Raw genomic sequence first — 113,738 nt, forward strand, 5'->3', positions numbered from 1 at the left:
GACTCTTCGATGCGCGCAACGTCAGGCAGCCAGGCAGTTTCGAGGGTCGGTGAGAACGGAACCGGAGTATGTGGCGGCGTGATCAGTTCGATCGGCGCTTTCAGGTAGTTGAATCCCTTGGTGGCGATCAGCGCGGCCACGTCGTGCCCGAAACCGCAGCGGGCGGCGGATTCGTCGACGATCACGACGCGTCCGGTCGATGCGACGGATTCGAGGATGCCGTCCTCGTCCAATGGTGAGACGGTACGAGGATCGACGACCTCGACCGAAATACCCTCGGCGGCCAGCTTGTCCGCTACGTCGTTGGCACGGTTCACCATTGCGGACAAAGCGATGATCGTGACGTCGTCGCCCTGCCTGGTGTAGTTGGCGACGCCGAACGGAATCGCGTACGGCTCGTCCGGCACCTCGCCCTTGAGGTCGTAGAGCACCTTGTGCTCGCAGAACACAACAGGATCGTCGTCCCGGATGGCCTGGATGAGAAGGCCTTTGGCGTCGTAGGCGTTGGACGGCGCGACCACTTTCAGGCCAGGCACCGCGGCAAACACGTTGTACGGAGACTGAGAGTGCTGCGCAGCGGCGGAGAAGCCGGCGCCGATCATGCCTCGCACCACCAGCGGAGTTCTGGCTTTGCCACCGAACATGTAGCGGAACTTGGCAGCCTGGTTGTAGAGCGCGTCGTAGGAGACTCCGAAGAAGTCCATGAACATCAGCTCGGCGACCGGCCTCAGTCCGGTCAGTGCGGCTCCGGCAGCCATTCCGATGATCGCGGATTCGGTGATCGGGGTATCGATTACACGCTCCGATCCGAACTCCGTCCACAATCCCTTGGTGACACCCAGGACACCGCCGAATGCCTCGATCCTCTTCGTCTCCAGATCGGGATTGGTACCGGCATGCCCACCGCGTACGTCCTCACCGATCAGGACGACGCTCGGATCTCGTTGCATTTCTTGAGCGATGGCCTCTTTGACGGCCTCGCGGTAGGTCTTCTTCGACACGTTCGTGGCTTCCACGCTTGTCATCTCGGGCTCCTCAGTACGACACGTAGACATCGGTCAGCAGATTTTCGACTGGTGGGTACGCTGCGGCGCGCGCCTTCGCCACCGCCTCGTCCACCAGCACTCGCGACTGCTCGTCCACCGCGTCCAGATCAGCGGTGCTGACCTTCTTCGCATCCACACTGCTACGGAAATTCTTGAGCGGATCCTTGGTTTCCCGCAGTTGCGCAACCTGTTCCGCCGTGCGATACAGCTGCGCGTCACCCTCGAAGTGGCCGTGCCAACGGAATGCGGCCGCCTCGATCGTGGTGGGGCCACCGCCGGTCCTGGCTCGCTCGGATGCTTCCGCCATTGCGTCGTAGACCGCGAAGAAGTCGGTGCCGTCCACCTTGACGGCAGGCATTCCGAAGGATGCAGCGCGGGCGGCGATGTCGGGTGCGCCCACCGCGTAGTCGGTTCCTGTTGCTTCACCGAATCCGTTGTTCTCGATCACGAAGACGATCGGAAGATCCAGCACCACAGCCATGTTCATCGCCTCGAAGACGGTTCCCTGGTTGGATCCACCGTCTCCCGTGAACGACGCTGCGATGACGCCGTTTCGAAGTGTCTTGCCACTCAGTGCAGCGCCGATCGCCAACGACGGTGCTCCGCCGACAATCGCATTGGCACCCAGCATTCCCACGGACAGGTCGGCGATGTGCATCGACCCACCCTTACCGCGACACAGGCCGTCGTCCTTGCCGAAGATCTCGGCCATCATGCCGTTCAGATCGCAGCCCTTGGCGATGCAGTGCCCGTGACCGCGGTGAGTGGATCCGATGTAGTCGGCGTCGCTCAGGTTCTCGCACACTCCCACTGCGATGGCTTCCTGGCCCGAGTAGAGGTGAATGAAGCCGGGGATGTCACCGGTTGCATTCTCTTCGTGCAATCGATCCTCGAACGCGCGGATGCGCGACATCTTCTCGTACGCCTTCAGCAATGCATCCCGGTCCAGCCCTGAATGAGGCTTGGCCCCGGTCTTTTTCGATCCTGACGTTGCCGGCTTCTGCGCCGTCCGTTGAACCACCGTCACACTCCTCGTTCTCGATCACTCGTCGCCATGCAGTGTCGTGTAGGTCACGGGCGAAGAGAAAGAGTTGCGTGAGGTTGCCGGGAGTTGCGAAGGGTTGCAGCTGTTGACTTTCGAGCGTTGGCTCAGGCGCCGCTGAGGCTGCCGCGTCTGATCTTGGACAGCGCGCGGTGTTGGACGAGTTCGACGGCGCTCGTTGTTGTTCTCAGTGACAGCGCCGTCTCGCGCACGTCGAAACCGACAACGATGCGAGCTACCAAGACATTGCGTTCGACGGCCGACAGATCGCCGAACGGCAGAGTGAGTCGACTGGATGCGGGTAGCGAATCGATTTCGCGACTGATCGCGTCGTACAGATGCGCGAGGAACGCTTCTCCGGCGCGTCGTCGTCGCTGGATATCGGCCAGGACGGAACCGCAGATGCCGACGGCAATACGGTCAGCGTCGACCGGTCGCAATTCGGCACGACAGCGCCGCGTCACCAGAGGCACGATGCGTTGAAGGAGTTCCGCAATCGCGTCACGATCCCCTCGGGACGCATCGTCGGCAACACCGTCGATCGAACGTCCACCTGCCCTGCTTGTCATTCCGATCTCCCCCTGGTTCCACCCTTGGTCGAATTCCCGACTACTGCTCAGGTTTCGAACTCGCTAGGGGCGTATCGGCTCGGGGCAGATCCCGGTTTGTTCCCCGATGATGTTGATCTCGGCGTTGGAACGAGGGTCAGCGCCGTAGTTGATCTGGTCAGTGCACTTCTCGGGGGGTTCGACGGCACCGGATGGGAGCGGGGCCGGGCATGAACCCATCTGCTCTCCGATGCTGTTGATCTCTGCATTCGAACGAGGATCGCCCGCATAGTCGATCTGATCGGTGCACTTGGTCGACCCGGTAGCCGGACCAGGGGCCGCAGGGGCAACTGCGCTGGCCGAGACCGGCGTCCAGGCCGGTGCTGCTCCACCCGCCGGGACTCCCGGGGTGGATTCGTCCGCGCTGCCGGCCGAATTCGAATTTTCGACTGTCTCCGACGTAGGTGCCACCGTGGTCAGCGGGGGTGTGGTCGCGGACGCCGCGACCACTGACGTAGCCGTCGAACCGTTTTCAGGTGCAGTGGTGTCTTCACTCGAACACGCGGTCATGGCGCACGCGCTTCCGATCGTCAGTACGGCAAGAAACACTCGCAGGCGCCGAGACTTGTTGGTCAGCAAAACATCAGGCATGTGCTCTCACGCTCCTCGATACAGAAATTCGGGTCCGTTCACCTCAAATGGCGAACATCGACGTGACTCACTCTAAAAGCCTGATTCCATCGGTTTCGTAACAGAATTCCGGCGGTCGCGTACCAACTCTCAACGGTCCCGACATTCATACGATTACGTAACGGTGGGTGGCGAAACGCCGATATCGAGATCACGTGTGATCCTATGAAAAGTGCGCATGCCGATGAGACAGTTCGCACCGGCCGGGGAGGGGAAAGTGTTGTATCGGAATGAGATCTGCGAGGGCCGAACAGGCCGCACTCGCAGGCTGTTCGGTACGGCATTCGCGACAGCGGCCGTCGGAGCGTCTGTGATCACCGGATGCGGGTCCACCCAGGGTGTTGTGATCGAAGGCGATGTCGCTTCCACCGGATTGTCCGTCACACAGCCCGCCGACCTGGCCAGACGGGTTGCCGAGAATTCGAGGTTGGGCCGTGCGCTTCTCGACGACCCCGGGGTGTCGGAGGGCGTGAAGACAGAACTCCGATCGTGCCCGGACTGGTATCCGATCTCTGTCGGATCCATCCTTCTCGATCCAGGCGCACCTCGTATCGTGCCGGAGACCGAACTGGTCGTCATGAATGTGTATCGGTGCCAACCTGCCCACCAACCCGGGACCGGAGTATCGATTTCGGTCAACCTCGCCGGCTACGTCTACCGCAGCGGCAAGGCCGGTTCGAGTGAAGACAATCCCGAACTGGGTGAGCGCCTGTTCTCCGTCGAAGAGCGCGGAAAATTCATCGTCAGCGGTCAGCGCGCCGCGAGTTTGTCTGTCCTGGAAACGGATCCGCGACCACCGGAGTTCGAATGTTGCCCGCGTCCGCCGCTGCGAACCGAGTTCCACTGGGATGGAACGGAGTTCATCCGTGATTGATCGCCGTCGCCGCGCGATGCTCGCCGGTCTTTGCCTGCCGGTCGCGTTTGCTCTCGCCTCCTGTTCCACCGAGCCTGAATCAGAACCCACTCCGAATATCGCAGCATCACTCGACCCCTCGGATCTCTCACAGGGCTTGAGCATCGATCCTGTTGCCCTCCTCAGAGCAGACCCGGAAGTGTCCGATGCGGTCAAGGACAGTCTCCGACTGTGCGGGGATGCGAACTTCCCCTTCGAAATCCGGTACTCCCACGTGACGGACGCCGTTTGGCAAGATGCCGTCGTCAATGTCTTCACCTGCGAGTCTGTCGGCATCTGGGGACGACCGGCCCCACCGGTCAGCTTCATGGTCGCCGGATTCGTCTACCAGATCGACGAATCGGGCGCTCACAAAGTCTTCGGAGTGCAAGACCCAGGACGCTACGTCGTCGGCTCAACCGGAGGATTGTCGGTCATGGTCGACCTGTGCAAAGACCCCGGCATTCCGGAGTTCTGTCAATCGTCGACTGCATACAAGTGGACCGGTGAAGGGTTTGAGAGTGTTCCGTTCCCATGAAAGCGAAGGCCGATGACCGATCCGTTGATTTTGCTGGTCGAAGACGACGCTGTCATCCGCGAAGCAACGCAATTGAATCTCGAACGCAACGGGTTTCGGGTGATCACCGCATCGGGTGGGTTGACCGGAATGGATTTGGCGGTCGACGCCAAGCCGGATATCGCCGTCCTCGACGTGATGCTTCCCGACCTGAACGGAATCAGCCTGTGCCGACGCATTCGTGAGGAACTGTCGGTGCCGGTCATCATGCTGTCCGCGCGCGACGACCCGGTCGACATCGTTCTCGGATTGGAAGCCGGTGCCGACGACTACGTCACCAAGCCCTTCGACAGCGGTGTCCTGGTGGCCCGTATCCGAAGTGTGCTCCGGCGGGTCGAATCCCATTCCGGTACGGAGAAAGACATCGTGACTCTCGGCGATCTGGAGATCGATCGCGAGTTGGTGACCGTCACGCGTTCGGGCGCCGAAGTGGCACTCACCCCCACTGAAATGAAGCTGCTCCTGGTCATGGTGAGTGTGCCGCGCAAAGTCTGGTCTCGCTCCGAACTGCTCTCGGACGTCTGGGATTACGACTGGGGCGGCGATACGCGCATCGTCGACGTTCACGTTCAGCGATTGCGCACGAAGATCGGCTCCGAACAGATCCGAACCGTCCGGGGGTTCGGCTACACGATGGACAACCATCGGTGAGATCGCGGGATCTCGCCGCCAAGCTCCCGTCCACCGGGAGGCGGTTGTCGTTTCAGTGGAAGATCGCTGCAGCGATCACGTTCGTGATTGCCGTCGCCTCGATCACGCTCAGTACCGTGATGCATCAAACCTTTTCACACAACCAAGAGGATGCAGCGCGGGCGGCAGCTGATCGCAATCTCCAACTGGTGTTGCAGGACGAAACGGGCAGCATGCGTGCGCTGTTCCGCGCCACCACAGATGGTCTCGACGTTCCGGAAGAGTTGCGTCAGGCCGTGGCGGGCGGCAAACGTGCCACCTACCTTGTCAACAGCGGGGACCAGCCATTTGTCTGGGCTGCTGCCGACGTCAACACTCAGGTGGTGGCGATTCGCGTCCCGTACACCGCGCAGCGGGAATCGATCGCCAGCGTCGATCGGACACTTCGCAATGCCACCATCGCAGTGATCGCAGCGGGTGCCGTCCTGGGTGTGCTGCTTGGACTCGCGATGTCGTATCGATTGCGCTCGGCCGCCCGTGCGGCTCGCAAAGTGTCCACCGGAGCGAACATCCGCGTCCGCTCGGTCACCTGGTCGCTTTTCGACGACGAGATCACCGAGCTGGCGGATGCGGTCGACGCAATGTCGGATGCGCTGCGGGGACAATTGGACGCCGAGAAGCGCGTGACAGCCAACATCGCGCATGACCTCAGAACACCCATCTCCGGACTGGTCGGCGCCGCAGAGCTTCTGCCGCCAGGTAGGCCTACCGAATTGGTGCGCGACGGCGTCCATAAACTCAGGAGGCTTGCCGAGGACGTCATCGAAGTGGCCCGCCTCGACACCACGTCCGAGCAGGCTGACATCCAATCGGTGGAACTGGCACCGGTGGTTCACCACGCGATTTCCACCACCGGGGTGGAGTGCGAAGTGAGAGTTCACGGGACACCTGTGTCGTACACCGACGCACGTCGGCTCGAGCGGATCATCGCCAACCTGATCTTGAATGCTCGAAATCACGGAAAGCCGCCGATCAATGTCGACGTCGACCACTCCCGCATCACGGTGCGGGATCGGGGCAGCGGCTTCACTGAAGAGTGGCTTCGTCAGGGGCCGAAGAGATTTCAGACCGATTGCGTCGAACGCGGCCCGAACTCGGGCCTGGGCCTCGGCTTGACGATCGTAGTCGGGCAAGCGGCGGTCATCGGCGCTCGTATCAACTTCTCGAACCATCCGAACGGCGGCGCTGTGGTGACGATCGACCTCCCCGAATGCCCGCCAGACGAGTTCGCTTGACACCGAGCCAGTTCGGCCGATCGGCCGGGACGCAGTGCCCCGGCCGATCAGTGGTGTCTCAGGTTCAAACCTGTCCGACAGTGACTCCGGTGCGAACGTCCGGTGCACCAAGGCGCGCCGCATCAGCGGTCAGGTCATCGGGCTGCTCCTGCGATTCCCGCTCGGCTGCAACACGCAACCGGTAGTGTTCGATCTCCTCGGCAATGTGCTCGGGAGTCCAACCCAGCACCGGCGCAACCAGTTCGGCTACTTCCGCGGCTGCCGCGTCGCCGCGGTCGGTCACCTCGATGGAGATGCGGGTACGACGGGTGAGGATGTCGTCGAGATGCTGCGCACCCTCGTGACTCGCGGCGTAGTGAATCTCCGCCCTGAGGTACTCAGGGGCGGAGTCCAACGGCTGCCCCAGTTCAGGCCTCGCCTCGATGAGTTCGAACAACTCGTCAGCCAAAGTGCCGTACCGCCCGAGTAGGTGCTCGATGGTCGAAACGTGGAGCCCGGTGCGCTCAGCGGTGAGATGCCGATTGTTGTGTGCGGCAAAATAACCGTCGGCACCCACCAGCTGGATACGCTCGGTGCAGGACTTCGGCACCTTCTGTTCGAGTCCGTGTACCGCGGAATCGACTGCGTCCTTGGCCATCACGCGGTAGGTCGTGTACTTGCCACCGGCGACCACCGTCAACCCTCGAACCGGACTCGACACCGCGTGCTCACGCGAGAGAGTGCTGGTCGAGTCCGATTCGCCGAACAACAACGGACGCAGTCCCGCGTACACACCGACAACGTCCTCGTGCGTCAACTCGTCCTGGAGCAGCTTGTTGACATGTCCGAGGATGTAGTCGATATCGCTTCGGCTCGCTGCCGGATGCGCGAGGTCGAGGTTCCAGTCGGTGTCCGTCGTACCGATGATCCAGTGGCTTCCCCACGGGATCACGAACAGCAGACTCTTCTCGGTCCGCGTAATGATTCCGGTAGAGGAGTTGATGCGGTTTCGCGGGACGACCAGGTGCACACCTTTCGAAGCGCGAACCTGGAATTGCCCTCGCCCACCGACCATTTCCTGGATCTCGTCGGTCCAGACCCCGGCGGCGTTGATGACCTGACGAGCACGGATCTCGAACGCGCGACCCGTTTCCAGATCCACTGCCTTCACTCCGACAACGCGGTCCTCCTCACGGAGAAAACCGATTACGCGGGTGCTGTTCACGCACAGTGCGCCGTATTCGGCTGCTGTGCGCGCCAGCATCATCGTGTGGCGGGCGTCATCTACCTGGCCCTCGTAGAACTTGACCGAACCCCTGATAGCAGAGCGCTTTCCGGAAGGGAACGACTCGAGAGTCTTCTTCTTTCCCACATGCTTGTGGTGTGAGGGAACCCCGCGGCCTGCGCCCATCACGTCGTAGACGCCGATGCCCAGACCGACGTACGGCCGGTCGATCAACTTCTCGAGCGGGTAGATGAACGGCACCGGCTTCGCGAGATGCGGGCACAGCGAGTTCAGAACCAGCGAACGCTCACGCAGTGCCTCGAACACGAGCGCAAAATTGAACTGCTCCAGGTAACGCAGTCCGCCGTGGAACAACTTGCTGGACCTGCTCGAGGTTCCGGACGCGAAGTCACGAGCCTCCACCAAGCCCACCTTCAGACCACGAGTTGCGGCATCGAGCGCGCTACCCGCGCCGACCACGCCACCGCCGATGACCAGGACGTCGAGTTCGGTTTCTTCCAACTTCTTCAGCGACTCCGCCCGCGAGGACGGACTCAATGCTTGTGCTGTGCTCATGAAAAGGGTTCCTTCACTTGAAAATAGGTAGAAATTCGGGCGCCGCTATCAGTCTGCGTCGACCCAGTCGAGTGTCCGAGTGACGGCTTTCTGCCAGCCTGCGTACAGCCGCTCACGCTCGGCCGAATCCATCGACGGCGTCCAGCTCTTGTCCTTCGCCCAGTTGCTGCGAATGTCGTCCTCGCTCTCCCAGTACCCGACCGCGAGACCAGCGGCGTACGCAGCGCCCAATGCCGTGGTCTCCGCAACGACAGGGCGGATCACCTCGACGTCGAGCAGATCGGCCTGGAATTGCATGAGGAGTTCGTTCGCGACCATTCCGCCGTCGACCTTGAGTACCTTCAAGTCGACGCCCGAGTCGAGGTTCATCGCCTCGATCACCTCACGGCTCTGGTACGCAGTCGCTTCGAGTACCGCCCGGGCAAGGTGCCCCTTGTTCACGAACCGGGTCAGACCGACGATGGCACCGCGGGCATCCGCGCGCCAGTGCGGTGCGAACAGACCCGAGAACGCAGGCACGAAGTACGCGCCACCGTTGTCGTCCACAGAGCGCGCATTGACCTCGATGTCGGCCGCGTTGTCGATCATGCCGAGGTTGTCCCGAAGCCACTGGACCAGCGAACCGGTCACGGCGATCGATCCTTCCAGCGCGTAAACCGTTGGCTGCTCACCGATCTTGTAGCAGACCGTAGTCAACAAACCGTTCTTGCTCATCACCTTTTCGGTGCCGGTGTTGAGGAGCACGAAGTTGCCGGTTCCGTAGGTGTTCTTCGCTTCTCCGGGTGAGAGGCAGGCCTGACCGAAAGTCGCTGCTTGCTGATCGCCGAGGATTCCGGCGATCGGCACGCCGGACAACGTTCCGCGTTCGCGTACGAATCCGAAAGTTTCGGACGAGCTGCGAATCTCGGGGAGCATCGATTCGGGGATGCCCATGTCGGCGCAGATCGCCGAATCCCAAGCGAGAGTGTCGAGATCCATCAACAGGGTGCGCGACGCATTGGTGGGGTCGGTTGCGTGCACTCCGCCGTCGACGCCGCCGGTCATGTTCCACAGCACCCAGGTGTCCATCGTGCCGAAGCACAACTCTCCTGCGTCGGCCTTCTCACGCGCCCCCTCGACGTTGTCGAGAATCCACTTGACCTTGGGACCCGAGAAGTACGTGGCCAAAGGCAATCCGGTGACTTCGGTGTACTTCTTCGGCCCGTCCTCGCCGGCGAGTGCAGTACAGATTCGATCGGTGCGTGTGTCCTGCCAGACGATTGCGTTGTAGACGGGTTTTCCGGTGGCGCGTTCCCACACCACCGCTGTCTCACGCTGATTGGTGATGCCGACGGACGCGATATCGGCCGCGGTCAGGTCTGCGTTTGCCAAAGCGCCCGCGGTGACGTTGCGGACGTTGTCCCAAATTTCGATCGGATCGTGTTCGACCCAGCCTGCCTGCGGAAAGATCTGTGTGTGCTCGTGCTGTTCGACAGCGACTACGTGCCCACTGTGATCGAAGATCATGCAACGTGTGGAGGTGGTTCCCTGGTCTATCGCGGCTACGAACTGCGTCATCGTGCTACCCCTTTGGTATCGAAAGAAAGTACGAGAGATTGACTGTCAGAGATAATGTTTCGCGGTCACGCCGGTATCGACGCCGGCTCTTCGGTCGCTTCTTCCGCCGACTCCTCGTCAGGCAGGAATCTTCCAACCAGCTTGTCGTAGAGGAACACTCCGATCGGAGCGCCGATCAGGGGTCCCACGATGGGCACCCAGAAATACAAGCTCCCGTACTGATCTCGCCAGGCGCTGCCGTAGCCGGTGATGAAGGACGCCAGTCGTGGCCCGAAGTCGCGCGCCGGGTTGATGGCGTACCCCGCGTTGGTCGCCCAGGCGAATCCGATTCCCACCACGATCAATCCGACGACAAACGGCGCGAGATTCGCGAGCGGCGGAGTTCCACGAGAATCGGTGACTGCAACGATGAGGAACAACAGGATGGCGGTGCCGATGATCTGATCGATCAGAGCCGAGCCGAGACTGACCGGAAGCGTTCCGTTTCCGGGCATCGTCGAGAAGATCGTCTGGGTGGCGGTTGTGTGTCCGGGATCGATCGCATTGAGCATGTCGTTGTAATTCCACCGGACTATCAACGCGGCGACAAAGGCTCCAGCGGTCTGCGCCAGGGTGTACGGCAGCACCTTGCGCCAGGAGAATCCCCGGAAGATCGCGAAGGCGAAGGTCACTGCGGGGTTCAGATGAGCACCCGTCACCCGGCCTGCGACATAGATGCCGAACATGACGCCGAGTCCCCAGGCCCACGCAATACTGTCGTGTCCGCCGAGACCCCCACCGCTCCCGCCGGACACAACCTGCGCCACAACTCCGACGCCGAACAAGATCAAGATCATCGTTCCGGCGAACTCGGCTGCCAACTCGCCCGGAAGCCCCAATCGCTTGGCTTTCTCCATCCCCACCCTCACTTCGTTGTGATGCATGTCATAGTTTGGATTGCTGCACCCGTAGCGTAAAGCCCATTGCACATTCACGCATAGCTCGTGCACATATGTGCAAATGCGTCATTTGCGCACCGTAACGCGGGTAACAGACACACTTCTGGGACTTTGCGTGATCGAGCGGCTCAACCTGGTTCTACTCGGATAAGATTCGGTTCAGTGCTCTTGCACGTACGTGCAGACAGGACGAACCCATGGAAACTCCCACTTCCGACTCCGCTACCTCCGATCCGGCGGACCCTCGCATCGCCGACGCCGTTCAGGCCGCACGCCTCTATTACTTCCAGGACCAGACCATGGCTGCCATCGGCCGCGACATGGGGGTGTCCCGATCCACCGTCTCCCGATTGATCACCTACGCGCGCACCTCAGGCCTCGTCGAGATCAAGATCAGCACCCCGCACGGCCAGGCTCCTCGCATCGAACGCGAGTTCTCGGAACGGTACGGAGTGCGTGCCCACGTGGTGACGGTGCCGGAACTGGTGGGCGATCTCGAGCGACTCGAGAAGGTCGCAACCTTTGCCGGACGCCTGCTCGCGTCGTTCTTCGACAGCGACATGGTGATGGGGATCGCCTGGGGAACCACTCTCAGTGAAGTCAGCAAGCACCTTGCCCCCAAACGCACGTACAACTCGTACGTCGTGCAACTCAACGGCGCTGCGAATACTCGCACCACCGGAATCTCGTACGCCAGCGACATCATCAGAACCATCGCCGACGCCTACGGCGCTCTCCCCCAAGGATTTCCGGTCCCCGCATTCTTCGACTACCCGGAGACCCGGGAGCAGTTGTGGCGCGAACGAAGTATCAAACGCGTACTGGACATGCAAAAGCGAATGGACCTGGCAGTCTTCAGCATCGGCGTACCGGGCGGCAACGTCCCGAGTCACGTCTACACCGCCGGATACCTCGAACCCGATGAAGCAGAAGCACTTCGACGCGACGGAGTAGTCGGCGACATCGCAACCGTGTTCTTCCGGTCAGACGGAAGCTACCGCGGAATCGAACTCAACGAGCGCGCGAGCGGCCCACGACTGGACCTTTTCGAGAAGGTCGCCAGGCGCGTGTGCATCGTCGCCGGAACAGCAAAACTGCCCGCACTGGAGGGTGCACTACGGGGCGGGCTGATCACCGACCTGATCATCGACGACGTCAGTGCCACCGCGCTGGTGTCCTGACCGCTGCACCAGCTTCTCGATTCCGTCGAGCAGTAAACCAAGCGAGAAACTGAAATCGAAGGCATCGTCGCCGGCGGCCTCACCCTCCGGGCTGCCGTCCTCGAAGCCGCCCTCCTCGATTGCGGCACTCAGGTGGGGGAATTCCTCCCGATTGATGACACGAGCAATGAGAGCACCGTATGCGACGTCGTCATCTGCCGACTGCGCTGAACGAGTAGCCAGGTCGGCCGAGAATCGGGCGCGGCCGATGACGAACAACGACACGTTGGTCACCACCTGGAACTTCGACGCGGCACTCAGGGCGACACCGTCGAGGGCGCTCAGACCCGCGTCGAGCCACGCCATGTTGTTGGGCCCGGTCGGTGGAGCCGTGATGGGCAGCTTGAGCCACCACGGTCGACTCAGCATCGTGGCGTACTCCTGATTCGCCCACGCCTCGAGCTTGACGCGCCAGGTCACGCCGTCGGGAATCACCGGCGGTGGCCCGATCACCCGATCCGAAATCAGCTCGATCAGTTCGTCTTTGCTTGCCACGTAGCGGTAGAGCGACATGGTCGTGAACCCGAGCGCTTTGGCCACGCGGCCCATCGACAGAGCCGTGACACCTTCCGCGTCGGCCAACTCGATCGCGGTGTCGAGAATTTGCTCGAGACTGAGCCCCTTCTTGGGACCCCGCGTTCCCGGCTGGTCCAGTCCCCAGGCCAGTTCAACTGCTCTCGGTAGCGCTCCGCGATCCATAAGCTCCCACTCTTCACTCTTGCCATCATCCTAGAACTGTGTACGCTATAAACACGAGTTTATGATATACACAGTTCTTACTTGGAGGTCTCGATGTCAGGAACGATCCCCGCAATCTCGGTCCGCGGACTCCGTAAGCGCTACGGCGATCAACAGGTACTGGGTGGACTCGACCTGTCGGTCCCGGCCGGATCGGTGTACGCACTCCTCGGCGCGAACGGCGCCGGAAAGACCACGGCCGTAAGAATTCTCACCACCCTCATCCCCTTCGACGGAGGCGAGGTCACGGTCGCGGGGCATTCACTGCCCGGAGATCCACAGAACGTTCGGCGGCGCATCAGCGTGACCGGGCAGAACGCGGCCGTCGACACCTTGCTGACCGGATTCGAGAACCTGATCCTACTGGGCGAACTGAATCACCTGGGCCGGAAGAACTCCCGTCGCCGTGCCGAGGAATTGCTCGACCAGTTCGATTTGACGGACTTCGGCGACAAACGCGCCGGCGACTACTCGGGCGGCATGCTCAGACGACTCGACATCGCAATGAGCCTCGTCGCCCGACCGGACGTCGTCTTTCTCGACGAACCCACCACCGGCCTGGACCCGCGGAGCCGCCACGAAATGTGGTCGATCGTTCGAGGACTCACAGCGTCAGGCGTCACCATCTTCCTCACCACCCAATACCTCGACGAGGCAGACGAATTGGCCGATACAGTCGGCGTGCTGAGCGGCGGTCGCCTCGTCGCCGAGGGAACACCGGACGAACTCAAACGCCTTGTTCCCGGCGGCCATGTCGCTCTGCAATTCGAGAACCTGGCTCAACTCGAACTCGCCGCGGCATCACTGCCGCAGGCGCATTCGAATGCCGAGACCTTGACCCTGCACATCCCTTCCGACGGGGCGCTTCCTTCGATCAAAGCCATCCTCGACTCGATCGACGATCCGTCGATCACCGTCGAGAAGTTCTCCGTTCACACTCCGGATCTGGACGACGTGTTCTTCGCGCTCACCGGATCAGGCCAACCCGAGATTGCGAGCGTTCGATGACCTCCACCATTGCAATCGATTCCGCGGTGATGCTCCGCCGGAATCTCAAACACGTTCTGCGCAGTCCGGATTCGATGATCACCGCGATAGCCCTTCCGGTCATGCTCATGCTGCTGTTCGTCTACGTCTTCGGCGGCGCCATCAACACCGGTAGCGAGTACATCGACTACGTCGTACCAGGAATCATCCTTCTGTGCGCCGGTTTCGGTGCCTCGACCACCGCGGTCAGCGTCTCGAGCGACATGAAGGACGGGGTCATCGACCGTTTCCGGACCCTGGCGATCTCTCCGTCGTCGGTCCTGACCGGTCATGTACTGGCCAGCGTCGTCCGCAACGTCCTTACTACGGCGATCGTGGTCGTCGTTGCGCTGATCATGGGATTTCGCCCGACCAGCGATCCGTTGCGCTGGCTCGGCGTCGCCGCTGTGATCGTCGCCTTCGTCTTTGCCATGTCGTACCTCTCGACAGCTTTGGGGCTCTTGGCCAAGAACCCGGAGGCTGCAAGCGGATTCACCTTCGCCATCATGTTCCTGCCCTACGTCAGCACTGCTTTCGTACCGGCTGAGACCATGCCGTCATGGCTGCAGGGATTTGCCCGGCACCAACCGGTAACCCCGATCATCGAGACGGTGCGCGGACTCCTGATGGGCACGCCGATCGGGAACAGCGCGGCCATCGCCCTCGCGTGGTGTCTGGGCATCGCCGCCGCGGGATTCGTGTGGTCGAACTGGCTCTACCGACGAAAGACCGCGAGCTGACCACACAAGAAAGCCCCACACCTGACGGTGCGGGGCTGCTTGTGCTGTGCGCCTTTATTAACCGCGGGGGGTTAATAAAGGCGCACAGTGAATTACTTGGCTTCCAGCAGATCGATCACGAAGACCAAGGTCTTGCCGGAAAGCTGGTGCCCTGCACCGGCGGGGCCGTATGCCAGCTCCGGCGGAATGGTGAGCTGGCGACGTCCGCCGACCTTCATGCCCGGGATGCCGTCCTGCCAACCCTTGATCAGGCCACGAAGCGGGAACTGAATGGACTCGCCACGGCTCCAGGAAGAGTCGAACTCTTCACCGGACTCGAACTCGACACCGACGTAGTGAACGTCGACGGTGCCACCGGGAACGGCTTCGGCGCCTTCTCCGACAACCAGATCCTTGATGACCAGATCGGTCGGCGCGGGGCCTTCCTGGAACTCGATTACGGGCTTGCTACTCATGGGTCCTCCTCGTTGAGGCGAAAATTGTGGGCAGGGGCTAGCGGGTGGTGATATCCCGATAGTCACGCTCGGTGTAGCCGGTGTAGATCTGGCGCGGGCGGCCGATCTTCGTAGCCGGATCCTCGTGCATTTCACGCCAGTGCGCAATCCAGCCGGGCAGACGGCCCATGGCGAACAGCACCGTGAACATGCGCGGCGGGAAGCCCATCGCGCGGTAGATGAGGCCGGTGTAGAAGTCGACGTTCGGGTAGAGCTTGCGCTCGATGAAGTAGTCGTCCGTGAGGGCGGCCTCTTCGAGTTGCATTGCGATGTTGAGCAGTTCGTCGTCGCCGCCGAGCTTGGCGAGGATGGTGTGCGCGGTTTCGCGGACCAGCGCAGCGCGCGGATCGTAGTTGCGGTAGACGCGGTGCCCGAAGCCCATGAGCTTCACGCCGTCTTCCTTGTTCTTGACCTTGCGGACGAACTCGGCTGCGGTGCTGCCGCTGGCCTTGATCTCGTCGAGCATCTCGAGCACTGCCTGGTTCGCGCCGCCGTGCAGCGGGCCCCACAGTGCGTTGATGCCGGCAGAGACGGAGGTGAACAGGTTGGCGTCCGACGAGCCGACCATGCGCACGGTCGACGTGGAGCAGTTCTGCTCGTGGTCCGCGTGCAGGATCAGCAGCATGTCGAGTGCCTTGGCGACCTCGGGATCACCCTGGTACGGCTCGGCCGGGAAGCCGAACGTCATACGCATGAAGTTCTCGACCAGGTTCAACGAGTTGTCCGGGTACAGGAACGGCTGTCCGACGGACTTCTTGTACGCGTACGCAGCGATGGTCGGCAGCTTCGCAAGAAGACGGATGGTGGACAGTTCCACCTGCTCCGGATCCTCGGGATCGAGCGAATCCTGGTAGTACGCCGACAGTGCGTTCACTGCGGAAGAGAGAACCGGCATCGGGTGAGCGTTGCGCGGGAATCCGTCGAAGAACCGCTTGAGGTCCTCGTGAAGCAGGGTGTGTCGACGAATGCGGTCCGTGAAGGACTCGAGCTGGGCGTCGGTCGGCAGTTCGCCGTAGATCAGCAGGTAGCTGACCTCGATGAACGTCGACTTACCTGCCAACTGCTCGATGGGATATCCGCGGTAACGCAGGATTCCCTTCTCACCGTCGATGTAGGTGATTGCAGAACTGGTGGATGCAGTGTTCACAAAACCGGGGTCAAGGGTGGTGTACCCCGTTGTGGCCAGCAGCTTTCCCAGCTCGATGCCGTCATTGCCCTCTGTTGCCCTGGCAATGGACATCGTGTACTCACCACCGGGGTAAGTAAGCGTGGGCTTTGTGTCATTGTCAGCGGGCACGAAGGATCCCTCTCAAGCTCGAACCAACGAGTAACTACATGCGATCAACTAGAAACTAGTCGCACGGGAGAGATCGTGCCGAAGGAGGGTCGCTCCACGGCTATTTTTCGGGTACTCACGAACCCGACATACCCACCGAAACTGAAACACGTTCCAGGCTGGGTTTTCCCACTCGCGTGACCGGTACTCCAGTCTACGGAATCGCGCATTTACCCACACTGATCTGCAAATCTCGGCAGCAATCCGAGAATGGGACCAATGTCGGACCGTCCGGAGCACTGACACGAGGTACCGAAAACCGATCGTTATCGGCTGATGCTTACTCGGCGTTACACGATCCCACGGTATGAGAGCCGGATCACAGAGCCTTGATGCCCCAGCTACCCGTCCACGTCTGACCCGGGTGAAGCACCAGGAGGTCGATGCCCGAATTGAAGGCGTCAGGCGGGCAGGTCATCGGTTCCAAAGCCAATGCGCGGCCGCGATCGGGATACCCCTTGTCGTTGGCGGGATCTGCGATGAAGGCCTGAATCCACGGGAACTCGCGGTTGGTCCACAGGGCAGTGCCCGTTCCATCCGGAGCCAGCAGCTCATGTTGCGTCCGACCACTGCCGTCGACGACGTCCAATGCGCTGTACGGCGTGTCCAACTGAACCCCGTCGAGCAGTCTCGGTGTCCGGAAGTCGTAATCCGTACCGGCGACTGCCTGCGAATACGCGTTCGGCAGCATCCTCGCCGGATCGATCGGCAACCGCGTGCCTGCGGCCAGATGCAGCGCACATTCGTCGAGCGGAAAGTCGCCGGCGCGAATGAAGGTGTGCATTCCGAGCCCGAACGGCGACGAGGTCGCACCCTTGTTCGTGGCCGTATGCGTGACGGTCAACCCGTCGGCACCGACCTCATAGGCGATCGTCAGCTGCAACGGATACGGCCAACCCTTGTGCAGTCCGACGTCCACCGACAGTTCGACGCGCTCGTAGGTGTGGTCCACGAGGCTCCAATTGCGACGACGGACGAACCCGTGGCTCGCGTTCCCCAGCGCAGGTTCGGTGATCTCGAGTTGATGCTCGATGCCGTCGAACATGAAGTGCCCGTCGCGAATTCGATTGGGCCACGGCGCGAGAACCAATCCGGCCGACAGGGGTGGCTTCGATCCGAGTGCCCAGGTCTCGGTCAGCGCGCGCTGACCGTTCGGTCCTTCGTGGTCGAGAAGCCGCAACCCGGCACCGGCCGCGGCGATCTCGGCTCGATAGCCGCCACCACGGATCTCGAACCCTCCCCTACCCGTGCTGTGCGGCGCAGTCATACGTACCAGTTTCCACCACGAGCGACCGGTTAACCAGGACGTCAGACGGCGCGTCCCACCTTGTAGCGAACGAACGCCGGAAATGCGAGGGCAGAAAGGACAACACCGACAATCACCAGGAAGCCGCCGCCCGCTGCCGCGACACCGGTCCCGAACAGGAAGGCCGCACCGCCGTGCAGGACGTCACCGATGCGCGGACCACCTGCCACGACCACGATGAACACGCCCTGCAGTCGTCCGCGCATGTCATCGGTTGCCACTTGCTGAAGCATCGTGCTGCGGAATGCGGCCGAGACCATGTCGACGGCGCCGCCGAATGCCAGGAATGCGACCGCCACCCAGAGCAGAATCACACTGGAACCGGGACTCGCGAAGTACACCGCTACGCCGAAGCCGACCATGGACAGCCCCCACAGCGCGATGCAGACCAGCACGGCCCGCCCCTGGTACTGAACTCGTGGCAACCAACCCGAGAAGATACCGCCCAGAACTGCTCCCACCGACATCGCCGCGAACAGCAGTCCGAGCGCAAAACCACCGCTGGCGGGGTCACCGAAGGATTCGTGTGCGATCTCCGGGAACAGTGCTCGCGACATCCCGAACACCATCGCGATGATGTCCACCACAAACGACGCGAGCAGAACCTTCTGCGTCGCGAGATACGTGAAACCGCCGAGGACTTCGCTCAATCCTGCCCGTCGAGACGTGCCGGTCGGCGGAATCGCCGGGAGCTTCCATACTGCCCACAACGTGGCGATCAGAAAGATCGAGTCGAGCAGGTACAGCAGTTGCAGACCGGCCGACGGTATGAGGACACCCGCCAGTAGCGGGCCGGCTATCGCACCGAACTGCACGACAGTCATGTTCAGCGAGTTCGCGGCAGGTAACTGCCTGCCCGGAATCAACCGAGGGATGATCGCCGCTCGCGTCGGTTGGTTCACCGCGAAGAACGCCTGTTGAACCGAGAACAATCCGAGCACCAACCACACGTTGTTCACGTTCAGAGCAGCCTGGATCCAGAACAGCACCGACGTGACACCGAGTCCGATCGAGGTGATCATCAACAGCCGTCGTCGATCCATGACGTCGGCCAGTGCGCCGCCCCACAGACCGAAAACGACCAGCGGGACCAGACCGAAGATTCCCGTCAGACCGACGTAGGCCGAGCTTCGGGTGATCTCGTACACCTGTTGCGGTACGGCGACCACACTGAGCTGAGCGCCGATGACGGTGACGATGCCGGCCGTCCACAGCCGTCGATAGTCGCGATTCTCGAGCGGAGTCGTGTCCGCGAGTAACCGGCTCACGGCTGGAGACGGACGGCGGACCACTGTCCGTCGACCAGGCTCGTGCGAACTCGATTGTGCATGCGGTTCGCGCGTCCTTGCCAGAACTCGACGGACTCGGGCCGAATCAGAATCCCGCCCCAGTTCGGTGGCACCGGAATCTCACCGTCCACGCCGAATCGGGCGGCGACCTCACGCAGTTGCTCGTCGAGATCGGCACGCGAGTCGATCGGACGAGACTGCGACGACGCCCACGCGCCGAGCTGCGATCCACGAGGCCTGGTTCGCCAATACTCCTGCGTCAGTTGAGCACTCACGCGCTCGGTGGTGCCGCGGACGGTCACCTGCCTGGCAAGGGTCAGCCACGTGAAGTTGGCCGACGCGTACGGGTGGGCGTCGAGGTGACGAGCCTTGTCGGATCCGTAGTTGGTGAAGAAGAGGACACCGTCTTCGCTGAGCCCTTTGCAGAGCACGGTCCGCGACGCCGGACGGCCACCGTCGTCCACCGTCGACAGAGTCATGGCGTTGGGCTCCGGCGCGTCAGCTTCGACGGCGTCCACAAGCCATTGACGCATGAGGGGCAGCCAACCGGTCTCGACGACCGAGGTATCCAATTCCGCACTCATGCGGTCCTCGACGGACTCCGATTCGCTGCCTGCTTGCGGATAGCCCACACGCATGGCCGCGAGTTCGTTGTCCACCGCCTGCGGGTCCTGACGTTCATTCGACACAGCCGAGAACGCTACTCCCGGGTACTCACTGGCCAACGGCTACGCGGCACGCGCTAAAGTTTGCCGTGGCTAGACCCGACCCGGACCGCGAGCCGCACCAGCGACAGCAACCGAATCGGGACGAGACGATTGCGCAGTACAAAACACGGTGCGTGCTCATCCCTGCGAGCACCGAGGCGCAGTCACTGAAGCTGAGGCAGTGCGACTGTAGACCTGGCGCACTCGAACGAGGAGAGTCCACGAGAATGGCAGCGAGCGCAGCAATACCGGACGATTTTGTGAGCGGACTCGAAGGCGTCGTCGCCTTCACCAGCGATATCGCAGAACCCGACAAGGACGGCGGCGCACTGCGCTACCGCGGAGTCGACATCGAAGACCTGGTCGGCCAGAGGGTCACCTTCGGCAACGTATGGGCCCTTCTCGTCGACGGCCGCTTCGGCCCCGGCCTCCCGCCGGCCGAGCCCTTCCCCCTCCCCATTCACACCGGCGACGTCCGTGTCGACGTCCAGGCCGGACTGGCGATGCTGGCTCCAATCTGGGGATACCAGCCGCTCCTCGACATCGATGACGAGACCGCCCGCGACCAGCTCGCCCGCGCATCCGTCATGGCACTGTCGTACGTCGCGCAGTCCGCTCGCGGCATCTACCAGCCTGCAGTCCCACAGAGCCGCATCGACGAGGCCAAGACGGTCACCGAGCGCTTCATGGTTCGCTGGAAGGGTGAGCCTGATCCGGCACACGTCGAGGCAATCGACGCGTACTGGGTCTCGGCAGCCGAGCACGGCATGAACGCCTCCACCTTCACGGCCCGCGTCATCGCCTCCACCGGCGCCGACGTCGCTGCCTCGCTTTCCGGCGCCATCGGCGCGATGTCCGGCCCGCTGCACGGCGGCGCACCGGCCCGCGTTCTTCCGATGATCGAAGAGACCGAGAAGACCGGCGACGCCCGCGCACTGGTCAAGGGAATCCTCGACCGCAAGGAAAAGCTCATGGGCTTCGGACACCGCGTCTACCGCGCCGAAGATCCCCGTGCTCGCGTGCTTCGCGCTACCGCGAAGCGCCTCAACGCTCCCCGCTACGAAGCTGCCGCAGCTCTCGAGCAGGCTGCACTGGCAGAACTGCGTGAGCGTCGTCCCGATCGCGCGATCGAGACCAACGTCGAGTTCTGGGCCGCCGTCATCCTCGACTTCGCCGAGGTTCCCGCGCACATGATGCCTGCCATGTTCACCTGTGGCCGCACCGCCGGCTGGTGTGCACACATCCTCGAGCAGAAGCGTCTCGGTAAGCTGGTACGCCCGGCCGCCATCTACACCGGCCCGGCGCCCCGTACTCCGGAGTCGGTCGAGGGCTGGGACCAGATCAGCCACGCGTAGTACCCCGCTCGAATTCGCCAATCACGGTAGTACAGAACACAAGTGAAGGAACAGAAAGAAGCGATGACCTCCACACCGATCATCCCCGCCGACCTCAAGCCCGCCGACGGACGCTTCGGCTGCGGTCCTTCCAAGGTTCGCCCCGAGCAGCTGCAGTCCCTGGTCGAGGTGGGCGCTTCGGTGTTCGGCACCAGCCATCGCCAGAAGCCGGTCAAGAACGTTGTGGCCAGCATTCGTTCCGGCCTCGCCGATCTGTTCTCACTGCCCGAGGGCTACGAGGTCGTCCTCGGCAACGGCGGAACCACTGCGTTCTGGGATGCGGCCGCATTCGGCCTCATCCGCGAGAAGTCGCTGCACCTGACCAACGGCGAATTCAGCTCCAAGTTCGCTTCGGTCGCCAAGGCCAACCCGTTCATCGGTGACCCGATCGTCGTTTCCGCCGATCCGGGCAGCGCACCGGTGCCGGTCTCCGACCCGTCCGTCGATCTCATCGGCTGGGCGCACAACGAGACCTCCACCGGTGTGTCGATCCCCGTCTCGCGCCCCGCGGGTTCGGAGAACGCACTGATCGCCATCGACGCCACCTCGGGCGCCGGTGGACTTCCGGTCAACGTCGCCGATTCCGACGTCTACTACTTCGCTCCGCAGAAGTGCTTCGCCGCAGACGGCGGACTGTGGATCGCGCTGATGAGCCCGGCCGCCCTCGAGCGCGTCGCGGAGATCAAGGATTCGGGCCGCTGGACGCCTGACTTCCTCTCGCTGCCCATCGCCGTGGACAACAGCTCCAAGGATCAGACGTACAACACCCCGGCCCTGGCCACCCTGTTGCTCTTCGCCAACCAGATCGAGTGGATGAACAGCAACGGCGGCCTCGACTGGACCACCGCTCGCACCGCGGATTCGTCCTCGCGCCTGTACAACTGGGCCGAGGCCAGCGAGTTCGCAACCCCGTTCGTCGCTGATCCGGCACACCGCTCGCAGGTTGTCGGCACCATCGACTTCAACGACGACGTCGACGCTGCCGAGGTGGCAAAGATCCTGCGCGCCAACGGAATCGTCGATACCGAGCCGTACCGCAAGCTCGGCCGCAACCAGCTGCGCGTCGGCATGTTCCCGGCCATCGACCCCGATGACGTCACCGCTCTCACCAAGAGCATCGACTGGGTCGTTTCTCAGCTCGGCTGATTTTCATACTGCTTCACCGCTCGGCCCCCGACATGATGTCGGGGGCCGAGCGTCGTTTGCGCCAGGCCTTGTGAGCTACCACACCGGTGGTCGGATCCGAGGTCATCTCGCCCTGCGTGTCCTGCCGAGTCCATGGTCACGAATGAATTACAGTTGAGCGCGGCGCAAAGTCGCGAGCCGGCGCGATAAGGAGGTCAATGTGCGAGAGCTTCGAGTGATCGGACTTGAACCCGATGGATCGCATGTGGTGTGCGCAGATGCTGAAACCGGCCAGAAATTCCGGCTTCCCGCCGATGACAAACTTCGTGCAGCTTCCCGCGGAGACGTGGCTCGACTCGGCCAGATTGAGATCGAAATGGAAAGCCAACTCCGTCCCCGCGAAATTCAGGCGCGCATTCGTTCCGGTGCTTCCGTAGAGCAGGTCGCCGAAGAAGCGAAGATCCCCATCAGCAAGGTCGAGCGCTTTGCGTACCCCGTTCTGCTCGAGCGTTCCCGCGCCGCGGAAATGGCGCAGGGCGGACACCCGGTGCGCGACAACGGTCCGACGGTTCCCACCCTCTCCGAAATCGTGACCCACGCATTCCGCGCCCGCGGACACAGCATCGACGAGGCCACCTGGGATGCCTGGCGCGACGAGGACAATCAGTGGGTCGCCCAGTTGCAGTGGCAGGCCGGCCGCACCACCAACGCCGCACACTGGCGCTACCAGCCCGACGCGCACGGCGGAACGATCGTCGCACTCGACGACGCGGCATTCGACTTGATCGATCCCGACTTCGGTCGCCCGCTCCGCGGCCTGGTACCGGTGGTCTCGAACGAGCCGCAGCAGCTTGAACTGTCCCGATTCGACGCCGAACCGATGGCGGAGATCGAGCCGGAGCCCTCTGCAGTTTCCGAGCGGACAGCAGTTTCCGAGCGGACAGCAGCTTCCGAGCGAACGGTGGTGGCGGAACGAATCGTGGCGCCCGAGCCGATTGCTGTCGAGCCGGAGACAGTCGTCGCCGAAGAGGTTCCCGAGCCTGCACCGGACGTGACCCCGAAAACCGCTCCGCAGCAGACGCAGACCAAGGACAAGCGCGGACGGCCTGCTCTTCCCTCGTGGGACGACGTACTCCTCGGGGTCCGCAGCAGCGGTCGCTGACCCGAAGGAAAGTATTCTTCTTTCGAGCGAGGCTGAGGAGAGAGGGCTGCCGGTGGCTGCACGGGTATCGACGATCTGGTTTCTGGGCGGCGCAGACGCTCGCACCGAATTGAGCAAGTACCCACAGCCGGATCAGACCGAGGCGCTGAAAATCGCCATGTCGCTGTACCCGGACAAGGAGTTCGAGTCTCTCGGTCCTCAGCCGCTGTCGATGGCCGCGACGGTGAGCCCCGGCTACGTCTTCGTCGGCGCGTACGGCCGAGTGAGCGTCGTCTGCAGTTCCGAACTCAGCACATTTGTCCCCTCGAAACTGCCTGAGTCCTGGCACCTTTCGGCCGAGGGTGGCTCGACGCTGTTGATCAGCTCCGTCCCCGAAACCGCGCAGGGTTCGTTTGCACTGTGGGAGAACGGCGAGCTACGACGCTCGTTCAGTGCCATCCCGATCGACATCGTCGAAAATCTGGGGATCCCGCAGACGTGGGAACTGGAATTCTGGGCCGGCAACCATCCCCTGCGTTACCCGCCCGGGATCCTGCCCGATCCGCAGTCACTTCCGTTCCACCCGCAGCAGTTCGCGGAGTCCGCCAACCTCGAGTGGCTGGGATTCCGATACACCGGCGCGCCGCGAGAACACGAACTCGACACAACGCAGATTCTCCTGTGGGGCTTCAAGATTCACCGCCCCGGCGAGGCACCCAAACCTGCGCCCCCAGCTCCCGTACCGGTACCCGAGCAGGCGCCGACAGAGATACCCATGCCCGAAAACATGCCGCCGATCCACGACGCACCCGCGGCCAAGCCGCGTGGCCGCCTCGCCCGGTACTTCGGGTTCAAGTAGCGCCGAGCAGCCTCACACGGTCACGCGGCTATCGCTGCGATCCACCCGAGCGGAACGCCGACTACCGCGCCGTAGACCACCCATCGCCACACGGAGACGGCTCGCCAGCGCCAGACGGTCGGCGCAAGTCCGCCTACCGCAATGATATTGACGACAACTGCCAGGAGCACGTTCACGTTACCCAGCGCGACGCAGAACGCCGCGACAGCGCTGGTCGAGAGCATCGCGGCGAATACCGACACCGCGATTCCGGTAAACCAGGGCGTGCGGTCCAGAGTCACCGGCCGGTCCTGACACGTTCGTAGAAGGCCATAGCCGCTGCGGTTGCGACGTTGAGCGAATCGGTGCCGGGTGCCATCGGTATCTTGGCACGAATGTCGGTGGCCCGCATCGCATGTTCGGTCAGACCTGGCCCCTCGGCTCCCAGCAGTAGCGCCACCTTCTCCCCGGTCATCGCTTCGGCCAAAGTGACCGCTTCCGGCTTCGGAGTCAAGGATATGAGCTGAAAACCGTTGCCACGCAGCTCATCCAAGTCGTGTGGCCACTTTGCCACATGCGCGAAGGGCACTCGCAGCACGTGCCCCATCGACACACGGACCGACCGCCGGTACAGCGGGTCAGCACAACCCTTCCCGAACAGAACGGCGTCCACGCCGAGCCCTGCAGCGTTGCGGAACATCGAGCCGAGGTTCTCGTGATCGTTGACGCCTTCGAGGACCACGACGGTCTTTGCGTCCTTCAGCACGTCCGAGACCGCGAGTGGTGCCGGGCGCGCTGCTGCAGCGAGGACGCCACGGTTCAGGTGGAATCCGACGACCTCGGCCATCACTTCGGCGCTCGTACGGTAGAACGGCACGTCCACACCGTCGAGATCGTCAGCGAGCTCCAGGAGCCGTCGTTCGACGCCGAGAAGACTGATCGGCTGGAACCGCGACGTCAGCAGTCGCTGAGTGACGAACACTCCTTCGGCGATGACCAGTCCCTTGCCCTCCGGCAGGTCGGGGCGCCGATCCGAGGAGTTGAGATCGCGAAAGTCATCCAACCGGGGGTCGGCGGGATCTGAGATGTCGATGACGTGAACCACGGGTCTATCGTGCCGTACGCACCGCGGGCCCCCGTCACTACTCCCGACCTAGCGCAGCAGCGTAGCGAAATGCGCGTCGAGCACCCGGCCGATCACCTGCGGATTGGTTCGCTCGGGATTGTCGACGCCGTGCGACGCGAGCCCGTCGGCGAGCGCATGCAACCTCATCGCCTCGATGTCGACCGAAGCGTCCGGCTGCAGGAATCCTGCATCATGTACGGCCTCGACAAATGTTCGATAGTGCTCGAACAGCGTCCGGTCCGTCTCGTCACGCACTGCCGTCAACGTCGAATCGGTCTGGGCGGCAGCAGCAAACGCCTCCCAGACCTGCATTTCTTCACGCCGATCTTCGTCGAGGGGAACGAACTGATCGGTGAACTGGCGGATCGCGCGGCGGATGTCGGGATCGAAGTCGATGCCGGCAATCCTCTTCTCCACCCGGACGGTCACGAGCGTCATCGCGAACAGCAACAGTTCGGACTGCGTCGCGAAGAAGTGGCGTAGCGACCCCGTCGACATCTTCGCCTCGTCTGCGACGGCCCGGACGCTCGCGCTCGCCACACCATCGCGACGGATCACACGCCAGACAGCCTCGGCGATCTCTTCCCGTCGCTCATCGGGGCTGCTTCGTTTCACCACTTCACAAAGCTAACACAGTTGTGCTAGTTTTCGATCACTAACACAGTCGTACTAGAAATGAGCTGATGTCATGATCGTCCATCTGATCATCGCGTGCGAAATCATGTTCTGGGTGTTCATCGCCGCCGGTCTCGCCGCCCGCTATCTGCTGCGCCGCAAGACGCTGGGTGCCGCACTGCTCATCTGCGCACCCCTGGTCGACGTCGTCCTGCTCGTCGCCACAGCCCTCGATCTTCGGGGCGGCGGCGAGGCGAACTTCACCCACGGGCTTGCTGCGGCCTACATCGGCTTCTCCGTTGCGTTCGGGCACAGTCTCATCTCCTGGGCCGACGCCAGGTTCGCCTACCGATTCGCCGGCGGCCCGGCTCCCGTCGCGCCACCCAAGTACGGGAGTGCGCGAGCACTGCGCGAATGGCGCGAGTTCGGCAAAGCCGCGATCGCCTGGGCCATCGCGTGCGGACTTCTCGGCGCGGCCATATTCCTCGTCGACGACCCTGCACGTACGGGTGCCCTCGACGGATGGATCAGCAAGCTGACAGTGGTGCTGGGAATCTGGGGAGCAATCGCCCTGAGCTACACGGTGTTTCCCAAGCGAGAGAAGGTCACGGCGCGCGGCTAGCCTCGACTGCCTGTTCGGTCGCGTCGCACACGATCACCGGACGCAGGACGAACACCGGCAACCTTCCACCGTCTTCCGGCCTCGCAAGACGAAGTTTCAGCCCTTCGCTACGTAGCAGGTACACCCCGGCCACTGTGCCTGAGACGAGCGAGATCACTCCGCCCACGATCAGGGGCGCACGGGGATCCACGGAGTCGGCGAGCCAACCAAGCAGCGGGCTTCCCAGCGGTGTGCCACCGAGGAAGCTGAGCATGTAGATGCCCATCACCCGCCCGCGCATCTCGGAGGGGACCGACATCTGCAGGATGTTCATCGCGGACGTCGTGAACGTCAACGTCAGTGCGCCCGTGGGAATCAACATCAGCGCCACCAACGCGTAGGTAGGCATCAATCCCACCGCGACCTCGAACACGCCGAAAGCCACTGCGGCACCGAGGAACGTCCGCAACCGCGGCGCTTCCTTGCGCCTTGCGGCATACGCAGCGCCTGCAAGGGTTCCCACAGCAAGCGTCGTGGACAGCAGTCCGTAACCGTCGGCTTCGAGACCGAACGTGTTGCGCGCCATCACCGCCAGGCTGATCGCGAAGTTCAGGCCGAACGTCGAGACCATGAAGACGGACACCATGATCACCCGAAGGTCCTTGCGACCCCACACATATCGGAACCCGTCGCGCACCTGCCCCTTGGTACGCGGCGCCGGTTCGGACGGGATCAGCTCCTTCTTGTTCATCAGGTACAGCGCGATGAGGACCCCACCGAACGTCGCGACGTTGAGCAGGAACACCCATCCAGTTCCGATCAGGTTGATCAAAACACCCGAGATGGCCGGACCGACGATGCGGGCCGTGTTGAACGTCATCGAGTTGAGCGCGATGGCATTGGACAGGTGTTCCTTGCCCACCATCTCGATAGTGAACGACTGACGCACCGGTGCGTCGAGCGCCGAGACACAGCCGAGGGCAAAGGCGATCAGGAAGACGTGCCACAACGCGACGAGCCCACCGACGTCCAACAGACCCAACACCAGTGCGCATACCGCACTCGCCCACTGCGTGAAGATCAGGATCCGACGCTTGTCGTACCGATCGGCCAGCACCCCACCCCACACCGACAGAAACAGCGTCGGACCGAACTGCAAGGCCATGACGATGCCCACCGCCAACGCGTTGCCGTCCGAGAGCGTCAGTACCAGCCAGTCCTGGGCGATACGTTGCATCCACGTGCCGACCAGAGAAACGATCTGTCCGGAAGCCCAAAGGCGGTAGTTGCGGTTGTGGAGCGCGGCAAACATGCCGGAATCGGGGTCTCGGGGCACCCCACTATCTTGCCCCTCGAGTAATTCGTTTGGGCAACGACCTCTATGTAGCGGAGCTACGCGACCTCTGCGTAGCGGAGCTACGCGACCGCATAACTCGCGGAACTACTCCGTCTTGTTGACCATCTCCGTGATGATCCCGACGGCACCGCGCAGCGTCGCGAGTTCTTCGCCACCCAGCCCGGCCAGCTGCTCGTTCATCCACGCCTCACGCGCATGGGTCTCGTCCGCGAGCAACGCCTGCCCGGCGTCGGAGAGATTCACGATGATCTGACGACCGTCCGTGGGATGCGGCGAGCGCTCGACCAGACCGAGCTCGGCGAGAGAAGCAACAACGCGCGTCATCGACGGCGGCTGAACTTTCTCACGTGCTGCGAGTACGCCAGGGGTCATCGGGCCGTACTGATCCAGGCTCGCCAAAGCGGACAGTTGCGTCAGCGATACCTGAGCGTCGACTCTGCGGCCGCGCAGATGCCTGGTGAGACGCACTACAGCCAGGGAAAGATCGCTGGCCAGCGCACGAGTTTCGGTGGTCACGCGTCAGACAATACGTCAAGAGCTGGCCGGTAGCTCACGTAATCGAATACCGGTCAACCCTGATTTCACGTAAGGGCGTCGGTAATGGGTCCGACAGTGAAGTAGGCCACAAAAAGTGCCGCCACGATCCAGAGCAACGGGTGGATCTTCTTGATACCACCGCTGGCAGCGTGCAGGACCACCCATGAAATGAAGCCGACACCGATGCCGTTGGCGATCGAGTAGGTGAACGGCATGACGATCATGGTCAGGAACGCCGGGAGAGCCACCGAGAACTTGGTGAAATCGATGTCTCGGACCTGTCCGATCATCAGCGCACCGACGACGACGAGGGCAGGCGCAGCTGCCTCGATCGGCACGACGGAGTAGAGCGGCGTCAGGAACATCGCGACGAGGAAGAGCAGTCCGGTCACGACATTTGCCAGGCCCGTGCGGGCGCCTTCGGCGATACCCGACGCGGATTCCACGAACACGGTGTTCGACGACGCCGAAGCGCCACCGCCCACGATCGCGCCCGCGCCTTCGACGACAAGCGCGCGACCGACGTTGGGGAGGTTTCCGTCCTTGTCGGTCAGGCCGGCTTCCTTACCGAGACCCGTCATCGTGCCCATGGCGTCGAAGAAATTCGCGAGCACGAGGGTGAAGACAAGCAGGCTGGCGGCCAGAACACCGATGCGGGTGAACGCGCCGAAGATGCTGACGTCGCCGACCAGGCTCAGATCAGGCATACCACCGAGCATCTCCGGGATCGCGGGGATGCTGAGGTTCCAGCCCTTGGGGTTGGTTCCGAGCGAGGGTCCGACGTCGGCAACTGCCTCGATGATCGCGGCGAGGATCGTCGTGACGACGATGCCGATCAGCAGTCCACCACGAACCTTGCGCACGACCAGAACACCCATGAGCAGGACACCGAAGATGAACACCACGGTCGGCCACGAAGCGATCGAGCCGTTGATTCCGAGTCCGACGGGAACCGTCGTACCGGCGGCATCAGGGATGCGGCGGACGAATCCGGCGTCGACCAGTCCGATGAAAGCGATGAACATGCCGATACCGGCCGCGATCGCGGACTTCAATGCCGAGGGAATCGCATTGAACACCGCAGTTCGGAAACCGGTGAGTGCCAACAGAACGATGATCACACCGTCGATGACCACCAGTCCCATCGCCTCGGGCCAGGTGACCTGAGGTGCGATGGTGACGGCGAGCAGGCTGTTGATGCCGAGACCCGCGGCGATGGCAAACGGATAGTTGGCAACGAGACCGAAGACGATGCTCATCAGGCCGGCAACCAGAGCGGTGACCGCAGCCACCTGGTTGACCGGAAGGATGTTGCCGAGAACGTCGGTCTTCGCTGCAGCGTCGTCAGCCGAGAAACTGCCGAGGATCAGGGGGTTGAGGACCACGATGTAGGCCATCGCCACGAAGGTGACGACACCGCCGCGAACCTCGGTCGAGATCGTCGACCCTCGTTCGCTGATCTTGAAATAGGTGTCGAGGATCTTGCCGGGTGCCGCCATGTTTGTTCTTTCCCCATCGCTGTAGGTCGCCGTGTGCCGGCGCACATGAAGCCGGTCGCACTAGGGAGAGTAGGCCACCGGGGTACGGGTAGCGTTAATTTTGTGACGGAGACTCGCAACACAACCAGCCTGATCGGCAAATTGTCCGCACCCGCGCCGGCACTGATCATCGGCACCGCGTTGTGGGTGGTCGCCACGATCGTGGTCGCGGTGAGCGGCAATCGTTGGTCGGATGCACTCCCGATCTGTTACGCGGGTATCGGAGTCGGCTTCCTCGGCTTCGCTCTGTTCTCCATTCAACGACGCGCAGCTGCGCGCGGTGACAAGGGCGCACAACAGGGCGCCGGTCTGGTCGACTGAGCAGGTCGATTCACCCTTTCAGTATGGTAAGCCTACCCTGCACTCTAGTGTCGGTCTTAGCTTGTCAATGCTGAAAGGAACCACGTAACCGTGAAGATCTCCCACCGAAATCGTTGGAAAAGCCGAGGACGTTGGACGAGACTGACATCCGTTGCTCTGGTCGCCCTGGTCGGCACAGCACTCGTCTCCTGCGGTTCGAACGACGACGCAGCAAGTAGTTCGTCGAGTTCCGGTGGCGGCGCCTTCCCCGTCACGATCGATCACGCTTTCGGCAGCACCACGATCGATTCCGAACCACAACGGATCGTCACTGTCGGTTACAACGACGAGCAGGCTCTGCTGGCCTTGGGCATCAAGCCCGTCGGAATGGTCAATCAGTACCCGGGCGAGCCGGACGTCAACCGCACGTGGCCGTGGGTCACCGGCCCTTGGGGCGGAACCGAACCGACCGTCGTCGGCAGCAATCCCGAAACCACGATCAGCGTCGAAAAGATCGCTGCGCTCGAGCCCGACTTGATCCTCGCGCTCTACTCGAGCATCGACAAAGACCTGTACAGCACACTTTCCGCGATCGCCCCGACCGTCGCGAAGGATCCGGCCTACGGCGACTACGCAACTCCGTGGCAGATCACGACGAAGACCGCAGCGAAGGCAGTGGGTCGCGAAGCCGACGGCGAGAAGTTGGTCGCCGATATCGACAAGCAGTTCGCCGACGCCAGAAGCGCTCACCCGGAATTTGCAGACCAGACCGCGGTGATCATCAGCGTCGACACGACCCCGGAGTTCTACGCCTTCTCCTCCGAGGACGCCCGCGGACGGGTCCTCGGCAGTCTCGGATTCAAACCTGCTCCCGCGGTCGAGGCATTGATGAACGGTGAGTTCTACGCGCCCATCTCCACCGAGCGACTAGATCTCCTCGACGTGGACCGTCTCGTTGTCATCGGCAATCCCGATGCCGCCCAGGCGGTCCGAAACAATCCGGGCTTCCAGCAACTCGACGTGGTCAAGAACAATCGCGTCGTCTACGTCAACGACGATCAGGCCCCGCAGGTCGGTGCGGCCCTGACCGCGAGTTCAGCACTGAGCTTGCCGTGGGCGACAAGCCAACTACTCGCCGAACTCACGAAGTAACCAGCGCCCGGCGCTTCCTGATCTGCGCAGTTCCCCAGATCCACACTCCGGCCCACACCATCCCGAACGCCCAACCTGCCAGCACATCGGTCATCCAATGGGCAGCCAGGTAGACGCGGGAGAATCCGACAGCGATCGTGTACAGGCCGAGGCTCGCGAGCATTGCCATCTTCGCGAGCCTCGGCAAAGCAAGCCGAAGAATCACTGCGGCAACCGAAGTCGCGAGTATCGCGCTCATCATCGCGTGGCCCGACGGGAACGAATACGAATCGATTTCGATCAAACGCTCCGGCAGGGGTGGACGGGTTCGTGTGAAGATGCGCTTCAATCCGCTCATCACGAGCAGACCGGTCAACATCGATCCGGCGATCAGCAGAGCGTCCGTTCGGAGCCCCCGAACCAGAAGCACGATCGTGAGCAGCGTCGCGATCAGCCACGACGCGAGGGTTCCGCCGCTGTCGGTGATGACGTCGACCACGTCCACGAGCCACGCCGTCCGCTGGCACACTGCACTGTCGAGTACCCACTGATCAAAAGACATCTGCCCTCACATCCCTTGCGGCAGAGTCCACGTGCGCATCACGTGATGAACGCCGTCCGAGTCCACCCACCACGGCACGGTCACTGTCGCCTCCACCGCTCCTGTCAGTTCCACCGACAGTTCGTGATGGATCACTACCTCGCCGCCGGGAACCTCACGGCCGAGGGCTGCGAAGCCGAGAACTGCCTGTGGTTCGTTCGCCCACGTCGTCACAACGCCGGTGCTGCTCACTCGTCCGTGAACGGATGTGGACGCCGTAGCGACGTCGAGCAGATCTGCCAGTGCGTCAGCTGTCTCGAAACTGCCGAGCACCACTCGTTGTGCAGGCAGTGCCGCTCCCAGCCACGGTCGGTCGAGAACAAGGGCGTCGCCGGGATCGACCAGATCGCCGGAAAGGCCTCGCACGAACGGCGGCAGGTGCAGTTCCTCCAGGTCGAGAACCCGTCGCTGCGCTGCCTCACCCAGCAGTCGGTGCGTCCGCGCGACGACGGCGGAGGCCGGCATCCGTAGTGGGTCGGCAAGCCGATCGAGCAGCAGCTGAGCCAGTTCCGGATCGTCGACGGTATCCGATGCCAGTAATCCGGCGAAGAATCCGGCGTCGGGGTGTTCGGCAGCATCGAGTAATCCCTCGAAGGTGCGATCGCCTGGAGCGCGCAGCAAGCCAAGCACCTCACCGCCGAGTTCGGCATTCGAACGCAACCACCACGCCGTGTATCCACGACGGTCGGTGAGCAGCGCCCGCGTCGCCGGCGACTCGACCAGCAGCGACAGCGCCTGCGGCCAGCGGTCTTCGTCCACGAGATCGAGATCGCGCACGGCTTCGATGTATTCGGGGTCCTCGTCGAGGGTGTCCCACCATGCGTCTTCGGCGTCGAGATCGTGATCGGGGCCGGACGGCAATTCCTCACGGACCACCGTGAAACCCCACCCGACACCGACTACCCGTAGCGCCTGCTCCCCCACCCGCTGAACAAAATCAGCGTCGACGATGCCGAAGGGAGAATCCTCGACCAGGACGCTTGCAAGGGGAGCGCCCGGAAGCAGAAGTTGGTCGGCGGAACGCAATTCGCCCTCCGAATCAGGAAGCAGCACTTCACCGATCCACGACGGCAGCGCCCCTGGCGCCACGTGGGCCGCCAATCCGAGCACCACTTGCGCCAACTCCGTCGCTACCGAATCATCCTGATCCGCAGCATCTTCGATCAAGGCTCGCAGTGCCGGATCGGACAGCAGGTCGGTGGCACTCGCGGTCTGTGCTCCCAATCGAGACAGCAACGGGTGCGCCGCGACAGGATGAACCAACCTCGTCCACTGCACAGACGGTGCGTCTTCGCCCAATTCGACGCCGACGACGACGGTCCGCGGTCCGGTCACCGTTCGTCCATCGGAGAGCGGAACCGGCAGTGTTCCAAGCTCTTCCACCGCAAGAGTGTCGATCACCAAGGGCTCGAGAGCCGAATAGAGTCGATTCCACCACTTCGGTTCACGTTCCAAGCCGCTGAGCAGTTCCGCGATACGCGCGAGCCCGATGCGGTGCGTCGACACCGCCGCGAGCGCTCGCTCGTGCTTGGGGCCGGAGAGCTCGGGGACAACCAGGCCGCCGATGATGTCGGTGAGCAACTCGGCAAGATCGTCACTGAGCCCGGGCACCACGGATGCTCGCTGCGGCGCGCGGTCGGGTTCACCGACCACCGGAAGCCACTCGTTTTCCTGCAGCTCCTTCAGAAGTGCTTCGCGCAGAAGCGAATCGGTTTCGCTGCGGGCAAAGGCAGGAATCGGGACGAGTGCCGTTCGCTGCCGAGGAGGTAGTGCAGCAAGGAACTTCGCGTACCCCTCGGCAAGCGGAGCGATCGGTGCAGCGGGCATGAGGCGTCGCCGATCGGGTTGCATTGCAATGTCGGCAATGATGATCGCCGGGATCGACAGTTCCTCATCGGATCGGGTCGGCGCCCGCAGCACGTCGTCTGCGACCGGCTCGACGACCCCGTCGCGGACCGGCACCAACCACCGTGCATTCGGCGCCGAGTACTGCCACCACGTGCGATCTCCGATGACCACCTCGACGAGACCGGAATCCAGCACTCGTTCCGATCGCCGAAAAGTCTTCTCACCCAAACGAATTGATCCGAGAGCCGGGAGTTCGAGCAGCAGATCGACTGCCTCACGTGTCATCTGCGAAAGCAGCGCCGCGGCATCGACGTCCGGCCGAAGCGTCAGCACCACTTCCGAATCGGCACCGTCGCTCGGCAATTCGCCAGACGGCCACACCAAACGAAGTACGGGGACACCGGTTTCCGGCACGGGGAGTTCGCGAGAGTCGATCTCGCGCAGAGTTTGCGAGGCAGAGAATCGAATCGATCCCGTCGACGAGCGCAGTTCAACCTCGTCACCGACCGAGAGAACTGCCGAGAATCCGACTCCGAACCGCCCCGTCACGCCTTCGTCGGCGTCGACCTTGTTCGACGCACGCAGCGCCGTGAGTGCGTGAACGCCGGATTCGTCCAGCGGACGGCCGGTGTTCGCGACGGTCAGCGTCCGACCGTCCACGTCCACCCACAAAGAGCCCTCGACGCCCTCGCGTGCAGCTGCATCGGCAGCGTTCTGCGCCAGTTCGGTGAGCAGACGGTCGCGGTACCCGGCCTTCGCGAGGTCGGATTCCGCAGCCGCGTCTTCACGCAATCGCGTCGGAGATTCCGACCACGCGCGCAGCGTCGCCTCGCGGAGTGCGTCCGTGCCGAACGGATCTTCTACTCGGTGGATACCGAATCCTCAACTGCAACAACGCTCGACGGGCGAGCGGGCACCGCAATCAGCTCGACTGCTCCGTCGTCGAATGCGTCGAACTGCGGCGAGCCCGCACCGAGCGGCAAGCTGGTGTCCGAATGCGCGCCACAGCCGTAGGACACGCTGACCACCCGGCCGTCTGCGGAGAGTTCGTTGCCGCACACGCCGAACGCTGCGTGCAGCGAACCTGCGAGTGGAAGGAAGAATCCACACAGCCCACACGTCGACGGGGCAGCCTTGGCCATCTCCGACTCCGGGCCGAAGTCACCGTCGAACCAACGCTGCGCGGCATCGAGTCGGCCCTCGAGGCTCATGACCTGTTTGCGGCCTAGCCCGATTTCGAGAGCTACCTCGTCGACTTCCGGGTCACCGGTGGCGACGTAGCCGGGAACGAGCCGAGGATCCTCGGCCGGCGGGGCGAGTAGGTCACCGACGGAGAGATCGCCGGGACGAATCCGCTGATCCCATGGCAGCCATTCCGGCGCAACCAACGCGTCGGGACCCGGCAGCAGCGCCAACTCACTGACAGTTGCGCGGGTGTCCTCCGGTCCGGCAGCGACGACAACCGCCCACTGCCAACCGCGGTATCCGGGAATGTCTGCTGCAAATCGATGGGTGGCGGCAAATTCGTCCTCCGACGTCACGCCGAGGTATGCCCCCACACCGCCTTCATGCAGGTCGACGACTGCCGTTCGGGCAAGCTCGACCGCATCGGCCAGTACTGGGCGCGGCACTGCACGCTCTGGAGAAGTAGCAACACTCACTCCTCCAGTTTGCCGCACCACCGCAAGTCCGCAACGCACTGGGCTGCCATGCTGGGCAGATGAGTAGGTCACACGCCAATTCCGTGCGCACTTTTGCAGTGGTCGCCGTGATCGCGTCGGCCCTGGCGGGGTGCTCCGATTCCCCCGGTGCTCCCGACAACCTCACGTCCGAAACCGGCTCCGTCGAGATCGTTCGAGTGTCCGCGCACGATCCCGACGCGTTCACGCAGGGCCTCGAGATCGACGGAAACCGGTTGTACGAAAGCACCGGACGCGTCGGGCAGTCCTGGGTGCGCTCGAGCGAGATCTCCGACGAGCAGTCCCCCGCTTCGGGACCGGAAGTTGCGCGTGCCGATCTCGACCCGCCGTTGTTCGGTGAGGGCATCACGGTCGCCGGAGACACACTGTGGCAACTCACCTGGAAAGACGGCGTCGCCATCGCCCGTGACAAGGACACCTTGACCGAACGTGGGCGGTTCCCACTCGACACCGAGGGATGGGGAATCTGTTCGCTCGGGGATCGGCTGGTCTCCAGCGACGGTTCGGCCACGTTGACCTTTCGCGATCCCGAAACCTTTGCGCCGATCTCGACCGTCGACGTCACCAGATCTTCGGAGTCCGTCGGCAAATTGAACGAATTGGAATGCGCCGAAGACGGCTCCGTCTACGCCAATGTCTGGACCACCGACACCGTCGTCCGAATCGACCCGTCGGACGGCGCCGTCACGAACGTGTACGACGCATCGGCGCTACGCGAAGAACTCGTCACGGATGGATCGACCAGCACCGTCGACGTTCTCAACGGCATCGCGCAGATTCCCGGTACCGATCGATTCCTGCTCACCGGCAAGTATTGGCCGCAGATGTTCGAAGTCCGTTTTGTTAACTGAGTCCGACATGACACAGGACTCGCAGGGGTGTGCGTGGTAGCCGCGCCGACACTAGGACAGAATTGAGTGGTGACCGGACCGCGCGAACCCTACGACCCCGAAACTCGGCGAATCCACGACGAGCCGGAGGGGCAACAGGTGCACCCCGGTTACGACAACTACCCACCCGCGGCCCGCCCGGACAACTACCCGCCTTCCGCTCGCCCCGCCGCGCGGCGCACGCCGTTGCCGCCGCTGCACCCGATCCCCGAATCACGGGGAGACTCGGATTCTGCGTCCGGTTCCAAGGCACCGGGTGCGGACGCCCCCAAGGCTCCCCCGATGCCCCGCAAGCTCACCGTCACCCGCGTCGCAGCGATGCGCAGCCGCGAACTGACGAACAAGGGCATCGCGACCTTCCAGCGCGCAGCGAAGGCCGACGGCGCGGACAAGTCCGGTCTGACCGCTCTCACCTACGCAGTGATGACGAACAACGCCACCGACGCCGCGATCTCCGTCGCCCTTGCGAACACGCTGTTCTTCTCGGCTGCGACGGGTGAGGACAAGACCAAGGTCGCGCTCTATCTCCTGATCACGATCGCACCGTTCGCGGTCATCGCACCGCTCATCGGTCCGATGCTCGACCGGTTGCAGCGCGGCCGCCGCATCGCACTCGCGTCGTCGTTCGGAATCCGGACGCTCCTCGCAGTGATCCTGGTCTTCAACTTCGACAGTTGGATCCTCTATCCGGCCGCGCTCGGCATGATGGTGCTCAGTAAATCGTTCTCGGTACTCAAGAGTGCGGTGACACCACGCGTCCTACCACCGGAAATAGACCTGGTGCGCGTCAATTCGCGTCTGACGGTCTTCGGGTTGATCGGCGGAACGATCGGCGCCGGCGCCGTCGCGGGTGCGCTCGCGCTCGCTTTCGGTTCCACCGGAGCCTTGTGGTTCGCCGTCGCCGTCACCGTCTTCGGCGCATATCTGAGCATGCGAATCCCGTCGTGGGTCGAAGTCACCGAGGGTGAGGTTCCCGCGACCATCACCTACCACCCGGACGAGGCGCACCACGCCGGCAGCGCCCCACCACAGCCGAACGCGAAACCGGCCAAGGTCCGACAGCCTCTCGGACGCGCCGTGATCATCGGACTCTGGGGCAACGGCACCATTCGCGTGCTCACCGGCTTCCTGACGCTCTACATCGCGTTCGTCGCCAAATCACGCACCGATCACGAGCCGCTCCAGCAAGCCATGATGCTCGGCCTGGTCGGCGCAGCGGCCGGTCTGGGAAACTTCGCCGGAAATGCCACGGGTGCGCGCCTCAAGCTCGGCCGGCCCGCACTGATCGTGCTCCGGTGCACTGCGTCGGTCTGGATCATCGCGGTGATCGCAGCGCTGACGGACAACCTGATGACCGCTGCGCTTGCCACGCTCGTAGCCTCCGCCGCCAGCGCACTCGCAAAGGTCTCACTCGACGCGTCACTCCAGCACGACCTGCCCGAGGAATCGATCGCGTCCGGATTCGGCAGATCCGAGACGGTTCTGCAGTTGAGCTGGGTACTCGGCGGCGCATTGGGGGTTCTGCTTCCGACCGAATACTGGATCGGGTTCACTGTTGTATCGGTGTTCCTGACGATCGGGCTTCTGCAGACCTTCCTGAGCTACCGAGGAAGCAGCCTCCTGCCCGGCCTCGGCGGGAAGCGACCCGACCTGGCAGAACAAGAAGTGACCGAAGTGATTTACACCGGTAAATCCAACCGAGGACAAGGAAGTACTCCGCAGTGATGATGCGCTCGAGAACAAAGAAGATCGTGGCAGCGATCAGTGTCCTGATGGTGGTGGCACTAGTTGCTTACGTCTCCGTTCTTTTCGTGATCATCAAGAACATCAACGACGACCCCGAAAAGCTGCCGGTCATCACTGCATACGCACACGGCAAGACGATCGAGACGAACCCTGCCGGGTTCTGCACCATCGATCTGTCCCAGTGCGCCCAGGTGGGCGACATCTACGCACTCGACGTTCCCGCGGGCTACCCGCTGCAGCTGTCGTTGTCGACGGACGTCTCCGATGCGCAGTGGGCCCTGCTGGCGGTCTACGAGGATGCCGACGGCAACCAGACCGGCGAACCCCGAGTCTTCGAGCCCGGCGAGGCCCTGGCAGTGACGGTCGAATCTTCGAGCGATCCCGTCAAGCAACTCGTCGGCGTCGAAATCCACCTCGCCGTCGGTGAGGGAAGCGAACAAGGACTACTGATCTGGTCGATCAAGACCGCCTGATCCCCGGAAGAACGAAAATGCCCTGCACACCGATTGGTGTGCAGGGCATTTTGTTTCGAAGCCGTGTACGGCAGCTCGAATCGAGCGATCAGGTATCGAGCTCGCGAGCGACGGCTCGGACGACCTCGGAGATCCGCTGAGCGGTCTTGCGGTCCGGGTACTTGCCGTTGCGCAGATCCGGCTGGACCTTCGCCTCGAGCAACGTGATCATGTCCTCGACCATGCCGTGCAGCTGGTCAGGGGTGTGCTTACGCTCGACGGGCTCACGACGCGTCGCCGTAGCGCCCCGCAACGACGGCGCCGGCTCCAGCACCTTCAGGCTCAGCGCCTGCGGACCGCGGCGGCCCGCAGCCATGCCGAACTCGACGCGCTGGCCGGCCTTCAAGCCTTCGACGCCCTCGGGGAGAGCGGAAGCACGGACGTAGACGTCCTCGCCCTCTTCCTGCGACAGAAAGCCGAAACCCTTTTCGACGTCGTACCACTTCACCTTGCCGGTCGGCACCGCGTTCACCTGCTCATCACTCGACTGGGGCATCTGCCCCAATGTGCTCGGGAGGCTCTCGGAAGAGCCTCATGGCCTTGCTCGCATCGCTTCCGGTGGAAGAATGCAAAAGAACGCGCCCCACACTTGCTTCAGCGGGGCGCGCAGTCTGTTAACAGTCTACCTGTGACGAACCCGGGTCGGCACCCAGGTTTACAGGCACTATCCTCGTAGGTGTGGACCCTCAACCGAACCCGCGCACTTCCGGCACCGGAAACGGTCTGTTCCGTACGGCGATGGCACTGTTCATCGTCGGATTCCTGGCGATCGTGGCCATCTTCGCAGTCCACATCTTCAGCGACACCCCGCCCGGCCTGGCGTTGTACCTGGTGGCACTCGCGTGCCCGATCGGCTTCCTTCTAGCCATCGTCTACACACTCAGATCCGGCCGACGCGTGCGCTGATCACCCCCGCCTTCAACCGAAAGGTCACTGACCATGAGAATCCTCCTGAACGTGATCTGGCTGGTGTTCGGCGGCTTCTGGCTGGCGTTGGGCTACTTCGCCGCAGGCATCATCTGCTGCATCCTCATCATCACGATTCCCTTCGGAATCGCGGCATTCCGCATCGGCATCTACGCACTGTGGCCGTTCGGTAAGACCGTCGTCGACAAGCCGACCGCTGGCGTCGGTTCGATGATCGGCAATGTCATCTGGGTGATCATCGCCGGTATCTGGTTGGCGATCGGACACATCGTCACCGCCGTCGCGATGGCGATCACGATCATCGGAATTCCGCTCGCGGTCGCGAACCTGAAGATGATTCCGATCTCGCTGATGCCGCTCGGCAAGGAGATCGTCGACGTGGACCGCGTCAATTACGCATAGCCGTGGACCGCGTCAATTACGCATAGCCGTGGACCGGGTGAATTACGCGTAAGCGGGCCCGGAGACAGAAGAACCCGACCACAGCAGGTGCTGTGGTCGGGTTCTCTCGTATCAGGTCGGATCAGCGGCCGAGGCTACCGAGTCCGGGGAGGTTACCGAGCGAACCGGTACCCGTTCCCGGGTTGCCCGGATCAACGGGGCCGACCGGACCCTCGGAGACCACGATGGTCACACTCGAAGCGCGCGAAAGCACGCTCTTCGCAGTGATCTCGACGGTGACGCTGCCGACGGCCGTGGGGGTTCCCGAGATGGTGCCGTCCTGTGCGAGGGTCAGTCCGCCGGGCAGAGCACCGTTGGTGAGTGCAAAGGTTGCTCGGGTATCAGCGGCAGTGAGCTTCTGCGAATACGCCTTACCGACCTGAGCGGCAGGCAGTTCGACGGTCGCGGGTAGCGGGTACGCAGCAACGACGGTCACCTTGCCCCCGTTGGTCGTCGACGCGATGGCGCCGGTCGAGGTGTCGAGCGCGAGGTTTTTGACCTTCTCCAGTGCCGGAACCTTGGTATCGGTCAGAGCGGTGGTGGCGCGGGTCGTCAGATCGACCGACCACAGGTGTCCGTTCATGACGTCCGCGACATATGCAATGCCTGCAGCAGCGTCGACGACCACGCCGTTGGGAATCGCGGTCGGAGACAGCGTGGTCTTCGACAGAACCGCGCCGGCCGGGGTGATCGCCCACAGGTTGGTTGCCCGGGTGTCGGTCATGTAGATGTTGCCGGTGTTCGTGTCGACATCGACGTCGACCGGGTAGAGGTTGTCGGCACGCACGATCGACTTGAGTGCTCCGCCCTTGCGTACGTCCGCCTGCCACAGCGTGCGGCCGTAATTCTCGTCGAAGAAGTTGGTGTCCGCGATGTAGAGGAAGCCGCGGACACTGTCGAAGGCGAGCTTGGTCGGCGTTGCCGACTTGTCGACCAGAATGCTCGACACGGCGTCGGCGGCGTTGGGGTCGACGACTCGGATGTTGCCGGACTTGTAGTCCGAGAAGTACGCGCGGTGCGTTGTGGGGTCGACGACGACATCGTTGATCTGCGGCCGCGAGCCGTCGGGGTTCTTCTCGCTCAGCGTGACCGTCTTTTCGACCTTGCCGGTCTTCGTGTCGACAATCGAGATCGCGCCGCCGTAGGAGGAGGACACGTATGCGCGTCCGAGGTCCGAGTCCACGGCAAGTGCCGACGGGTAACCGACGACACCGTCGATGGTGCCGACGGACTTGCCGGTGTTCGTGTCGACGACGGACAACGAGCTGGTCGGTCCGCCGTACTGCGTGATGTATCCGCGGTGGGTTGCCGAGTCGACGACGATGTCGCCGGGCTGGGTTGCGGAATAGCTTCCGACAACACCGTGTGTCGGATCCTCGGGTGAGGCGTGTGCAGCGGGAGCAGTGACGGCCAGGCCGACAGCAGCAGCGGCGACGGCGAGTGACGCGGTGACCGCACGCCGACGGTATTGCAGTTTCATGAGGGGTGCCCTACTTCTTTGGAAGACTCTGCGAACCCTGCCCATTCGGGGCAAGTCAGGCAAACCTAACCTAAGTTTCAATCTCGATTTTGAGACACAGGACACATCTTCGACCTGGATCGGCGCACCTCTCACTCGGCCGGAATTCCATTTCCACATAACGTGTGACCTTGCTCACATTACGGATGGATAACGGAACGGACACAACCGGACATTCACTCAGGCACCCCCACCTACCTGGGAAGAGTCTCCTGCGCTTTGTGTGACGCGTTGTACGTCCTTCGCCACGCCGCGTTATCAAATGGTGACACGAGAGACTCGAGCCGTTACCGTCGTTTTCGGCCGGGAAACTCGGCCACCTCCGGCCCGCCGCGCCAAGCCTTGTCCCGCGGGTACCGGACTTCCGACAGAGCATTCCAGGGACGAGGACGGGGGACCCAAAGTCCTCTGTGAGAACAGAAAAGTTCTCCAGTGGACACCGGTTCGATCGCAAGACCGAATCTTGGGGTGAAGCCAGACCCTTTCCAGCCAGGAAAGGCGAGGCCGGGCGACCTCTCAGCCCGAACCCGACAGCTGACCTCGCAGGCGCGTGTGGAGAGGATTTCGACCATCATGAGCGGACGCCATCGCAAGCCCACCACCACCGGTCGCACTGTCGCCAAGGTCGCCGTCACCGGCGCCATCATGGGCGTAGCAGGAATTGCAGCCACCGGAACCGCAAGCGCTGCCCCCGACTCCGACTGGGATCGTCTCGCCCAGTGTGAGGCCGGCGGAAACTGGGCCATCAACACCGGCAACGGTTACCAGGGCGGACTGCAGTTCTCCCCCAGCACGTGGAACGCACACGGCGGCGGACAGTACGCAGCCACCGCAAACCAGGCCACTCGCGAGCAGCAGATCGTCGTTGCCGAGCGTGTTCTCGCAAACCAGGGTTGGGGCGCATGGCCGTCCTGCTCCTCCAGCCTCGGACTGAGCAGCGGCGCCACCGAGCGTTCCGCTCCGGCCACCACGGCTCCTCAGGCAGCTCCGGCTCCGGCACAGCAGGTCGCTCAGACCGTTGCACACCCGGTCGCTGACGCCATCGATCAGGCAATCGCGTTCGCCAAGGCCAACGGCATCCCGGTCGACCCGCAGATCCTCGCAGTCGCCGACACTGCAAAGACGTTCCTCAAGTAACACCGGTAAGACTGTCCGCTCGGACGCTCGAACATCAAGAAGGCCCGCACCGAATCGGTGCGGGCCTTCTTCGTGTCGAGTTGTTATCGGTTGATGACGGTGTGCGGGTGTACGTAAGGAAGTGACTCCACCGGAACCGGAAAGGTGGTGTCCTCGCCGAAGGGTGAAAGTCCACCTGCGCGGGTCGATGACAATTCGGTCACTGCGTGATCTCCGTCTGCAGTTTCCGGCCATCCTGGATCTACATAGTGTTGCTTCGAATTGTTGGCCACGAAGTCATTTTGACAGGACGCCGTTACGCCGTACAGACCAGGTCTCTAATCTGATACCTGATGACCGAAACACGTGGCACCCCGGCGGGCAGTTCCGCAGCCGAAAGTCTGACCGATTGGCTCTCGGCGCGCAGTGACGCCGAGTTGACGGAGTTGCTGCGTCTGCGCCCCGATCTGGCCGTACCGCCGCCGAGCACGATGGTGGTTCTCAGTGGTCGGGCGCAGCAACGCGCGTCGGTCAGCCGAGCGGCGGACGAACTCGACACCCTGGATTTCGGTCTTCTCGAATTGTTGGCACTGGCCGGCGCCGAGGAAACTCCGATGACGCGGGCGGAGCTCAACAGTGCAATCGCCGAACGCGCCCTGACCGGCAAGGGCAAGGTCACCAAGAAGGCCGTCGACAAGTCACTGTCGAAGATGCGTGAGTCCGCCCTCGTCTGGGGTGTCGATCCCATCAGCGTCGTCCCGGCAGTCATCGGGATGATTCCGTGGCGTGTGGGGCGAGCCCTCGAACCTGCCGAGGCGATGACCGAGACCGAGATCTCGGCAGCCCTCGACGCTCTGGACACCCGCGAGCGGGATCTCCTCGAGACTCTCGCCAACTCCAGCCCGATCGGTCGCACCCGCGACGCCGCCCCCGGAACGCCGCCTGAGCGCCCGGTTCAGCGACTGCTGGCGGCCGGCCTGCTGCGGTGGCTCGACGAGCAGACCGTCGAGCTTCCGGCGACGGTTCGTCAGGTCATCCGCGGCGAGCCGGTTTTCGATCCGACGACGCTGACCGCACCCGTCATCGGGGGCGACAAACTCAAACCCGCGGACGTGAACGCCGCAGCGGCCGGCGAGGCGCTCGAGTTGGTACGCCAATGCGAGAGCGTGATCGCTGTTCTGGGCGCAGCACCGGCCCCAGCACTGCGAGCAGGTGGACTCGGTGTTCGAGAACTACGACGCGTGGCCAAGACGGCCGATCTCGACGAAGCGCGAGTGAGCCTGCTCGTCGAATTGCTCTCGGCAGCCGGACTCATCGCCAGTGGAACGCCCGACCCGGCGCCGGTCTCGGACAACGCGGACGAATACTGGACGCCCACACTCGCCGTCGACGGCTGGCTCAACGCGTCCACAGCTCGTCGGTGGGAGGTGCTGGCGTCCGCCTGGGTCGACGTACCGCGAGTTCCGTGGATGATCGGGCTGAGGGATTCCACCGACAAGCCCATCGCGGCGCTGTCCGAGGAAGGCCGGGCCCCGGCGGCTCCGCGCGATCGCCAGGCCATTCTGGGGCTACTCTCCGAACTCGACAGTGGCCAGACTGCATCGGCCGTCGAGGTAAGTCGACTACTGGCGTGGCGACGCCCGCGATGGAGCGGGCGCCTACGGACGTTCGCAATCGAGCGGACTCTGGACGAGGCCGCGGCCCTCGGTCTGGTGGCCCGCGGCGCGTTGTCGTCACCTGGACGAGCTTTGCTGCACGGCGGGGACGCCGAAGCCGAAATGCAGTCCGCGCTACCCGAGCCCATCGACTACATCCTGGTCCAGGCAGATCTGACTCTGGTTGCGCCCGGCCCGCTCGTACCGGACCTGCTCGAGCAGGTGAGCCTGGTCGCGGACATCGAGTCGGCAGGATCGGCGTCCATGTACCGCATCAGCGAGGACAGCGTGCGTCGTGCGCTCGACGCCGGTCTGACGGCCACCGAACTGCATGCGATGTTCGCCTCGAAATCGAAGACGCCTGTTCCCCAATCACTTTCGTATCTGATCGACGATGTCGCCCGTCGACACGGGCGACTGCGTGCCGGAGTGGCGGCGTCGTTCATTCGATGTGAGGACGCATCACTGCTGGCGGAGGTCCTCGCTTCGGCGGTGGCGGAGCCCCTGGCATTGCGCGCCTTGGCTCCCACAGTCGCGATTTCGCAGGCCCCACTGCGCGAGGTCCTGGCCGAGCTGCGCGCAGCCGGATTCGCGCCGGCAGGTGAGGACTCCTCGGGCACGTTGGTCGATCTCCGCCCACGCGGGGCGCGTGTACCGAACCGTCGCAGCCGACCGGCGTCGCGAATGCCCGCGAGCCCGTCGGCGGATCAATTGGCGTCGTTGGTACGGACGATGCGAGCAGGTGACCGCGCTTCCGCCCCGGGCCGTGGTGGTGTCCGGACGGACGGTTCGAGGGAGAACAATGCCGCCACCATCGCGTTACTGGCCACAGCGGCCCGGGACAATTCGAGCGTCAACATCGGCTATGTCGACGCTCAGGGGGTAGCGACTCATCGCATCGTCGACCCCGTCAGCGTGGGTGGCGGACAGCTGGACGCCTTCGACCCGGCAAGTGGTGCCGTACGCCGTTTCACGTTGCACCGCATTACTTCCGTCAGCCCCGTCGACTCCGGAAAAAAGTAGCAGAAAAGAAGCAACTGGCTTTTTTCTGTAAATGAAGTATGGTCGAGGTCAGTTTGTGATTGCCACTTCGAAAAATGAGGAGCGACAATGGCTGACAAGGCGCCGGGAAAGAACATGAAGAAACCCGCTCAGTCGATCAAGGAACGCCGCGCGGAAAAGCGGGCGAAAACTACGGAGTCTTCCGAGTTCATTCGTAAGCGGAAGCGGAGCTGACAGCACAGTCCAGAGGAAGACGAGCTGACTGCGAAGCTGACCAATGCCTGCCTCCACCGACACCCTCGTGCACCTGCACGAAACATTCAACCTGTTCAAGTCATGTAGTCGAGGAACTGATGCACGCTCGCGCGGCTACGCAGCGGGCATGACCCTGGCATCACTGTGTGTCCTCGACGAACACGCTCGGCAATCCGGAATACTTCTTTCGGATTTACCGCAGAAAGAGAATCAACCATCGTGAAAAGAACAATCCACACCCTGGACCGTATTCAAACGAGACTCGAATCGGAGCTTGATTCCACTCCGGGTGATTCCGAAAAGAATATCGGTTATAGATCCGGAATTTCCGAAGCTATTACTCATGTAATGGAAATGCGGAAGTCAGTGGTCGCACAGAAATAGGAGGCGCATCAATTAGGCGCTCATCCCAATAACTGTCGCACTCCACCCACCAGAAAGACGACCTGGTCCTCGTAGAAGTCGGCAAGTCGCTCCGGCGCGAGCGGCTTGCTGCTTCCGCTCCAATCGTCCGCCCGGCTCAACGCCTGGAGGAAGCCCATCAAGGCAACCGCCCAGCGAGTCTCGAGCCTTTCGGGATCGGTAGCAGGAAAGGTACGACGGACCTGGTCGAGAAGATGATCACGAAGGTGCAGCTCGGTCGCCTCGAGGGCTGGATGGCCCGGTCGTGACATCTGCGGCTGCGAAATCTGCGTGACAATTCTGATCCATCGCATTCCCCGCGTGCGATGGCGAAGAAGCAGTGTCTTGTATGGCGCCGTGACGGCCCGCACCAACGCTTCGACCGTCGGCGGCTCCTTGTCCGCGGCTAGGGCGTCCACGTTCGCGCTGATCTGATCTCGCACCGACGTTCCCATGTCCAACAGCACCGCGGCGACCAGATCCTCCTTGGTGCCGAAATGGTAGTGGACGGACGACGGTCCGAGACCGGCCGCCGCGTTGACCGCGCGCAGCGAAACTGCATCCAATCCCTCTGTCGCGAAAAGCCGTTCAGCAGTTTTGAGCAAACGCAGACGTGTCACGTCGCCTTGACGGTTCTGCCGGGAGTCGGTCATACGAACGAGCTTCGCACGGGCTCGCCGAACTTCTCCGAAGCGCTGACCGCGGAGTCAGAGTGATTCACGGTGTGCTCGCACCCTGTTGTCGCGATCGACCCAGCCGTGGGCGCGCGCGTAGTCCACCATCGCGGAGAACTTCTGCTTCCACTGCGCGTTTCCGACCTGGGCCGCGACGGCTTGTTCCAGGTGAGCAATGTCGAGCCAGACATGATCGTCCTCGAGTTCCCCCCACGGTTCCAATGCCCGACTCAGAGTCGCGGATTGATCGTCGCCGCCTACGACGACCGAGAGACTGGTGAAGTCGTCGACCCCGTTCAGTTCGACGGTCGAGGAGGTGGGGGTGATTGTGACGTCCAGTCGCATGACCTCTTCAACGCTCCTTCTCAAAATACCTGGTTCAGTTGATCGACTTGAAACAACCTTAGACGACATTACTGCGCCAGATAGCGTTGAGCTACAAGTGATTACAAACCTCCCACTGTGCGGGAGGCTCAACTTATTGGATCAGTTGATCCATGTTAGACATCTCCATCAGAGCGAGTGATCCAAATCACTCCCCTGTCGACAGGAGATGTCATCGTGTGGTCCGCATCGTCCATCCGCTTCGGAGCCTTCCTCGCCCCGTACCATCCGCTCGACGCCGATCCCGCCCTGCAACTCAGACGCGACATCGACCTCATGACACACCTGGACCACCTCGGATTCGAAGAAGCGTGGATGGGTGAGCATCATTCGACCGGCGCCGAGATCGTGCCTGCCCCGGACATGTTCATCGCGGCCGCCGCAGAGCGAACCGAGCGCATCCAGTTCGGCACAGGCGTGACGTCCCTGCCCTATCACCACCCGCTGATCACGGCCGACCGCATCACTCAGCTCGATCTGCAGACCCGCGGACGGCTCATCTTCGGCACCGGCCCGGGCAAGATCCCCCTCGATGCACACATGATGGGCATCAACCCGTCGGACCAGCGTCGTCGCCAGGGCGAAGCGCTCGAGGCCATTCTCGCGTTGCTCCGCGGCGAGGTCGTCAACATGGAAACCGACTGGTTCACGTTGCGTGACGCACGCGCACAGCTGCCCACATACCGTGCGGACGGCATCGAGACCGTGACAGCGTCGACGATTTCCCCCAACGGTTCGGTGCTCGCCGGCAAGAACGGGCTCTCCCTGCTCTCACTCGCGGCGAGTTCACCCAGCGGATTCGACGCACTGGATCGCAACTGGGATGTGTACGAGAAGGTCTCGGCCGAGCACGGCCACCACGCCGACCGGGCGACGTGGCGTGTGGTCAATCCGATGTTCATCGCCGAGACCCGAGCCGAGGCCGAGCGCGCCGTGAGCCGACGGATCGGATCGATGGCCTCCTACGTGAATCGACAGACCGGCCAGAACCCGGCCTGGGCAGATACACCTGCCGGAATCATCGACCAGTGGCGCAACGACACGCTCGGCGAGTTCGGTCAGGCGATCATCGGTACGCCCGAAGATGCGATTGCTCAGATCGAGCGTCTGATCGAGAAGACAGGAGGGTTCGGCACGTTCCTGATCCTTCACGTGGACATGGCGAGCTGGGAGGACACCAAACGCAGCTACGAATTGTTCGCCTCCGAGGTGGTCCCGCACTTCCGGAAGCGGAATGTCGGACGTCAGGCGAGCATGCAGTTCGCCGAGGACAACCGCGAATACCTGATCGGCGGGCTGGTCGGAGCGATCACCAAAGCCCATACCGACTACTACGGCCAACCGGCCGAGACGGGAGCCTTGCGCGCATGAGGGCTGTCCGATTCCAACAGGGAGAATTCGCCGTCGCCGAGATGGCCGACGCGCCGCCGTTGGCACCCCATCAGATCCGCATCGACGTCGTCGCCTGCGGAATCTGCGGCAGCGACCTGAGCATGTCGAAGGACCCGTGCCGATTCGTCGAGGTCGCACAGAACGGTGGCTACCCGCTCGCCACCTTCGATCCAGACACACCCGTGGTGCTGGGCCACGAGTACGCGGGTATCGTCGCCGAGACCGGTTCTGCAGTAGACGATTTCATGATCGGTGATCGGGTGGCCGGCATCGGCTTGGCCACCGACACGGCTACCGGGATCCCGACGATCATCGGTTACTCGAACGAATACCACGGTGCGTTCGGCGATCACATCGTTGTCGACGCATTCTGGGTCCGCAAGGTTCCCGACCATCTGTCACTCGAGCACGCCACACTGGCCGAACCTCTACACGTCGGCGAGATGCATCTCCAGCAGTCCGGCCTCACCTCGGCCGATTCAGCGCTCGTCGTCGGTTGCGGGACGATCGGACTGGGTGCCATCGTCGCGGCGAAAGCGAGAGGGGCACAGATCGTCATCGCGTCCGAACCCTCCCCCAAACGCCGCGAGCTCGCCAAGAAGATGGGCGCGGACATCGTCGTCGACCCCTTCACACAGGATCCGATCGAACTGTGGAATCAGATGGTCGCCGAAGGCAACCCGCTCGTGGGCCAGGCCGCGAACGGCATCCTGATCGCCTACGAATGCAGCGGCCGGGCGGGGGTCATCGGCGAACTGATGCGCACCCTGCCGTTCAACTCGCGGATTCAGGTCCTGGCTGCGCCGTTCGGCGACGAGACCATCGTTCCCGTCATCGGGCAGTTCCGAAGGATCTCGATCAACTTCGGTCATGGCCCCTACGAGAACGCGTACGACATCACCCTTGCTCGGTTGGCCGCCGGCGAGATCGACGCCGAAGCGATCATTACCGGCCGTGTCGGGCTCGACGGAGTTTCGGACGCTTTTGCGGCTCTTCGCGCACCCGACGAGCACGTGAAGATCCTCGTCCTGCCCGCTGCAGGTCGTCCGGAATAGCGGTTGGTCCTGCTCTGTTGACGTAGGGGTGCCCGAACTCGGGCACCTCTACTTCTGGCTGTGCGAGCGTCGCCTGTTGGCGTATGCGCTCCGATACCAGGACAATGGCAGGGTTGGCGTCAGCCGACAACGCGGTGCAACGCTCTGTGGCTGCTGCGTTTGTTTCACTAGGAGGCTTCCGTGACCGACGGACCGTTGATCGTCCAATCCGACAAGACGCTGCTGTTGGAGGTCGACCACGAGCGCGCCGGCGATGCCAGGCAGGCAATCGCCCCCTTCGCGGAACTCGAACGCGCCCCCGAGCACGTCCACACGTATCGCATCACTCCCCTGGCCTTGTGGAATGCCCGCGCCGCCGGACACGACGCCGAGCAGGTTGTCGACGCTCTGGTTTCGTTCTCACGATTCGCTGTTCCGCAACCGCTGCTGGTCGACATCGTCGACACGATGGCCAGGTACGGACGCTTGCAGCTGGTCAAGAGCCCGGTGCACGGCCTCATCCTGGTCAGCCTCGACCGGGCAGTCCTCACCGAGGTGATGCGACACAAGAAGATCTCACCGATGCTCGGTGAGAAGGTCGACGACGACACGGTGATCGTCCACCCGAGCGAACGCGGCCGCCTCAAGCAGATGTTGCTCAAGGTGGGCTGGCCGGCCGAGGACCTCGCCGGCTATGTGGACGGCGAAGCGCACCCGATCGATCTCGCTTTCGAAGAGGGCCACTGGGAACTGCGCGACTACCAGCAGATGGCAGCGGATTCGTTCTGGGCCGGCGGCTCGGGCGTCGTCGTGCTGCCATGTGGCGCCGGCAAGACGATGGTGGGCGCAGCAGCCATGGCAAAGGCCAAAGCCACCACACTCATCCTCGTCACCAATACCGTCGCCGGTCGTCAGTGGAAGCGTGAGCTCATCGCCCGCACGTCGTTGACCGAGGAAGAAATCGGCGAATACTCCGGCGAGCGCAAGGAGATTCGGCCGGTCACGATCGCGACCTACCAGGTGATCACGCGTCGTACGAAGGGCGAGTACAAGCATCTCGAACTCTTCGACTCCCGCGACTGGGGACTGGTGATCTACGACGAGGTCCACTTGCTGCCCGCGCCCGTCTTCCGGATGACGGCAGACCTGCAGTCGCGCCGCCGTCTCGGCCTGACCGCAACGCTGGTTCGTGAGGACGGCCGCGAAGGCGACGTCTTCTCGCTCATCGGCCCCAAGCGCTACGACGCTCCGTGGAAGGACATCGAAGCGCAGGGCTGGATCGCGCCGGCTGACTGCGTCGAGGTGCGAGTGACGATGACGGACGCCGAGCGCATGTCCTATGCCGTCGCCGAGCCGGAGGAGCGCTACAAACTGTGCTCGACGGCGCACACCAAAATTGCTGTCGTGAAGTCGATTCTGGCCAAGCACCCGGATTCACCGACCTTGGTTATCGGTGCGTATCTCGATCAGCTCGACGAACTCGGCGAAGCCCTGAACGCCCCGGTGATCAAGGGATCCACCAAGAACAAGGAACGTGAGATCCTGTTCGATCAGTTCCGCAACGGTGAGATCCAGACGCTGGTGGTGAGCAAGGTCGCGAACTTCTCGATCGACCTTCCGGAGGCGTCTGTCGCCGTGCAGGTTTCGGGAACCTTCGGATCGAGGCAGGAAGAAGCTCAGCGGCTCGGACGACTGTTGCGCCCCAAGCACGACGGCGGTCAGGCCCACTTCTATTCGGTGGTTTCCCGCGACACTCTCGATGCGGAATATGCGGCACATCGTCAGCGATTCCTCGCCGAACAGGGCTACGCCTACCGGATCACCGACGCCGATGACCTGCTCGGACCTGCAATCGGCTGAGCATTTCTGCAACACGTTGCAGAATCAAATGGACATACGTCCAGTTATCTGTAGAGTGTCCCCTGTCACAGTCGTGTCCATCGGCCGGGGGTCACCAGCACCATGCGCTCAGTTCCACGTCTACGGGGTCGGCTCGCCGGAACCATCTCGCTGCTGACTGCCGCCGTCGTCGTCGCCACGACCGGCGTCAGCGCCGCGGCACCGAGTCCTGCTCCTACCGCGCAGAACTCGGTGTACGCACTTGCGAACGGTTGCTTCGCGCTGCGCACCGAGTCTGGTGATTTCGTCCGTCGTGACGGGTCGGCGTACCTCACCGACGTAACGAAAGCCGCAGACGCCGAACCGTTCCGGCTACATGCGGCCCAGTTGGGTCGTTTCATGCTGTACGGCCCGGACGGGTCGATGCTCTCGCACGACGGCGCGGACTCGGTACTCGCCACTTCCGAAGCAACTCCCTCCACCGACTGGACCGTGATGTCCACCGGTGAATCGTTCGTTCTGACCGCGACCTCGAACGGCCGTCAACTGATCTCGCGCGATTTGATGCTCACGATGTCCGATCCCGGTGACGTTCCCGAATCTGCGTTCACGCTGATCCCGCGCGACGGCTGCGCCGACTTCCCCGAAGCGGAGGTGGGCGCAAACGGCGTTCCAGGAGAAATCGGACCGAACGGTGAAGTCACCGGATTCATCGACACACACGTGCACATGAACGCTTCCGAGTTCATGGGCGGAAACCTGCACTGCGGCCGACCTTTCGACCCTCAGGGCGTCACCGCAGCGCTCGTCGACTGCCCGGACCATCAACCCGACGGGATACCTGCGCTCCTCGAAAACGTTCTGTCGTACGGCAATCCCTTCGAAACTCACGACACCACCGGCTGGCCGAGTTTCGCCGACTGGCCGGCGCACGATTCACTGACACACGAGCAGACGTACTACAAGTGGGTCGAGCGCGCCTGGCGTGGTGGTCTGCGAATCTTCACCAATCTCTTTGTCGCCAACCGTGTGCTGTGTGAGCTGTATCCGAGTAAGCGAAATCCCTGTGACTAGATTGAGACCGTCCGGATCCAGGCGCAGCAGACACGCGAACTCCAGGACTACATCGACGCCCAGTACGGCGGTCCCGGCCGGGGTTGGTTCCGCATCGTGAGCTCCCCTGAACAGGCCAGGCAGGTGGCCGCCGACGGAAAGCTGGCCGTCACCCTCGGGGTGGAGGTGTCCGAACCCTTCGGTTGCTCTGTGCGCAACGGTATTCCGCAGTGCACCGAGGACGACATCGACCGCGGCCTGGACGAGTTGTACGACCTCGGTGTTCGGCAGATGATCGTCACGCACAAGTTCGACAACGCCCTCGGCGGTGCCCGTTTCGACGGCGGCGTCACCGGAGTGGCCGTCAATATCGGCAACTACCTGGGCACCGGGGAGTTCTGGCAGTCGGAACCATGCACCGGCGTTGCCGAGGACAATGTGCTGCCCACCAAGGTCGACGGCGCACAGAATCTTCTCGCGGTACTCCCACCCGGAGTGACGCTTCCGGTGTACCCCTCTGGTCCGCAATGCAATTCGCACGGCCTGACCGACCTCGGCGCATACACGATCCGAGGTTTGATGGACCGAGGGATGATCGTGGACATCGATCACATGAGCGTCAAGACCGCCGAAGCAGCCCTCGACATTCTCGAAGCAGCGAACTATTCCGGTGTTGTTTCCAGTCACAGCTGGAGCGACCCGAGCCTCTACAAGCGGATCTACGCGCTCGGCGGATTTGTCGCCCTGTACGCCGGGCAACTGGACGCATCGGACGACAAGCCCGAGGAGCGTGGGTTCATCGACCAGTGGCGCGACGCACGGGCAATGCGAAGCGAGAACTACTACTTCGGTTTCGGCTACGGCGCAGACACCAACGGCTTCGGGCCGCAAGCCGCACCGCGCGGTGACGCCGCCGAAAATCCGCTCCAATATCCGTACACCGCCTTCGACGGCACCGTCATGGACCAGCAGCGCGCCGGCACCAGGGTTTTCGACGTGAACACCGACGGTGTTGCCCAGTACGGGATGATTCCCGACTGGATCGCGGACATGCGTATTGCTGCGGGCGCCGACGGTGACACGATCATCGAGGACATGAGCCGTGGCGCCGAGGCTTACCTGCAGATGTGGGAGCGCGCGCGAAACTAGCTACGCTGGTGGACGGCTCCCGGGAGATCGGGGGCCGGTCCTAGATCGTCCGGCACCACCCGAAGGATTTTTTCGTGGCTGACTTCCAGTTCACCGTCGACAAGGCCCACGCCAAGTCGGTCAACGACACACTGGCCGACGTACGCCGCCTGCAGATTTCTGCGGTGATCTTCGCGATCGTCCTCGCCGCGGTCGGAGCCTGGCTGATCAGCATGGGTGAGGTGTGGTCCATCATCATCGGCGCGGTCCTCGCCATCGGTGCGGCCAGTTCACTGTGGGTCGCCTTGTGGGCACCTCGCAAGGTGGGAAGCGTCGAATCTCTGTATGCGGACAACCCACTGGTTCCCGCGATCGTCACCGAGGTTCACCCTCGAGCGGCGACCCTGACGGCACTGATCGACATCGCGAAGCCGGCGGCCGGAGCACCGAAGTACGCGCTCGTCAGCCGCAATGTTCGACTCAATCCGAAGTGGCGAGTCGGCGACCGCATTCCGTCGGTGGCACTGCGTTCGGATCGTTCCACCCGCAGCAAGGCTGACACGTGGCAGATGGTCAGCCCCATGCCGATCGAGTGGGGAACCAAGGACTCGGCAGTGCTGGCACGCGCGATCGCAGCTGTCAGTGCGAGCGAGTGGAACTTCCTGCAGAGCCGGATCCCCGACTCCGAAGAAGTTCGCACCCACCCCGATCGCCGGGTTCTGATCAACCCGGCCGATCTTCCTGACTCCCTGCGCTAGCCCTAACGGTTACGCAAGCGCGGGCAGCACTTCCTTCTCGAACATCTCGATTCCCGACGTGTCGTACGCGGCCTCGGGGAAGTAGAAGATTCCGTACTCGAGTCCCTGCGCCTTGAGCGCCGACAGGTTCTCGATGATCTGCTCGGGTGTACCGACGGCAGGCATTCCGCGGAATGCATCGAGCGACGCATCGGCGGCAGCTTCGCCGACCAACGGCGTCAGTCTGTCCTTCAGTGTCTCCAACCGCTGAGCCACCTCGGCTTCCGTCGCGCCGATGGCCACGTTGTAGTTGGCCGAACGGACGATGGCATCGAAATCGGTACCGACGGTGTCGCAGTGCTTCTTCAGGATCTCGGACTTGTGCGCGAAGCCGGCCGGGGTGCCGTCGAAGTTTGTGTACTGCGCGTACTTGGCCGCGATCTTGAGTGTGACCTTCTCGCCGCCACCGGCAACCCAGATGGGAATTCCGCCCTCTTGCAACGGAAGTGGACGGCACAGCGCTCCGTCGACCTGGTAGTACTTGCCGTCGAGCGTCGAGCTGCCGGTCGACCACGCCTGCTGCATGATCTGGATTCCTTCGTCGAGGCGGCCCAGACGCTCACCGGCAGAGGGGAAACCGTAGCCGTACGCGCGCCACTCCTGCTCGTACCAACCGCCGCCGATACCCATCTCGACGCGTCCACCCGTGATCAGGTCGGTGGTCGCGGCGACCTTGGCAAGGTACGCCGGGTTTCGGTAGCTCATGGCGGTACACATCTGGCCGAGTCGGATACGCGAGGTCGACGCACCGAGTGCGGCCATCAACGTCCACGCCTCGTGAGTCGCTTCTTCCGTCGGCTGGGGAACGGTGTGGAAGTGGTCGTAGACCCACACCGACTCCCACGGCCCTGCCTCCGCGCGCAGCGTGAAGTCTCGCATCACCTCCCACTGCTTCGCGGGGTCGATGCCGACCAGGTCCAGACGCCAGCCTTGAGGTACGAACAGTCCGAATCGCATGTAGCGAGCCTACCTACAGTTTCCCGACGCGCGACCGGGGTGACACCCGCGGAGAATAGACCGGAATGAAGCGGAACATCATCGCCGCGCCGGCGAACGAAGTCGCGCCCAGTGCGGCAAATGCCCACCCGAGCGGGAACACCGCGGCGAGAAGACCGATCGCGAGCGGCCCACCGAACATGCCCGTGTCGTGCGTCAATCGCCATGCAGCGAGGAACTCGGCGCGCTCTTCGGGTGGGGCGATATCAGCGCCGAGAGTCATGATCACGCCGTTGCCCAGTCCGTTGCCGATCCCCATCACGACAGCGACCACGGTCAATCCCACTGCGCCCGTCGAAAACGGCAACATCAGGTACGACACACCGATCACCGTCAGCGAAGGCACCGCGACCAACCTACGTCCGTATCGGTCCATGATGTGTCCGGCTGGATACGAGCACAGCAGGTCCACCGCCGCACCGATACCGAAGATCACACTCACCTGGGCTGCATCCAACCCGAGGTGTAATGCCCACAATGGAAGAACGGCCTCACGCGAAGCACGGGCGGCGCCCATCAGAAGGGAGCCTGTCCCGAGCGTCGACAGAGCGGCACGATGACGGCGAAGGATCTCCGGGAGGGTGACGTGCCCGTGATCGCTGTTGCCCGCCTGCACCTTTCGTGGCGGGTCGGGAACGCGGGCCATCAGCGCCCCGGCGAGCACGACGCCCACCAACTGGACGAGGAATCCTCCGCGCGCTCCCACCAGGAGAATCACGCCGGCACCGATGAGCGGTCCCAGGAAGAACCCCAACCGCCACATCGCGGCGAACGACGACATTGCTCGGGCCCGAAGACCGAGTGGCACGGTCTCGGCGAGGTAGCTCTGCCGCGCAAGGCCCCACACCGCATTCGCCAGTCCGGTCAACAGTGCGCCGATACCGAGCATCCACGGAGTCTGTGCAAGCAGACAGATCACCACTCCTGTTGCACCCAAAGAACTTCCGCCGATGATCGATCTACGCTCACCGAAACGCGACACTATCCGGCCGGCAGGGAGGTCACCGAGTACGGCACCCAAGCCACCGAGCGCAACGATCAGGCCGGCGACGGCGACCGATGCACCCAGGTCGCGCGCGGTGACGGCCATGATGGGGGCAGCCGCACCCTGACCGATCCCGAAGATGGCCGCCGGCACGAAAACCGTTGTGACCAGTGGCTTGAGTCCGGCGATCGCCGGCTGTTCCTTGGGCAGTGTTTCCGTCACGCGCTCACTTCTGCCGCGTCAGCGGCCCGCGAGAACCGGTTCGCCGGACGATCGAGGCCGTAGTGGCCCCGCAGGGTCGATTCGGTGTACTCGGTTCGGAAGAGCCCACGCGCCTGCAGAATCGGCACGACCCGGTCGACGAACACCTCGAGCCCTCCGGGCAGATAGGGCGGCATGATGTTGAAGCCGTCCGCTGCGCCCTTGTCGAACCATTCGGTCAACTCGTCCGCGACCTGCTCCGGTGTCCCGGCAAATGTCCGATGCCCGCGGCCACCGCCGAGTTTGCCGATCAATTCACGGACGGTGAGGTTTTCGCTCTCTGCAAGATCTTTGACGAGCTGGTATCGACTCTTGTTCCCTTGGATGCGATCGATGTCCGGCAACGGTGGCAGCGGGGCATCCAGAGAATGCTCGGTGAGATCGACACCCACCATGTTCGAGAGCTGGCGCAGCGAATACTCCGGAGAGATCAGGTCCGTGAACGACTGCTCCAGAGCCTTCGCTTCTTCTTCCGTATCCGCGATGAAGGGCACGATGCCCGGCAGCACCTTGATCTCGTCGGGACTACGCCCGTACTTGATCAGCCTCGCTTTGAGATCGTTGTAGAAATCCTGCCCCTGCTCGAGGGTTCGTTGAGCGGTGAACACGGCTTCGGCATACCTCGCCGCGAAATCCTTACCGCTCTCGGAGGAACCGGCCTGTACAAGCAGCGGACGTCCCTGTGGAGACCTCGGCGAATTGAGCGGGCCAGCCACCGTGAATCGTTGACCGTCATGGTCGATGCGATGGACACGATCAGGATCGGCGAAGATTCCGGTCTCTTCGTCCAGGACAACTGCCCCCTCTTCCCAGCTGTCCCAGAGTCCGAGCGTCACGTCGAGAAACTCCTCGGCGCGCTCGTAACGACCGCTGTGCGTCGGTACCGCATCGAGGCCGAAGTTCGCGGCCTCGTCGGCGCCGGCCGACGTCACGATGTTCCACCCGCCTCGTCCGCCACTGATGTGATCGAGGGAAGCGAACTTCCTCGCAAGAGTGTACGGATCGCTGTAACTGGTCGACGCGGTTGCAATCAACCCCACCTTCTCGGTGGCCGCAGCGATCGCCGACAGCAAGGTGACGGGTTCGAAGATCGCCTGAGTGTTGTATTTGACCCGCGGGCCGACTGCTAGACCGTCGGCGAAGAACACCGAGTCCAGCTTGCCACGCTCGGCGATTCTCCCCAGTTCCTGGAAGTGCTTGACGTCCAGAAGGTTGGCCGCATTTGTGCGTGGGTGGCGCCACGCCGCCTCATGATGGCCGACGCCCATCAGGAAGGCGTTCAGATGAAATTGTCGTTCGGACATGAGTTCGCAGAATCTTTCCGTGAAAGTGTGGTCAGGTGGTGACGCGCCAGCGCGAGAGCCGACGTTCGATCAGGACCAGAATCGCGTTGATTGTCAGACCCAACAACGAGATCGCGACGATGCCCGCATACATGTTCGGGATCTGGAAGTTGAGTTGGGAAGCGGTGATCAGATACCCGAGACCGGCTTTGGCCCCGACCATTTCGGCGGCGATCAGCACGAGAATCGACGACGCGGCGGCCATGCGGATACCCGTGAAGATCGTGGGAACTGCGGCGGGCAGAACCACCTTCTGGAACAGCCGAATCGAGGAGAACCCCAGCGAGGCAGCGGACTTGATCAGCAGGGGGTCCACTGTTCGCACACCGGAGATCGTGTTGAGCAGAATCGGGAAGGTGCAGGCGTAGATCACCAGGGCGATCTTCGATTCCTCACCGATTCCGAGAATCAGCACGAAGACGGGAAGCAGAGCCAAGGCTGCTGTGTTGCGGAACAATTCGAGAATCGGGTTGAGGAAGTCGGAGACCGGGCGGTACCAGGCGATCGCGATTCCCAACGGAATCGCGATCGCAATGGCCACGAAGAATCCGGTCAGGGCACGCGTCAGACTGGCCGAAACATGCTCTTGCAATTGTCCGTTCTCGGCGAGAGTGAAGAATGCGGACACAACTTCGGTGAAGGGCGGCAGGAAGACCTTGTCCACCAGCCCGAGCCGAGGTGCCGCTTCCCAGATCCCGAGGAAGATCGCGATCGCAATCGACGGCTTGGCAATCCGCCAGGCGGTGGAACCAATGTATCGCGCCGCCTTGCCGCCGGCCTGGCTCCGCTGCGCAATGTCAGGTGTTTTGTCGGGCAACGGTTTCGGGGTGGCGACCACCTCCGGCGTCGCCAATGCGCTAGACATGTGCAACCTCCTTGGCAGGATCGAGTTCGCCGGCCCGAGCGCGCTCGACTTCACCGTGCAGCAGCGTCCAGATCCGGTGCCGGAACACACGGAACTCCTCACCTGATCGCACGTCGTCGCCGGACCGGTCGATGTCGATGTCGACGATCGTCTTGACGCGCCCCGGCCTCGAAGTCAGTACTGCAACACGTTGCCCGAGGTAGATGGCCTCGTCGATTCCGTGGGTGATGAACAGGATGGTCTTGCCGGTGGCCTTCCAGATGCGCAGAAGCTCGTCCTGCAGCGACTCTCGCGTCTGTGCGTCCAGCGCTGCAAATGGTTCGTCCATCAGCAACACTTCGGGATCGAAGGCCAAGCTGCGGGCGATCGCGACTCGCTGCTTCATTCCACCGGACAACTCGTGCGGATAGCGATCCGCGAAACCTTGCAGACCGACCAGTTCGAGGTAATGCTCGGCGAGCTCGCGCCGTTCGCTCTTCTTCACGCCCTTCGCTTCGAGTCCGAACTCGATATTGTGACGTGCAGTTCGCCATGGAAGTAGCGCGTATTGCTGGAAGACGATTCCCCGATCCAAGCCTGGGCCCGTGATCTGCTTGCCGTCCAGAAGGATTCGACCGGAAGTGGGCGAACTGAGTCCTCCGAGGAGGTCCAGCAGAGTCGACTTGCCGCAACCACTCGGCCCGACGAGGACCAGGAACTCCCCCGGCGCCACGTCGATGTTGATGTCCTCGACCGCGGTGAAAACTTCGTCGGTCCCACGAATGTCGAACTGTTTGGTGACGTGCTCGAGCCGTAGTTTCGGTTCTGTGCTCATTTTGCTGCCTCCAGTGCCTGTCCGTCAGCGCCGCTGTCGGGTGAATACGTTCCGTTGGCGTACGGGTTGAATTCGTTGGTGTAGATGTCCGACGGCTTCAACTTTCCTTCTTCGAGTTCGCCGTTACGGGTGAGCCAGTCGATCCACGTGCTGATCTCGGTATCGGTGATCGTTCCGCCGGGACCGGCGACTCCTGGGCTCTTCCAGTAACTGATGAGCTTGGTGTCCTCGTTGCGTCCGCGGCTGTTGATGATCGACGTCAGCTTCGCGATCACTTCTTCCCGTGGGTGCGTCTGCGTCCAGCGGATGGCCCTCGCTGTTCCCTGTACGAAATCGGCGACCGCCTCCTTGTTCTGCGCGATGTAATCGTCACGGAACACCAACGTGCCGTAGGTGAACGAGCCGAACAGCGATTCGTCGGTGAACAGCTCGCGAAGACCACCGCGTTCGAGCGCTGAGTCACGGAAGACCGAGCCGAGGGTGGCGACATCGATCTGTCCCTGCCGCAGCGCCTGTTCCGTGTTGACCGGCGGAACGACGATCAATTCAACCTGCTTGATCTCGTCAGGCGTAAGTCCCTGCCGCGCAAGCCATTCACGGACGACGAACTCGTGGTGCGCACCAAGGGTGTTCATCCCGACCTTCTTGCCGATCAAGTCCTTCGCCGACTTGATCGGACTGTCGTCGAGTACGTAGTACCCGTTGAAGCTCTCCTTGTCGGAGCCGTAGTACCCGATGACCGAGGTGATCGGTGAACCCGCGGAAGCCAACTTCACCACCGCACCGTTGAACGCTCCGCCGAACTCGGTTTGACCAGTCGCTGCGTTCTGAATGCTCTGAGGGCCGCTGGTCGTATCGCCGATCCAGTTGAGCTCCACGTCGTTGAAGTAACCGAGGTCAGCGGCCAGTTCGGGGTAGATGACCTGTCCGGTGCTGCCCTCGTACCGCAGGACGGTCTTGCCGTCGGCGGTCTTGACGACTTCGTCGGAGGAGCCCGAGCAGGCAACGGCAAGGCTGGACAGAGTGACAAAGGCGACGGCCGCGGCTACCGAGCGCGCGAAACGAGGGCGAATCATGAAGTTGCTTCCTGTAGAAGATGATTGGTTCAGTTCTCGGCTACACCTGTCCGGAGCGCCGTGTGCGGCGCTCGGCACAGGCAGGTGTGGGGAATGTCAGTTCAACGACAACAGTTGAGCGACATGAGCGGGAAAGACCGAAACACGTGAGACTCCAATGAATGTGAAGACAGAATCGAGCCGTTAGCAGTGCCGAAACCATACGTCGGCACCCACTACCTGGGTCAACGGTTACATTCATGCCGGATTTAATGTGTGAGGTCCGTATCATGAGGGCATGCTTTCGCCGACGACTGCGCAGGACTTCGAGCAACACCGTGGCCACCTGACGTCGGTGGCCTACCGTCTCACCGGAAGTTTCAGCGACGCTCAGGATGCGGTGCAGGAGGCATGGATACGCTTGCAAGTCGCACAATCGAGACAAGGAAGCGACCTCGAGATCCGGGAGCTGCGCGGATGGCTCACCACTGTTGTCGGTCGGATCTGCCTCGATCATCTCAAATCGGCCGCAGTCAGAAGAGAAAGCTATGTCGGACAGTGGCTTCCGGAGCCGATCGTCACGCCCGTCGACGCCACCGCGGGCACACCCTCAGCGACACCCGATCCGCTGGAGTACGTCGTGACGCAGGAACAGAATCGTTTTGCTGCCCTCGTCGTCCTGGACACCCTTACTCCCGCTCAACGCGTTGCCTTCGTCCTGCATGACGGCTTCGACGTGCCCTTCGCCGAGGTTGCGCGCATCCTCGACATCGAAGTAGCCACTGCCCGTCAGTTGGCCTCGCGGGCCCGTAAAGCCGCAGCGTCGGCGCCGGTCCCGGTCAGTAGCGAGGAGCATGCTGCCGCCGTCGAGCGATTGGTGACGGCTATCGCGAGTGGAGATCTGAACGCCGTGATCGATGCACTCGATCCCGATGCCGTCCTGATCGGTGACGCAGGCGGAACGACCCGCACGGCTGTCAACATTGTGCGCGGCAGCGATCGTGTGGCGCGGTTCTACCTGGGATTGGCCCGCAAGTACGGACCGGCAGCGGTGTTCTCGATGTCACCGGTTCTCGTCAACGGACGGCTCGGCGGTGTATTCGCCGGCTCACCAGGGGATGACCAGTACCCGCAGTTCGCCGCTCGCGTTGCCGGCTTCACTGTCCGCGACGGAGTTGTGTGCGCAGCCTACGATATTGCGAATCCAGCCAAGTTCAGCGCTGTGCCGATGCTCGATCACACCGAACCCGAACGCAAGTAACGAGACTCCCATTCCTCGAGGTGTGATCTGGACACCTGCGTTCCGAACCACAGTCGGTGCAGTACATCCGATCCCAGATGATGCAATTCGGTGTGCGTCCTCCACTGCTGCGACGCCCACTCTGGTTCGTTGTGGGCGGCGTCGATCCCGGCCATCGCGCTACCTCGCAGTTCGAAGTCCAGGTCCCGTCGAAGCTCCGAAAGCTCCGACCAATTCGCCTGTGGTGCATAGTGCCTCGCGCGAATTTCGGTCAGCAGCTTGAACAGGACGCTACTCGCCCGTTCGTCGACCCAGATCAGAGTGCGTCGATGCGCACCGCGCCCCACCGTCCACAGGACCACCAACGCCACGACGACGCCGATTGCCGTCTCGAGCATGCGGCTGAGGATCAGATGTTGGACGGTCCCGTGCGCACCACCGGCCGCGCCGAGGAGAATCGCGAGGGCGGTGATGAAGATGACGGCTATCCCGTAATTCCGCACCAGGAACAGCTCGATCCCGGCCATCAGGACTGCAAGTACCGCCACCAACCACAGACCGGTCGGACTCCAGGCGTAGATGGCACCCAACAGAATCAACCCGAGGACGGTTCCGCCGATGCGGTGAATTCCGCGATAGGTGCCCAGTATTCGATCCGGTCCTTGATGAAGGACCATCGCCGCGGCGATCACCGCCCAGTCCGGGCGATCGATGCCGAGCAGGACGGTGAGGGTTCCCGCGGCCATGCAGGCAATGGACAGCCGAAGTGCCGTGATCGACGCTCGGCTGGACGGATTGCAGGCGCGGAGGAACCGATATCGGATCGTCGGGTCGGGCAGAGGCGGGTGGGCCCCGACCTCGTCGACGTCGAACGCGGGGTCCGCCATGAGCTCCGGATCGTGGTCGTCGGAGATCGCTCTGGCCATCGAGATCTGCGCTCGTTCGAGTTCACGGATCAACGGGTGGTCTTTCCCGACGATTGCGCCGCGGTAAAGGCACTGCCACGCGTCGTGCAGCCGAAGTGCTGCAGCGTGGCGTTTGTCTCGCGTGAGTTCGGGTTGGGCGTACGCCGCCTGAGCGTCTGTGTACTCCGCAACGGCCGATACGGCTGCCTGTACAGCGCTGCGTTCGACAGCTCTCGGTGCCCACACGATTCCCGTCATCGAGACGACCACCGCGCTGATCCCACCGATTGCCGTCCACATCGCGACCTCGACCGGCGGCTGGCCGGGAGTGGCGATCACGGAGCTGATCTCGGTGGTGAGCAACAGAAAGAACGCGCCCGGTGGACCCAATCGAAGCGCGTCGACGGTGAAGGCGCAGGTCGACACCACGACGGCCATGATCAGCACGACAAAGACGAGCAGCACCGTCGGCGCTCCCTCGGCGATGGCTCGGTGGACGGGCTCACCCACTGATGCCCCGATGAAGGACAGGATCGTCAGCGCCGTCGCGGCGATACCGACTGCCTTCCACCTGCTCCGGTACGGACGACCCTCACCGTAGATCGATGCAAATGCACCGAGGCCGACCAGGAGCGAAGCAGACCCGAATCCGAGCAGTGTGGCGGTGGCCGCCGGAATCGCCAGGGCGAGGGCGACGCGAACCGCTCCGGGGTACCGGTTTCCCACCGGCGGCAATCCGAACAGGACGCTGCGCGCCGGCCGCGGAGCCGGGAGGTTGGACTCGTGACCCGCTGATGTTTCTTCGGGGTCCACTGCCCATCCTTCGCGCCGGCCTGTTCGTGTCTGTGTCCTCCCATTCTTGCGGGCGGCCGACGTGGAATTCGAGGCGGGTCCGGAGGTCGATTCGACTACCCCGTTATTGACACTCTGTCAACAGTGTGGATGATAGGTGGAGTCGGATCCGCTCGCGGGTCGCACTTCATCGATCGGGAGAATCACGATGACGCAAGGATCTACCGCAACCCGAACCACCGAACGCCGGTCCCCGTGGATGGACGACGAATTGGAGGCCGTGGCCGACCTGGCAAGGAACTTCTTCGCCAAACACGTCACACCGCATCAGAAACGCTTCGCGTCCCAGGGTTTTCCCGACAAATCCGCATATCGGGAACTCGGGACGCTCGGGCTCGCCGGCATGTCGATCCCCACCGAGTACGGCGGCGGAGGAGGAACGTTTGCGCACGACGCCGTGCTGTTCCACGAGCAGGTCATGGCGGGTGATCATTCACTCCAACTCGGCGTGCACTCGGGAATCGTGCCGCACTACCTCAATGCCTACGCCGATCACGAGCACAAACTGCGCTGGCTACCGAAGCTGGTGAGTGGCGAGTGGGTGGGCGCAATCGCCATGACCGAGCCCGGCACCGGATCCGACTTGCAGAACATCACCACCCGCGCTGTCCGCGACGGTGACGACTATCTGATCAGCGGCGCAAAGACATTCATCTCGAACGGTCGCAATTGTGATCTGGTGATCATTGCCGCCAAGACCGATCCCAGCCTCGGAGCGCGTGGAGTGTCGCTCATCGTGGCCGAGGTCGATGACAACACACCGGGTTTCGAGCGCGGGCGAATACTCGAGAAGGTCGGACAGAAGGGCCAGGACACCACCGAGCTGTTCTTCGACCGCTTGCGGGTGCCTGCAACAAACCTGCTCGGGGACCGCGAAGGCACGGGGTTTGCCCAGCTGATGCAGCAGCTACTGCCCGAACGATTGATCTGTGGGGTTGCAGCCACTGCGGCAATGGAGCGTGCCGTCGCCCTCACCGTCGAGTACACCAAATCCCGAAACATGTTCGGGCAAACGCTCTTCGATCTGCAGAACACCCGCTTCGAACTTGCCGAGTGTGCGTCCATCACTCGTATCTCGCGGACGTTCATCGACGACTGCATCGTCAAATACCTTGCCGGGCAGCTCGATGCGACTACCGCCGCGATGGCCAAGTACTGGCTCACCGATCAGCAGTGTGCCGTGATCGACCGCTGCGTGCAACTACACGGCGGGTACGGCTACATCCTCGAATATCCCATCGCTCAGATGTACGCCGACGCTCGTATTCAGCGAATCTACGCCGGATCGAACGAAGTCATGAAAGACCTCGTGGCGAGATCACTCTGAGCAATCAGGAATCCGCCTCGCACGCCGGCAGAACGTCACGCACGATGGCGAGCAAACTGCGTACCAGCAGAAGGTGCACCTGTTCGCGGTCGAGCGCTCCCGTCACCAACCACTGCTTACTGGCGGCCTTCGCCAATCCTCCGTACGCCACGATCATCGAATGAACAGCAGCCTCGCTGCCTTCACTCGGTCGAATCTCGAGCGCATCCATCATGCGTCGCGCAGCAACGTCGTCAGCGTCCTGCAGGATCCGATCCATCTCGGGATCACGGCGGAGGTCGTCGGACATGACTGTCGAGATCCACATGTCGCGATGACGCCAGGCGACGTCGAGCCACCGATCGATCACGGCGCCGATCCGCTTCTCCTGGCTCGCCGATCGCGGAATGCGGTCCACCGCCACTTCGGGAATGAAGACGAATCGCCGCACGACGTCGAGGTACAACTCCCGCTTGGAGCCGAAGTAATGATTGAGCAGCGGACGACCGACCCCGGCCGCCTTGGCCAACTCGGTCATCGAGACGTCGGCAAAAGACTTCTCCTCGAAAACCTTTGCCGCGCTGACAATGATCTGCTCACGCCGGTCTTCAGGACCGAGACGCTTTCCGCCTGTGGCCGACGCGGACGTCATTCTTTTCTCGCGGGCGTGCTGTTGACCGTCGCCTGCGCTTCGACCATGAGCGAAATGTGTTCCACCAAACGCTTTCGAGAGATCTTGGAGGACGGGGTGTGCGCCTGATAGATGAACGCGAGGGCACCGAACAGCCCCACCGAATTGAGTTCGGAGTTCGCGGAGTCGGTTGCCTCGCCGCCGTACATCAGCTCGAGCGACGCGGAGATCGGATTGGTGAACTCCGCCATCAATTCTCGCCCTCGATCCCACAGCGCAGGTTCCGCCTGGGATTCGACGAACATGATGCGTCCACGGCGCGGATCCCTGAATACGTAGGTGGTGAAGGCCTTCACCACGTGACGGATCAGGGCCGACGGTTCGGAAGGCGCCGCCTCGAGAGCGTCCAGAATAGTGTCGCGTGCCCCGAGAACGACCTCGTCGAGCACGGCGACCAGCAGTTCGTCACGATTGGCGAAGCTCTCGTAGAAGTACCGTTCGGTCAGCGCAGCCTCGCGGCAGGTCGCACGCATGGTCGCGGCGGCCGCACCCTCGGTGCCCATGATCTGCAACCCGGCTTCGATCAGCTGTGCCCGGCGCGCGGCGCGGCGATCTTCTGGTTCCTGCCCACGCCACCTGCGCGGGCCGGTGCGCCGAGCCTCGGTATCCGTCATGTCCCCATGTTCTCACTGACCGGCAGTGCTCTCGACCTCAGGTTATCGCGGCGACCTCGGCAAGCGAACTGACATCGTACGATGTCAATCAATTCAATTCTGACATCAATCGCTGTTGACATCACTTGATGTCAGACTTACTCTTCGTTCAGTTGTTCACGCACCAATCAGGAGGCGTCACACATGGTCGACATCGACCCAACCTCGGGGCCATCGGCCGGTGACGAGGAAACTCGAACTCGCCGAACACGAGTCGTCGTCATCGGAGCCGGTTTCGGCGGCATCGGAACGGCTGTCCGCTTGAAGCAGTCCGGGATCGACGACTTCGCCGTTCTGGAACGTGCTGCGGAGCCCGGGGGGACCTGGCAGGTCAATACCTACCCCGGTGCACAGTGCGACATCCCGTCGATTCTGTACTCGTTCTCGTTTGCGCCCAATCCGAACTGGACGCGGCTGTATCCCCTGCAGCCAGAGATCTACGACTATCTCCGGGATTGCGTCCATCGCTTCGGACTGGCCGGTCATTTCCACTGCAACCAGGACGTGACAGAAGCTTCGTGGGACGAGCAAGCCCAGATCTGGCGGGTACACACTGCGGAAACCGTCTGGGAGGCACAGTTCCTGGTCGCGGCCACCGGCCCGTTCAGTGCCCCCGCCACACCCGACCTTCCCGGGCTCGAATCGTTTCGTGGTCAGATGTTCCACACCGCGGACTGGAACCACGACCACGACCTTCGCGGTGAGCGGATAGCCGTGGTCGGCACCGGCGCCTCTGCGGTGCAGATCATCCCCAGACTGCAACCGCTCGCGGACACGTTGACCGTGTTCCAGCGGACACCGACGTGGATCCTGCCGCATCCGGATCAGCCGATGACCGGCTGGCCAAGCGCTCTCTTCGAGCGGGTGCCGCTCACCCAACGACTGGCACGCAAGGGACTCGACCTGCTTCAAGAAGCCCTGGTACCCGGATTCGTGTACAAGCCGTCACTGCTCAAAGGGCTGGCCGCGCTCGGTCGAGCACACCTTCGCCGGCAGGTGCGGGACCCGGAGCTTCGCGCAAAGCTGCTCCCCCACTACGCATTCGGATGCAAGCGTCCGACGTTCTCGAACACCTACTATCCCGCGCTGGCGTCACCCAATGTGGAGGTGGTGACGGACGGAATCGTCGAGGTGCAGGAGCGCGGAGTTCTCACCGCGGACGGAACCTTCCGGGAAGTCGACACCATAGTCATGGGAACCGGCTTTCGGATGGGAGACAACCCGTCGTTCGACATCATCCGAGGCCAGGACGGCCGCAGCCTCGCGCAGACGTGGAACGGCAGTGCCGAGGCCTTCCTCGGCACCACTATCAGCGGTTTTCCGAACTTCTTCATGATCCTCGGACCCAATTCCGTGGTCTACACCTCGCAGGTCGTCACGATCGAAGCCCAGGTCGAGTACATCGTGAGCTGCATTCTTCAAATGGACGAGCGCGGCATCGGCAGCATCGACGTCTGCGCAGACGTGCAACGCGAGTTCGTACGCGCGACAGACCGCCGACTCGCCACCAGCGTGTGGAACGCCGGCGGGTGCAGTAGTTACTACCTCGTCGACGGCGGCCGCAACTACACCTTCTATCCCGGATTCAACCGATCATTCCGGGCCAGGACCAAACGAGCCGACCTCGCTCACTACGCGCAGGTACAACCCGTCTCGTCCGCAGCACTCACCACTGCTCGAGAAACCGTGAGGAGCCGATAATGCTCGGCATCAACGCCTTCCGAGGCACACCCGTCGTCGCACCGTCCGGCGCTCGCCGCTACACAGACGAAGCACATGCGATCGCCGCCCGTGACGTCGAATTCGACTGGGACGGCGTACCACTGCATTACGTGCCGAACGAACCGATGGTCACCCACGTCATCAACTTCATGCATCTCGTGTTGCCCGAGGGAGAGCGGGCCATGTCCGCAACGCTCGCCGAAGCACTCCCGCTCATCGAGGACGCCCGCCTGCACGAAGAGGTGGTGGGATTCGTCGGCCAGGAAGCAACACACGCGTCGTCGCACAAAGGTGCACGCGAACATCTTGCGGACCTCGGCATGGACATGAAACCGATGTCACGCCGGATGGACTGGCTCGTGGACAAGATATTGGGCGACAAAGGATTGACCGGAAAAGCCAAGCACGCCTGGCTCTGTGAACGTCTCGGCTTGTTTGCCGCCATGGAGCACTACACGGCAGTGGTCGGGGAATGGCTGCTCACCGATCCCGCCCTCGAAGATGCCGGCATGCACCCGATGATGCTCGACATGGTCAAGTGGCACGGCGCCGAGGAAGTCGAACACCGCAACGTAGCCTTCGACGCCTACATGTACGTGGACGGCAGCTACGCCAGACGCGTTCGCACGGCGCTGCTGGCCAGCTTCACGTTGTTCGTGCTGTTCATCGCCTCGATGAACTACCTGTTCCGACAGGACCCGTCCACGACGAAAGGCCGACTGTGGCCTCTCCAACTGATAAGCGCCACCCGTCGTGGCCTGGTACCCAACATGAAATTCCTGATCACCGAGATTCCTCCGTATCTGCGGCCGAGCTTCCATCCTTCCCAGATCGGGGACATGGACGTCGCCATGCGTTACCTCGCTCGCTCGCCTGCTGCCAATCGTTCTTCCGAAGCGAGCGCAGGATGAACAAGACGACTGCCGACAGTTCCCACGACGCACCCGACTTCACACCGACCCGGTCGTTGAGGTTTGCCGCGCAAGCCACCGGCGCATACCGCCGAATCTTTGCAGCAAGTCCAGCAGCGCAAATACTTTCGCGCCCCAGCCCGGTCCGCTACAGCGGGTTCGACATGACTCTGGACGTGAAGTCCGTCCGGTCAGAGTGCGACGACGTCCTGAGTGTCACCTTGACCCCGAGGGAAGGAATCACCCTTCCGTCGTGGATTCCCGGCGCCCACCTCGACATCTTTCTCCCCTCGGGAAGGCAACGACAGTATTCGCTGTGCGGCGACCCCGACGACTTGTCCTCGTATCGGATCGCCGTCCGGAGGATCGACGAGGGTGGGGGCGGCTCGCGCGAGATACACGAGTCGCTGAAACCCGGCATGGTGGTGGACGTCCGAGGGCCACGCAATGCATTTCCGTTTGTCGCGGCTCCGTCGTACCTCTTTGTTGCGGGCGGAATCGGGATCACTCCGCTCCTTCCCATGGTGCAACGTTGTCACCGCCGCGGAATCCCATGGCGTTTGGATTATCTCGGACGAACTCGGACGGCCATGCCATTTCTCGACGAGATCGAGGAATACTCCAGCGGCCGGGTTACCATCCGACCGGACGACGAGTTGGGCCCGACGGATATCGAAACACTGGTCGCTGCTGCGGATCCCGGTGCCGCGGTGTACACGTGCGGACCGGCGCCGCTGATGAACATGGTGCGCGCGGCGACCTTCGCCGGCAATCCGACCGGATCGGTGCACAGCGAGAGGTTCTCCCCACTCCCGGTAGTCGACGGCAAGGAGTTCACGGTGCATCTGGCGCGCACCGGTCTCACCGTCGATGTGGGCGAGTCCGAAAGTGCTTTGGCTGCGATACGACGTGCACTTCCCGGAGTCGCGTATTCCTGCCAACAGGGCTTCTGCGGTACGTGCAAGGTTCGGGTGCTCTCGGGGAGCGTCGATCATCGAGACACCTTGCTCACCGAATCCGAACGTGCCGATTCGATGTTGACCTGTCGATCACGTTCCACCGGTGCATCTTTGGTGGTGGACCTGTGAGGGGAAAATTCTCTCTTGCGGCAGCCGGCGCAGACTTCGTCCGATCCGCGCCGCTGGTGATCACTCACCGGATCGAATCCGAAGCGACGTGCGAAAGCCTGTGGCAGACGTTGACCTCGGACGGAGCGCTCACGTCGTGGGCGCGCGGGATCACCGGAGCCGACTGGACCTCGGCCAGACCATTCGGCATCGGGACTACCCGAACCGTGCGCGCCGGCGCTTTTGCTGCACTGAACGAGAGATTCTTCCGCTGGGACGAGGGGCACCGAATGACGTTCTACGTGGAGTCGGCGTCACTGCCGGGGTTCAAACGCTTCGCCGAAGATCTGGTGCTGGAACCGACTTCGACTGGCAGCCGCCTCACCTGGACATTCGCCGTACAAGCGCAGCCGTGGTTCGCCCCGATTCTGGCTCTGTCCCGACCGATCCTCGAACGCGTCACTCGCAGCTGGGCCGACGGCGCCGTCCACCACACACTTCAAGGAACTCCACGATGACGGCGACCGAGATCGACACGACCACACAGGCGTCCGACGACACGGTGACACAGGCAGTGCGCGACGCCCGTACTGCTTCCGAGTGGTGGGCAGAACTGACATTCGAGCAACGCGCTCGTCGACTGGATCGGTGGCGTGGAATCATCGCTCGTCGAGCATCCGAACTCGCCGACGTCGTGCACCGGGACATGGGCAAGCCGCACCCTGACGCGATGCTCGAAATCGCCATGGCACTCGAACATCTCGTGTGGGCGTCGAAGAATGCCCGAAATGTATTGGGCAGGCGCAGCGTCCGCTCCAGTTTGTTGACGGTCAATCAGGCCGCCTCGGTGGAGTATCGACCTCTCGGGGTGATCGGTGTGATCGGTCCGTGGAACTATCCGGTCTTCACCCCACTCGGTTCGCTCTCGTTCTCGCTGGCTGCAGGCAACGCTGTGGTCTACAAGCCGAGTGAGTTCGCGCCGGCAGTCGGGCAATGGTTGGTCCGAGCGTTTGCCGAGGTCGTCCCTGAACATCCTGTGCTGCAAGTTGTCACAGGCGACGGTTCGGTCGGCGCGGCACTGTGCCTGGCCGGTGTCGACAAGATCGGGTTCACCGGATCGACCGCGACGGGCAAGAAAGTCATGGCAGCGTGCGCCGGGACCCTCACACCGGTGTTGATGGAATGTGGCGGTAAGGACGCGCTCATCCTTGATGCCGACGGAGATGTTGGTGCCGCCGCGGATGCTGCGGTGTGGGGCGCATTGTCCAACTCCGGTCAAACCTGTCTGGGCGTCGAGCGTGTATACGTGCACGAACAGGTATACGACGAGTTTATCGACAAGACAATCACTTTGGCTGCCCGAGTTCATGCGGGCCCGGGGGCCGAAGACAAGATCGGTCCGATCACCATGCCCTCGCAAGTGGCTGTAATCCGGCGCCACATCGACGACGCGGTGTCTCGAGGTGGACGTGTCGTTCTCGGAGGGCTCGGCTCGATCTCCGGCCAGTATGTGCAACCGACCATCATGGTCGACGTCCCCGAAGACAGCCTCGCCGTCACGGAGGAAACTTTCGGCCCGACGATGACGATCACCAAGGTCGCCTCGATGGACGAGGCGGTGGAGTTGGTCAATGCGTCGCCATATGCATTGGGAGCAAGCGTGTTCGGCAAGGATGGAGTGGCTGTTGCCGATCGGCTCCGATCCGGAGGAGCGTCGGTGAACTCTTACGTGATGTATGCCGCGGTTCCCAACCTGCCACTGGGTGGGGTCGGAGCATCTGGTTTCGGACGCGTTCACGGCCCAGATGGTCTGAAGGAGTTCACCTATGCCCGGTCGATGACCAGGCAACGATTCCGTTCGCCCCTACCACTGACGACGTTTCGACGGACCGCCCGAATCGACTGGCTGGTCAAGGTTCTCATCCGCGCTCTACACGGAAGGCACTGAAGCAATGACGGGACGCATGTCCGCAATTGCGGGAACAGTCCGCGATCTGGGCATTCCACTGCCCGGACGCCGAATCGACTACGACGTCGCCGGAAAGGTCGTGCTGATCACCGGCGGAGGCGACGGTATCGGTTCCGCGCTGGCGCGTACTCTCCACCGGCGTGGGGCCACCGTGGCGCTGGTCGACGTCAACGAAAGTTCATTGGCAACGGCCGAGCGCTCATTCGAGTCACAGCGAGTCGTGACGGTGACGGCCGATGTCCGAGATCGGGACGGCATGACCGCAGCCGTGCAAACGATCATCGAGCAGCTGGGCAGAATCGACGTCGTGGTGGCCAACGCCGGAATCACCCCTCCCCCGGCAACATTGCGCCAGATCGATCCCGACGCCTTCGATCGTGTGCTCGACGTCAATCTCACCGGCGTCTTCAACACCGTGCATCCGACCATCGACGAGGTGATCCGCAACAGTGGGCACATCGTCGTCGTGTCATCGGCGGCGTCGTTCGCCCCCGGTTTGGGCGGCGCTTCGTACATGATCAGCAAGGCTGGGGTCGAAGCGCTCGGCCGGGCGCTGCGTCTCGAGGTTGCCGGCTACGGCGCCACTGCCGGCATCGCGTACTTCGGGATGGTGGATACACAACTTGCACGCGCCACACTCGACGACGACGAGATCGGGCGCAAACTCGACGCTCGACTACCCGGTCCCCTCCGTCATCGAATCTCCCCGGACCGTGCCGCCACGGTGATCGCAGACGCGATCGCGCGCCGCGCCGCGCGGACCCTTGCCCCCGCTGCCTGGGAACCCTGGGCGTGGGGACGCGGATTCATCAATGTCCTGGCCGACGGCTATCTGGCCAGGGACAAACAGGCACACGACCTGATCCGCGAACTCGAAGACAGAACCACCGCTGCGGCCCCGACGAATGCATCAGCCCTGACAAAGGCATCCAGGAGATCATCATGACCACGTTGTGTGCAGCCTTCCAGCGAGTGTCGGCGGTAGCGCCCGACTCGGTGGCCCTGCGAGACATCGGCGATGCGCGAACACTGACGTGGCGCGAGTACGCCGAACAGGTCCGCGAGGTTGCCGCGGGATTGGCCGGAATCGGCGTGGGACACGGCGACACGGTTGCCTTGATGATGAGTAACCGCATCGAGTTCTATCCGATCGACGTCGGTGCCCAACATCTCGGCGCGACGTCCTTCTCCATCTACAACACGTCGGCACCCGAAGCCATCCGTTACATCCTCGCCAATTCCGGTGCACGGGTTCTCGTCTGCGAAGACCGGTACGTGGATACGGTCCGCCGCTCGGGCGCCACACTCGAGACGATCGTCGTCGTCGACGCGCAATCGCATGTCCACCAGCCCGGCACCGTGACCCTGGAGCAGATGAAGAATTCTGCCGCATCGGATTTCGATTTCGAGGGCACCTGGCGTGCGGTGAAACCGAACGACGTCGCCACGTTGATCTACACCTCCGGCACGACCGGCAACCCCAAGGGCGTCGAGACGACTCATGCATGCCTGTTGTTCGAAACCAACGCCGTAAGCGCTGTACTCCCCGTCGAATTCGGCGACCGCATCACCTCGTACATGCCGTCGGCGCACATCGCCGATCGGCTCACCTGCCTGTACATGCAAATGGTGTTCGGCACCCAGATCACTGTCGTACCGGATCCGAGCCAGGTAGCGGCCGCGCTTCCGGACTGTCGCCCCACGATCTGGGGCAGCGTCCCCCGTGTGTGGGAAAAGCTGAAAGTTGCAGTCGAATCGGCTGTCGCCAACGAACCGGACGACGCGCGGCGAGCGGCGTTGCAGTGGGCACTCGACGTCGGTCGCACTCGTCTCGCACACTTACGAGCCGGTGAAACAGTCCCCGCCGAACTGGAAGCGGACTACGCCCGAGCCGATACGATGGTTCTGTCCGCTCTGCGTGCGAAACTCGGTTTTGCCGAACTGAAGTGGGCCATCTCTGGCGCCGCACCGATTCCGCCGGACACGTTGGCATTCTTTGCGGCCCTGGGAGTTCCGATCTCGGAGATCTGGGGAATGTCCGAGCTGACATGCATCGCGAGCACCGCGCCGGCCGAGCCGACCAAGCTCGGAACGGTCGGAAAGTTGCTCCCAGGCATGGAAATGCGCATCGAGGCGGACGGCGAGCTACTGGTTCGAGGCCCGTTGGTCATGAAGGGGTACCGCGGCGAACCGGCAAAAACGGCCGAAGCGATCAGTGCAGACGGGTGGCTCTCGACCGGAGATGTCGTCAGCGCCGACGCGGACGGCTACCTCACGGTGATCGATCGCAAGAAGGAGTTGATCATCAACGCGTCGGGAAAGAACATGTCACCGGCCGCCATCGAGACGGCAGTGAAGACGTCGTCGTCGTTGATCGGTGAGGTCGTGACGATCGGAGACGGCCGAAAGTTCAACACAGCGTTGATCACACTCAGCGCCGACGCCGCGGTCGGAGCGGCACGCTCACTGGGACTTGCGTCCGAGGCCGCGGTACTCGCCAAGGACGCTCGGATCGTCGACATCGTTGCAACTGCTGTCGCCGAGGGAAACTCGCGTCTGTCGAGGGCCGAGCAGATCAAACGGTTTCACGTACTCACCACGTTCTGGGAGCCAGGCGGCGACGAGCTGACACCGACGATGAAGCTCAGGCGCAAGCCGATAGCCGAGAAGTACGCATCCGAAATTGCAGCCCTCTATGCGGATTCGGTCGTAGAGGACGTCTACGAGCCTGCGCCCTGCGCATAGATCAGCGTCTCGGTGGCCTTGACCACAAACGTAGCGGCCGACCCCGGAACCAGATCGAGTTCGGCCGCTGCGCTCGCCGTGATGTCGGCAGACAAGCCCGGCTGGCCGGCTTCGTCCTCCGCTCGCACTCGGACGACATCGCCTCGGTTTTCGATCTCCGCGATCGTGACCGCAAACGCATTTCGTGGGCTGCCGTGCGGCGGATCCAGGAAGACCGACACTGCTCGCGGCTCGAAGACCGCCACGGCGGCACTGCCGGCCGGTAGGTCGGTCTCCGTCTGGCCCGCGATATCCACCCCGACCGGACTTCTGAGCACTCCGTCTCCGGCCATCGTGCCGCTGCGCAAGTTGATCCCGGCGATGCGTGCTGCGAATGCACTACGCGGGCGGGTCAGAACTGTTCGTACGTCACCACGTTCGACGACCCGGCCACCGTCCATGACGACAACCGTGTCGGCCAGCGCAAGTGCGTCCAGAGCGTCGTGCGTGACCAGTACGGCCGTGCGATCGCCGGTCCTGAGCACTCGGCGCAATAACGACCGCAGCGCGGGGGCGGAGGCGACATCGAGCGCGGACATCGGTTCGTCGAGTAGAAGCAGTTCGGGTTCAGCAGCCAATGCCCTCGCCACTGCAACCCGTTGCGCTTGGCCGCCGGAGAGTTGTGAAGGCTTGCGGTCAGCCAAATCGCCGGCGTCGACTGCGTCCAGCCAATGGCGCGCGGACTCGGCGGAATCGCGACGCGACCGCCCTGCACTGCGCGGCGCGAACGCCACGTTCGCAGCCGCACTGAGATGGGGAAAGAGAAGTGCCTCTTGCGCGAGTAGGGCAGTGCCGCGCCGATGGGGTGCCAACACGACTCCCCTACGGGTATCGGTGAGAACGCGGGAATTGAGTTCGATCAACCCGCGCCGCGGATGATGCAGTCCGGCAACTGCCGCCAGTACCGTCGACTTGCCGGCGCCGTTCGGCCCGAGGATGGCGGTCACCTCGCCCTCCGCGACGTCGAACGTCGCAACGACGTCGCGCTCCGGAATCTCGATGTCGACGTGGAGGCCACTCACAACGAACCCGCCGATCCGCGTCCACGCACCGCGACCACGATGACCACCGCGACTACGACCAACACCAGCGAAAGCGCCACCGCTGCATCCGGATCGGTCTCGCGCTGGAGATAGATTTCCAGCGGCAGGGTACGCGTCACCCCTTGCAGACTTCCCGCGAAGGTCAGCGTCGCACCGAATTCCCCCAGCGCGCGAGCGAAAGCCAGAACTGCCCCTGACACCAGACCGGGAAGCACCAGCGGCAGAGTCACCCGGCGAAGCACGGTGGTCGGGCGGGCTCCGAGCGTCGAGGCAACGGCCTCGTATCTTGTACCCGCAGTGCGTAGTGCACCTTCGAGGCTGACGACGAGGAACGGTAGCGCAACAAACGTCTGCGCCAGGACCACCGCGGTTGTCGAGAATGCTATCTGGATGCCGAGCACTTCCAACTGCTCACCGATCAACCCTTTGCGCCCGAACGTGTACAGCAACGCGATACCGCCCACCACAGGCGGCAGAACCAGCGGGAGCAGAATCAACGATCGAAGAACGGACAGTCCCCGAAAATGACTGCGCGCCAACACCGCGGCCATCGGTACCCCGAACAGGATGCACAGCAGCGTGCTCATCGCCGCTGTCTTCACACTCAGTTTCAACGCGGCAACCGACGATTCGGAAGTCACGAGTTCCCAGAACTGCGACCACTGCACAGTGGCCAGCATCGCGGCCAAGGGCGCGATGACAAACGCTCCGCCGATCAGCGCCGGAAGGTAAATCCATACCGGCAACCCGAGCGGAGCCCGGGCTGCCGGTCTTAGGTGTGTCACGGGGCAACGAATCCCGCGTCACTCAGAACTGCCAGGCCCTTAGGCCCCTTCACGAGATCGACGAATTTGGTTGCCGTTCCCGAATTCTTCGAATCCTTCAGCACCGCAATCTGGTACAGGTTGACCACCGTGGTGGCTTCCGGGAACGCGACCGTCTGCACCTTGTCACCCGCGGACTTCGCGTCGGTGACGTAAACGATGCCGGCATTGGCCTGCCCGGACGTCACCTTGTTGAGAACGTCCGTCACCGACGATTCCTCACTGACGGGCGAGAGGGTCTCACCTGTGGCCGTCTCGACCTTCTTCGTAGCCGCGCCGCACGGGACCTGCGGAGCGCAGATCACCAGTTGTGTCCCCTCCTTTGCCAGATCTGCGAAGGACGCGATGCCCTTCGGATTGCCAGGCGGTACAACGATCGTCAAGGTATTGCTCGCGAAATCCGAGGGCGACCCCGCGACGACACCGGCATCGGTGGCCTTGGTCATGTTGGCGGCGTCAGCCGAGGCGAACACGTCAGCCGGTGCGCCCTGGGTGATCTGGGCGACGAGATCCGAGGACCCGGCAAAGCTGAATGTGACCGATGAACCGGGGTTCTCGGACTCGAACTCCTTGCCGAGTTCGGTGAAGCTGTTCTTGAGTGACGCCGCCGCGAAGACGGTGATGCTTCCCGTGGCACTGTCACTGGAAGTGGTCGTGGTCGGAGCGGCCGACGACGTCTCCGACGACGAATTGTCGGAGGAACTACAACCGGTCACCAGGGCAAGCGAAAAGGCACCTGCTGCAACAAGTCCGACTACACGCTTCACGAATTTCCTCCAGTATGTTCAGAACTACGGCGTTTCCACGATGACCGTGGTGGCCTTCACGATTGCGACTCCGATACTCCCGACCTCGAGTCCGAGCTCCCGAACCGCGTCGGTACTCATCAACGAGACGACAGTGAAGGGCCCACACTGCATTTCGACCTGGGCCATCACCTTGTCGGTGACGACCTTGGTGACGAGGCCGGCGAACCGGTTGCGGGCCGAACTCGCACCCGTGAGCGGATCGGCCGGTGCGGGTCCGGCGTTGGACCGGGCGAAGCCCGCCAACTCGGCACCGTCGATGACCTTGCGGCCGGAGTCGTCCGTCGTCGCGGTGAGAAGCCCACCGTCGACCCACCGTCGAACGGTGTCGTCACTGACACCGAGCAGACCGGCAGCTTCGCGGATTCGAATGTTGGGCACCAGGTGATCGTAGGTCGCAAGTGCGGACCTAACAAGCCGAAATACTCCGCAGATGCGTGAACTGGTCAATCATGATCACGTATCTGCGGAGCATTGTCGATAGTTGCCGTAGACGAGTCAGCGCATCATTCTTCGGCCCAGGGCACGCGGCAGGAGTCGGTGCTGAACCCTTGCTCGGTGATCCCCAACGCCGAATACATCCGGGCGCGCATGTTTTCGAGCCCGATCTGATAGGTCAGTTCCACGACGCCCGCACGCCCGAACCTGCGCTCGAGATCCGCGACCTGCTCGTCCGTCACCCCGTTCTCCCCGTGCGGGTCACCGGTCATGGCATCGGCGTAGGCGATCGCGGCCCGCTCGTCCTCGCTGTACTTCGGTGAATCCCGGTAATTCGCGATCCCTTTCAGCTTGTCGATGTCCAAACCGTCCAGGCGCGAGAGCATCGTCCCGAAGTCGACACACCACGAGCAGCCGACAGTCCAGGCGACGCGATAGACGGCCAGTTCACGAATGTTCGACGGCAGCACCTTCGACGCCTTCTGCACGGCCATCTCGTGACGGGCAGCCGCGACGAACAATTTCCGATGGTTGGCCAGGACGGCAAAGGGCTCGGGGACTTCGTCGTACTGCCTGGCGGCGAATTTGTATGCCACTTTGATCAACGGACTGGCTTCTGACGGTGTCACTGCGGGAATGCGAGTCATGGCAAGCCTCCGTATGTTCTGGGGCACCGGATTCGATGCTCTCTACAGAGTTGGACGATGGCGGCGATTCAAACGTGACAAGCACCGCGTCCGAGCGGATGTGAGGATGCGGTGTCAGCCGACTAAGCTGCAAAGATGCCTTCGACGCCCCGCAACCGCACCGTCTCGCGTCTGCAGCCGTTCGCATCCACGATCTTCGCCGAGATGACAGCGTTGGCCACACTTCACGACGCGGTCAACCTCGGTCAGGGCTTTCCGGATACCGACGGTCCTGCGGCCATGCTCGAAGTAGCGCGCCGAGCCATCGCCGAAGGCGTCAATCAATACCCGCCCGGTCCGGGCATGCCCGTCTTGCGCCAAGCCATCGCGGAGGATCGGCGCATCCGCTACGGACTCGTCAGTGATCCCGACTCCGAAGTTCTGGTCACCGTCGGCGCCACCGAGGCGATCAGTGCTGCAATTCTCGGACTGGTCGAACCCGGCGAAGAAGTAGTGCTGATCGAGCCGTACTACGACTCCTACGCTGCATCCGTCGCATTGGCAGGCGCTGTGCGTCGGACTGTTCCGCTGGTCGCCGCGGGAGACGGATTCGCGGTCGATCTCGATGCATTGCGCGGCGCGATCACCGCCAAGACGAAGATGCTGATCGTCAACAGTCCTCACAACCCCACCGGCACCGTATTCGCCGATCACGAACTTCGAGCGATCGCCGAACTCGCGTGCGAACGCGACCTGATCGTGTTGAGTGACGAGGTCTACGAGCACTTGGTCTTCGACGGCCTCGCCCACACACCGATGGCGTCGCTCCCGGGCATGCGTGAGCGCACCGTCACTGTGTCCAGTGCCGCAAAGACTTTCAATGTCACCGGCTGGAAGACCGGCTGGGCGATCGGCCCCCGAGAACTCATCGACGGAGTCCGTGCCGCCAAGCAGTTCATGTCATTTGTTGCCGGTGCACCATTTCAACCGGCCGTTGCCTACGCGCTGACCAACGAACAGCCGTGGGTCGTCGAACTTCGACAGAGCTTGCAGGGCAAACGGGACGTACTCGGAAAAGCTCTGACCGAGGCCGGTTTCACGGTGCATTCCGGCGGCGGCACGTACTTTCTCCTTGCCGACATCAGACCGTTGGGTGAAACCGACGCGGGAGATTTCTGTCGCGCACTGCCCGAGCGTATCGGCGTCGCGGCCGTACCGGTCGACGTGTTCGCGGACAACCGCGACGATTGGAAGCACCTGGTGCGCTTCGCCTTCTGCAAGCAGGACCATATTCTTTCCGAAGCTGCACGCCGTCTCCACCTGCTCCAAGGAGCAGCGCACCCATGACAGCGCGGACCATCCCGACCGCATTCGTCCACCGCTACCTCGCGTTCTCGCCGGACAACGACGTCGATTTGTCTGGTGCACTGCGAGCTGCTGGGATCGACCTGGAGACATTGTCGGACGCTCGCGCACGGCTGACCCCAACTCAGGTCACCACCTTCATCCAAACCACGTGGCAGATCACCGACGACGAATTGTTCGGCCTCGGATCCGCCCCGGTCCCCCGTGGCACTTTCCGATTGATCTGCCTGACGTTGATCCATTGCCCCGACCTCGGATCAGCCTTCGCTCGAATGTCCGACGTGATCCGTGCACTACCGGCTCTCGCCCCACTGGCGATCGAGAAGGGCGAGGAAAGCACGCGGGTGAGCTTCGCAGTTCGCGCTCGCGAAGGCGTCGCCGAACCTGATGTCGCAGAACGTGTCACAACCGATTTTGTCCTGATCTTGCTGCACCGATTTTCCGCGTGGTTGATCGGAAAGCGCGTCCGACTTCGGGCAGTCGAATTTCCGTACTCGGCACCGGATGCGCGGTTGGCGCAGGACTACGACTACATCTTCGGAGCGCCGGTCACCTTCGGCGCGCAGCGAGCGGCACTGGAGTTCGACAACTCGGCCATGCGCGCACCGATCATCCAAACCGAGGAGACGTTGGAGGAGTACCTCCGAGAATCTCCGATTCAGCTCATGTCCGAACGCGATTACGACAGCACTGCGTCGGCGCAGGTGCGACGGGTCCTGGAACTCGGGGTGAAGGGGCGAACCTCCACGGCCGAGGAGATCGCCGAGATGCTCTCGATCAGCGTTCCCCATCTGCGTCGACTGCTGCGGCGTGACGGAACATCACTGAATCAACTACGCGAGGAAGTGCTCCGCGACGTAGCCATCGCTGGTTTGCGGCGCGGAGAATCCGTCGAAGTACTCTCGGCGCGATTGGGGTTCTCCGAGCCCAGCGCGTTCCGTCGGGCCTTCAAACGATGGACCGGCGACACTCCGAGTTCGTACCGCTAGCTGACGCAGAACTCGTTTCCTTCGGGATCGGTCATCGTGATCCACACGCTCGGCCCCTGCGCTCCCCGGTGCAGGATCGTCGCCCCCACCGTCTCGAGGTGCGCTGCGACATCCTCGCGCTTGTCGCCCACTCGTATGTCGAAATGGAGCCGGTTCTTCACCGTCTTCGATTCCGGAACCAGTTGGAACAGAACGCGGGGACGTTCGGGATGCTCCGGATCGCTGATGGCTGCACCTTCGCGCCAGACGAGAACTCCCTCGAAGGTCGTGGTGTCAGATTCCTTGGCGTGACCAGCAGCGACGAGGCCCCTGATGAAGTCTTCGTCGCTGGGCTCCGCTGCCCACCCGAGTGCTGCGGCCCACCACTTCGCCTGTTCGTGCGGGTGTGCCGAATCTACTGTGACTTGAAATTCGTATCCCATGTTCCGACGTTAACGCCGACCACCGACACCTAGTGAAGGTTCAGCCGAGCCCGGGCATCAGTCGACACTCTTGATGGTCTTCATGGTGATCAGCGATGTCACCCGCGAGACAGCCGGAAGCCCGCTGAGCTTGGTGACCATGAAATTCTCGTACGTCGCGAGATCTTTCACCGCGACCCGAATGAAGTAGTCGGGAATTCCGAACAACCGCCGACATTCGATCACTTCGTCGAAGGCGGCGACCTGGGATTCGAAGTCCTCGATGGTCGCCTGGTCGTTGACTCCGATCTCGGCGGTGACGATCACTTGAAATCCTCGGCCAAGCGCTTCCTGACTGACGATCGCGCGGTACCCGGTGATGATTCCGTCGGCTTCGAGCTTTTTCACGCGGCGCAGGCAAGGGGACGGTGTCAGACCCACCAGATCCGCCAATTCCGTGTTCGTCAGACTCGAGTCCTGACGGAGGTGAAACAAAATTGCGTCATCCATGGCATCCATCGCACTATTATTGCGCACTGTTCAATATGTGGGCATTCTGAGCAATCGATCACCTCGATCTTTGTTATAGATTTGCGTCGTGATCGAACCAGCATCGTCGACGGCCGCGCCTGCCGTCGAACTCTCGCCGCGAACCCCGGCGTGGCGGCATGCCTTCCAACTGTCGCTGCCGGTCGGATTCGGCCTGCTCCCACTCGGGATAGCCCTGGGCGTTCTTGTGGTCCAACAGGGCCTCAACCCTTGGTGGGCAGTCGCTTTCACCTCGCTGATCTACGCCGGATCGCTGGAGTTTCTCGCCGTCGGAATGGTCGCGGCCATGACACCACTGCCGTACGTCGCTCTGACCGCACTGCTGGTCAACTTTCGACATGTGTTCTACGCCTTGAGTTTTCCGCTGGAAAAGATTCGCAACCCCTTCGCTCGCTTCTACAGCATGTTCGCGCTGACCGACGAGGCCTATGCGATGTCGGTAACTGCCGATCCCAAGGCACTCACCGGACGCGTCATCGTCTACTCCCAGCTGTACCTCCACGGCTACTGGATCGGTGGCGCGATCCTGGGCGCGACGGCAGGACAGTGGATTCCAGATTCGATAGTCGGTCTCGACTTCGCTCTGACCGCACTGTTCGTCGTCCTCTCGATCGAGGCAATTCGCGCACAAAACGGATTCGCGGTGCCGGTCGCTGCGGTCACCTGCGCTCTGGTCGCCCGGCTCGCAGCCCCGGATCACATGCTGCCAATTGCAATGGGCGCCTTCGTGCTCTTCCTGATCGGCCGCTTTGTCTACGACTCACGAAAGGCGAAGATCGATGCCTGACACCTCGTACATCTTTGCGGCGGTCGCAGTCATGGCCGTGGTCACCTTCGCGCTGCGCGCAATCCCCTTCGCCGCGCTCATGCCGCTGCGCTCCTCCGCCCTGGTCGGCTACCTCGGCATCTACATGCCGGCCGGCGTCATGCTGATCCTCGTGATGTATTCACTCAAAGGGGTGTCGATCACCGCCCCGTCTCACGGCCTCCCCGAACTGATTGCAGTGTGTGCCACGATCGTCGCGCACCTGTGGCGAAAGAATGCCGTCCTGAGCATCGTTGTCGGAACGACGATCTACGTTGCGCTGGTCAATACCGTGTTTGCCTGAGCAATTCCCATCCGGGAGCAAAGCAGCTTTACTCCCGGATGGGTGATTTGTAACCTCCAGGCGCTTATCTGAACAGTTGAACACTTATACGATTTCAGTAGGGTGGCCGCCGGCCGCGACTGAAAGATCGGTGAGGTTCGATGTCCACGACAATGACCACGACGGGCACCCGAATCGCCGGCGCTTGGCACAGTCTGGATCGAGGCCAGCGTCGAAGCATCATCGGAATGACCGTCACCGTCGTTGCACTCAACGTCGTCGGGTGGGCAGTTCTTCTCGGTCTGGTTGTCCCCGGCCACTACACGATCGAAGGCAGTGTCTTCGGCATCGGACTCGGTGTCACGGCGTACACGCTCGGCATGCGCCATGCTTTCGACGCCGATCACATCGCCGCCATCGACAACACCACTCGGAAGTTGGTGGCGGACGGCAAGAAACCGATGTCCGTCGGTTTCTGGTTTTCACTCGGACACTCCACCATCGTCTTTGTTCTCGTCGCACTTCTGGCGTTGGGTGTGCGGCAACTTGCCACCAGCCTTTCCGACGACAACTCCGATCTGGAAAAGTGGACCGGCTTGTTCGGCACCACCATTTCCGGAACGTTCCTGATCTTGATCGGCCTCCTGAATCTTTTCTCTCTCATCGGGATTCATCGGGTGTACACGAAGTACAAGGCCGGAACCTTCGACGAGGAACAACTCGAGAAGGAACTCGACAGCCGCGGCGCCCTCAACAAGATCCTGGGCCCGGTGATGAAGATGGTTCGCAAGCCCTGGCACATGTACCCGGTCGGCCTACTGTTCGGACTGGGATTCGACACCGTCACCGAAGTGGGACTGTTGGTGATCGCCGGCGGCGCGGCAGCGACAGGGCTCCCGTGGTATTCGATCCTCGTTCTACCGATACTCTTCTGCGCCGGGATGTCTCTGTTCGACTCGATCGACGGATCGTTCATGAACTTCGCTTACGGTTGGGCATTTGCCCAGCCGGTACGAAAGATCTACTACAACATGGTGATCACCGGACTCTCGGTGGCAGTGGCACTGCTGATCGGGACCCAGGAAATCATCTCGATCTTCACCGACAAACTCGACATCCACGACGGGATTCTCGGCGCCATCGGGAACTTGGATCTCGGCGCGATGGGCTTCATCATCGTCGGACTCTTTGTTGTCACCTGGCTGATCGCCCTCCTCGTGTGGCGGTACGGCCGCATCGAAGAACGGTGGCAGGCACAATCCGTTGCCGCCGCACCTCGATCGACCGCTGAATAGTTTGGCAATCCGAGTCTTCTACGCACATTCAGTGCGTTTCCCACATTTATCGGAAGACGCATCCCGCGGAGTTGGCGAGATGCAATAGTGGAGTTCGAACGGGGTGAGCCCCGGCTAGGAGAAAACGGTGCGGATACGTCATGCGGTAGTGGGTGTGGCAATCACGGGACTTGTTCTTGCAGTGGCCGGCTGCGGTAGCGGCGACGGCGAAGCTGCCGAAGGACCAGGGATCGCCGTGGCGGCGGAAACCAAGCAAGTTCCCGACCGGGTGACCGTGCATCGACCTGGCCTCATCGACACCAGCATTTCCCCGTTCGACGTGCCTGCATGGCCTGGGCCGCACCCCTCCGAATTCCTCGAGCCCAACCCGCCGTCGGGCGAGAGCGGTGAGATCGCCGGCGACCAAGCTGCGGCAACGTACGCGGCCTCGCTCGACAACCCCGATGCTCTATGGAATGTCGGTGGCACGGTGCAGTGGCTGGTTGTCGATCCGTTCCGTGAAGGTCTTCCACCGAGGTCTCCGCACTGACCGGATCCAACGATCGTTGCGAATTCAGTTCGGCCCCAATGCAGCACAGAACTCGCCGGGTTGATCGACATGCAACCGCAGCCCACCGATCGTGGTGGGACTGGCCTTCGAGAGCCGTTTCGGGAGCGTGACCGAGAGCGGCTGATCGAAGTCGACATCCACGACAGTGCCGTCGGGCCCCGGCAGAACCAAGCGATCGTCGACAATCACATTTGCTGTCTCACCGAACCTTCGGACCATGCTCGCCCGCGAAATCCGTGATCGGTCCACCTCGACTCGAATGCCCGTGCCGGATCGAAACACTACCGTTCGAGCTGACACGAGATGTGGGTGCACGACGCGTCCGGCAAGCCAACCGCCAATCGCAATCAGCGACAACACCGTTGCAACCAGCAGCACGACGCGAAGCCACTGCCACGGCACCAGGAAGTGAATCGCTACTGCCTCGATCACACTCGCCGCAACAAATGCCACCGGTATCGACATTGTCCCCCTCGCGTAGCCGAAAGTCGCTGTATCACTGGAACCTCCGTCTCTCCGACCCGTCGAGAGCAACCACAGTGATCGGATCACGCCGTACCGCCTGACATGAGACGTGTTGCGACGCGCGCGACCACTTCACGTTGCGCTGGATCGGGCACCAGGTCCGCGATCCCAACCGAGAATCCCACACCTGCGGAGTCTCCGTCTGAGTACACATCGCCGAGTACCCCGTCCAGTGATTCCTCCAGTTCGTCCGACAAGTACGCGATCTCGTCTGCAACCTCGGCTACCTCGCGCCCAGCCAGAGCGGCGAAACGACGGTACAGATCGACAATTCTCTTCCGGTCGCCCTCGTCGGACAGCAATCGCGCAGCCGTGGAGAACAGTTCGTGTGGCGCTGCTCCCGAGATCGCCACCAATTCCCACATGTCGCGTTCACGCTCGAACAGACGCCGAACCGAATCCGTCGTGGACGACGCGATCAACTCGTCGAACGCAGACAGCAACTCCACCGGAAGCGGCGAGACCACCCGGCCGGCGCCTCGCGCCGAGAGCATTTCCTGGAGGCGCACTCGCTGGTCTGCGAGGACGCGCTGTTTCCGGTCTATCTCCGCGATCAAGGAGGAAAGATCTTCGGCGAAGTCGTCCGGTTCTCGTGCATCGATCGGCGTCGGTTCGATCATCGAGGCAATGGATCCGAGTGGAATGCCGGCGGCGGTGAGCCAACGAATGCGCATCAGCCTGACCAGATCGGGAAGTTCGTAAGTTCTGTAACCGTTGGACAGTCGTCTCGGCTCGGCCAGCAGCCCCAGTCGGTGATAGTGCCGAACGGTCCGCGGAGTGGTGCCTGCCGCACTGGCCACGTCGCTGATTCGCATACGAACAGCATCAACTATGACGCTACGTCATAGTCAAGGCCGGCATGCCGGCCTTGAGGCCTAAGGTCCTGTTCTGCCTGCCAAGAGTTTCGCAGACGAATTTCGCGGGTATTGATCACTTGCGGCGGCGATTTCCAGAGCGAGGGGTCAGCCGCGCAAGGTCTGCCCCCGGCTGTCACTCGCCGGGTGGCGGGCCGCCAAAACCAGCGGGCCGCCGAAAACAATCTGTGCCAGGCGATGATTTCGATGCAAACGACACGACTCGACACCATCCTGATTCTGATCGTCGGGACGGCAATCGGACTGAGCGTCTGGCTGGCCACGCAGGAACCATTCGCATCGATCGGACTCGGAATCGCAACGGTGGTGATCTGCTGGATCTCTTGCTCGATGATCCACGGCTTCCCACACCGATCGACGAAGGACATGCGTCCGCGCGAGAACCAGGATCGCGAGTCACCGAAACGGCGCTGACGCCGCGTAGGGATGAGGCCAACCGTGGAGGCCCGGACACAGCGAAGTGAGTGGTTCACCTGTCGCAGGTGAACTACTCACTTCGGTCAGAGGATCACACCTCGTCAGGTCGCCAGGTCGCGACGGCCCAGATCACGGCGACGTCGAGGGCGATGATCACGATCGACCACAGCGGGTAGTACGGCATCCACAGGAAATTCGCCACGATCGAGAGCGCCGCGATCACGAAGGCCATGCCGCGGGCCCACGTCATGCCGACGAACAATCCCAGCGACACCGCGATGCCGATGATTCCGAGCACGATGTGGATCCAACCCCATGTCGTGACATCGAATTCGAAGGTGTAGTTGACTCCGACGATCAGCAGGTCGTTGTCTGCGAGAGCCGCGATGCCCTGGAGCAACGCGACGATTCCCGCGACGAAGAGCAGGCAGGCTGCCGCCACCGTGGTCCCGATGGCAAAGCCTTGTCGGACAGGATGGTTCGCATGAGATTGGTGCGGAGCAGTCATGACGTCCCCTTCTTCGGCGAAATAGCGTGAGAACAGTATTCAAAGGTTCACGCCGACGGACATCACCCAGCAAGGATGAACAGCCGTCCAGCACTGCAATCAAGATTCATGGGAACATATGTTCGATTTCGGTGTACGGTGGAGCTTATGACCGCCACGATGCAACCGTCTCTGTTCGACAACGGTGACCTCGGCGTTTCTTTGGCCGATCTCGACGGCACGGTGCAGCGACGTATTCTCACCGCCGGCGCATGGGTCGACCATCGCCCGGCCTGGCTGACCGGATCGGAGGCCGTGTTCGACAATCTGGAGGCTACGGTGCCGTGGCGTTCCGAACGGCGTCAGATGTACGACCGCGTTGTCGACGTCCCTCGTCTGGTGTGTTTCTACGCAGAGAATCAACCACTGCCGGACGCGCTTCTCACCGAAGCCAAAGACGCGCTGAGCAGTCACTACTTCGACGAACTCGGTGAACCATTCGCCACGTCGGGTCTGTGTTTCTATCGCGACGGTTCCGACAGCGTTGCCTGGCACGGGGACGACACGGGACGAAGTCGCACCGAGGACACGATGGTGGCCATCCTGTCTCTCGGTGCGGCTCGCCCGCTCCTATTGCGCCCTCGTGGGGGCGGCGAATCCATCCGCTTCAATCTCGGACACGGAGATCTACTCGTCATGGGCGGATCCTGCCAACGCACGTGGGAACACTGTGTCCCGAAGAGTGCGCGGGCCCTCGGGCCGAGAATCAGCGTTCAATTCCGCACTCGCGGAGTTAGATAGCGTCGCGGAGTTCGTCTCGCAGCGCCTTCCGATTGAGCTTGCCGACGGCCGTCTTCGGTATGGATTCTGCGAAAACAACCCGACGCGGTTTCTTGTACGACGCCAGTCGTTCGCCGACGTGCGCGACCAATGATGCTTGCAGTGCGTCGTTTTCGACGGTCCCGTCCTCGAGTACCACCACAGCCGTGACCGCCTCCACCCACTTGGCGTCGGCGGTACCCACCACGGCGACCTCACGGACAGACGGATGCGTCAGGAGTGCATCCTCGACTTCACGGGGGTAGACGTTGTATCCGCCGCTGATGATCATGTCCGAAGCTCGGTCCTTCAAGAACAAGAATCCTTCGGCGTCGAACTGACCGATGTCACGGGTGTGAACCCAGCCGTCTTCGGTGAAGGTGTCCGCATTCAGTTCCGGTGCATTGAAGTATCCGGCGATCGCCGATGGCGAGCGGATCACGATTTCACCCGGTTCTCCCTGGGGCACTTCGTTTCCCTCGCCGTCGAGCAGCCTGATCTCGACGTCGATGGCGGGCTGACCACAGGACAGCAGGCGATCTTCCGTGTGATCTTCGGGCCGTAAGACTGCAATACACAGCGGTGCCTCGGTCTGCCCGTAGTACTGGAGAAAACGGTGTTGCCCCCACGCCTGCATTGCACGTTCGATAGTGGCCAGCGGCATCGGCGACGCACCGTAGATCACGGATTTCAGACTCGAGATGTCTGCGCTCGCAAAATCAGGGCGTTCGAGGAGCATCTGAATCATCGTCGGCACCAGATTGATTGCCGTAGCCCGATGCTCGGTTATCGAGTCCAAGAAGGTCGACGGGTCGAATCCGGGAAGGATGACGGTCTTGCCGCCACGCAGCCAGAACGGAAGCACGAAGACACCGCTGGCATGAATCAGTGATGCCGCGTGCAGCATCGTATCGTCCTGAGTCGCCGGAAGCAGATTGAGCAGAACATTGCGGCAGATGCCGGCGTAGCTGCGCTGAGTGTGCTGCGCGGCCTTCAATGTTCCCGTGGTCCCGGAGGTGAACAGCGTCAGGATCACATCGTCGGGAGCTAACTCGACGTCCGGTGTGTCCGAAGGCATGCTCTGTGCTTGGTCGAGCAGCGAACGCTGCCGCGCCGAACCTGTTTCCAGCCCGATGAACGTACGTTCGGGGAACCTGGCGGACAGTTCAGCGGCGCGGTCGGCGAGGTCACTACCGAAGACGACGTGCGAGGTGTCGGTGTCCTCGAGCATTCTCGCGTGCTCGTCGAGCGAGAGACGCGAGTTGAGCGGAACCCTGTTGATGCCGGCTTTGACACAGGCAAAATCGACGGGGACGCTGGCAAGAGAGTTGTTGACCAGCAATGCAACCCGTGCACCACGCCCGATACCGAGGGCGATGAATGTGTGCGCCAATCGGCTGCTGAGTTCGTCCACTTCCGTGAACGTCATCGATCGATCGCCGAAAACGACGGCTGTTCGCGATCCGTGCTGTCGCGCACCACGGGCGATCAGGTCTCTGGTTATGGGCATCATGGTTCAGTTTCCTCGTTCGAATTCAGGTTGTTCTCGAACCGGCCGTGCCGGCCGGCGCCCGCGGCGAACGCAGCAGCGCCGCGCACACCTTCAGCGATGACAATGGGATTTCCCGCGACGCCCTCGGCCCGCAGTGCTTCGGCAAGTGGTAGATCAAAAGATCGGTAGGCCGACGCGCGATCCGCGAGCATGCAGAGTTGAGGGAAAGCGGACAACTGGTGCGCAAGCTCCTTGGCTGCCTGGAGTGACTGCCCCACTGGAACAACACGATTGGCCAGTCCGAAGGCCAGCGCCTCCGGAGCGTCGACCGGGCGACCGGTCAAGATCATGTCGAGCGCTCGCCCCTGCCCGACGATTCGCGGCAGTCGCACGGTCCCACCATCGATGAGAGGAACTCCCCAGCGCCGGCAGAAGACTCCGAACACGGAATCCTCCTCGCAGATCCTCAGGTCCGCGAGCAATGAAAGCTCGAGCCCTCCTGCAACCGCGTATCCGCTGACGGCGGCGATCAATGGCTTGGACAACACCAACCGACTCGGCCCCATCGGGCCGGTGCCGCCGCCTTCCGGATGCAACTCGTGCACGCGGGCGGGGTCGGAGACTGCGGTCAAATCCGCACCGGCACAAAATGTGCCGCCCGCGCCCCACAGAATCGCCACCTTCTGACTCTCGTCCGATTCGAACTCCAGGAAGGCATCACGCAACTGCGCCGCCATCGGCCCGTCCACCGCATTCTTGCGATCAGGGCGATTCATCACGATGACGGTGACGCCACCGTCACGCTCCACATAGACATCGCCACCTGGTCGATCGGAGTCGGTCACGATATTTCCTCACTGCTCGCGGATAAGGTTTCCCGGTACCCACCATGCCACTTGTAACAGAATTTGTCAGGAGTTGTTCAAAAGTTGTTACAAACTGATCGAGGAATGTCCGCAACCCGAGTTGTGCTGGACCTCGCAACGGCGAGTCCGGACACCGAGTTCAGCACTGCAGTGCTGACCCGGGCCGGCGAGATCGTCGGTGTCAGCGCATCGAGCGTTCGCGTGGCAACGGGCCGCCTGTGCCGCGAGAACAAACTGCGTCGCACCGCTCGTGGAACGTACGTCCTCAACCCGGACGGTATCCCCACCTACAGCGAGGTCGAGGGGTGGCGAACTCGTACCGATCGCATACGCCCCTGGGACGGCACGTGGATAGCCGTCGAGCACTCAGCGCTCAAACGAAGCGACCGCACTGCCGCCCGAAGACACGATCAGGCGCTGCGCCTGGCGGGCTACGAGGAGTGGAAGCCCACACTCGCCGTCCGCCCGAACAATCTGCTCGGCGGCACGGACAGCGCCCGCCGCACTCTCCGCCGACTCGGCGCCGCCCCCGAATCGGCTGTCATGGAAATCGCTCACCTTGCCCCCGAGGATGATTCGACAATCCGCACACTCTGGAACTCGGAAGCACTGTTGGTCGACATCGCCGAGGCCCGTGAAGCACTCACACAGGCGCAAACACGCCTGGCGACAATCAGCCGCGAGGAGGCTGCCCGTGAATCACTTGCCTTGGGCAGCGCGGTGATCGCGGTCATCGTGCGCAATCCGCTCCTTCCGGAAGAACTCGAACCGACGCAGCCACTGCGTGAACTGATCTCGCACATGCTCGAGTACCAGGACGCATCTCGCGAACTGTGGCAGTCACTGCTCCAGTTCTGATCGACTTCTTCCAGAAGGTAATTCAGTACGTTGCGCGGCCACCGCTGGCGTCGTACACAGCACCCGTCGAGTAACTCACCGCCGACGACGACAGCCAGGAGATCAGTTCGGCGATCTCGTCGGCCCGCCCCATCCGTGCCATCGGCGTCAAAGACTGCGAACGAGCGAGGATGGCCGGATCGGTGCCGGCATTCATAGGACTTTCCACGGCCGCGGGAGCAATCGCGTTGACCAGCACACCGGTGGTGGCGACCTCTTTGCCGAGCGACTTCGTCAGCGCGACGACTGCCGCTTTGGACGCGGAATATGCACTCTGATTCGGGTTTCCGTCCTTGGCCGCAATACTCGCGAGATTGACGACCCTCCCCCACCCCGACGCAACCATCCCCGGCACGAACGCCCGGCACATCAGGAATGTTCCTTCGACGTTGATGCGGAACGTACGCCGCCAAGCCGTGAGGTCGACGTCGACGAGTGGCGCTGATGGTCCGACGATTCCCGCACTGTTGATCAAGATGTCGACCCTGCCGAGTCTGCTCCGAAGCGCATCGACTGCTGTCGGATCACTCACGTCGAGTTGTTCGTCCGCACCCTGGGCAAGATCTGCCGTTACCACCCGAACTCCCCTCTCCGTCAACATCTTTGCACTGGCGGCGCCGATTCCGCTCGCACCGCCGGTAACGAGCGCGGTGACACCCTCTGGATAGCCCTGCATCATCTTCACTCCCGAGTTTCTGTGCGCTACGCACTCAATTTATGTTGCAAACAGGCATAATTGCCGTCACACTGTGTAGAAATTCTGAATATATGGCGTTTGTTGTCAACGTCAAATACCTGGAGGCCTTGGCGATGGAAACCCGCTGGTTGCACGCGTTTGTCGCGGTTGCGGAAGAACTTCACTTCGGGCGGGCCGCATCACGGCTCCAGATGGCCCAGTCGCCGCTCAGCCAGATGATCCGAAAGCTCGAAAAGGACATCGGCGTCAAGTTGTTCGAACGAAGCACTCGCAGCGTCGCACTCACGTCCGGCGGACATGCCTTTCTCCCCCACGCCTATCGCGTCATCGAGAACATGGAGACGGCACGACACGCTACGCGTGCGTCGTCGGGAGGCGTCTACGGACGAGTCACGATCGGGTTCACCGGAGTGCTCAACTATCAAGCACTTCCGCCGCTCACCCGCGCGTTGCGTCAGCGCTATCCGGAAGTCGAACTGACACTCCTCGGCCGGATCATGACGCGCGACGCGGTCATTCAACTCGAGAGCGGCGCCCTCGACCTCGCCTTCGTCGGACTACCGGTGGAATCCGCATCACTGTCTACCCGGCTGATCCGACGGGAGGCGTTCGGCGCCGTACTTCCGATCGACCATCCCCTTGCCGAGAGGGACGCGATCGATCTCCGCGAATTGGCCGACGACGGATTCGTGACCACCCCGCTCTCAGCCGGCTCGGCCCTCCAGGAAACCGCGATGCGCGCCTGCATGAACGCAGACTTCAGGCCTCGCGTCGTCCAGGAGATCACCGATCCGTACATGATCCTCATGCTCGTTGCCGCCGGCGTCGGCGTAGCGCTGATGACGTCGGGCATGGCTGCGATCACCCCACCTGGCAGTGTGTTCGTCCCACTCACCGGCGAGCCGACGTTCATGAACCACGGAATTGCCTGGTCACCCCGGCATATGACCGATGCACTCGCCGTCGCACTGGAGACATCCGAGGAGATTCTGCCGACGCCGGAGATTGAGACCAAAAACGTCATTATCTGAGACTCATTTAGTGTTGGACGCGCCATAGTCCTTCGTGGCACTGTCGTCTCAGCCGCCGAAAGGTGAGGGACGTCACCGATGCGTGGTGCATCACCAAACGTGCCGCCACGGCCGGCCCATCGGGACGAAAGGACTTCACATGGCACCACCGATCACCTCCACCGGTTCCACACACTCCACCGAAGAGCATCCGAATTCGAACGCGCGCCGCGCCGCCGTTTCGGGCTTCCTCGGCAGCACCCTCGAGTACTACGACTTCTTCATCTACGGCTCCGCAGCCGCGCTCGTGTTCCCCAAGATCTTCTTTCCTGGCGGCGGCTCGACGGCAACGCTGCTCTCGATCAGCACCCTGGGCGTGGCCTACGTCGCCCGCCCACTCGGCGCAGTGCTGTGGGGACACCTCGGCGATCGGTACGGACGCAAGAACGCGCTTCTCGCCTGCCTGCTCCTCATGGGTGTTGCGACGGTCATCGTCGGTTGCCTGCCGACCTACGACCAGATCGGCATCGCCGCGCCGATCATTCTCGTCTTGCTTCGCCTTCTTCAAGGGCTCTCTGCCGGCGGTGAATCACCCGGCTCTTCGGCACTGACTCTCGAACACGCACCTGATCACCGTCGTTCGTTCTTCACCTCGTTCACCATGAGCGGGATCATGTTCGGCATCGTCGTCTCCAGCCTGGTATTCATCCCAGTGGCGAGCCTGCCCGACGAAGACCTCTACTCGTGGGGTTGGCGAGTTCCCTTCTGGCTCAGCATCATCGTGACCGTCGTTGCGCTGTGGCTACGTCGCGCCCTGGATGAGCCCGAGGTATTCGAAGAACTCAAGGAACAGGACGAGACGGCCGGAATTCCCGTCGTCGAGATGTTCCGCTCGCACTGGCGCACCGTGATCCGTATCAGCATGAGCTCGACCTTCGCGATGATCAACACCATCGTCAACGTCTTCGCCCTGGCGTACGCCGTCGAATCCGGCTTCGAGCGCTCCACGATGCTGTGGGCCATCGCGACCGCCAATTTTGTTGCCGTACTGACTCAGCCGCTGTTCGGCATTCTCTCGGATCGCTACGGACGTAAGCCCATCTTCGTCGTCGGCGCCATCGGAGCCGGCTTGATGATCTTCGTGTTCTTCCATTCGATCGGAACCCAAAGCGTCCCCATGGTCTTCGCTTCGGGAATCGTCATGATCGGAATCTTCTACGCGATGCCCAACGGCACGTACCCGGCATACTTCCCGGAGCAGTTCCCCGCGAAGGTCCGATACACCGGAATGGCCGTCAGCCTCATGCTCGGACTCCTTGTCGCCGGCTTCACACCGGCTATCGCCCAAGCGATTTCGGCCGGAGACAAGAGCAACTGGACACCGGTTGCATGGATGTGCCTGGGCTTCGCCGTCATCTCCGCCATCGCGGCAATGACCGGACCGGAAACGTACCGCACGCCCACAGCAGAACTGGGCCAACCGAAGCCGAGCCTGCCGATCAAGCAGGACTCAGAGCTCACCAGCAACAACGCTTGACCGGACCGGCCCCTCGCACTGAATTGCCGCGAGGGGCCGTCCCCACTTATGCAGGAGAATGTCATGACTACCGAATACACACGTCACCGTATCGGCCTTGTCGGGTCGGGTATCGCCACCTCACTCTCGCCCGCGTTGCACGCACACGAAGCAGCAGCACTCGGACTCGACGATTACAGCTACGAACTGATCGATCTCGAGAACCTGAACATCTCGGTCGAGAAAACCGGTGAGGTGGTGCGTGGCGCCGTCGCGGGCGATTTCACCGGACTGAACATCACCCACCCGTGCAAGCAGGTTGTCGTGGACGCGCTCGACGAGCTGTCCGACAATGCGCGGTTGCTCGGTGCCGTCAACACGGTTGTGGTCGACAACGGCCGTTTGATCGGCCACAACACAGACCACAGCGGATTCCTCACAGCACTGCAGCGCGGTTTGCCCGACGCCGCCTTGGACCGAGTGGTGCTTGCCGGGGCAGGAGGGGCGGGTTCCGCTGTGGCATACGCACTCGCCGCCGCCGGCACCACGGATCTTCGCATCGCAGATATTGATCCCGATCGCGCTGCCGATGTGTGTTCCCGCGTCGCCTCGGCCTTCCCTGGCACGCGCACAACGGCTTTGGCGATCGGTGAGATCTCCGTCAACCTGACGACGTGCGACGGCGTCGTCAATGCGTCTCCGATCGGCATGGTGGGTCATCCCGGAACTCCCTTCGACCCCGCTGCGCTCCACTCCGGCTTGTGGGTTGCGGACATCGTTTATCGACCGATGCGCACCGAATTGCTCGACGCTGCAGCTGCTCTCGGATGCGCGGTTCTCGACGGTGGGCAGATGCTGGTGGCTCAAGCCTCTGACACCTTCACACTCCTGACCGGTGTTGAAGCCGATACGGATCGCATGCGCAGCCATCTGAGCGAGCTGCTCTCCGAGACGGCATGCGCATGAGCACAACCGAACACCTACTTTCTCGCGAAGTACCAGGAGCACTGATGAAGGTGACTGCGCCTTTCGCCGAACCTCTCGACATGGGCAGCGTCCGCCTCCGGAACCGGTTCGTGTCCGCCCCGATGGAACGCAACTACTGCGAAGTCGACGGCACCATGACGGACGAGTACATCGCGTACCTCGCCCGCCGCGCCGAAGGTGGTGCTGCACTGATCTTCACCGAAGCGAGCTACGTGCGTGCCGACGGCAAGGGACGCATCCGGCAGATGGGCGTCGACGTCGACGAACGGATTCCCGGCATCAAGAAGATGGTCGACGCGATCCACGCACACGGCGCCCTCGTCGGAGTCGAACTCAACCACGGTGGACGCACGGCGCAAGGTTCTGTCAGTGGATTTGTTCCCGTTGCCCCGACACCGATTCCGTGTTTGGTTGTCGGCGGCGAGATGCCAGAGCAACTCGACGGCGACGACATCGAGCACATCATCGAATGCTTCGGTGAGGCTGCCGCACGGTGCCAGCAGGCCGGCGTCGACGTCATCTCCCTGCACGGTGGCCACGGGTACTTGATCCACCAGTTCCTCTCCCCTGCTTACAATCACCGCGACGACGAGTGGGCCGACCCCACCTTGTTCGTCAACAAGGTCATCGCCTCCGTCCACGAGCATGCTCCGGGAATCACTCTGGGACTTCGATTCTCAGCCTTCGAAGGCATTGACGGCGGACTCGACGCCGAGACGACCCGCGCGCGCATCGACGCCATCGACACCGACCGACTCGATTTCCTCGACGTCTCGGCCGGCAACTACGAAGCGGGACAGTGGATCATCCAGCCCGGTGAATGGTCCCGTGGACTCCTCGCGCCGTACTCCGAGCAGTACCAGCGCGACTTCGACATCCCGGTGGGTGTGGCCGGACGCATCACGTCGCCGGAGATCGCCGCGCAGATCATCGAATCCGGTCAGGCGAACTTCGTCAGCATGGCCCGTACGTTGCACGCCGACCCGGACTTTCCGAATCGCGCTGTCGACGGTGGCCGCTACCGCCCCTGCATCGCCTGCAACTACTGCATCGACAGCCTGGCCGCCGGCCCCATTCCCTGTTCCGTCAACCCGTGGGTCGGACGTGAACTGGATCAGCCCACGAAGCCGGCTGATGCCACCGTACGCGTCGCCGTCATCGGTGCCGGTCCGTCCGGAATGGCCGCTGCCCGCGACCTCGCACTTGCCGGTCATCGCGTCGACCTGTACGACGAACGCCCCAGTCTCGGTGGCGACTTCGCTCTGGCATCGAAGCTGCACGAATATCCCGAATACGGGCGGATCGTGGACTGGTACCTCGCGGAACTGGCCGAACTCGGGGTGCAGTGCCACACTTCGACCAGAGCTGACGCAGCATTGCTCGCAAACAGTGACTTCGACGCGATCGTCCTTGCTGCCGGTGGGCACGGTCCCGTGACTGACCTCCCCGGAGCAGCAACCCGTACCGTCCGTGATGTCCGCGAGTTCCTCGCCTCCGGAGATCCTGCCCCCGAAGCAATCACCATTTTCGGCGCCGACCGCGAGGCTGCCGCTGTTGCCGACGATCTGCTCCAGAAGGGCACCCAGGTCGTCATGATCGGGCCGCAGGAAACCATCGCACACGACGTCGGCCGACGCGGCAAGATTGTGCTGCTGCCGCGCCTAGCCGCAAGTGAGAACCTCACGACCTACCTGAGCTCGATCGTCACGAAGGTCGACGCTAAGTCGGTCACGATCTCGACAGGCGGTGTACTGAGCGAAGTCGACGCCCCCGGCGAGCTGCTGATCTCACAGGGCGTCGAGCCGCGCTCGGAGCTTCTGACCGAACTCCGTTCACTGGCACCACGACTCGGGGTCCATACCGTCGGAGACGCGAGCGGTGACGGCGGATCCATCCATGCCGCACTCGTGACCGCAGCCGACGTTGCCGTCGCCATCACAGCCGCCGCTGCGGCCCGTCAGGAGGTTCACGCATGAGCGCACACACAGCCGCACCGGTGGCAACTGCGTTGCCACCCATCGGACTCGGAACCTGGCCACTGGTCGGTGCCGACGCCACGAAGTCGGTACTCTCCGGAATCGAGGCCGGGTACCGCCTCATCGACACCGCCGCGATCTACGGCAACGAGGACGCCGTCGGCGTAGCGTTGGCGGAGTCTGCTCTTCCGCGAGAAGAACTGTTTGTCACCACCAAACTTCGTGGAAACGACCAGGTTTCCGGTGACATCCGCGGAGCGCTCGAGCAGAGCCTGGAACGACTGGGACTGGATCAACTCGATCTGTTCCTGATCCACTGGCCGCTCCCGCGAATCGATCGTTACGTTGCGTCGTTCGAGGCGATGCTGGCCTGCCGCGACGCCGGACTGGTTCGGTACGTGGGTGTGTCGAACTTCCTGGAGCACCACGTGCGCCGCGTCGTCGCCGAAACCGGCGAAGCACCGGCAGTCAACCAGATTCAGATGGACCCGTCGCTCGCTCGGATCCCGGTTCGCCGCGCCAACGACGAACTTGGCATCTTCACTCAGTCGTGGAGTCCGCTCGGCCGGGGTGACGTGCTCGACAACGCCGTTGTGAGCGAGATCGCCGGTCGAATCGGTTGCACACCAGCTCAAGTGGTCCTCGCTTGGCACGTCGCGCAGGGTGTGGTTCCGGTCGCGCGATCAGCGAACCCGACGCGTCAGGCCGAGAACCTGGCAGCACTCGACGTGACCCTCTCCGGCGAAGACATCGAAGCACTGAACAGTCTCGACCGCGGCGAGTCTGCGGCGCGGGACGTCGAAGCAGAGGAACATTTCTGATGACATTGCAAGTCGGAATCGTCGGCTGTGGCAAGATCGCCGGCAACCATGCCCGAGCCCTGCAACAAGTCCCCGGCGTCGAGGTAATCGGCTGCTGCGATCCCGATCTCGGACGCGCCCAGGAGTTCGCGGCAGCGCACGGCGTTCCCGCAGCCGTGAGTTCAGTGGAGCAACTTCTTGCCCTCGGACTCGACGCCTGTACCGTCTGCACGCCGCACCCGGTACATGAAGAGGTAGTCGTGGCCGCTGCCGAAGCGGGTGTACATGTGTTGTGCGAGAAGCCCATCGCGGTCGATGTTGCTGCCGCCGACCGCATGATCGAGGCCGCCGACCGCGCCGGTATCACGTTCGGGGTGCTCTTCCAACGTCGCTTCTGGCCGGCCGCGCGTCGGATCCGGGACGCCATCGACGACGGCCGGATCGGACTGCCCACGCTCGGCGAGGCGTCGGTGATCCTGCACCGCCCGTCGAGTTACTACTCGGCCGACGCGTGGCGCGGACGCTGGGACACCGACGGCGGTGGCGTGCTCATGACGCAGGCGGTGCACCAGATCGACATGCTTGCCTGGTTCATGGGCGAGGCCGTCTCGGTCAGCGGCTTCATACGCACCCACACCCACGGTGAGCACATCGAGACCGAGGACAGTGCGTCAGCTGTAATTTCCTTTGCTTCGGGCGGCACCGCCACCGTCACCGCGACTACCGGTGCCAATCACAATCTGGGCAACCGCGTGACAGTGATCGGGCGCACCGGCGCCATCGCCAGCGTCCTCGAGTTTCCCGAAGGACACGAGGGTGTCAACGAAATCTGGACCGTGCCCGGCGAAGTGGAGTTCCAGTCGCCGTACTCTGCCGACATCGACGCCAATCTCGATGTGGGAGCGGTCAATGCGGCACTGACCGACTTCCACACCCTGCAGGTTCAGGACTTCGCCGACGCGGTCCTGACCGGGCGCGAACCCGCCGTCACCGGACGAGACGCCCGCGCGTCACTTGCCATCATCGCCGCAATCTACGAATCGTCACGAACCGGGAAGGTTGTCGATCTGACATCGACGCCGACCCTCGCAACAACTGCCAAGGAGCAGAAATGAGTAGCAGTACCCCCCTCACCTACGACGTAGTTGTCGTGGGCTCCGGCGCAGGCGGGCTTTCCACAGCAATTGCCGCAGCACATGGCGGCGCGTCGGTACTCGTTGTCGAGAAGGCCGACACCTGCGGCGGCGCAACGGCCTGGTCAGGCGGGTGGATGTGGACCCCGCGCACCATGTTTGCCATCGCCGACGGGGTTGTCGAAGATCGTTCGGCGCCGCGGGCATATCTGGAGAACCGACTCGGAGACAACTTCGACGCCGCCAAAGTGGATGCTCTTCTCGACGGCGCACCGGAGATGGTCGAGTTCTTCGAACGCAAGACTGCACTGAAGTTCGTTCCCGGAGCCAAGATCGCCGACATTCACGGCGACACACCGGGAGCCGGCACGGGTCATCGTTCCGTCGGACCGAAACCGGTGAGCTTGCGAAAGCTCGGACCCGACGTCGCGGCGCTGCTCCGTCGACAGTTGTACGAGACGTCGTTCCTCGGCATGGGCATCATGGCCGGCCCCGACCTGCAGGCATTCCTGCACTCGACTCGATCGCCGAAAGCATTTGTGCACTGTGGCGTTCGCGTGACAAAGCACATGTTCGATCTCGCCACCAAGCGTCGTGGCCAGCAACTCGTCAACGGCACTGCGCTTGTCGGCATGATGCTTCGCTCAGCGCTCGATCTCAGCGTCGAGATTCGGGTGAAAACGTCGGCAACATCGCTGCAGACTGACGATGACGGTCGCGTTGTCGGTGTCCGCCTCGAAGGTCCGGATGGTGCGTACTCGGTAACTGCCACGCGCGGCGTCGTACTGGCCACCGGCGGCTTCGCCCAGGACATCGACCGCCGACGTGAACTGTTCCCCCGTACCCCCACCGGAAACGAGCACTGGTCACTCACTCCGAAGACAACCACCGGCGACGGCATCACCCTTGGCGAATCCGTGGGTGGTCGCCTCGACCGCACTCTTGCCTCCCCCGTCGCGTACTGCCCCGTCTCCATCGTTCGCTACCGCAACGGCAAGGAAGGGGTGTTCCCGCACATCCTCGACCGCGGAAAGCCCGGTGTCATCGGAGTTCTCGCGAACGGCAAGCGTTTTGTCAACGAGGCACTCGGCTACCACGACTACACCCTCGCGATGGTCGAGCAGGTTCCTGAGGGCGAAGAAGTGTGCTCGTGGTTGATCGCCGATCAGCAGTATGTGCGCTACCTCCCGCTGGGCATGGCCAAGCCCCTGCCGATCCCGATCCAGCCGTACCTGCGCTCGGGATACCTGACACGGGGTCGCACTGTTCGCGAACTGGCGGAGAAGATCGGCGTTGATCCGACGCAGTTGGAAAAGACAATCGAGGCATTCAATGTCGGGGCCGTGGCCGGTGAAGACCCCGAGTTCGGTCGCGGCACAACACCGTTCAACCGGGGATCCGGCGATACCGCCAACCCCTGGCCGAACCCGTCGCTCGCGCCCTTACAGAAGGGTCCGTACTACGCGGTGAAGGTGGTGCCGGGCAGTTTCGGTACCTTCGCCGGGCTTGTCACCGACTCGTCGTCGCAGGTTCTCGATGACAACGACCGCCCCATCGAGGGATTGCTCGCCGTCGGCGTCGATCAGGCCAGCGTGATGGGCGGGCACTACCCGTCCGGCGGCATCAACCTCGGCCCGGCGATGACGTTCGGTTACCTGGCAGGTCGGGAACTGGCCGGAGCCAAGACAGTTGGAGCGCACGCATGACACTCTCACTCGGGCTTGCAGCCCTCACGGTGCTGGACACTGCTCCGATGCAGCACGTCGACTTGGCCGAAAAGCACGGCTTCGACACCATCGGCATCCGCCTGATGCCTGCGGCACCAGGTACGACGGCCTACCCGCTGCACGAGGACAAGCAGTCGTTGGACGAACTGGTGCGTCGACTGGATGATTCACCCGTTGAGGTATTCGACCTCGAAATCATCCGCCTTGCAGCCGACTTCGACCCCGCCGACTACGTTCCGCTTCTCGAAGCGGGTGCACAGCTCGGAGCCAAAGCCGTTCTGGTGGGCGGCGACGACCGCGACCGCGCTCGGCTCACGAACTCCTATGCCCGCCTCGCTGAACTGTGCGCGAACTACGGCATCGTCGCCTCGCTCGAATTCATGCCGTGGACTGCGGTGCCCGATGCGCGTGCGGCCATCGAGATCGTCTCGGCGGCAGACGGTCCGGCTCGTAGTGTCCTGGTCGACGCACTCCACACCGACCGCTCGGCGACCACGCTGGAGGATCTTGCGTCCATCCCGCGCGAGTGGCTTCACTACGCCCAGATGTGCGACGGTTCGACCCCCGCTCCTACGGAGGACGCAGAACTGATCCGTCACGCCCGCGAAGAGCGTCTGGTGCCCGGCACCGGCGGCATCGCCCTGGCCGACATCTGGTCGACCCTGCCTGCCGGACTGCCGGTCAGCATCGAATTGCCCAACGAGCCGCTGCGTCAGGCAGTCGGCACCGACGCCTGGCTGGAGCGCCTGGTCGAGGCCACGCGAGCAGTGTTGGCCTAGCGGCCCTGTGCGCGTTTAGCGAGTCCAGGCACTCCCTAAACGCGCACGGGGGCGTCAGCCCCTCCGAGCCGCAACGGCCTGCGCCAGACGGTCCAACTGCGCTGCGGTGGTGGACCAGTCGATGCACGCGTCGGTGATCGACTGACCGTAGGTGAGCTCGTCCGCCTTACCCAAGGTCAGGTCCTGACGGCCGGCCTCGATGAAACTCTCCAACATGACGCCGGCGATTCCCTGCTCGCCCTCGGTCAGACGTCGGGCAATGTCGTCCAGCACGACGACCTGACGCTCGTGGTCCTTGCTGCTGTTACCGTGGCTCGCGTCGATGACCACGCGCTCGGGCAGGTTCGACTTACGCAGGCGAGCAAGGGTATCCGCGACGGTCTCGGCATCGTAGTTCGGTCCGTCGCTGCCGCCACGAAGAATCACATGGCAGTCCGGGTTGCCCGCGGTCCGAATCAAGGCAGCCTGGCCGTCGAGATCCGTTCCGGGGAACACATGGCTCGCCGCCGCAGCGCGGGTACCGTCGACGGCTACCTGCACATCACCTTCGGTGGAATTCTTGATGCCGACGGGCATGGACAGCGCGCTGCACAGCTGACGGTGAACCTGACTGGCGGCGGTCCGGGCGCCGATTGCACCGTAGCTGACCAGGTCGGCGATGTACTGCGGCATGATCGGATCAAGGAACTCGCAGCCGACAGGCAGGCCCAGACTCGACACGTCGAGAAGCAACTTGCGGCCGATACCGAGCCCGGTGTTGATGTCGAACGTGCCGTCGAGGTGGGGGTCGTTGAGCAGGCCCTTCCACCCGAGAGTGGTGCGCGGCTTTTCGAAGTAGACGCGCATGACGATGTGCAGATCGTCCCGCAGTTCTTCGGCCTTGGCGGCCAACCGGCGGGCGTAGTCCATCGCAGCTTCCGGATCGTGTACCGAGCACGGTCCGACAACGACGATCAAACGATCGTCGTCACCGTTGAGGATGTTGATCGTGTCGGCCCGACCGGTGCGCACGGTTGCGGCCGCGACCTCGTCCGGAGCGTGCTGAGCACGAACAGTCGCCGGTGACACGAGCGGACTGATACTCACAGTGCGCTGATCGTCGAGGCTGTCCGAAGCTGCGGTGGTGTCGATGGTGACAGTCATGGGGTTTTCGGTTTCCTGTTCTCAGGCCGACCCCAGAGATGAAGAGAAACTCCAGCGAGCCGGTCTGTAGTCCGGCTCTTGGGTGGAGGTTGTCAGCGCGTGGTTACGCCGGCAGGCCCACCCGGGGCCGGCCTGCTAAACCAGAAATAGACGCGCTGCATGACGGCCACGATACCTCGAGTTCGGATCAGATGGGCGCGCCCCTCCACAACAAGCCGAATCCGAGGGGCGAGTCCCGTGGCACGAGTCCGTGAAGAATGGCCAAATCCGCTGAGCGGTTGGCGCTTTCGAGTAAGGCTCCGGCTGCGAAGTTCGAATACGTTGGTTAGGCACCTGCCAATGCCCGGAACATCAGATGGAGCTGCGCCTTCTCATGCCTGTGATCGAATCGACCGAAACCTTCCACCCGACGGTGTCCCCTTCTGCGACCGAAACCCCCTTGCAGTCGACAAAAGATGTGGACGACGAATTCAGCCGTCTGATCGATTCCTTGACACGACGCGGGTTCCTGACCGGTGCGGCGGCGCTCGGTGCACTGGGCGCACTGTCTGCATGTTCGAGCGAATCCAGCGGCACCGAAGCCTCGGACGAGTGGGTCGACATCGTCGTCGCGGACCAGACCTACCGCCTCCCGCGGGACCCCAAGCGTGTCGTGGTGCTCGAAGCCCGAGGCGCCCTCGATTTTGCACTACTGGCCGAGTACCCGATCGTCGCGACCAATTGGGATCCGAAGTCTCAACTCATGCAGAAGGTACCCGCCGGCGCAGCTCGCCTCGGTGGGACGAACAACGAACCGAATGCCGAATCGATACTGAGCTACGACCCCGATCTGTTGGTTGTCGGGAAAGGCTGGTGGGATTACTACCAGGACAAGGGCCTGCTCGGCACTGACATCGCCCCGGTGCTCGTCGTTGACGAGGGCACGACGGGCTCGTCCTGGAAACAGGCCATGACCGCGCAGCTCACGGCGCTCGATCGCCGCGAAGTCGCCGAACGCGTCATCGCCCGATACAACGCCGAACTTGCTCAAGCGCGGGCCAAGATCGGTGGTCTCCTCGAAGGCAAGTCGATTGCGATCGCCGGTGCAGACAGCGGTCAGATCTGGCTGCAGAACAACACGTTCGCCGTGTCGGTTGCACAGGACCTCGGCCTGAACGTCTTGACTGACGCCGCCCATGCCGCACCCGATCGGAAGGATTCGACGTTCTACAGCCTCGAGGAGCTCGCGATCTTCGACCAGGCCGACTTCGTACTGCTACAGAACCCCGACGCCGTCGAAGCCGAGTCGCCCACGTGGAAACGAGTTCGCGCTGTCCAGGACGGCCATGTCGGACAACTGCGATACGACCTCAACAACGGCCTCGCTCTGACTGCGATGGCCCTGGCCGCTGATATCGCCGAACAGGTACAGGTCATGCGCTGACATCCGTGCGGGCATTGGATCGGTACTGGAGTGACCCCACCACACCTGGTGGGGTCACTCACGCCTCCAAGCGGAATTCGCCTCGCACCTGGCGTACACCGTTGATCTGCACTTCGACGGCATGGTCGCCGGCATAGTACTTCCGGGTACTGATCGGTTTGAAGGAATGCCTCTTCGCGATGCGGGCCGGCACCCCAGGCTCGAGCGTTCGTGTTGTCAGTTTGAAGACCTTCGGCGTCGTGGTCCCGTTGGCCTTCACGTGGTGGACGATGTAATCGATCACGACGGTGACGGACTCGCTGCCGTTGTTCGTGACGGCGAAGTCGAAAGTGAGTTCTCCACCCGCATCGACTATTTCGCGGTCGATGACGAACCCTTCGACCACGACGTCGGTGGGCGGCGAGAACCCCAGAAGAGACAGAGCATCCGGGTCGCCGGCCTTGATCAACGTCCGCAATGCATGTTTGACGATTTTAAGTGTGTTGGAATCCGGTGTCTGTAACCAACGCTTCGCAGTCGACACGGCGAGCGCTGCGTCAGCACGACTGAGATCGTTGAGATGGTTTGCGACCGAACGTCGTACGTATTCCGAATCATCCTGATACAGCTCGTCGAGAATGGCGATTGTCGACTCGGGACACGCCGTCAATTCTTTCACTCGTCTTCCCCAGGGCAAACGAGTACGAGTGCCTTCGGTCGCCAAGCGCCGGACGTGTTCGTCTTCATGACCGGTCCAGGTGAGTGCGATCGCCAGCGAACGGTCAAGGTCCGTCTCGAGAAATGTGCGAATTGCGAATTCGGCCGTCAGACGCGACGTCAGCTCGGCAAGCAGAGCCATTCCCTCGTCGAAATCCGACTCGGAGCCACTTCGTGTCGCCGTGACGGCGACAGCTTCGGTCACCGGCCAGATCATCCAACCAGTGAAGGTCTCCGCTGAAAGCGCACGGCGGATGATCTCGGCGAAGGCCGGAAGATCCTGAGGCAGTTCGGCAGTCATCGCGTCCCGCACAACGCGGGTACGTTCGCCGAGACTCATACCGTCGAATTCGGATGTACTACCCCGAACGAGGGCGAGGCGTGTCTGACCGGAGGCTCGCTCGAGACAGCCTGCCAGATCGGCGACGACGGATTTCCCGAGCAGTTCGTCAGCGGTGGGCATCAGGGGCACACCGTGAGAGCGGAAATCCGATCACCGTCGAGAGAAAAATGGTGATGCAACTGGACGGGGCTTCCGGGAAAATCACCCTCGACCTTCACCGACACGACAACGGCCGAGCCTGGGGTGTTGACCGACTCGATCTTCTGGGTAAAGGTGAACGCCGTCGACACGGCGGACTTCCACGCCACGATTTCTTCGATGCCGACATACGTCCGGCCGTCGTCACGCACCACCGCGTCTTCGGTGAACACGTCACGGACGTCTCCGCCGTCGAAATATGCGCGCGCTGCGCCTGGCACCTTCGCTGAGTCGATCATTCGCGAAGAGTACTGCTGGGGTCCGACAGGTTCGGCGAACTCACTGCGCGAGCGGACGCCGCCAACTGAATCTCCATCAACAGCCTCGTCGAGGGCTCGGACAGGTCGGTATCTGTTATCTCCTCGACCCTTTTGATCCGATACCTGAGTGTGTTCGGGTGAATGCGAAGCTGCTCGGACGCGCGTCGGACATCGCCCGAATGCGCGAGGTAAACGGAGACGCTTTCACGCATGTTCGACCCGTTACGCCTGTCGTAGACGTCGAGCGCGTCGATTCTCGGATCGTGCAGTTGCTCGTCGGCCGCAATCGCGTCCATGATTTCGCCCAGCAGCACCGGAGTGCGCGAGTCCGCGAGGGTGGTCACACGAACATCCCCCGACGTTCCGTCCAAGACCCGATCCACTTCGGCGCGAGCCCTAGCCACCTCAGTGAGCGTCGAAACCGGCGACGAGACTGCGGCCCGTAAACCCGAGGGCGACAACTTGTCCAAACGCGCGACAACTTCACGGGTCCACGAGACTGTGGATTTCACGGATTGGGTTCGCGGAAACAGCACATAGATCCGGGCGCCGAATGCACTCACCAGCGATTCACGATGAAAGGCACTGGCGTGCAGGCGCAACGACGACACGAGCTCACCCGAAGCCGACAACACGCTGCCCCCGACACTCGCCACGCCGATCACCATCGCGGGTCCGGACATCGGGATGGACAACGAGGCCGCCAGAGAAGGAACATCGACGCCGCCGCCGCGAACCCCGAGCAAGCGCTGAACCTGTATCGCCTCGTTACTCGGCGCGTCTCGGATGCGCGAAATCAGCCGAGCTGCAATGGCCGCGGCACCGCGGAGTACTCTGTCGGCATCGCCGGCGATGGGAAGCGGGCCTTCCTGAACCCAGATCGTGCCGAGTAGATCAGAACTGAAACCGCTCTCCCCCTTGACGTTCTCGGAAATTCTGCGAATGGGAACCACCAACCGTCGCCTGATCGCGAGGTCTTCGTGCGCAGGCACCTCCACTACGTCGTCACTTCGCCGCAAGCTTTCGAAGACGCCCCACTCCTGCAGCTTCCGGAGGTATTCCCGAGGTCCTTCACGCCCGAGGATCGATTGCCGGCGGAGCTCGTCCGCAGCATCCCCTGATGCCGAATAAGCCATGACGTGGGAACGCTCGTCCTCGATGCTGACCATCCCCCGGGTGAGTGACGCGACGTTCTGCGCCAGCTCGAACAAGTCTGTGTCACTGCCGAATACAACGTCCTCCGAATCCTGACGAGATACCGAATGATCGAGCACGCCCCGGATCGTAGTGAACAATCGATCCCAACGAGCGTCCGGATGGACTGCCATCAAGGCGATCCCGGCGCGCTGTGCCGCCGCGCGCACCGACGTGTCCGAGGCCTCCTTCGACATGACGGCCCGAGGCGCTGATCCCTTCTGATCGACGCGGTTCAGCCAGGCTGCCAATTCGGCTGCACCGATACCGACAGCGAGCCAGAGTTCAGAGGATTCGACGTCCGCGGTTCCGGGGCGTGTGAGGTCCCCGACCTCCGCGAACACCACGGAGTCGACGAAGACGTCATCACCTGACGGCGCGAAGACGAGCTCGACAAAGGCTCCGCCCAGCGCCCGAAGGACCGCGTCGAGCCTGACCTCACGGATAGCCACGTACCACCCACTTTCCGGACCGTTCCAACGCCTCAATTTCGAGAATAGTGCATTTTCCTGCGGAAATGGTTCAGCCGATCGAACAAACAGCGTCCGAGAAGTTTGGCCGATCAGCGGATTACTCGCCGACTCCTTTCGGCTTGACTGATGACGACACGACAACTGCCCCACCCATCAGTCTGCCGAAGGATCGTCATGGACGCCGTCACCAATGTCCCCCACCCAGCCAACGAACCGGTCAACAATTACGGGCCGGGAAGCCCGGAACGATCACGCCTACGCACCAAACTGACCGAACTGGCCGAGACACCCACCGACATCCGACAGGTCATCGGGGGCGTCCACCGAACTGCGGAAGGCAAGCGGGAGAACGTAGTTCAACCACACCGTCACAGCTCGGTCATCGGATCGTTTGCGGGCGCAACGCACTCGGATGTTCGTGATGCCATCGACGCCGCTACGCTCGCCGCCCCGGCCTGGCGCGACCTCTCGTTCGACGACCGCGCGGCGGTCTTCCTCCGCGCCGCCGATCTACTCTCCGGCCCGTGGCGCGAAACCATCGCCGCCGCAACAATGCTCGGTCAGTCGAAGACCGCATATCAGGCCGAGATCGATGCCCCGTGCGAACTGATCGACTTCTGGCGTTTCAACGTCGCGTTCGCACGCCAGATACTCGCCGACCAACCCGTTTCCGCTCCGGGAGTCTGGAATCGCGTCGAATATCGACCACTCGAAGGTTTTGTCTACGCGATCACCCCCTTCAATTTCACCGCCATCGCCGGAAATCTCCCCACCGCACCGGCCCTGATGGGCAACACCGTGATCTGGAAGCCGTCACCGACGCAGGCCGTCGCGGCGTACCTGACGATGCAACTACTCGAAGCCGCCGGCCTCCCACCCGGGGTGATCAATCTTGTTCTCGGCGACGGCCCCACGGTGTCCGAGGTCGCGCTGGCCGACCCTCGCCTGGCGGGCATCCACTTCACCGGATCGACCGCAACGTTCCAGCGTTTGTGGCGTGAGGTCGGAGCCAACATCTCGAACTACCGGACGTATCCGCGTCTCGTCGGCGAAACCGGCGGCAAAGATTTTGTACTCGCACACAGTTCAGCAGACCCCGACGTACTCACGACGGCATTGATCCGCGGGGCCTTCGACTATCAGGGACAGAAATGCTCGGCCGCGTCACGGGCATTCGTCCCGAAATCGGTGTGGGCCAAGATGGGCGACACGTTCATCGACACAGTGTCGTCACTGAAGTACGGCGACGTCACCGACCTGACGAACTTCGGCGGCGCCGTCATCGACCAGCGTTCCTTCGACCGCAATGCCGCCGCGATCGTCCGAGCCAAGTCGACCGGCAGCCTCACCATCGCAGCAGGCGGCGACTACGACGACCGCGAAGGATTCTTCATCTCGCCGACGGTCCTGCTCGGTGACGACCCCAGTGACGAGGCCTTCAGCACCGAGTACTTCGGCCCCATACTCTCCCTGCACGTCTACGACGACTCCGCACCGAATGCCTACGCCGACATCCTCGCTCGTATCGACAGCGGATCCGCGTACGCCCTGACCGGTGCCGTGATCGCCACCGACCGTGCGGCCGTCGATCAAGCTCACCACGGTCTGCGGTTCGCCGCCGGAAACTTCTACGTCAACGACAAGCCGACGGGCGCGGTAGTCGGACAACAACCCTTCGGCGGCGCTCGAGCTTCCGGTACCAACGACAAGGCCGGTTCACCGCAGAACCTGCTCCGTTGGACGTCGACACGCACCGTCAAGGAAACCTTCGTTCCTCCCACCGATCATCGCTACCCCCACCAGGACGTCGATCCAGCCGAGAGCGAGAACCGTTGATGAGTGCCGTCTCGCTGAGCAACCCGCTGCGCCCGGTACTCCTCGCGGCGGCACGCTCGTCGCGGCTGGAGAAGACAGTCTCCGGGATGACCTTGACCCGCAAGCTGGTAGACAGGTTCGTCGCCGGGGACGCGGAACCCGCAGCGGTGTCAGCCGTACGCGACATCCTCACCAGTGGCCGGTTCGTGACGGTCGACTACCTCGGCGAGGACACTACCGATCCAGCTCAGGCAACAGCTACCGTCGACGCCTATCTCTCCCTTCTCCGCTCGTACGCAACGCTTTCCGAAGCGGCTGGGACGCAACACACTCTCGAGGTTTCGCTCAAGCTCTCCGCGTTAGGGCAGTCACTTCCCGGCGACGGCGAGAAGATCGCCCTGGCGAACGCTCACCGAATCGTCACAGCGGCAGACGAAGTGGGCGCGTGGGTCACCGTCGATGCGGAGGATCACACCACCACCGACTCGACACTGTCCATCGTCGAAGAGTTGCGCCGCGACTTCCCGACGCTCGGCACGGTCCTGCAGGCGTATCTGCACCGCACCGAGGCCGACTGCCGGCACTTCTCCGGATCAGGTTCACGAATTCGGCTGTGCAAGGGTGCATACAAGGAACCGGCCGACGTTGCGTTCCAAAAGCCCGGCGAAGTCGACGCGTCGTACCTGCGTTGCCTGAAGGTCTTGATGGAAGGTGACGGGTACCCGATGGTCGCCTCCCACGATCCCACCATGATCGACGCCGCCCTCGAACTCGCCACATTGACCGAACGGACAGCCGAGGATTTCGAGTTTCAGATGCTCTACGGCATCCGCGACGGCGAACAACGCAGATTGGTAGCCGAAGGCAATCACCTGCGGGTCTACGTTCCCTACGGCAGCCAGTGGTACGGCTACTTCATGCGTCGCCTGGCGGAACGGCCGGCCAACCTCATGTTCTTCATGCGCTCACTCGCCTCCAACAACTAGGTGCTGGAAACCGGTGGTAGCGGTGGCAACTCGAGGTTCTCACGGAAGGTACCCCCGACGTAATCTGTTCCCACGATTCTGCGCTTGCGTAGTTCCGGCAGCAGTCCGTTCGTGACGAAATCGCGTGTACGCGGATCGGCAAGGTCACCGAGCGTGATGACGTCGAGTACGCCCGCGTCGTATCGTTCCTCGATCGCGTCCGCGAGCTGTTCCGGGGTGCCCGCCGCTGCCCAGTGGCCGGTGTCCTTGGACGCGATGATCAACTCACGCAGAGTCTTTCCTTGTGATGCGAGCTTGCCGAAGATCTCGACCCGGCCCCGTCGTCGATTCACCGACGACGGGTCCGGCAACAACGACTCCGGGATCGGCCGATCCAGCGGCAATTCCGAGAAATCCACGTCACCGCCGAACATGTCGGCAAGCCTCGTGCGACCGGCGTCGAAGTCCGTCGATTCCTCGGCTTCTCTGACCAATCGTTCGACTTCGGTTTCGGTAGCGCCGTACGTTGCGTGGAACGAGCTGAAAATCAGTGGCAGTTCGTCCCCACGCCCCAACTCTGCCGCCCGGGCGCGGATCGTCTTCGTGTAGGTGACCGCGTCCTCGAAGGTTGCGAGAGAAGTGAATACGACCTCCGCGAAGCGAGCACCCAGTTCGATACCTCCGGCAGATTGGCCGGCCTGGAATTGGACCGGACGACGCTGCGGCAGGGAGGGGATGTTCAGCGGCCCCTGCACCGTGAAGTACTTGCCTCGATGCTCGATGGGGACCACCCTCGACGGATCGAGCACCGCTGAGCCCTCTCCCCGGGTCAGGGCGCCGGGCTTCCAGCTGTCGAAGAGTGCGTTGACCACCTCGAGCGATTCGGCCGCTCGGGCGTACCGCTCCTCCGGACTCGGCAGGTCCAGGTCGCTGTAGTTCTCTTCTCCGAGTGAGGAAGTGACGGCATTCCATGCGGCTCGACCATTGCTGACGTGGTCCAGGGTGCCGAACAACCGTGCCAGGTTGAAAGGGTGATGAAATGTTGTCGTGACGGTGGCGATCAGCCCCACATGGGTGGTGACCGCACTCAGCGCGGCAAGGAAGATCAACGGCTCCTGCGCGCCGATCGCGCCCTGCGCGCCGAAACTCAGCAGGTCGGCGGCAAACAGTCCGTCGATCTTGTTCGCCTCGGCCGTCTTTGCGACGTCGATCGCGGACGCGACCGTCGAAGTCGTCGGATCGATCGCGGCGTCGTAGATACTCACCGCCCCGCTGACACCGGTCACCGTCTTGAGTGGACGCCTACGATCGGCCACCGACCATCCTCCTGGCTTCGCGAAATCTGTTCCGAATTCACAACGCTAGACCGATCCTGGCTCCCGACAAGGTATTCACTCAGCCTGGTTCTATCCCTCCGAGCACCGCTTGGTCACGCACCGGATTTACGGGCCCGATAGGCGGCGACGTGCGCCCTGTTCCCACAGTTTCCGGTGTCGCAGTATCGCTTCGAACGATTGCGCGACAAATCCACGAAGACCGCTTCGCAGTCCGGGGCCTCGCACCATCGCAACCGCGAGAATTCGTCGGTTCGGATCAGATCGAGCACACCCATCGCCGCTTCTGCGGCCATCCGGTCCACCAGTGGCGAATCGTCAGCGGTGACGTGCAGATGCCAGCCGAGGTCGTCGTGCCTGGTGAGCCGCGGCCTCGCGCCGGATTCGAGTAGCAGCGTGTTCACCACCTCGACGGCGTCGTCCACTCCCGCGGCTTCCCAGAACTTTCGCAGTCGTGGACGCAGCGCACGAACCGCCGTCAATTCCTCCCGCGTGCCGTCCCGCCTGCCGGTCCAATGATCCGCGTCGAGAAACCGTGTCAGCTCCTCTTGATCCGGAAGCAGTTCAGCCCCGCCGCGGGCCGTGTTGACCAACGACGCGGCGAAGACGAGCGCCGATTCCGTGTCACCAGCAAAATGCACTTTGACTCCTGAGCTCTATCAACCTAATGTCAGCATCGTAATCGCTTTTACTCCTGACGGGTGACGACGTGAACTCTCGCAACGGCTTGATCTTCGCTCTGCTGTCCGCGGCAACGTTCGGCGTCTCGGGCCCGTTCGCGAAGTCTCTCATCGAATCGGGGTGGTCCCCCGGCGGCGCAGTGTTCGCGCGCGTTGCCGGCGGCGCACTGGTGATGATGGCGATCGCCGTAGCCACCCAATGGCCTCGCCTACGACAGGTGAGCGCCCACACGCGAACGGTACTGCTGTACGGGGTGTTCGCGATCTCGGGCGTTCAACTGTGCTTCTTCAATGCCGTGCAACATCTTTCGGTCGGCGTCGCATTGCTTCTCGAGTACCTTGCACCGATCATCGTCATCGGATGGGTGTGGATAACCAAGGGCGCGCGTCCGAGCGTGCAGACGCTTCTCGGTGCGGCGGTTGCCATGATCGGCGCCGCCGTGGTGATCGACGTCTTCGGATCGGCAGAGATCAGTGCCGTCGGAGTCGCCTGGGGACTGGCCGCCGCGGCATGCCTTGCAGTCTATTTCGTCATTTCCGAACGTGCGGACGGTGATCTCCATCCTGTTGTGCTCGCGGCATCGGGGCTCACGGTCAGTGCAGTGGTCATCGGCGCGCTCGGACTCGTCGGCGTCCTCCCCCTCCAGTTCTCGGCCTCGAACGCCGTCGTGGCAGACCATTCGGTGAACGTATGGCTGCCGGTGGTGGTCCTGGTCCTGGTCAGCACTGTCATTGCCTATCTCACCGGCATCGCCGCAATCACGCTGCTGGGGCCGACAATCGGATCTCTCGTAGCGCTGACCGAAGTGCTGTGCGCGGTCCTCGCCGCGTGGATCCTGGTCGGGGAATCCGTCACTGCACTCCAAGCTGTGGGTGGCGCAGCAATCATCGCGGGGTTGGTCCTCGCGCGCCTCGGCCAGGTTGCACCGAATCAGATACCGGCCGACCCGATGACAAATGTCATGGCAGAAGAATGACGGACGGACGAGGGATTACGACCTCGAAGCGAGCAGATTCTATGTATGACCTCAGCACAGGCACGGCATTCACCACAGGCACTGCACACACTCACTGAAGGATCGGCACACGACGCCGTCCGGTTGACCGGACTTCGCAAGAGTTTCGGAACCGTCGACGCCGTCAAGGGTATCGACCTGAGCATCCGCCCCGGCGAGATCGTCGCGTTCCTCGGCCCGAACGGCGCAGGCAAGACGACAACCATCGACATGATCCTCGGCCTGTCCCGGCCGACGTCGGGCGACGTGAGCGTCTTCGGAATGTCACCGCGATCGGCGATCGCCCGCGGACTCGTCTCCGCAGTCATGCAGACCGGCGGACTACTGAAAGAG

The 113,738-nt window shown here is 62.7% G+C and carries 114 protein-coding genes and 1 riboswitch (1 of these 115 running past the window's edge); of the genes, 59 read left to right on the forward strand and 55 right to left on the reverse strand.

Going from position 1 to position 113,738, the window contains the following annotated elements; translation table 11 throughout:
* From ACKAMS_RS18795 to ACKAMS_RS18810, 4 genes are all read right to left on the reverse strand, one after another.
* Positions 1–1,025: alpha-ketoacid dehydrogenase subunit beta (locus ACKAMS_RS18795; protein WP_408989368.1), on the reverse strand; the 1,025-nt coding region annotated here is incomplete at its 3' end.
* Between the two features lie 10 nt (positions 1,026–1,035).
* Entirely contained in the window at positions 1,036–1,959 is a 924-nt protein-coding gene (locus ACKAMS_RS18800; RefSeq protein ID WP_044479496.1) for a thiamine pyrophosphate-dependent dehydrogenase E1 component subunit alpha, read from the reverse strand.
* Positions 1,960–2,195: 236 nt separating this feature from the next.
* Positions 2,196–2,657, reverse strand: coding sequence for an RNA polymerase sigma factor SigD (locus ACKAMS_RS18805; protein WP_020970474.1), 462 nt, complete (start codon positions 2,655–2,657; stop codon positions 2,196–2,198).
* A gap of 63 nt (positions 2,658–2,720) precedes the next feature.
* Positions 2,721–3,287 carry a hypothetical protein gene (locus tag ACKAMS_RS18810; RefSeq protein ID WP_408989369.1) on the reverse strand — a complete coding sequence of 189 codons (567 nt, stop codon included), beginning with the start codon at positions 3,285–3,287 and terminating at the stop codon, positions 2,721–2,723.
* A 256-nt stretch (positions 3,288–3,543) separates the two neighbouring features.
* Here ACKAMS_RS18810 and ACKAMS_RS18815 point away from each other — a divergent pair, with 256 nt between their 5' ends.
* From ACKAMS_RS18815 to ACKAMS_RS18830, 4 genes are read left to right on the forward strand one after another with little or no spacing between them, the layout of a single operon-like run.
* Positions 3,544–4,200 carry a hypothetical protein gene (locus tag ACKAMS_RS18815; protein WP_408989370.1) on the forward strand — a complete coding sequence of 219 codons (657 nt, stop codon included), beginning with the start codon at positions 3,544–3,546 and terminating at the stop codon, positions 4,198–4,200.
* On the forward strand, positions 4,193–4,756 hold the full coding sequence (locus ACKAMS_RS18820; protein WP_020970477.1) for a hypothetical protein: 564 nt from the start codon (positions 4,193–4,195) through the stop codon (positions 4,754–4,756). The genes ACKAMS_RS18815 and ACKAMS_RS18820 overlap by 8 nt, the downstream gene beginning before the upstream one ends.
* Positions 4,757–4,768: 12 nt before the next feature.
* Positions 4,769–5,446: a response regulator transcription factor gene (locus tag ACKAMS_RS18825; RefSeq protein ID WP_029256009.1), complete on the forward strand. Its 678-nt coding sequence runs from the start codon at positions 4,769–4,771 to the stop codon at positions 5,444–5,446.
* A complete protein-coding gene (locus ACKAMS_RS18830; protein ID WP_060938160.1) occupies positions 5,443–6,720 on the forward strand; it encodes a HAMP domain-containing sensor histidine kinase in 1,278 nt (425 codons plus the stop codon). Before ACKAMS_RS18825 ends, ACKAMS_RS18830 begins: the two co-directional genes overlap by 4 nt.
* Before the next feature lie 64 nt (positions 6,721–6,784).
* Here the strand turns inward: ACKAMS_RS18830 and ACKAMS_RS18835 are convergent, their stop codons facing one another.
* From ACKAMS_RS18835 to ACKAMS_RS18845, 3 genes are all read right to left on the reverse strand, one after another.
* Positions 6,785–8,500 (reverse strand): glycerol-3-phosphate dehydrogenase/oxidase, encoded by a 1,716-nt coding sequence (locus ACKAMS_RS18835; RefSeq protein WP_019744907.1) that lies wholly within the window; start codon positions 8,498–8,500, stop codon positions 6,785–6,787.
* A gap of 48 nt (positions 8,501–8,548) precedes the next feature.
* On the reverse strand, positions 8,549–10,057 hold the full coding sequence (glpK, locus tag ACKAMS_RS18840) for a glycerol kinase GlpK (protein WP_020970480.1): 1,509 nt from the start codon (positions 10,055–10,057) through the stop codon (positions 8,549–8,551).
* A 65-nt stretch (positions 10,058–10,122) separates the two neighbouring features.
* Positions 10,123–10,953, reverse strand: a complete 831-nt coding sequence (locus tag ACKAMS_RS18845; RefSeq protein WP_019744909.1) for an MIP/aquaporin family protein — start codon at positions 10,951–10,953, stop codon at positions 10,123–10,125.
* 239 nt (positions 10,954–11,192) lie between these two features.
* Between ACKAMS_RS18845 and ACKAMS_RS18850 the strand changes: the two genes are divergently transcribed.
* Positions 11,193–12,176, forward strand: a complete 984-nt coding sequence (locus ACKAMS_RS18850) for a sugar-binding transcriptional regulator (RefSeq protein WP_007733475.1) — start codon at positions 11,193–11,195, stop codon at positions 12,174–12,176.
* Here ACKAMS_RS18850 and ACKAMS_RS18855 read toward each other — a convergent pair.
* Positions 12,111–12,914 carry a TetR/AcrR family transcriptional regulator gene (locus ACKAMS_RS18855; protein WP_021345270.1) on the reverse strand — a complete coding sequence of 268 codons (804 nt, stop codon included), beginning with the start codon at positions 12,912–12,914 and terminating at the stop codon, positions 12,111–12,113. The genes ACKAMS_RS18850 and ACKAMS_RS18855 overlap by 66 nt on opposite strands.
* Positions 12,915–13,007: 93 nt before the next feature.
* On the opposite strand from ACKAMS_RS18855, the gene ACKAMS_RS18860 reads away from it, so the two are divergent.
* On the forward strand, positions 13,008–13,961 hold the full coding sequence (locus ACKAMS_RS18860) for an ATP-binding cassette domain-containing protein (protein WP_408989371.1): 954 nt from the start codon (positions 13,008–13,010) through the stop codon (positions 13,959–13,961).
* A complete protein-coding gene (locus ACKAMS_RS18865) occupies positions 13,958–14,719 on the forward strand; it encodes an ABC transporter permease (RefSeq protein ID WP_133727946.1) in 762 nt (253 codons plus the stop codon). The genes ACKAMS_RS18860 and ACKAMS_RS18865 overlap by 4 nt, the downstream gene beginning before the upstream one ends.
* Positions 14,720–14,811: 92 nt before the next feature.
* Here the strand turns inward: ACKAMS_RS18865 and ACKAMS_RS18870 are convergent, their stop codons facing one another.
* The 5 genes from ACKAMS_RS18870 to pdxH all read right to left on the reverse strand — a co-directional run bounded on the left by ACKAMS_RS18870 (position 14,812) and on the right by pdxH (position 19,833).
* Positions 14,812–15,174 (reverse strand): FKBP-type peptidyl-prolyl cis-trans isomerase, encoded by a 363-nt coding sequence (locus ACKAMS_RS18870; protein ID WP_019744913.1) that lies wholly within the window; start codon positions 15,172–15,174, stop codon positions 14,812–14,814.
* 37 nt (positions 15,175–15,211) lie between these two features.
* Positions 15,212–16,510 (reverse strand): citrate synthase, encoded by a 1,299-nt coding sequence (locus tag ACKAMS_RS18875; protein ID WP_020908786.1) that lies wholly within the window; start codon positions 16,508–16,510, stop codon positions 15,212–15,214.
* A 358-nt stretch (positions 16,511–16,868) separates the two neighbouring features.
* Positions 16,869–17,816: an aldose 1-epimerase family protein gene (locus ACKAMS_RS18880; protein WP_020908787.1), complete on the reverse strand. Its 948-nt coding sequence runs from the start codon at positions 17,814–17,816 to the stop codon at positions 16,869–16,871.
* A 41-nt stretch (positions 17,817–17,857) separates the two neighbouring features.
* Positions 17,858–19,123 carry an MFS transporter gene (locus tag ACKAMS_RS18885; RefSeq protein ID WP_070385574.1) on the reverse strand — a complete coding sequence of 422 codons (1,266 nt, stop codon included), beginning with the start codon at positions 19,121–19,123 and terminating at the stop codon, positions 17,858–17,860.
* Entirely contained in the window at positions 19,120–19,833 is a 714-nt protein-coding gene (gene pdxH, locus ACKAMS_RS18890; RefSeq protein WP_279163608.1) for a pyridoxamine 5'-phosphate oxidase, read from the reverse strand. Before pdxH ends, ACKAMS_RS18885 begins: the two co-directional genes overlap by 4 nt.
* Before the next feature lie 245 nt (positions 19,834–20,078).
* On the opposite strand from pdxH, the gene ACKAMS_RS18895 reads away from it, so the two are divergent.
* The 4 genes from ACKAMS_RS18895 (at position 20,079) to ACKAMS_RS18910 (ending at position 24,370) form a co-directional block, all read left to right on the forward strand.
* Positions 20,079–21,206 (forward strand): citrate synthase 2, encoded by a 1,128-nt coding sequence (locus tag ACKAMS_RS18895; RefSeq protein ID WP_003940025.1) that lies wholly within the window; start codon positions 20,079–20,081, stop codon positions 21,204–21,206.
* 63 nt (positions 21,207–21,269) lie between these two features.
* Complete coding sequence (gene serC, locus ACKAMS_RS18900; RefSeq protein ID WP_007733484.1) at positions 21,270–22,391, forward strand: phosphoserine transaminase; 1,122 nt, start codon at positions 21,270–21,272, stop codon at positions 22,389–22,391.
* Between the two features lie 199 nt (positions 22,392–22,590).
* The gene (gene sepH / locus ACKAMS_RS18905; RefSeq protein ID WP_222671233.1) at positions 22,591–23,532 is read left to right on the forward strand and encodes a septation protein SepH; all 942 of its coding nucleotides are present in this window, start codon (positions 22,591–22,593) and stop codon (positions 23,530–23,532) included.
* 52 nt (positions 23,533–23,584) lie between these two features.
* On the forward strand, positions 23,585–24,370 hold the full coding sequence (locus ACKAMS_RS18910; RefSeq protein WP_205906673.1) for a DUF6928 family protein: 786 nt from the start codon (positions 23,585–23,587) through the stop codon (positions 24,368–24,370).
* A gap of 20 nt (positions 24,371–24,390) precedes the next feature.
* Here ACKAMS_RS18910 and ACKAMS_RS18915 read toward each other — a convergent pair whose 3' ends face one another.
* The 3 genes from ACKAMS_RS18915 to ACKAMS_RS18925 are packed head-to-tail and all read right to left on the reverse strand — an operon-like array spanning position 24,391 to position 26,093.
* Positions 24,391–24,651 (reverse strand): DUF2537 domain-containing protein, encoded by a 261-nt coding sequence (locus ACKAMS_RS18915; RefSeq protein WP_092763031.1) that lies wholly within the window; start codon positions 24,649–24,651, stop codon positions 24,391–24,393.
* Positions 24,648–25,454, reverse strand: coding sequence for a TrmH family RNA methyltransferase (locus ACKAMS_RS18920; protein WP_408989372.1), 807 nt, complete (start codon positions 25,452–25,454; stop codon positions 24,648–24,650). Before ACKAMS_RS18920 ends, ACKAMS_RS18915 begins: the two co-directional genes overlap by 4 nt.
* A gap of 48 nt (positions 25,455–25,502) precedes the next feature.
* Positions 25,503–26,093: a TetR/AcrR family transcriptional regulator gene (locus ACKAMS_RS18925; RefSeq protein ID WP_020908792.1), complete on the reverse strand. Its 591-nt coding sequence runs from the start codon at positions 26,091–26,093 to the stop codon at positions 25,503–25,505.
* Positions 26,094–26,163: 70 nt separating this feature from the next.
* On the opposite strand from ACKAMS_RS18925, the gene ACKAMS_RS18930 reads away from it, so the two are divergent.
* A complete protein-coding gene (locus tag ACKAMS_RS18930) occupies positions 26,164–26,712 on the forward strand; it encodes a hypothetical protein (RefSeq protein WP_019744924.1) in 549 nt (182 codons plus the stop codon).
* Here the strand turns inward: ACKAMS_RS18930 and ACKAMS_RS18935 are convergent.
* The 3 genes from ACKAMS_RS18935 to ACKAMS_RS18945 all read right to left on the reverse strand — a co-directional run bounded on the left by ACKAMS_RS18935 (position 26,696) and on the right by ACKAMS_RS18945 (position 30,084).
* Entirely contained in the window at positions 26,696–28,003 is a 1,308-nt protein-coding gene (locus tag ACKAMS_RS18935) for an MFS transporter (RefSeq protein WP_007733487.1), read from the reverse strand. The genes ACKAMS_RS18930 and ACKAMS_RS18935 overlap by 17 nt on opposite strands.
* A 129-nt stretch (positions 28,004–28,132) precedes the next feature.
* Positions 28,133–28,564 carry a MarR family winged helix-turn-helix transcriptional regulator gene (locus ACKAMS_RS18940; RefSeq protein WP_019744926.1) on the reverse strand — a complete coding sequence of 144 codons (432 nt, stop codon included), beginning with the start codon at positions 28,562–28,564 and terminating at the stop codon, positions 28,133–28,135.
* Positions 28,565–28,629: 65 nt separating this feature from the next.
* Positions 28,630–30,084, reverse strand: a complete 1,455-nt coding sequence (locus ACKAMS_RS18945; protein WP_020970489.1) for an NCS2 family permease — start codon at positions 30,082–30,084, stop codon at positions 28,630–28,632.
* 102 nt (positions 30,085–30,186) lie between these two features.
* On the opposite strand from ACKAMS_RS18945, the gene ACKAMS_RS18950 reads away from it, so the two are divergent.
* Both ACKAMS_RS18950 and ACKAMS_RS18955 read left to right on the forward strand, forming a co-directional pair.
* Positions 30,187–30,444, forward strand: a complete 258-nt coding sequence (locus tag ACKAMS_RS18950; RefSeq protein ID WP_408989373.1) for a DUF2530 domain-containing protein — start codon at positions 30,187–30,189, stop codon at positions 30,442–30,444.
* A gap of 90 nt (positions 30,445–30,534) precedes the next feature.
* A complete protein-coding gene (locus ACKAMS_RS18955) occupies positions 30,535–31,575 on the forward strand; it encodes an iron-siderophore ABC transporter substrate-binding protein (RefSeq protein WP_408989374.1) in 1,041 nt (346 codons plus the stop codon).
* On the opposite strand, the gene ACKAMS_RS18960 is transcribed toward ACKAMS_RS18955, so the two are convergent.
* The 3 genes from ACKAMS_RS18960 to ACKAMS_RS18970 form a co-directional block, all read right to left on the reverse strand.
* Positions 31,565–32,116: a phosphatase PAP2 family protein gene (locus tag ACKAMS_RS18960; RefSeq protein ID WP_070795817.1), complete on the reverse strand. Its 552-nt coding sequence runs from the start codon at positions 32,114–32,116 to the stop codon at positions 31,565–31,567. The genes ACKAMS_RS18955 and ACKAMS_RS18960 overlap by 11 nt on opposite strands.
* A gap of 6 nt (positions 32,117–32,122) precedes the next feature.
* Positions 32,123–34,795, reverse strand: a complete 2,673-nt coding sequence (locus ACKAMS_RS18965) for a sacsin N-terminal ATP-binding-like domain-containing protein (RefSeq protein ID WP_408989375.1) — start codon at positions 34,793–34,795, stop codon at positions 32,123–32,125.
* A 68-nt stretch (positions 34,796–34,863) separates the two neighbouring features.
* Positions 34,864–35,685 (reverse strand): DUF3027 domain-containing protein, encoded by an 822-nt coding sequence (locus tag ACKAMS_RS18970; RefSeq protein WP_019744932.1) that lies wholly within the window; start codon positions 35,683–35,685, stop codon positions 34,864–34,866.
* A 38-nt stretch (positions 35,686–35,723) separates the two neighbouring features.
* Between ACKAMS_RS18970 and ACKAMS_RS18975 the strand changes: the two genes are divergently transcribed.
* The 3 genes from ACKAMS_RS18975 to ACKAMS_RS18985 all read left to right on the forward strand — a co-directional run bounded on the left by ACKAMS_RS18975 (position 35,724) and on the right by ACKAMS_RS18985 (position 38,812).
* Positions 35,724–36,554, forward strand: a complete 831-nt coding sequence (locus tag ACKAMS_RS18975; RefSeq protein ID WP_238076548.1) for a glutaminyl-peptide cyclotransferase — start codon at positions 35,724–35,726, stop codon at positions 36,552–36,554.
* Positions 36,555–36,623: 69 nt separating this feature from the next.
* Entirely contained in the window at positions 36,624–38,318 is a 1,695-nt protein-coding gene (locus tag ACKAMS_RS18980) for an MFS transporter (RefSeq protein ID WP_030244200.1), read from the forward strand.
* Positions 38,318–38,812, forward strand: a complete 495-nt coding sequence (locus tag ACKAMS_RS18985) for a DUF2771 domain-containing protein (RefSeq protein ID WP_019744935.1) — start codon at positions 38,318–38,320, stop codon at positions 38,810–38,812. The genes ACKAMS_RS18980 and ACKAMS_RS18985 overlap by 1 nt, the downstream gene beginning before the upstream one ends.
* Positions 38,813–38,900: 88 nt before the next feature.
* Here the strand turns inward: ACKAMS_RS18985 and ACKAMS_RS18990 are convergent, their stop codons facing one another.
* Positions 38,901–39,314 (reverse strand): cold-shock protein, encoded by a 414-nt coding sequence (locus ACKAMS_RS18990; protein WP_007733502.1) that lies wholly within the window; start codon positions 39,312–39,314, stop codon positions 38,901–38,903.
* Between the two features lie 215 nt (positions 39,315–39,529).
* Between ACKAMS_RS18990 and ACKAMS_RS18995 the strand changes: the two genes are divergently transcribed.
* Both ACKAMS_RS18995 and ACKAMS_RS19000 read left to right on the forward strand, forming a co-directional pair.
* A complete protein-coding gene (locus ACKAMS_RS18995) occupies positions 39,530–39,757 on the forward strand; it encodes a hypothetical protein (RefSeq protein ID WP_003940194.1) in 228 nt (75 codons plus the stop codon).
* Between the two features lie 33 nt (positions 39,758–39,790).
* Positions 39,791–40,180, forward strand: coding sequence for a YccF domain-containing protein (locus ACKAMS_RS19000; protein ID WP_003939919.1), 390 nt, complete (start codon positions 39,791–39,793; stop codon positions 40,178–40,180).
* Between the two features lie 121 nt (positions 40,181–40,301).
* Here ACKAMS_RS19000 and ACKAMS_RS19005 read toward each other — a convergent pair whose 3' ends face one another.
* On the reverse strand, positions 40,302–41,699 hold the full coding sequence (locus ACKAMS_RS19005; RefSeq protein WP_021332210.1) for a YncE family protein: 1,398 nt from the start codon (positions 41,697–41,699) through the stop codon (positions 40,302–40,304).
* 383 nt (positions 41,700–42,082) lie between these two features.
* Positions 42,083–42,303: riboswitch (cyclic di-AMP (ydaO/yuaA leader) on the forward strand.
* A gap of 8 nt (positions 42,304–42,311) precedes the next feature.
* On the opposite strand from ACKAMS_RS19005, the gene ACKAMS_RS19010 reads away from it, so the two are divergent.
* Positions 42,312–42,875 carry a transglycosylase family protein gene (locus tag ACKAMS_RS19010; protein ID WP_019744938.1) on the forward strand — a complete coding sequence of 188 codons (564 nt, stop codon included), beginning with the start codon at positions 42,312–42,314 and terminating at the stop codon, positions 42,873–42,875.
* A gap of 83 nt (positions 42,876–42,958) precedes the next feature.
* Here the strand turns inward: ACKAMS_RS19010 and ACKAMS_RS19015 are convergent, their stop codons facing one another.
* Complete coding sequence (locus tag ACKAMS_RS19015) at positions 42,959–43,147, reverse strand: hypothetical protein (protein WP_019744939.1); 189 nt, start codon at positions 43,145–43,147, stop codon at positions 42,959–42,961.
* Between the two features lie 60 nt (positions 43,148–43,207).
* Here ACKAMS_RS19015 and ACKAMS_RS19020 point away from each other — a divergent pair, with 60 nt between their 5' ends.
* Positions 43,208–45,532, forward strand: a complete 2,325-nt coding sequence (locus ACKAMS_RS19020; protein WP_020908802.1) for a helicase-associated domain-containing protein — start codon at positions 43,208–43,210, stop codon at positions 45,530–45,532.
* Positions 45,533–45,619: 87 nt separating this feature from the next.
* Positions 45,620–45,745, forward strand: a complete 126-nt coding sequence (locus ACKAMS_RS19025; RefSeq protein ID WP_019744941.1) for a hypothetical protein — start codon at positions 45,620–45,622, stop codon at positions 45,743–45,745.
* 425 nt (positions 45,746–46,170) lie between these two features.
* Here ACKAMS_RS19025 and ACKAMS_RS19030 read toward each other — a convergent pair whose 3' ends face one another.
* Positions 46,171–46,821 carry a TetR/AcrR family transcriptional regulator gene (locus ACKAMS_RS19030; protein WP_092763021.1) on the reverse strand — a complete coding sequence of 217 codons (651 nt, stop codon included), beginning with the start codon at positions 46,819–46,821 and terminating at the stop codon, positions 46,171–46,173.
* A gap of 54 nt (positions 46,822–46,875) precedes the next feature.
* Positions 46,876–47,187, reverse strand: a complete 312-nt coding sequence (locus ACKAMS_RS19035) for a hypothetical protein (RefSeq protein WP_060938151.1) — start codon at positions 47,185–47,187, stop codon at positions 46,876–46,878.
* Between the two features lie 216 nt (positions 47,188–47,403).
* Here ACKAMS_RS19035 and ACKAMS_RS19040 point away from each other — a divergent pair, with 216 nt between their 5' ends.
* The 6 genes from ACKAMS_RS19040 (at position 47,404) to ACKAMS_RS19065 (ending at position 54,430) form a co-directional block, all read left to right on the forward strand.
* Complete coding sequence (locus ACKAMS_RS19040) at positions 47,404–48,597, forward strand: LLM class flavin-dependent oxidoreductase (RefSeq protein WP_037120507.1); 1,194 nt, start codon at positions 47,404–47,406, stop codon at positions 48,595–48,597.
* The gene (locus ACKAMS_RS19045; RefSeq protein WP_172932966.1) at positions 48,594–49,673 is read left to right on the forward strand and encodes an alcohol dehydrogenase catalytic domain-containing protein; all 1,080 of its coding nucleotides are present in this window, start codon (positions 48,594–48,596) and stop codon (positions 49,671–49,673) included. The genes ACKAMS_RS19040 and ACKAMS_RS19045 overlap by 4 nt, the downstream gene beginning before the upstream one ends.
* 180 nt (positions 49,674–49,853) lie before the next feature.
* A complete protein-coding gene (locus ACKAMS_RS19050) occupies positions 49,854–51,512 on the forward strand; it encodes a DNA repair helicase XPB (RefSeq protein ID WP_019744947.1) in 1,659 nt (552 codons plus the stop codon).
* 102 nt (positions 51,513–51,614) lie between these two features.
* On the forward strand, positions 51,615–52,565 hold the full coding sequence (locus ACKAMS_RS19055) for a hypothetical protein (protein WP_408989376.1): 951 nt from the start codon (positions 51,615–51,617) through the stop codon (positions 52,563–52,565).
* A 96-nt stretch (positions 52,566–52,661) separates the two neighbouring features.
* Complete coding sequence (locus ACKAMS_RS19060; RefSeq protein ID WP_408989377.1) at positions 52,662–53,693, forward strand: hypothetical protein; 1,032 nt, start codon at positions 52,662–52,664, stop codon at positions 53,691–53,693.
* A gap of 74 nt (positions 53,694–53,767) precedes the next feature.
* Positions 53,768–54,430, forward strand: a complete 663-nt coding sequence (locus ACKAMS_RS19065) for a DUF3239 domain-containing protein (RefSeq protein ID WP_020970500.1) — start codon at positions 53,768–53,770, stop codon at positions 54,428–54,430.
* Between the two features lie 9 nt (positions 54,431–54,439).
* Here ACKAMS_RS19065 and ACKAMS_RS19070 read toward each other — a convergent pair whose 3' ends face one another.
* Genes ACKAMS_RS19070 through ACKAMS_RS19095 form a run of 6 tightly spaced genes read right to left on the reverse strand, consistent with a single transcriptional unit; the run spans position 54,440 to position 60,809 of the window.
* Positions 54,440–55,426: an LLM class F420-dependent oxidoreductase gene (locus tag ACKAMS_RS19070; RefSeq protein ID WP_020970501.1), complete on the reverse strand. Its 987-nt coding sequence runs from the start codon at positions 55,424–55,426 to the stop codon at positions 54,440–54,442.
* Positions 55,427–55,439: 13 nt separating this feature from the next.
* Positions 55,440–56,672, reverse strand: coding sequence for an MFS transporter (locus tag ACKAMS_RS19075; protein WP_021332205.1), 1,233 nt, complete (start codon positions 56,670–56,672; stop codon positions 55,440–55,442).
* On the reverse strand, positions 56,669–58,015 hold the full coding sequence (locus ACKAMS_RS19080) for an LLM class flavin-dependent oxidoreductase (RefSeq protein WP_019744952.1): 1,347 nt from the start codon (positions 58,013–58,015) through the stop codon (positions 56,669–56,671). Before ACKAMS_RS19080 ends, ACKAMS_RS19075 begins: the two co-directional genes overlap by 4 nt.
* Before the next feature lie 31 nt (positions 58,016–58,046).
* Positions 58,047–58,919 carry an ABC transporter permease gene (locus ACKAMS_RS19085; protein WP_019744953.1) on the reverse strand — a complete coding sequence of 291 codons (873 nt, stop codon included), beginning with the start codon at positions 58,917–58,919 and terminating at the stop codon, positions 58,047–58,049.
* Positions 58,912–59,733 carry an ABC transporter ATP-binding protein gene (locus ACKAMS_RS19090; RefSeq protein ID WP_003940477.1) on the reverse strand — a complete coding sequence of 274 codons (822 nt, stop codon included), beginning with the start codon at positions 59,731–59,733 and terminating at the stop codon, positions 58,912–58,914. The genes ACKAMS_RS19085 and ACKAMS_RS19090 overlap by 8 nt, the downstream gene beginning before the upstream one ends.
* Positions 59,730–60,809 (reverse strand): ABC transporter substrate-binding protein, encoded by a 1,080-nt coding sequence (locus ACKAMS_RS19095; RefSeq protein WP_019744955.1) that lies wholly within the window; start codon positions 60,807–60,809, stop codon positions 59,730–59,732. The genes ACKAMS_RS19090 and ACKAMS_RS19095 overlap by 4 nt, the downstream gene beginning before the upstream one ends.
* 277 nt (positions 60,810–61,086) lie before the next feature.
* On the opposite strand from ACKAMS_RS19095, the gene ACKAMS_RS19100 reads away from it, so the two are divergent.
* A complete protein-coding gene (locus ACKAMS_RS19100) occupies positions 61,087–62,049 on the forward strand; it encodes a sigma-70 family RNA polymerase sigma factor (RefSeq protein WP_019744956.1) in 963 nt (320 codons plus the stop codon).
* On the opposite strand, the gene ACKAMS_RS19105 is transcribed toward ACKAMS_RS19100, so the two are convergent.
* Complete coding sequence (locus tag ACKAMS_RS19105; RefSeq protein WP_408989378.1) at positions 62,025–63,746, reverse strand: FUSC family protein; 1,722 nt, start codon at positions 63,744–63,746, stop codon at positions 62,025–62,027. The two genes, ACKAMS_RS19100 and ACKAMS_RS19105, sit on opposite strands and share 25 nt — an antisense overlap.
* A 187-nt stretch (positions 63,747–63,933) precedes the next feature.
* On the opposite strand from ACKAMS_RS19105, the gene ACKAMS_RS19110 reads away from it, so the two are divergent.
* Positions 63,934–65,112, forward strand: a complete 1,179-nt coding sequence (locus tag ACKAMS_RS19110; RefSeq protein WP_197941798.1) for an acyl-CoA dehydrogenase family protein — start codon at positions 63,934–63,936, stop codon at positions 65,110–65,112.
* Positions 65,113–65,116: 4 nt separating this feature from the next.
* Here ACKAMS_RS19110 and ACKAMS_RS19115 read toward each other — a convergent pair whose 3' ends face one another.
* Both ACKAMS_RS19115 and ACKAMS_RS19120 read right to left on the reverse strand, forming a co-directional pair.
* Positions 65,117–65,743 (reverse strand): TetR/AcrR family transcriptional regulator, encoded by a 627-nt coding sequence (locus ACKAMS_RS19115; RefSeq protein ID WP_020970505.1) that lies wholly within the window; start codon positions 65,741–65,743, stop codon positions 65,117–65,119.
* The gene (locus ACKAMS_RS19120) at positions 65,740–66,396 is read right to left on the reverse strand and encodes a TetR/AcrR family transcriptional regulator (protein ID WP_046379073.1); all 657 of its coding nucleotides are present in this window, start codon (positions 66,394–66,396) and stop codon (positions 65,740–65,742) included. Before ACKAMS_RS19120 ends, ACKAMS_RS19115 begins: the two co-directional genes overlap by 4 nt.
* A 183-nt stretch (positions 66,397–66,579) precedes the next feature.
* On the opposite strand from ACKAMS_RS19120, the gene ACKAMS_RS19125 reads away from it, so the two are divergent.
* Genes ACKAMS_RS19125 through fadD11 form a run of 7 tightly spaced genes read left to right on the forward strand, consistent with a single transcriptional unit; the run spans position 66,580 to position 74,849 of the window.
* Positions 66,580–68,136 carry an NAD(P)/FAD-dependent oxidoreductase gene (locus tag ACKAMS_RS19125; RefSeq protein WP_070385586.1) on the forward strand — a complete coding sequence of 519 codons (1,557 nt, stop codon included), beginning with the start codon at positions 66,580–66,582 and terminating at the stop codon, positions 68,134–68,136.
* On the forward strand, positions 68,136–69,068 hold the full coding sequence (locus ACKAMS_RS19130) for a metal-dependent hydrolase (protein WP_408989379.1): 933 nt from the start codon (positions 68,136–68,138) through the stop codon (positions 69,066–69,068). The genes ACKAMS_RS19125 and ACKAMS_RS19130 overlap by 1 nt, the downstream gene beginning before the upstream one ends.
* On the forward strand, positions 69,065–70,156 hold the full coding sequence (locus ACKAMS_RS19135; RefSeq protein WP_408989380.1) for a PDR/VanB family oxidoreductase: 1,092 nt from the start codon (positions 69,065–69,067) through the stop codon (positions 70,154–70,156). Before ACKAMS_RS19130 ends, ACKAMS_RS19135 begins: the two co-directional genes overlap by 4 nt.
* Complete coding sequence (locus ACKAMS_RS19140; RefSeq protein WP_408989381.1) at positions 70,153–70,653, forward strand: SRPBCC family protein; 501 nt, start codon at positions 70,153–70,155, stop codon at positions 70,651–70,653. Before ACKAMS_RS19135 ends, ACKAMS_RS19140 begins: the two co-directional genes overlap by 4 nt.
* Positions 70,650–72,083 (forward strand): aldehyde dehydrogenase family protein, encoded by a 1,434-nt coding sequence (locus tag ACKAMS_RS19145; RefSeq protein WP_408989382.1) that lies wholly within the window; start codon positions 70,650–70,652, stop codon positions 72,081–72,083. Before ACKAMS_RS19140 ends, ACKAMS_RS19145 begins: the two co-directional genes overlap by 4 nt.
* A gap of 4 nt (positions 72,084–72,087) precedes the next feature.
* Complete coding sequence (locus ACKAMS_RS19150; protein ID WP_029536915.1) at positions 72,088–73,050, forward strand: SDR family oxidoreductase; 963 nt, start codon at positions 72,088–72,090, stop codon at positions 73,048–73,050.
* Positions 73,047–74,849 carry a fatty acid--CoA ligase FadD11 gene (gene fadD11, locus ACKAMS_RS19155; protein WP_408989383.1) on the forward strand — a complete coding sequence of 601 codons (1,803 nt, stop codon included), beginning with the start codon at positions 73,047–73,049 and terminating at the stop codon, positions 74,847–74,849. Before ACKAMS_RS19150 ends, fadD11 begins: the two co-directional genes overlap by 4 nt.
* Here the strand turns inward: fadD11 and ACKAMS_RS19160 are convergent.
* The 5 genes from ACKAMS_RS19160 to ACKAMS_RS19180 form a co-directional block, all read right to left on the reverse strand.
* Positions 74,825–75,910 (reverse strand): sulfate/molybdate ABC transporter ATP-binding protein, encoded by a 1,086-nt coding sequence (locus ACKAMS_RS19160; RefSeq protein WP_408989384.1) that lies wholly within the window; start codon positions 75,908–75,910, stop codon positions 74,825–74,827. The two genes, fadD11 and ACKAMS_RS19160, sit on opposite strands and share 25 nt — an antisense overlap.
* Positions 75,907–76,716 (reverse strand): ABC transporter permease, encoded by an 810-nt coding sequence (locus ACKAMS_RS19165; protein ID WP_408989385.1) that lies wholly within the window; start codon positions 76,714–76,716, stop codon positions 75,907–75,909. The genes ACKAMS_RS19160 and ACKAMS_RS19165 overlap by 4 nt, the downstream gene beginning before the upstream one ends.
* Positions 76,713–77,522 carry a molybdate ABC transporter substrate-binding protein gene (gene modA / locus ACKAMS_RS19170; protein WP_408989386.1) on the reverse strand — a complete coding sequence of 270 codons (810 nt, stop codon included), beginning with the start codon at positions 77,520–77,522 and terminating at the stop codon, positions 76,713–76,715. Before modA ends, ACKAMS_RS19165 begins: the two co-directional genes overlap by 4 nt.
* 24 nt (positions 77,523–77,546) lie before the next feature.
* On the reverse strand, positions 77,547–77,942 hold the full coding sequence (locus tag ACKAMS_RS19175) for a molybdopterin-binding protein (RefSeq protein ID WP_003940157.1): 396 nt from the start codon (positions 77,940–77,942) through the stop codon (positions 77,547–77,549).
* 125 nt (positions 77,943–78,067) lie between these two features.
* The gene (locus ACKAMS_RS19180; RefSeq protein ID WP_020908828.1) at positions 78,068–78,646 is read right to left on the reverse strand and encodes a carboxymuconolactone decarboxylase family protein; all 579 of its coding nucleotides are present in this window, start codon (positions 78,644–78,646) and stop codon (positions 78,068–78,070) included.
* A gap of 135 nt (positions 78,647–78,781) precedes the next feature.
* Here ACKAMS_RS19180 and ACKAMS_RS19185 point away from each other — a divergent pair, with 135 nt between their 5' ends.
* A complete protein-coding gene (locus tag ACKAMS_RS19185; protein ID WP_408989387.1) occupies positions 78,782–79,972 on the forward strand; it encodes a pyridoxal phosphate-dependent aminotransferase in 1,191 nt (396 codons plus the stop codon).
* Positions 79,969–80,979 carry an AraC family transcriptional regulator gene (locus tag ACKAMS_RS19190; RefSeq protein WP_019744973.1) on the forward strand — a complete coding sequence of 337 codons (1,011 nt, stop codon included), beginning with the start codon at positions 79,969–79,971 and terminating at the stop codon, positions 80,977–80,979. Before ACKAMS_RS19185 ends, ACKAMS_RS19190 begins: the two co-directional genes overlap by 4 nt.
* On the opposite strand, the gene ACKAMS_RS19195 is transcribed toward ACKAMS_RS19190, so the two are convergent.
* Entirely contained in the window at positions 80,976–81,401 is a 426-nt protein-coding gene (locus ACKAMS_RS19195; protein ID WP_003940409.1) for a VOC family protein, read from the reverse strand. The two genes, ACKAMS_RS19190 and ACKAMS_RS19195, sit on opposite strands and share 4 nt — an antisense overlap.
* Positions 81,402–81,458: 57 nt before the next feature.
* Entirely contained in the window at positions 81,459–81,899 is a 441-nt protein-coding gene (locus ACKAMS_RS19200) for an Lrp/AsnC family transcriptional regulator (RefSeq protein WP_020970517.1), read from the reverse strand.
* A 79-nt stretch (positions 81,900–81,978) separates the two neighbouring features.
* On the opposite strand from ACKAMS_RS19200, the gene ACKAMS_RS19205 reads away from it, so the two are divergent.
* The 4 genes from ACKAMS_RS19205 to ACKAMS_RS19220 all read left to right on the forward strand — a co-directional run bounded on the left by ACKAMS_RS19205 (position 81,979) and on the right by ACKAMS_RS19220 (position 84,841).
* Positions 81,979–82,716, forward strand: coding sequence for an AzlC family ABC transporter permease (locus ACKAMS_RS19205; protein ID WP_020970518.1), 738 nt, complete (start codon positions 81,979–81,981; stop codon positions 82,714–82,716).
* Positions 82,709–83,038 carry a branched-chain amino acid transporter permease gene (locus ACKAMS_RS19210; RefSeq protein ID WP_070385591.1) on the forward strand — a complete coding sequence of 110 codons (330 nt, stop codon included), beginning with the start codon at positions 82,709–82,711 and terminating at the stop codon, positions 83,036–83,038. The genes ACKAMS_RS19205 and ACKAMS_RS19210 overlap by 8 nt, the downstream gene beginning before the upstream one ends.
* Before the next feature lie 140 nt (positions 83,039–83,178).
* On the forward strand, positions 83,179–84,312 hold the full coding sequence (locus ACKAMS_RS19215; protein ID WP_037136755.1) for a HoxN/HupN/NixA family nickel/cobalt transporter: 1,134 nt from the start codon (positions 83,179–83,181) through the stop codon (positions 84,310–84,312).
* Between the two features lie 127 nt (positions 84,313–84,439).
* Entirely contained in the window at positions 84,440–84,841 is a 402-nt protein-coding gene (locus ACKAMS_RS19220) for a hypothetical protein (RefSeq protein ID WP_408989388.1), read from the forward strand.
* 24 nt (positions 84,842–84,865) lie between these two features.
* Here the strand turns inward: ACKAMS_RS19220 and ACKAMS_RS19225 are convergent, their stop codons facing one another.
* Both ACKAMS_RS19225 and ACKAMS_RS19230 read right to left on the reverse strand, forming a co-directional pair.
* On the reverse strand, positions 84,866–85,327 hold the full coding sequence (locus tag ACKAMS_RS19225) for a hypothetical protein (RefSeq protein WP_042952749.1): 462 nt from the start codon (positions 85,325–85,327) through the stop codon (positions 84,866–84,868).
* An 83-nt stretch (positions 85,328–85,410) separates the two neighbouring features.
* On the reverse strand, positions 85,411–86,202 hold the full coding sequence (locus ACKAMS_RS19230) for a MerR family transcriptional regulator (protein ID WP_408989389.1): 792 nt from the start codon (positions 86,200–86,202) through the stop codon (positions 85,411–85,413).
* 246 nt (positions 86,203–86,448) lie between these two features.
* Between ACKAMS_RS19230 and ACKAMS_RS19235 the strand changes: the two genes are divergently transcribed.
* On the forward strand, positions 86,449–86,676 hold the full coding sequence (locus tag ACKAMS_RS19235) for a hypothetical protein (protein WP_020970523.1): 228 nt from the start codon (positions 86,449–86,451) through the stop codon (positions 86,674–86,676).
* Between the two features lie 94 nt (positions 86,677–86,770).
* On the opposite strand, the gene ACKAMS_RS19240 is transcribed toward ACKAMS_RS19235, so the two are convergent.
* The gene (locus ACKAMS_RS19240; protein ID WP_003940106.1) at positions 86,771–87,187 is read right to left on the reverse strand and encodes a hypothetical protein; all 417 of its coding nucleotides are present in this window, start codon (positions 87,185–87,187) and stop codon (positions 86,771–86,773) included.
* A 147-nt stretch (positions 87,188–87,334) separates the two neighbouring features.
* On the opposite strand from ACKAMS_RS19240, the gene ACKAMS_RS19245 reads away from it, so the two are divergent.
* The gene (locus ACKAMS_RS19245; RefSeq protein ID WP_029256052.1) at positions 87,335–87,967 is read left to right on the forward strand and encodes an alpha-ketoglutarate-dependent dioxygenase AlkB; all 633 of its coding nucleotides are present in this window, start codon (positions 87,335–87,337) and stop codon (positions 87,965–87,967) included.
* On the opposite strand, the gene ACKAMS_RS19250 is transcribed toward ACKAMS_RS19245, so the two are convergent.
* Positions 87,960–89,498 (reverse strand): AMP-binding protein, encoded by a 1,539-nt coding sequence (locus ACKAMS_RS19250; RefSeq protein ID WP_021332179.1) that lies wholly within the window; start codon positions 89,496–89,498, stop codon positions 87,960–87,962. The two genes, ACKAMS_RS19245 and ACKAMS_RS19250, sit on opposite strands and share 8 nt — an antisense overlap.
* The gene (locus ACKAMS_RS19255) at positions 89,495–90,322 is read right to left on the reverse strand and encodes a crotonase/enoyl-CoA hydratase family protein (protein WP_020908838.1); all 828 of its coding nucleotides are present in this window, start codon (positions 90,320–90,322) and stop codon (positions 89,495–89,497) included. Before ACKAMS_RS19255 ends, ACKAMS_RS19250 begins: the two co-directional genes overlap by 4 nt.
* 105 nt (positions 90,323–90,427) lie before the next feature.
* Between ACKAMS_RS19255 and ACKAMS_RS19260 the strand changes: the two genes are divergently transcribed.
* On the forward strand, positions 90,428–91,201 hold the full coding sequence (locus tag ACKAMS_RS19260) for a hypothetical protein (protein ID WP_019744985.1): 774 nt from the start codon (positions 90,428–90,430) through the stop codon (positions 91,199–91,201).
* Positions 91,202–91,223: 22 nt separating this feature from the next.
* On the opposite strand, the gene ACKAMS_RS19265 is transcribed toward ACKAMS_RS19260, so the two are convergent.
* Complete coding sequence (locus tag ACKAMS_RS19265) at positions 91,224–91,916, reverse strand: SDR family NAD(P)-dependent oxidoreductase (protein WP_070385634.1); 693 nt, start codon at positions 91,914–91,916, stop codon at positions 91,224–91,226.
* A 134-nt stretch (positions 91,917–92,050) separates the two neighbouring features.
* Here ACKAMS_RS19265 and ACKAMS_RS19270 point away from each other — a divergent pair, with 134 nt between their 5' ends.
* The 8 genes from ACKAMS_RS19270 to ACKAMS_RS19305 all read left to right on the forward strand — a co-directional run bounded on the left by ACKAMS_RS19270 (position 92,051) and on the right by ACKAMS_RS19305 (position 101,865).
* Positions 92,051–92,968, forward strand: a complete 918-nt coding sequence (locus ACKAMS_RS19270) for a LysR family transcriptional regulator (RefSeq protein WP_020970528.1) — start codon at positions 92,051–92,053, stop codon at positions 92,966–92,968.
* 139 nt (positions 92,969–93,107) lie between these two features.
* A complete protein-coding gene (locus ACKAMS_RS19275) occupies positions 93,108–94,484 on the forward strand; it encodes an MFS transporter (RefSeq protein WP_021345319.1) in 1,377 nt (458 codons plus the stop codon).
* 63 nt (positions 94,485–94,547) lie between these two features.
* Positions 94,548–95,429: a shikimate dehydrogenase gene (locus ACKAMS_RS19280; protein WP_408989390.1), complete on the forward strand. Its 882-nt coding sequence runs from the start codon at positions 94,548–94,550 to the stop codon at positions 95,427–95,429.
* A gap of 44 nt (positions 95,430–95,473) precedes the next feature.
* Entirely contained in the window at positions 95,474–97,426 is a 1,953-nt protein-coding gene (locus tag ACKAMS_RS19285) for an FAD-dependent oxidoreductase (protein WP_408989405.1), read from the forward strand.
* On the forward strand, positions 97,423–98,247 hold the full coding sequence (locus ACKAMS_RS19290; RefSeq protein ID WP_113683312.1) for an aldo/keto reductase: 825 nt from the start codon (positions 97,423–97,425) through the stop codon (positions 98,245–98,247). Before ACKAMS_RS19285 ends, ACKAMS_RS19290 begins: the two co-directional genes overlap by 4 nt.
* A complete protein-coding gene (locus ACKAMS_RS19295) occupies positions 98,247–99,341 on the forward strand; it encodes a Gfo/Idh/MocA family protein (protein ID WP_408989391.1) in 1,095 nt (364 codons plus the stop codon). Before ACKAMS_RS19290 ends, ACKAMS_RS19295 begins: the two co-directional genes overlap by 1 nt.
* Complete coding sequence (locus ACKAMS_RS19300; RefSeq protein WP_408989392.1) at positions 99,338–101,065, forward strand: FAD-dependent oxidoreductase; 1,728 nt, start codon at positions 99,338–99,340, stop codon at positions 101,063–101,065. Before ACKAMS_RS19295 ends, ACKAMS_RS19300 begins: the two co-directional genes overlap by 4 nt.
* Positions 101,062–101,865, forward strand: a complete 804-nt coding sequence (locus ACKAMS_RS19305; RefSeq protein ID WP_113683314.1) for a sugar phosphate isomerase/epimerase — start codon at positions 101,062–101,064, stop codon at positions 101,863–101,865. The genes ACKAMS_RS19300 and ACKAMS_RS19305 overlap by 4 nt, the downstream gene beginning before the upstream one ends.
* A gap of 54 nt (positions 101,866–101,919) precedes the next feature.
* On the opposite strand, the gene ACKAMS_RS19310 is transcribed toward ACKAMS_RS19305, so the two are convergent.
* Positions 101,920–103,008 carry a 3-deoxy-7-phosphoheptulonate synthase gene (locus ACKAMS_RS19310; protein ID WP_020908849.1) on the reverse strand — a complete coding sequence of 363 codons (1,089 nt, stop codon included), beginning with the start codon at positions 103,006–103,008 and terminating at the stop codon, positions 101,920–101,922.
* A 373-nt stretch (positions 103,009–103,381) separates the two neighbouring features.
* Between ACKAMS_RS19310 and ACKAMS_RS19315 the strand changes: the two genes are divergently transcribed.
* Positions 103,382–104,431, forward strand: coding sequence for an ABC transporter substrate-binding protein (locus ACKAMS_RS19315; RefSeq protein ID WP_037249600.1), 1,050 nt, complete (start codon positions 103,382–103,384; stop codon positions 104,429–104,431).
* 58 nt (positions 104,432–104,489) lie between these two features.
* Here ACKAMS_RS19315 and ACKAMS_RS19320 read toward each other — a convergent pair whose 3' ends face one another.
* Genes ACKAMS_RS19320 through ACKAMS_RS19330 form a run of 3 tightly spaced genes read right to left on the reverse strand, consistent with a single transcriptional unit; the run spans position 104,490 to position 107,574 of the window.
* Positions 104,490–105,590 (reverse strand): DNA alkylation repair protein, encoded by a 1,101-nt coding sequence (locus tag ACKAMS_RS19320; RefSeq protein WP_021345330.1) that lies wholly within the window; start codon positions 105,588–105,590, stop codon positions 104,490–104,492.
* On the reverse strand, positions 105,590–105,907 hold the full coding sequence (locus ACKAMS_RS19325; RefSeq protein ID WP_020908852.1) for a nuclear transport factor 2 family protein: 318 nt from the start codon (positions 105,905–105,907) through the stop codon (positions 105,590–105,592). The genes ACKAMS_RS19320 and ACKAMS_RS19325 overlap by 1 nt, the downstream gene beginning before the upstream one ends.
* Positions 105,904–107,574: a CdaR family transcriptional regulator gene (locus ACKAMS_RS19330; RefSeq protein ID WP_084325174.1), complete on the reverse strand. Its 1,671-nt coding sequence runs from the start codon at positions 107,572–107,574 to the stop codon at positions 105,904–105,906. Before ACKAMS_RS19330 ends, ACKAMS_RS19325 begins: the two co-directional genes overlap by 4 nt.
* A gap of 195 nt (positions 107,575–107,769) precedes the next feature.
* On the opposite strand from ACKAMS_RS19330, the gene pruA reads away from it, so the two are divergent.
* Together pruA and ACKAMS_RS19340 are read left to right on the forward strand one after the other, a co-directional pair.
* Complete coding sequence (gene pruA, locus ACKAMS_RS19335; protein ID WP_021345333.1) at positions 107,770–109,431, forward strand: L-glutamate gamma-semialdehyde dehydrogenase; 1,662 nt, start codon at positions 107,770–107,772, stop codon at positions 109,429–109,431.
* Positions 109,431–110,396: a proline dehydrogenase family protein gene (locus ACKAMS_RS19340; RefSeq protein WP_019745000.1), complete on the forward strand. Its 966-nt coding sequence runs from the start codon at positions 109,431–109,433 to the stop codon at positions 110,394–110,396. Before pruA ends, ACKAMS_RS19340 begins: the two co-directional genes overlap by 1 nt.
* On the opposite strand, the gene ACKAMS_RS19345 is transcribed toward ACKAMS_RS19340, so the two are convergent.
* Positions 110,393–111,691 carry an NtaA/DmoA family FMN-dependent monooxygenase gene (locus ACKAMS_RS19345; RefSeq protein ID WP_020908855.1) on the reverse strand — a complete coding sequence of 433 codons (1,299 nt, stop codon included), beginning with the start codon at positions 111,689–111,691 and terminating at the stop codon, positions 110,393–110,395. The genes ACKAMS_RS19340 and ACKAMS_RS19345 overlap by 4 nt on opposite strands.
* A gap of 113 nt (positions 111,692–111,804) precedes the next feature.
* Entirely contained in the window at positions 111,805–112,350 is a 546-nt protein-coding gene (locus tag ACKAMS_RS19350) for a CGNR zinc finger domain-containing protein (RefSeq protein WP_020908856.1), read from the reverse strand.
* Positions 112,351–112,418: 68 nt separating this feature from the next.
* Here ACKAMS_RS19350 and ACKAMS_RS19355 point away from each other — a divergent pair, with 68 nt between their 5' ends.
* On the forward strand, positions 112,419–113,366 hold the full coding sequence (locus ACKAMS_RS19355) for a DMT family transporter (RefSeq protein WP_021345335.1): 948 nt from the start codon (positions 112,419–112,421) through the stop codon (positions 113,364–113,366).
* Positions 113,367–113,411: 45 nt separating this feature from the next.
* A protein-coding gene (locus tag ACKAMS_RS19360; protein WP_019745004.1) for an ABC transporter ATP-binding protein crosses the window boundary here: on the forward strand, positions 113,412–113,738 show its 5' end (the start). The gene runs 630 nt beyond the window's last position; 327 of the gene's 957 nt are visible here — the first part of the coding sequence; the start codon lies at positions 113,412–113,414; its stop codon lies beyond the right edge, outside the window.

It is taken from the genome of Rhodococcus sp. 5A-K4, assembly GCF_046097995.1.
Classification (GTDB): Bacteria; Actinomycetota; Actinomycetes; order Mycobacteriales; family Mycobacteriaceae; genus Rhodococcus_F; species Rhodococcus_F erythropolis.

Bases quoted from the DNA above. Each gene is read 5' to 3' on its own strand.
- ACKAMS_RS18855 (WP_021345270.1), bottom strand. From the start codon at position 12,914: ATGGATCGCGGAGCGCTACCGAGAGCAGTTGAACTGGCCTGGGGACTG.
- ACKAMS_RS18810 (WP_408989369.1), bottom strand. From the start codon at position 3,287: ATGCCTGATGTTTTGCTGACCAACAAGTCTCGGCGCCTGCGAGTGTTT.
- ACKAMS_RS19315 (WP_037249600.1), top strand. From the start codon at position 103,382: ATGCCTGTGATCGAATCGACCGAAACCTTCCACCCGACGGTGTCCCCT.
- ACKAMS_RS19045 (WP_172932966.1), top strand. From the start codon at position 48,594: ATGAGGGCTGTCCGATTCCAACAGGGAGAATTCGCCGTCGCCGAGATG.
- ACKAMS_RS19210 (WP_070385591.1), top strand. From the start codon at position 82,709: ATGCCTGACACCTCGTACATCTTTGCGGCGGTCGCAGTCATGGCCGTG.
- ACKAMS_RS18800 (WP_044479496.1), bottom strand. From the start codon at position 1,959: ATGTCGCGCATCCGCGCGTTCGAGGATCGATTGCACGAAGAGAATGCA.
- ACKAMS_RS18850 (WP_007733475.1), top strand. From the start codon at position 11,193: ATGGAAACTCCCACTTCCGACTCCGCTACCTCCGATCCGGCGGACCCT.
- ACKAMS_RS19280 (WP_408989390.1), top strand. From the start codon at position 94,548: ATGACTACCGAATACACACGTCACCGTATCGGCCTTGTCGGGTCGGGT.
- ACKAMS_RS19270 (WP_020970528.1), top strand. From the start codon at position 92,051: ATGGAAACCCGCTGGTTGCACGCGTTTGTCGCGGTTGCGGAAGAACTT.
- serC (WP_007733484.1), top strand. From the start codon at position 21,270: ATGACCTCCACACCGATCATCCCCGCCGACCTCAAGCCCGCCGACGGA.
- ACKAMS_RS19090 (WP_003940477.1), bottom strand. From the start codon at position 59,733: ATGAGCACAGAACCGAAACTACGGCTCGAGCACGTCACCAAACAGTTC.
- ACKAMS_RS19020 (WP_020908802.1), top strand. From the start codon at position 43,208: ATGACCGAAACACGTGGCACCCCGGCGGGCAGTTCCGCAGCCGAAAGT.
- ACKAMS_RS19185 (WP_408989387.1), top strand. From the start codon at position 78,782: ATGCCTTCGACGCCCCGCAACCGCACCGTCTCGCGTCTGCAGCCGTTC.
- ACKAMS_RS19300 (WP_408989392.1), top strand. From the start codon at position 99,338: ATGAGTAGCAGTACCCCCCTCACCTACGACGTAGTTGTCGTGGGCTCC.
- ACKAMS_RS19310 (WP_020908849.1), bottom strand. From the start codon at position 103,008: ATGACTGTCACCATCGACACCACCGCAGCTTCGGACAGCCTCGACGAT.
- ACKAMS_RS18945 (WP_020970489.1), bottom strand. From the start codon at position 30,084: ATGGCGGCACCCGGCAAGATCCTCGACACCTATTTCAAGATCAGCGAA.
- ACKAMS_RS18870 (WP_019744913.1), bottom strand. From the start codon at position 15,174: ATGAGTAGCAAGCCCGTAATCGAGTTCCAGGAAGGCCCCGCGCCGACC.
- ACKAMS_RS19095 (WP_019744955.1), bottom strand. From the start codon at position 60,809: ATGATTCGCCCTCGTTTCGCGCGCTCGGTAGCCGCGGCCGTCGCCTTT.
- ACKAMS_RS19295 (WP_408989391.1), top strand. From the start codon at position 98,247: ATGACATTGCAAGTCGGAATCGTCGGCTGTGGCAAGATCGCCGGCAAC.
- ACKAMS_RS19290 (WP_113683312.1), top strand. From the start codon at position 97,423: ATGAGCGCACACACAGCCGCACCGGTGGCAACTGCGTTGCCACCCATC.
- ACKAMS_RS19235 (WP_020970523.1), top strand. From the start codon at position 86,449: ATGCAAACGACACGACTCGACACCATCCTGATTCTGATCGTCGGGACG.
- ACKAMS_RS18860 (WP_408989371.1), top strand. From the start codon at position 13,008: ATGTCAGGAACGATCCCCGCAATCTCGGTCCGCGGACTCCGTAAGCGC.
- ACKAMS_RS19225 (WP_042952749.1), bottom strand. From the start codon at position 85,327: ATGTCGATACCGGTGGCATTTGTTGCGGCGAGTGTGATCGAGGCAGTA.
- ACKAMS_RS19325 (WP_020908852.1), bottom strand. From the start codon at position 105,907: ATGATCGACTCAGCGAAGGTGCCAGGCGCAGCGCGCGCATATTTCGAC.
- glpK (WP_020970480.1), bottom strand. From the start codon at position 10,057: ATGACGCAGTTCGTAGCCGCGATAGACCAGGGAACCACCTCCACACGT.
- ACKAMS_RS19010 (WP_019744938.1), top strand. From the start codon at position 42,312: ATGAGCGGACGCCATCGCAAGCCCACCACCACCGGTCGCACTGTCGCC.
- ACKAMS_RS19110 (WP_197941798.1), top strand. From the start codon at position 63,934: ATGACGCAAGGATCTACCGCAACCCGAACCACCGAACGCCGGTCCCCG.
- ACKAMS_RS18985 (WP_019744935.1), top strand. From the start codon at position 38,318: ATGATGCGCTCGAGAACAAAGAAGATCGTGGCAGCGATCAGTGTCCTG.
- ACKAMS_RS19150 (WP_029536915.1), top strand. From the start codon at position 72,088: ATGACGGGACGCATGTCCGCAATTGCGGGAACAGTCCGCGATCTGGGC.
- ACKAMS_RS19305 (WP_113683314.1), top strand. From the start codon at position 101,062: ATGACACTCTCACTCGGGCTTGCAGCCCTCACGGTGCTGGACACTGCT.
- ACKAMS_RS19025 (WP_019744941.1), top strand. From the start codon at position 45,620: ATGGCTGACAAGGCGCCGGGAAAGAACATGAAGAAACCCGCTCAGTCG.
- ACKAMS_RS19195 (WP_003940409.1), bottom strand. From the start codon at position 81,401: ATGGGATACGAATTTCAAGTCACAGTAGATTCGGCACACCCGCACGAA.
- ACKAMS_RS19000 (WP_003939919.1), top strand. From the start codon at position 39,791: ATGAGAATCCTCCTGAACGTGATCTGGCTGGTGTTCGGCGGCTTCTGG.
- ACKAMS_RS19200 (WP_020970517.1), bottom strand. From the start codon at position 81,899: ATGGATGCCATGGATGACGCAATTTTGTTTCACCTCCGTCAGGACTCG.
- ACKAMS_RS18825 (WP_029256009.1), top strand. From the start codon at position 4,769: ATGACCGATCCGTTGATTTTGCTGGTCGAAGACGACGCTGTCATCCGC.
- ACKAMS_RS19100 (WP_019744956.1), top strand. From the start codon at position 61,087: ATGCTTTCGCCGACGACTGCGCAGGACTTCGAGCAACACCGTGGCCAC.
- ACKAMS_RS19030 (WP_092763021.1), bottom strand. From the start codon at position 46,821: ATGACCGACTCCCGGCAGAACCGTCAAGGCGACGTGACACGTCTGCGT.
- ACKAMS_RS19115 (WP_020970505.1), bottom strand. From the start codon at position 65,743: ATGACGTCCGCGTCGGCCACAGGCGGAAAGCGTCTCGGTCCTGAAGAC.
- ACKAMS_RS19035 (WP_060938151.1), bottom strand. From the start codon at position 47,187: ATGCGACTGGACGTCACAATCACCCCCACCTCCTCGACCGTCGAACTG.
- ACKAMS_RS19285 (WP_408989405.1), top strand. From the start codon at position 95,474: ATGAAGGTGACTGCGCCTTTCGCCGAACCTCTCGACATGGGCAGCGTC.
- ACKAMS_RS18805 (WP_020970474.1), bottom strand. From the start codon at position 2,657: ATGACAAGCAGGGCAGGTGGACGTTCGATCGACGGTGTTGCCGACGAT.
- ACKAMS_RS19190 (WP_019744973.1), top strand. From the start codon at position 79,969: ATGACAGCGCGGACCATCCCGACCGCATTCGTCCACCGCTACCTCGCG.
- ACKAMS_RS19250 (WP_021332179.1), bottom strand. From the start codon at position 89,498: ATGATGCCCATAACCAGAGACCTGATCGCCCGTGGTGCGCGACAGCAC.
- ACKAMS_RS19120 (WP_046379073.1), bottom strand. From the start codon at position 66,396: ATGACGGATACCGAGGCTCGGCGCACCGGCCCGCGCAGGTGGCGTGGG.
- ACKAMS_RS19145 (WP_408989382.1), top strand. From the start codon at position 70,650: ATGACGGCGACCGAGATCGACACGACCACACAGGCGTCCGACGACACG.
- ACKAMS_RS18960 (WP_070795817.1), bottom strand. From the start codon at position 32,116: ATGTCTTTTGATCAGTGGGTACTCGACAGTGCAGTGTGCCAGCGGACG.
- ACKAMS_RS19085 (WP_019744953.1), bottom strand. From the start codon at position 58,919: ATGTCTAGCGCATTGGCGACGCCGGAGGTGGTCGCCACCCCGAAACCG.
- fadD11 (WP_408989383.1), top strand. From the start codon at position 73,047: ATGACCACGTTGTGTGCAGCCTTCCAGCGAGTGTCGGCGGTAGCGCCC.
- ACKAMS_RS19340 (WP_019745000.1), top strand. From the start codon at position 109,431: ATGAGTGCCGTCTCGCTGAGCAACCCGCTGCGCCCGGTACTCCTCGCG.
- ACKAMS_RS19260 (WP_019744985.1), top strand. From the start codon at position 90,428: ATGTCCGCAACCCGAGTTGTGCTGGACCTCGCAACGGCGAGTCCGGAC.
- ACKAMS_RS18835 (WP_019744907.1), bottom strand. From the start codon at position 8,500: ATGAGCACAGCACAAGCATTGAGTCCGTCCTCGCGGGCGGAGTCGCTG.
- pruA (WP_021345333.1), top strand. From the start codon at position 107,770: ATGGACGCCGTCACCAATGTCCCCCACCCAGCCAACGAACCGGTCAAC.
- ACKAMS_RS18935 (WP_007733487.1), bottom strand. From the start codon at position 28,003: ATGTTTGCCGCGCTCCACAACCGCAACTACCGCCTTTGGGCTTCCGGA.
- ACKAMS_RS19265 (WP_070385634.1), bottom strand. From the start codon at position 91,916: ATGCAGGGCTATCCAGAGGGTGTCACCGCGCTCGTTACCGGCGGTGCG.
- ACKAMS_RS19070 (WP_020970501.1), bottom strand. From the start codon at position 55,426: ATGCGATTCGGACTGTTCGTACCTCAAGGCTGGCGTCTGGACCTGGTC.
- ACKAMS_RS19275 (WP_021345319.1), top strand. From the start codon at position 93,108: ATGGCACCACCGATCACCTCCACCGGTTCCACACACTCCACCGAAGAG.
- ACKAMS_RS19080 (WP_019744952.1), bottom strand. From the start codon at position 58,015: ATGTCCGAACGACAATTTCATCTGAACGCCTTCCTGATGGGCGTCGGC.
- ACKAMS_RS19215 (WP_037136755.1), top strand. From the start codon at position 83,179: ATGTCCACGACAATGACCACGACGGGCACCCGAATCGCCGGCGCTTGG.
- ACKAMS_RS18895 (WP_003940025.1), top strand. From the start codon at position 20,079: ATGGCAGCGAGCGCAGCAATACCGGACGATTTTGTGAGCGGACTCGAA.
- ACKAMS_RS19005 (WP_021332210.1), bottom strand. From the start codon at position 41,699: ATGAAACTGCAATACCGTCGGCGTGCGGTCACCGCGTCACTCGCCGTC.
- ACKAMS_RS19240 (WP_003940106.1), bottom strand. From the start codon at position 87,187: ATGACTGCTCCGCACCAATCTCATGCGAACCATCCTGTCCGACAAGGC.
- ACKAMS_RS18975 (WP_238076548.1), top strand. From the start codon at position 35,724: ATGAGTAGGTCACACGCCAATTCCGTGCGCACTTTTGCAGTGGTCGCC.
- ACKAMS_RS19055 (WP_408989376.1), top strand. From the start codon at position 51,615: ATGCGCTCAGTTCCACGTCTACGGGGTCGGCTCGCCGGAACCATCTCG.
- ACKAMS_RS18865 (WP_133727946.1), top strand. From the start codon at position 13,958: ATGACCTCCACCATTGCAATCGATTCCGCGGTGATGCTCCGCCGGAAT.
- ACKAMS_RS19130 (WP_408989379.1), top strand. From the start codon at position 68,136: ATGCTCGGCATCAACGCCTTCCGAGGCACACCCGTCGTCGCACCGTCC.
- ACKAMS_RS19245 (WP_029256052.1), top strand. From the start codon at position 87,335: ATGACCGCCACGATGCAACCGTCTCTGTTCGACAACGGTGACCTCGGC.
- ACKAMS_RS18845 (WP_019744909.1), bottom strand. From the start codon at position 10,953: ATGGAGAAAGCCAAGCGATTGGGGCTTCCGGGCGAGTTGGCAGCCGAG.
- ACKAMS_RS19230 (WP_408989389.1), bottom strand. From the start codon at position 86,202: ATGCGAATCAGCGACGTGGCCAGTGCGGCAGGCACCACTCCGCGGACC.
- ACKAMS_RS19125 (WP_070385586.1), top strand. From the start codon at position 66,580: ATGGTCGACATCGACCCAACCTCGGGGCCATCGGCCGGTGACGAGGAA.
- ACKAMS_RS18880 (WP_020908787.1), bottom strand. From the start codon at position 17,816: ATGACTGCGCCGCACAGCACGGGTAGGGGAGGGTTCGAGATCCGTGGT.
- ACKAMS_RS18930 (WP_019744924.1), top strand. From the start codon at position 26,164: ATGATCGTCCATCTGATCATCGCGTGCGAAATCATGTTCTGGGTGTTC.
- ACKAMS_RS19320 (WP_021345330.1), bottom strand. From the start codon at position 105,590: ATGCCCACCGCTGACGAACTGCTCGGGAAATCCGTCGTCGCCGATCTG.
- ACKAMS_RS19180 (WP_020908828.1), bottom strand. From the start codon at position 78,646: ATGACTCGCATTCCCGCAGTGACACCGTCAGAAGCCAGTCCGTTGATC.
- ACKAMS_RS19135 (WP_408989380.1), top strand. From the start codon at position 69,065: ATGAACAAGACGACTGCCGACAGTTCCCACGACGCACCCGACTTCACA.